102 protein-coding genes, 2 tRNA genes and 3 pseudogenes (2 of these 107 only partly in view) are annotated in these 111,977 nt (G+C 73.3%); 45 read left to right on the top strand and 62 right to left on the bottom strand.

Features of this window, described 5'->3' with window-relative positions; all coding sequences use genetic code 11:
• Positions 1-271: the 5' portion of a DUF2786 domain-containing protein gene (locus ACY0MR_RS20335; protein WP_473554561.1), read on the bottom strand. Its footprint begins 986 nt before the window's first position; the window shows 271 of its 1,257 coding nt (coding positions 1-271); it begins with the start codon at positions 269-271; its stop codon lies off the left edge, out of view.
• A complete protein-coding gene (locus ACY0MR_RS20330; RefSeq protein ID WP_148001339.1) occupies positions 250-639 on the bottom strand; it encodes a winged helix-turn-helix transcriptional regulator in 390 nt (129 codons plus the stop codon). The genes ACY0MR_RS20335 and ACY0MR_RS20330 overlap by 22 nt, the downstream gene beginning before the upstream one ends.
• A gap of 83 nt (positions 640-722) precedes the next feature.
• Between ACY0MR_RS20330 and ACY0MR_RS20325 the strand changes: the two genes are divergently transcribed.
• From ACY0MR_RS20325 to ACY0MR_RS20315, 3 genes and pseudogenes are all read left to right on the top strand, one after another.
• On the top strand, positions 723-1,544 hold the full coding sequence (locus ACY0MR_RS20325; protein ID WP_388801472.1) for an NAD(P)H-binding protein: 822 nt from the start codon (positions 723-725) through the stop codon (positions 1,542-1,544).
• A 143-nt stretch (positions 1,545-1,687) separates the two neighbouring features.
• Positions 1,688-2,479 (top strand): annotated as a pseudogene (locus ACY0MR_RS20320) (ABC transporter ATP-binding protein); the annotation flags it as partial.
• A 464-nt stretch (positions 2,480-2,943) separates the two neighbouring features.
• Positions 2,944-5,097: an ABC transporter permease gene (locus ACY0MR_RS20315; RefSeq protein WP_473554557.1), complete on the top strand. Its 2,154-nt coding sequence runs from the start codon at positions 2,944-2,946 to the stop codon at positions 5,095-5,097.
• Positions 5,098-5,220: 123 nt separating this feature from the next.
• On the opposite strand, the gene ACY0MR_RS20310 is transcribed toward ACY0MR_RS20315, so the two are convergent.
• Entirely contained in the window at positions 5,221-5,814 is a 594-nt protein-coding gene (locus ACY0MR_RS20310) for a GNAT family N-acetyltransferase (protein ID WP_392867820.1), read from the bottom strand.
• A gap of 285 nt (positions 5,815-6,099) precedes the next feature.
• Here ACY0MR_RS20310 and ACY0MR_RS20305 point away from each other — a divergent pair, with 285 nt between their 5' ends.
• Positions 6,100-7,791: a bifunctional 3'-5' exonuclease/DNA polymerase gene (locus tag ACY0MR_RS20305; protein WP_473554554.1), complete on the top strand. Its 1,692-nt coding sequence runs from the start codon at positions 6,100-6,102 to the stop codon at positions 7,789-7,791.
• A 114-nt stretch (positions 7,792-7,905) separates the two neighbouring features.
• Here the strand turns inward: ACY0MR_RS20305 and ACY0MR_RS20300 are convergent, their stop codons facing one another.
• Together ACY0MR_RS20300 and ACY0MR_RS20295 are read right to left on the bottom strand one after the other, a co-directional pair.
• A complete protein-coding gene (locus ACY0MR_RS20300) occupies positions 7,906-9,219 on the bottom strand; it encodes a hypothetical protein (protein ID WP_392867563.1) in 1,314 nt (437 codons plus the stop codon).
• Between the two features lie 149 nt (positions 9,220-9,368).
• Entirely contained in the window at positions 9,369-9,878 is a 510-nt protein-coding gene (locus ACY0MR_RS20295; protein WP_388801489.1) for a SigE family RNA polymerase sigma factor, read from the bottom strand.
• 164 nt (positions 9,879-10,042) lie between these two features.
• On the opposite strand from ACY0MR_RS20295, the gene ACY0MR_RS20290 reads away from it, so the two are divergent.
• Complete coding sequence (locus ACY0MR_RS20290) at positions 10,043-10,423, top strand: DUF6479 family protein (protein ID WP_361847712.1); 381 nt, start codon at positions 10,043-10,045, stop codon at positions 10,421-10,423.
• 42 nt (positions 10,424-10,465) lie between these two features.
• Positions 10,466-11,335, top strand: a complete 870-nt coding sequence (locus ACY0MR_RS20285) for a sigma factor-like helix-turn-helix DNA-binding protein (protein WP_473554550.1) — start codon at positions 10,466-10,468, stop codon at positions 11,333-11,335.
• A 22-nt stretch (positions 11,336-11,357) separates the two neighbouring features.
• On the opposite strand, the gene ACY0MR_RS20280 is transcribed toward ACY0MR_RS20285, so the two are convergent.
• The 3 genes from ACY0MR_RS20280 to ACY0MR_RS20270 all read right to left on the bottom strand — a co-directional run bounded on the left by ACY0MR_RS20280 (position 11,358) and on the right by ACY0MR_RS20270 (position 14,391).
• Positions 11,358-12,050: a pyridoxamine 5'-phosphate oxidase family protein gene (locus tag ACY0MR_RS20280; protein WP_361847718.1), complete on the bottom strand. Its 693-nt coding sequence runs from the start codon at positions 12,048-12,050 to the stop codon at positions 11,358-11,360.
• Between the two features lie 1,010 nt (positions 12,051-13,060).
• Positions 13,061-13,621 carry a GNAT family N-acetyltransferase gene (locus ACY0MR_RS20275; RefSeq protein WP_473554547.1) on the bottom strand — a complete coding sequence of 187 codons (561 nt, stop codon included), beginning with the start codon at positions 13,619-13,621 and terminating at the stop codon, positions 13,061-13,063.
• Positions 13,618-14,391, bottom strand: a complete 774-nt coding sequence (locus ACY0MR_RS20270) for a GntR family transcriptional regulator (RefSeq protein WP_473554545.1) — start codon at positions 14,389-14,391, stop codon at positions 13,618-13,620. The genes ACY0MR_RS20275 and ACY0MR_RS20270 overlap by 4 nt, the downstream gene beginning before the upstream one ends.
• Positions 14,392-14,989: 598 nt before the next feature.
• Here ACY0MR_RS20270 and ACY0MR_RS20265 point away from each other — a divergent pair.
• The 13 genes from ACY0MR_RS20265 (at position 14,990) to ACY0MR_RS20205 (ending at position 24,818) form a co-directional block, all read left to right on the top strand.
• Positions 14,990-15,256: a DUF6284 family protein gene (locus ACY0MR_RS20265; protein ID WP_473554542.1), complete on the top strand. Its 267-nt coding sequence runs from the start codon at positions 14,990-14,992 to the stop codon at positions 15,254-15,256.
• Positions 15,256-15,855 carry a hypothetical protein gene (locus ACY0MR_RS20260; protein ID WP_473554540.1) on the top strand — a complete coding sequence of 200 codons (600 nt, stop codon included), beginning with the start codon at positions 15,256-15,258 and terminating at the stop codon, positions 15,853-15,855. Before ACY0MR_RS20265 ends, ACY0MR_RS20260 begins: the two co-directional genes overlap by 1 nt.
• Positions 15,852-16,028 (top strand): hypothetical protein, encoded by a 177-nt coding sequence (locus ACY0MR_RS20255; RefSeq protein ID WP_473554537.1) that lies wholly within the window; start codon positions 15,852-15,854, stop codon positions 16,026-16,028. Before ACY0MR_RS20260 ends, ACY0MR_RS20255 begins: the two co-directional genes overlap by 4 nt.
• Positions 16,025-16,897, top strand: coding sequence for a DUF2637 domain-containing protein (locus ACY0MR_RS20250; protein ID WP_473554535.1), 873 nt, complete (start codon positions 16,025-16,027; stop codon positions 16,895-16,897). Before ACY0MR_RS20255 ends, ACY0MR_RS20250 begins: the two co-directional genes overlap by 4 nt.
• A complete protein-coding gene (locus ACY0MR_RS20245) occupies positions 16,894-17,229 on the top strand; it encodes an RRQRL motif-containing zinc-binding protein (RefSeq protein WP_473554532.1) in 336 nt (111 codons plus the stop codon). The genes ACY0MR_RS20250 and ACY0MR_RS20245 overlap by 4 nt, the downstream gene beginning before the upstream one ends.
• 26 nt (positions 17,230-17,255) lie before the next feature.
• Positions 17,256-17,642 (top strand): DUF6251 family protein, encoded by a 387-nt coding sequence (locus tag ACY0MR_RS20240; protein ID WP_473554531.1) that lies wholly within the window; start codon positions 17,256-17,258, stop codon positions 17,640-17,642.
• An 80-nt stretch (positions 17,643-17,722) separates the two neighbouring features.
• Positions 17,723-17,923, top strand: coding sequence for a DUF6257 family protein (locus tag ACY0MR_RS20235; RefSeq protein WP_473554528.1), 201 nt, complete (start codon positions 17,723-17,725; stop codon positions 17,921-17,923).
• Positions 17,924-18,015: 92 nt separating this feature from the next.
• Complete coding sequence (locus ACY0MR_RS20230; RefSeq protein WP_473554526.1) at positions 18,016-20,142, top strand: ATP-binding protein; 2,127 nt, start codon at positions 18,016-18,018, stop codon at positions 20,140-20,142.
• Positions 20,143-20,346: 204 nt separating this feature from the next.
• Positions 20,347-20,535 carry a hypothetical protein gene (locus ACY0MR_RS20225; protein ID WP_473554524.1) on the top strand — a complete coding sequence of 63 codons (189 nt, stop codon included), beginning with the start codon at positions 20,347-20,349 and terminating at the stop codon, positions 20,533-20,535.
• Between the two features lie 94 nt (positions 20,536-20,629).
• Positions 20,630-21,595, top strand: coding sequence for a bifunctional DNA primase/polymerase (locus ACY0MR_RS20220; RefSeq protein WP_473554522.1), 966 nt, complete (start codon positions 20,630-20,632; stop codon positions 21,593-21,595).
• A gap of 181 nt (positions 21,596-21,776) precedes the next feature.
• On the top strand, positions 21,777-22,940 hold the full coding sequence (locus ACY0MR_RS20215) for a DUF3631 domain-containing protein (RefSeq protein ID WP_473554519.1): 1,164 nt from the start codon (positions 21,777-21,779) through the stop codon (positions 22,938-22,940).
• A 201-nt stretch (positions 22,941-23,141) separates the two neighbouring features.
• The gene (locus ACY0MR_RS20210; RefSeq protein ID WP_383519542.1) at positions 23,142-23,345 is read left to right on the top strand and encodes a helix-turn-helix domain-containing protein; all 204 of its coding nucleotides are present in this window, start codon (positions 23,142-23,144) and stop codon (positions 23,343-23,345) included.
• Between the two features lie 63 nt (positions 23,346-23,408).
• Positions 23,409-24,818: a tyrosine-type recombinase/integrase gene (locus tag ACY0MR_RS20205; RefSeq protein WP_473554517.1), complete on the top strand. Its 1,410-nt coding sequence runs from the start codon at positions 23,409-23,411 to the stop codon at positions 24,816-24,818.
• A gap of 45 nt (positions 24,819-24,863) precedes the next feature.
• Here the strand turns inward: ACY0MR_RS20205 and ACY0MR_RS20200 are convergent.
• The 4 genes from ACY0MR_RS20200 to ACY0MR_RS20185 all read right to left on the bottom strand — a co-directional run bounded on the left by ACY0MR_RS20200 (position 24,864) and on the right by ACY0MR_RS20185 (position 28,125).
• Positions 24,864-24,937: transfer RNA gene (locus ACY0MR_RS20200), tRNA-Thr, on the bottom strand.
• Between the two features lie 85 nt (positions 24,938-25,022).
• Positions 25,023-26,573 (bottom strand): alpha/beta hydrolase, encoded by a 1,551-nt coding sequence (locus ACY0MR_RS20195; RefSeq protein ID WP_388801496.1) that lies wholly within the window; start codon positions 26,571-26,573, stop codon positions 25,023-25,025.
• A 93-nt stretch (positions 26,574-26,666) separates the two neighbouring features.
• Positions 26,667-27,869 carry a DNA polymerase III subunit delta' gene (locus ACY0MR_RS20190; protein WP_392206937.1) on the bottom strand — a complete coding sequence of 401 codons (1,203 nt, stop codon included), beginning with the start codon at positions 27,867-27,869 and terminating at the stop codon, positions 26,667-26,669.
• An 82-nt stretch (positions 27,870-27,951) separates the two neighbouring features.
• Positions 27,952-28,125: a hypothetical protein gene (locus ACY0MR_RS20185; RefSeq protein ID WP_388801502.1), complete on the bottom strand. Its 174-nt coding sequence runs from the start codon at positions 28,123-28,125 to the stop codon at positions 27,952-27,954.
• A 159-nt stretch (positions 28,126-28,284) separates the two neighbouring features.
• Between ACY0MR_RS20185 and ACY0MR_RS20180 the strand changes: the two genes are divergently transcribed.
• Entirely contained in the window at positions 28,285-29,502 is a 1,218-nt protein-coding gene (locus ACY0MR_RS20180) for a sensor histidine kinase (protein WP_404085929.1), read from the top strand.
• Positions 29,490-30,134, top strand: coding sequence for a response regulator transcription factor (locus tag ACY0MR_RS20175; RefSeq protein ID WP_361847817.1), 645 nt, complete (start codon positions 29,490-29,492; stop codon positions 30,132-30,134). The genes ACY0MR_RS20180 and ACY0MR_RS20175 overlap by 13 nt, the downstream gene beginning before the upstream one ends.
• A 314-nt stretch (positions 30,135-30,448) precedes the next feature.
• Here the strand turns inward: ACY0MR_RS20175 and ACY0MR_RS20170 are convergent, their stop codons facing one another.
• The 10 genes and pseudogenes from ACY0MR_RS20170 to ACY0MR_RS20125 all read right to left on the bottom strand — a co-directional run bounded on the left by ACY0MR_RS20170 (position 30,449) and on the right by ACY0MR_RS20125 (position 47,606).
• Positions 30,449-32,854, bottom strand: coding sequence for an FtsX-like permease family protein (locus tag ACY0MR_RS20170; RefSeq protein ID WP_473554513.1), 2,406 nt, complete (start codon positions 32,852-32,854; stop codon positions 30,449-30,451).
• A 200-nt stretch (positions 32,855-33,054) separates the two neighbouring features.
• Positions 33,055-33,792, bottom strand: a pseudogene (locus ACY0MR_RS20165) (ABC transporter ATP-binding protein); the annotation flags it as partial.
• 113 nt (positions 33,793-33,905) lie between these two features.
• Positions 33,906-37,271, bottom strand: a complete 3,366-nt coding sequence (gene tmk, locus ACY0MR_RS20160) for a dTMP kinase (RefSeq protein WP_473554510.1) — start codon at positions 37,269-37,271, stop codon at positions 33,906-33,908.
• A gap of 145 nt (positions 37,272-37,416) precedes the next feature.
• Positions 37,417-40,266: a type I DNA topoisomerase gene (topA, locus tag ACY0MR_RS20155; RefSeq protein WP_473554508.1), complete on the bottom strand. Its 2,850-nt coding sequence runs from the start codon at positions 40,264-40,266 to the stop codon at positions 37,417-37,419.
• A 237-nt stretch (positions 40,267-40,503) separates the two neighbouring features.
• Positions 40,504-40,701: a hypothetical protein gene (locus ACY0MR_RS20150; protein ID WP_361860285.1), complete on the bottom strand. Its 198-nt coding sequence runs from the start codon at positions 40,699-40,701 to the stop codon at positions 40,504-40,506.
• A gap of 619 nt (positions 40,702-41,320) precedes the next feature.
• Positions 41,321-42,895, bottom strand: a complete 1,575-nt coding sequence (locus ACY0MR_RS20145; RefSeq protein WP_404085943.1) for a DUF7059 domain-containing protein — start codon at positions 42,893-42,895, stop codon at positions 41,321-41,323.
• A 341-nt stretch (positions 42,896-43,236) separates the two neighbouring features.
• A complete protein-coding gene (locus ACY0MR_RS20140; RefSeq protein ID WP_388801520.1) occupies positions 43,237-43,941 on the bottom strand; it encodes a small secreted protein in 705 nt (234 codons plus the stop codon).
• A 200-nt stretch (positions 43,942-44,141) separates the two neighbouring features.
• Positions 44,142-46,451, bottom strand: a complete 2,310-nt coding sequence (locus tag ACY0MR_RS20135; RefSeq protein ID WP_473554504.1) for a sodium-translocating pyrophosphatase — start codon at positions 46,449-46,451, stop codon at positions 44,142-44,144.
• A 327-nt stretch (positions 46,452-46,778) separates the two neighbouring features.
• Positions 46,779-47,237 (bottom strand): ATP-binding protein, encoded by a 459-nt coding sequence (locus tag ACY0MR_RS20130; protein WP_361860570.1) that lies wholly within the window; start codon positions 47,235-47,237, stop codon positions 46,779-46,781.
• A gap of 15 nt (positions 47,238-47,252) precedes the next feature.
• A complete protein-coding gene (locus tag ACY0MR_RS20125; RefSeq protein ID WP_361860573.1) occupies positions 47,253-47,606 on the bottom strand; it encodes an STAS domain-containing protein in 354 nt (117 codons plus the stop codon).
• An 82-nt stretch (positions 47,607-47,688) separates the two neighbouring features.
• On the opposite strand from ACY0MR_RS20125, the gene ACY0MR_RS20120 reads away from it, so the two are divergent.
• Positions 47,689-50,298, top strand: coding sequence for a DEAD/DEAH box helicase (locus tag ACY0MR_RS20120; protein ID WP_473554502.1), 2,610 nt, complete (start codon positions 47,689-47,691; stop codon positions 50,296-50,298).
• A 34-nt stretch (positions 50,299-50,332) separates the two neighbouring features.
• On the opposite strand, the pseudogene ACY0MR_RS20115 reads toward ACY0MR_RS20120, so the two are convergent.
• The 7 genes and pseudogenes from ACY0MR_RS20115 to ssd form a co-directional block, all read right to left on the bottom strand.
• Positions 50,333-50,704 (bottom strand): annotated as a pseudogene (locus ACY0MR_RS20115) (Rv3654c family TadE-like protein); the annotation flags it as partial.
• Between the two features lie 8 nt (positions 50,705-50,712).
• A complete protein-coding gene (locus ACY0MR_RS20110; protein WP_404085951.1) occupies positions 50,713-51,099 on the bottom strand; it encodes a TadE family type IV pilus minor pilin in 387 nt (128 codons plus the stop codon).
• A complete protein-coding gene (locus ACY0MR_RS20105; protein WP_388801534.1) occupies positions 51,086-51,292 on the bottom strand; it encodes a DUF4244 domain-containing protein in 207 nt (68 codons plus the stop codon). Before ACY0MR_RS20105 ends, ACY0MR_RS20110 begins: the two co-directional genes overlap by 14 nt.
• 173 nt (positions 51,293-51,465) lie before the next feature.
• Entirely contained in the window at positions 51,466-52,224 is a 759-nt protein-coding gene (locus ACY0MR_RS20100; protein ID WP_404086009.1) for a type II secretion system F family protein, read from the bottom strand.
• A gap of 14 nt (positions 52,225-52,238) precedes the next feature.
• On the bottom strand, positions 52,239-53,129 hold the full coding sequence (locus ACY0MR_RS20095; protein ID WP_473554499.1) for a type II secretion system F family protein: 891 nt from the start codon (positions 53,127-53,129) through the stop codon (positions 52,239-52,241).
• Positions 53,126-54,292 (bottom strand): TadA family conjugal transfer-associated ATPase, encoded by a 1,167-nt coding sequence (locus tag ACY0MR_RS20090; protein WP_404085954.1) that lies wholly within the window; start codon positions 54,290-54,292, stop codon positions 53,126-53,128. The genes ACY0MR_RS20095 and ACY0MR_RS20090 overlap by 4 nt, the downstream gene beginning before the upstream one ends.
• Positions 54,289-55,434: a septum site-determining protein Ssd gene (ssd, locus tag ACY0MR_RS20085; protein ID WP_388801543.1), complete on the bottom strand. Its 1,146-nt coding sequence runs from the start codon at positions 55,432-55,434 to the stop codon at positions 54,289-54,291. The genes ACY0MR_RS20090 and ssd overlap by 4 nt, the downstream gene beginning before the upstream one ends.
• A 451-nt stretch (positions 55,435-55,885) precedes the next feature.
• On the opposite strand from ssd, the gene ACY0MR_RS20080 reads away from it, so the two are divergent.
• On the top strand, positions 55,886-56,752 hold the full coding sequence (locus ACY0MR_RS20080; protein WP_388801546.1) for an HAD-IB family hydrolase: 867 nt from the start codon (positions 55,886-55,888) through the stop codon (positions 56,750-56,752).
• Between the two features lie 360 nt (positions 56,753-57,112).
• Here the strand turns inward: ACY0MR_RS20080 and ACY0MR_RS20075 are convergent, their stop codons facing one another.
• Positions 57,113-57,931: a Fic family protein gene (locus ACY0MR_RS20075; RefSeq protein WP_361847559.1), complete on the bottom strand. Its 819-nt coding sequence runs from the start codon at positions 57,929-57,931 to the stop codon at positions 57,113-57,115.
• Between the two features lie 102 nt (positions 57,932-58,033).
• Here ACY0MR_RS20075 and ACY0MR_RS20070 point away from each other — a divergent pair, with 102 nt between their 5' ends.
• A complete protein-coding gene (locus tag ACY0MR_RS20070; protein WP_361847562.1) occupies positions 58,034-59,020 on the top strand; it encodes an ATP-binding protein in 987 nt (328 codons plus the stop codon).
• On the opposite strand, the gene ACY0MR_RS20065 is transcribed toward ACY0MR_RS20070, so the two are convergent.
• Positions 59,008-60,339, bottom strand: a complete 1,332-nt coding sequence (locus ACY0MR_RS20065) for a polysaccharide deacetylase family protein (protein WP_473554495.1) — start codon at positions 60,337-60,339, stop codon at positions 59,008-59,010. The two genes, ACY0MR_RS20070 and ACY0MR_RS20065, sit on opposite strands and share 13 nt — an antisense overlap.
• Positions 60,340-60,652: 313 nt before the next feature.
• Here ACY0MR_RS20065 and ACY0MR_RS20060 point away from each other — a divergent pair, with 313 nt between their 5' ends.
• The 6 genes from ACY0MR_RS20060 (at position 60,653) to ACY0MR_RS20035 (ending at position 68,698) form a co-directional block, all read left to right on the top strand.
• Positions 60,653-63,007, top strand: coding sequence for a SulP family inorganic anion transporter (locus ACY0MR_RS20060; protein ID WP_403318306.1), 2,355 nt, complete (start codon positions 60,653-60,655; stop codon positions 63,005-63,007).
• 217 nt (positions 63,008-63,224) lie between these two features.
• Positions 63,225-65,180 carry an acetate--CoA ligase gene (gene acs / locus ACY0MR_RS20055; RefSeq protein WP_361847571.1) on the top strand — a complete coding sequence of 652 codons (1,956 nt, stop codon included), beginning with the start codon at positions 63,225-63,227 and terminating at the stop codon, positions 65,178-65,180.
• A gap of 265 nt (positions 65,181-65,445) precedes the next feature.
• Positions 65,446-66,840, top strand: coding sequence for a Na+/H+ antiporter NhaA (gene nhaA, locus ACY0MR_RS20050; protein ID WP_388801558.1), 1,395 nt, complete (start codon positions 65,446-65,448; stop codon positions 66,838-66,840).
• A 57-nt stretch (positions 66,841-66,897) separates the two neighbouring features.
• Complete coding sequence (locus ACY0MR_RS20045; protein WP_073908084.1) at positions 66,898-67,395, top strand: phage holin family protein; 498 nt, start codon at positions 66,898-66,900, stop codon at positions 67,393-67,395.
• Positions 67,392-68,330: an alpha/beta fold hydrolase gene (locus tag ACY0MR_RS20040; RefSeq protein WP_361847578.1), complete on the top strand. Its 939-nt coding sequence runs from the start codon at positions 67,392-67,394 to the stop codon at positions 68,328-68,330. Before ACY0MR_RS20045 ends, ACY0MR_RS20040 begins: the two co-directional genes overlap by 4 nt.
• A 170-nt stretch (positions 68,331-68,500) precedes the next feature.
• Positions 68,501-68,698 (top strand): hypothetical protein, encoded by a 198-nt coding sequence (locus ACY0MR_RS20035; RefSeq protein ID WP_361847581.1) that lies wholly within the window; start codon positions 68,501-68,503, stop codon positions 68,696-68,698.
• A gap of 65 nt (positions 68,699-68,763) precedes the next feature.
• On the opposite strand, the gene ACY0MR_RS20030 is transcribed toward ACY0MR_RS20035, so the two are convergent.
• The 3 genes from ACY0MR_RS20030 to nth all read right to left on the bottom strand — a co-directional run bounded on the left by ACY0MR_RS20030 (position 68,764) and on the right by nth (position 71,806).
• The gene (locus ACY0MR_RS20030) at positions 68,764-69,963 is read right to left on the bottom strand and encodes a MarP family serine protease (protein ID WP_361847584.1); all 1,200 of its coding nucleotides are present in this window, start codon (positions 69,961-69,963) and stop codon (positions 68,764-68,766) included.
• An 87-nt stretch (positions 69,964-70,050) separates the two neighbouring features.
• Positions 70,051-70,752, bottom strand: a complete 702-nt coding sequence (locus ACY0MR_RS20025; protein WP_473554491.1) for an NUDIX hydrolase — start codon at positions 70,750-70,752, stop codon at positions 70,051-70,053.
• Positions 70,753-70,831: 79 nt separating this feature from the next.
• The gene (gene nth, locus ACY0MR_RS20020; RefSeq protein ID WP_473554488.1) at positions 70,832-71,806 is read right to left on the bottom strand and encodes an endonuclease III; all 975 of its coding nucleotides are present in this window, start codon (positions 71,804-71,806) and stop codon (positions 70,832-70,834) included.
• A 359-nt stretch (positions 71,807-72,165) separates the two neighbouring features.
• Between nth and ACY0MR_RS20015 the strand changes: the two genes are divergently transcribed.
• Positions 72,166-72,840: a Crp/Fnr family transcriptional regulator gene (locus ACY0MR_RS20015; RefSeq protein WP_015034542.1), complete on the top strand. Its 675-nt coding sequence runs from the start codon at positions 72,166-72,168 to the stop codon at positions 72,838-72,840.
• Positions 72,841-72,915: 75 nt separating this feature from the next.
• Here the strand turns inward: ACY0MR_RS20015 and ACY0MR_RS20010 are convergent, their stop codons facing one another.
• From ACY0MR_RS20010 to ACY0MR_RS19990, 5 genes are all read right to left on the bottom strand, one after another.
• Positions 72,916-73,800 (bottom strand): prohibitin family protein, encoded by an 885-nt coding sequence (locus ACY0MR_RS20010; protein WP_361847593.1) that lies wholly within the window; start codon positions 73,798-73,800, stop codon positions 72,916-72,918.
• Positions 73,801-73,914: 114 nt separating this feature from the next.
• Positions 73,915-74,745 (bottom strand): MBL fold metallo-hydrolase, encoded by an 831-nt coding sequence (locus tag ACY0MR_RS20005; RefSeq protein ID WP_473554485.1) that lies wholly within the window; start codon positions 74,743-74,745, stop codon positions 73,915-73,917.
• A complete protein-coding gene (locus tag ACY0MR_RS20000) occupies positions 74,742-75,608 on the bottom strand; it encodes an NUDIX hydrolase (protein ID WP_388801575.1) in 867 nt (288 codons plus the stop codon). Before ACY0MR_RS20000 ends, ACY0MR_RS20005 begins: the two co-directional genes overlap by 4 nt.
• Before the next feature lie 226 nt (positions 75,609-75,834).
• Positions 75,835-76,305, bottom strand: coding sequence for a RidA family protein (locus ACY0MR_RS19995; protein WP_361847602.1), 471 nt, complete (start codon positions 76,303-76,305; stop codon positions 75,835-75,837).
• On the bottom strand, positions 76,302-76,460 hold the full coding sequence (locus ACY0MR_RS19990; protein ID WP_015034547.1) for a DUF4177 domain-containing protein: 159 nt from the start codon (positions 76,458-76,460) through the stop codon (positions 76,302-76,304). The genes ACY0MR_RS19995 and ACY0MR_RS19990 overlap by 4 nt, the downstream gene beginning before the upstream one ends.
• Before the next feature lie 122 nt (positions 76,461-76,582).
• On the opposite strand from ACY0MR_RS19990, the gene bagA reads away from it, so the two are divergent.
• Both bagA and bagB read left to right on the top strand, forming a co-directional pair.
• Positions 76,583-77,545 carry an ATPase BagA gene (bagA, locus tag ACY0MR_RS19985; protein WP_388801578.1) on the top strand — a complete coding sequence of 321 codons (963 nt, stop codon included), beginning with the start codon at positions 76,583-76,585 and terminating at the stop codon, positions 77,543-77,545.
• A 164-nt stretch (positions 77,546-77,709) separates the two neighbouring features.
• Positions 77,710-79,017 carry an ATPase BagB gene (gene bagB, locus ACY0MR_RS19980; RefSeq protein WP_388802073.1) on the top strand — a complete coding sequence of 436 codons (1,308 nt, stop codon included), beginning with the start codon at positions 77,710-77,712 and terminating at the stop codon, positions 79,015-79,017.
• Between the two features lie 88 nt (positions 79,018-79,105).
• Here the strand turns inward: bagB and ACY0MR_RS19975 are convergent, their stop codons facing one another.
• Positions 79,106-79,450 carry a WhiB family transcriptional regulator gene (locus ACY0MR_RS19975; RefSeq protein ID WP_015034550.1) on the bottom strand — a complete coding sequence of 115 codons (345 nt, stop codon included), beginning with the start codon at positions 79,448-79,450 and terminating at the stop codon, positions 79,106-79,108.
• A gap of 416 nt (positions 79,451-79,866) precedes the next feature.
• Here ACY0MR_RS19975 and ACY0MR_RS19970 point away from each other — a divergent pair, with 416 nt between their 5' ends.
• Positions 79,867-82,113, top strand: a complete 2,247-nt coding sequence (locus tag ACY0MR_RS19970) for a transglycosylase domain-containing protein (RefSeq protein WP_473554481.1) — start codon at positions 79,867-79,869, stop codon at positions 82,111-82,113.
• An 80-nt stretch (positions 82,114-82,193) separates the two neighbouring features.
• Here ACY0MR_RS19970 and ACY0MR_RS19965 read toward each other — a convergent pair whose 3' ends face one another.
• Positions 82,194-82,658, bottom strand: a complete 465-nt coding sequence (locus tag ACY0MR_RS19965) for a GatB/YqeY domain-containing protein (RefSeq protein ID WP_361847611.1) — start codon at positions 82,656-82,658, stop codon at positions 82,194-82,196.
• Between the two features lie 74 nt (positions 82,659-82,732).
• Between ACY0MR_RS19965 and ACY0MR_RS19960 the strand changes: the two genes are divergently transcribed.
• Both ACY0MR_RS19960 and ACY0MR_RS19955 read left to right on the top strand, forming a co-directional pair.
• Positions 82,733-83,671 carry a metallophosphoesterase gene (locus tag ACY0MR_RS19960; RefSeq protein ID WP_388801586.1) on the top strand — a complete coding sequence of 313 codons (939 nt, stop codon included), beginning with the start codon at positions 82,733-82,735 and terminating at the stop codon, positions 83,669-83,671.
• A gap of 135 nt (positions 83,672-83,806) precedes the next feature.
• Positions 83,807-83,880, top strand: a tRNA-Pro gene (locus ACY0MR_RS19955).
• A 154-nt stretch (positions 83,881-84,034) separates the two neighbouring features.
• Here the strand turns inward: ACY0MR_RS19955 and ACY0MR_RS19950 are convergent.
• A complete protein-coding gene (locus tag ACY0MR_RS19950; RefSeq protein ID WP_392206909.1) occupies positions 84,035-84,913 on the bottom strand; it encodes a glycosyltransferase family 2 protein in 879 nt (292 codons plus the stop codon).
• Positions 84,914-85,191: 278 nt separating this feature from the next.
• Between ACY0MR_RS19950 and ACY0MR_RS19945 the strand changes: the two genes are divergently transcribed.
• Complete coding sequence (locus ACY0MR_RS19945; RefSeq protein WP_388801591.1) at positions 85,192-86,397, top strand: serine/threonine-protein kinase; 1,206 nt, start codon at positions 85,192-85,194, stop codon at positions 86,395-86,397.
• 58 nt (positions 86,398-86,455) lie between these two features.
• Here ACY0MR_RS19945 and ACY0MR_RS19940 read toward each other — a convergent pair whose 3' ends face one another.
• From ACY0MR_RS19940 to ACY0MR_RS19930, 3 genes are all read right to left on the bottom strand, one after another.
• Complete coding sequence (locus tag ACY0MR_RS19940) at positions 86,456-86,737, bottom strand: hypothetical protein (protein ID WP_473554477.1); 282 nt, start codon at positions 86,735-86,737, stop codon at positions 86,456-86,458.
• Between the two features lie 205 nt (positions 86,738-86,942).
• Positions 86,943-87,962: a YdcF family protein gene (locus ACY0MR_RS19935; protein ID WP_473554475.1), complete on the bottom strand. Its 1,020-nt coding sequence runs from the start codon at positions 87,960-87,962 to the stop codon at positions 86,943-86,945.
• Positions 87,963-87,982: 20 nt separating this feature from the next.
• Positions 87,983-89,560 carry a tetratricopeptide repeat protein gene (locus ACY0MR_RS19930; protein WP_473561856.1) on the bottom strand — a complete coding sequence of 526 codons (1,578 nt, stop codon included), beginning with the start codon at positions 89,558-89,560 and terminating at the stop codon, positions 87,983-87,985.
• Between the two features lie 153 nt (positions 89,561-89,713).
• Here ACY0MR_RS19930 and ACY0MR_RS19925 point away from each other — a divergent pair, with 153 nt between their 5' ends.
• Entirely contained in the window at positions 89,714-90,745 is a 1,032-nt protein-coding gene (locus ACY0MR_RS19925) for an Lrp/AsnC family transcriptional regulator (protein ID WP_473554472.1), read from the top strand.
• 72 nt (positions 90,746-90,817) lie between these two features.
• Here ACY0MR_RS19925 and ACY0MR_RS19920 read toward each other — a convergent pair whose 3' ends face one another.
• A complete protein-coding gene (locus ACY0MR_RS19920; RefSeq protein WP_388801600.1) occupies positions 90,818-91,651 on the bottom strand; it encodes a class I SAM-dependent methyltransferase in 834 nt (277 codons plus the stop codon).
• A gap of 71 nt (positions 91,652-91,722) precedes the next feature.
• Between ACY0MR_RS19920 and ACY0MR_RS19915 the strand changes: the two genes are divergently transcribed.
• Complete coding sequence (locus tag ACY0MR_RS19915) at positions 91,723-93,558, top strand: S9 family peptidase (RefSeq protein ID WP_388801603.1); 1,836 nt, start codon at positions 91,723-91,725, stop codon at positions 93,556-93,558.
• A gap of 56 nt (positions 93,559-93,614) precedes the next feature.
• Entirely contained in the window at positions 93,615-94,355 is a 741-nt protein-coding gene (locus ACY0MR_RS19910; protein ID WP_361847638.1) for an SURF1 family protein, read from the top strand.
• Positions 94,356-94,483: 128 nt separating this feature from the next.
• On the opposite strand, the gene ACY0MR_RS19905 is transcribed toward ACY0MR_RS19910, so the two are convergent.
• The 7 genes from ACY0MR_RS19905 to ACY0MR_RS19875 all read right to left on the bottom strand — a co-directional run bounded on the left by ACY0MR_RS19905 (position 94,484) and on the right by ACY0MR_RS19875 (position 101,276).
• Complete coding sequence (locus ACY0MR_RS19905; protein WP_473554469.1) at positions 94,484-95,857, bottom strand: hypothetical protein; 1,374 nt, start codon at positions 95,855-95,857, stop codon at positions 94,484-94,486.
• Positions 95,854-96,678: a SigE family RNA polymerase sigma factor gene (locus ACY0MR_RS19900; protein ID WP_388801610.1), complete on the bottom strand. Its 825-nt coding sequence runs from the start codon at positions 96,676-96,678 to the stop codon at positions 95,854-95,856. Before ACY0MR_RS19900 ends, ACY0MR_RS19905 begins: the two co-directional genes overlap by 4 nt.
• A gap of 261 nt (positions 96,679-96,939) precedes the next feature.
• Positions 96,940-97,998 (bottom strand): aspartate-semialdehyde dehydrogenase, encoded by a 1,059-nt coding sequence (locus ACY0MR_RS19895; RefSeq protein ID WP_361847644.1) that lies wholly within the window; start codon positions 97,996-97,998, stop codon positions 96,940-96,942.
• Positions 97,995-99,275 (bottom strand): aspartate kinase, encoded by a 1,281-nt coding sequence (locus tag ACY0MR_RS19890; RefSeq protein WP_015034573.1) that lies wholly within the window; start codon positions 99,273-99,275, stop codon positions 97,995-97,997. The genes ACY0MR_RS19895 and ACY0MR_RS19890 overlap by 4 nt, the downstream gene beginning before the upstream one ends.
• Before the next feature lie 263 nt (positions 99,276-99,538).
• The gene (locus tag ACY0MR_RS19885) at positions 99,539-100,201 is read right to left on the bottom strand and encodes a DUF5063 domain-containing protein (RefSeq protein ID WP_361847648.1); all 663 of its coding nucleotides are present in this window, start codon (positions 100,199-100,201) and stop codon (positions 99,539-99,541) included.
• 35 nt (positions 100,202-100,236) lie between these two features.
• Positions 100,237-100,836 (bottom strand): recombination mediator RecR, encoded by a 600-nt coding sequence (recR, locus tag ACY0MR_RS19880; RefSeq protein ID WP_041662562.1) that lies wholly within the window; start codon positions 100,834-100,836, stop codon positions 100,237-100,239.
• 104 nt (positions 100,837-100,940) lie between these two features.
• A complete protein-coding gene (locus ACY0MR_RS19875; protein ID WP_015034576.1) occupies positions 100,941-101,276 on the bottom strand; it encodes a YbaB/EbfC family nucleoid-associated protein in 336 nt (111 codons plus the stop codon).
• Positions 101,277-101,543: 267 nt separating this feature from the next.
• Between ACY0MR_RS19875 and ACY0MR_RS19870 the strand changes: the two genes are divergently transcribed.
• The gene (locus ACY0MR_RS19870; RefSeq protein WP_388802079.1) at positions 101,544-102,248 is read left to right on the top strand and encodes an SLATT domain-containing protein; all 705 of its coding nucleotides are present in this window, start codon (positions 101,544-101,546) and stop codon (positions 102,246-102,248) included.
• Between the two features lie 117 nt (positions 102,249-102,365).
• On the opposite strand, the gene ACY0MR_RS19865 is transcribed toward ACY0MR_RS19870, so the two are convergent.
• From ACY0MR_RS19865 to ACY0MR_RS19855, 3 genes are all read right to left on the bottom strand, one after another.
• On the bottom strand, positions 102,366-103,016 hold the full coding sequence (locus ACY0MR_RS19865) for a hypothetical protein (protein WP_361847652.1): 651 nt from the start codon (positions 103,014-103,016) through the stop codon (positions 102,366-102,368).
• A gap of 229 nt (positions 103,017-103,245) precedes the next feature.
• Complete coding sequence (locus ACY0MR_RS19860; RefSeq protein ID WP_388801616.1) at positions 103,246-103,953, bottom strand: GntR family transcriptional regulator; 708 nt, start codon at positions 103,951-103,953, stop codon at positions 103,246-103,248.
• A 90-nt stretch (positions 103,954-104,043) separates the two neighbouring features.
• Positions 104,044-105,408 carry an aspartate aminotransferase family protein gene (locus tag ACY0MR_RS19855; protein ID WP_388801619.1) on the bottom strand — a complete coding sequence of 455 codons (1,365 nt, stop codon included), beginning with the start codon at positions 105,406-105,408 and terminating at the stop codon, positions 104,044-104,046.
• 187 nt (positions 105,409-105,595) lie between these two features.
• On the opposite strand from ACY0MR_RS19855, the gene ACY0MR_RS19850 reads away from it, so the two are divergent.
• Both ACY0MR_RS19850 and ACY0MR_RS19845 read left to right on the top strand, forming a co-directional pair.
• Positions 105,596-106,219, top strand: coding sequence for a DJ-1/PfpI family protein (locus ACY0MR_RS19850; protein ID WP_361847661.1), 624 nt, complete (start codon positions 105,596-105,598; stop codon positions 106,217-106,219).
• Positions 106,216-106,671 carry a MarR family winged helix-turn-helix transcriptional regulator gene (locus tag ACY0MR_RS19845; protein ID WP_392867793.1) on the top strand — a complete coding sequence of 152 codons (456 nt, stop codon included), beginning with the start codon at positions 106,216-106,218 and terminating at the stop codon, positions 106,669-106,671. The genes ACY0MR_RS19850 and ACY0MR_RS19845 overlap by 4 nt, the downstream gene beginning before the upstream one ends.
• Here ACY0MR_RS19845 and ACY0MR_RS19840 read toward each other — a convergent pair.
• From ACY0MR_RS19840 to ACY0MR_RS19830, 3 genes are all read right to left on the bottom strand, one after another.
• Positions 106,662-106,913 (bottom strand): hypothetical protein, encoded by a 252-nt coding sequence (locus tag ACY0MR_RS19840; RefSeq protein ID WP_473554463.1) that lies wholly within the window; start codon positions 106,911-106,913, stop codon positions 106,662-106,664. The two genes, ACY0MR_RS19845 and ACY0MR_RS19840, sit on opposite strands and share 10 nt — an antisense overlap.
• Positions 106,910-107,266 (bottom strand): hypothetical protein, encoded by a 357-nt coding sequence (locus ACY0MR_RS19835; RefSeq protein ID WP_231073474.1) that lies wholly within the window; start codon positions 107,264-107,266, stop codon positions 106,910-106,912. Before ACY0MR_RS19835 ends, ACY0MR_RS19840 begins: the two co-directional genes overlap by 4 nt.
• Positions 107,267-107,427: 161 nt before the next feature.
• Positions 107,428-107,844, bottom strand: a complete 417-nt coding sequence (locus ACY0MR_RS19830) for a hypothetical protein (RefSeq protein ID WP_388801629.1) — start codon at positions 107,842-107,844, stop codon at positions 107,428-107,430.
• Between the two features lie 157 nt (positions 107,845-108,001).
• On the opposite strand from ACY0MR_RS19830, the gene ACY0MR_RS19825 reads away from it, so the two are divergent.
• Both ACY0MR_RS19825 and ACY0MR_RS19820 read left to right on the top strand, forming a co-directional pair.
• Positions 108,002-108,838: a helix-turn-helix domain-containing protein gene (locus ACY0MR_RS19825; RefSeq protein WP_473554461.1), complete on the top strand. Its 837-nt coding sequence runs from the start codon at positions 108,002-108,004 to the stop codon at positions 108,836-108,838.
• Positions 108,835-109,014, top strand: coding sequence for a DUF397 domain-containing protein (locus ACY0MR_RS19820; RefSeq protein WP_451059420.1), 180 nt, complete (start codon positions 108,835-108,837; stop codon positions 109,012-109,014). Before ACY0MR_RS19825 ends, ACY0MR_RS19820 begins: the two co-directional genes overlap by 4 nt.
• A 4-nt stretch (positions 109,015-109,018) precedes the next feature.
• On the opposite strand, the gene ACY0MR_RS19815 is transcribed toward ACY0MR_RS19820, so the two are convergent.
• The 3 genes from ACY0MR_RS19815 to ACY0MR_RS19805 all read right to left on the bottom strand — a co-directional run.
• Entirely contained in the window at positions 109,019-109,939 is a 921-nt protein-coding gene (locus ACY0MR_RS19815; RefSeq protein WP_392206892.1) for a glycoside hydrolase family 19 protein, read from the bottom strand.
• A 197-nt stretch (positions 109,940-110,136) separates the two neighbouring features.
• Positions 110,137-110,982: an FG-GAP repeat domain-containing protein gene (locus tag ACY0MR_RS19810; RefSeq protein ID WP_388801640.1), complete on the bottom strand. Its 846-nt coding sequence runs from the start codon at positions 110,980-110,982 to the stop codon at positions 110,137-110,139.
• Between the two features lie 236 nt (positions 110,983-111,218).
• On the bottom strand, positions 111,219-111,977 hold the 3' portion of the coding sequence (locus tag ACY0MR_RS19805; protein WP_388801643.1) for an NADP-dependent oxidoreductase. 183 nt of this gene lie beyond the right edge of the window; 759 of the gene's 942 nt are visible here — the last part of the coding sequence; its start codon lies beyond the right edge, outside the window — the gene reads right to left on this strand; it ends in the stop codon at positions 111,219-111,221.

Here is a 111,977-nt window from a genome sequence, read left to right as displayed (position 1 = left end):
TCCGCAGGAACTCCTCGCCGCGCCGAGCCAGTTCCGCGTCGGCGCCCCGGTCGGCGGCCAGCAGTGACGCCGCCGTGTCGAGGGACGCGTCGTCGTGCGCGTACAGCGCCTCGAAGGCCCTGCCGATCGTGCCTCCGGCGTCGCCGTTACGGCCGGCGTCGCTCCTGTCGTCGACGCGGCCGGTGCCGCGGGTACCGCCGGTGCCGCGGGTGTCGCCGGCGTCGCCGGTGCCGCGGGTGTCGCTGGTGTTCACGCCGTCCTCGCGTCCCATGCCTCGCGCGACCGGGCGATCACCGAGCGGTGATCGAGCGACCAGTCGACGAGCTGCTTGATCAGGTGGGTCATGCTGTGCCCGGTCTCCGTCAGGGCGTACTCGACCTGCGGAGGCGTGGTCGGGTACACCGTCCGCGAGACGAGGCCGTCGCGTTCGAGCCGGCGCAGGGTGAGGGTCAGCATCCGCTGCGAGATCCCGGTGACGAGCCGCTGGAGCTCCCTGAACCGCCGCGGCCCCGCGGCGAGTTCGACGACCACGTGCACGGTCCACTTGTCGCCGAGCCGGTCCTGGACGTCCCGCACCCCGCAGTCCTCCGCGCAGCTCACCAGGGGTTCCGTGGTTACCTCCGTGTGCCCCTCGGACATCGATGTGCCTCCTTACGCGATCCGCCCCGTCCCACCACGATGGTCTCAGCCACCACGTCCTCACCACGTTCCCAGGGGGAAGCATGCTGCTCGTCACCGGTGTCTCCGGAGCCCTCGGCTCACTCGTGGCCGACCGGCTCGCGGGCCGACCGGACGTCGTCCTCGGCACGCGCGCCGGGCTTCCCGGCACCCGCCTCCTCGACTTCGACGCGCCCGGGACGCTGCCGGAGGCCTTCTCCGGCGTGGAGACGCTGCTGCTCGTCTCCGCGGGCTACGGCGAGGACGACACGGTCGTGGCCCGCCACGAGGCGGCGCTGTCGGCCGCGGAGGCCGCGGGCGTCCGCCACGTCGTCTACACCAGCCTCTCCGGCGACGGCGACCACCTCACGTACGCGCTCGCCCACCGGTGGACCGAGCGGCGGCTGCGGAACTCCCCCGTCCTCGACTGGACGATCCTCCGCAACGGCCTCTACGCCGAGCTCCTGGCCTGGATCGCCTCGCCCGACGCGGAGAACCGGATCACCGGCCCGCTGGGTCGCGGCCGCCTCGCCGCCGTCGCCCGCGCGGACCTCGCCGACATCGCCGTCTCGGTCGCGACGGACCCGGCCGCCCACCGGAACCGGGTGTACGAGCTGGTCGGCGCGCGCGCCCTCGGCGGCGACGACCTCGCGGCGGCCCTGGGCGCGGTGTACGCCCCCGGCACCCTCGCCGACGCCCGCGCCGCGCTCGCCGCGTCCGGTGCGGCGCCGTTCCAGGTGCCGATGCTGGCGAGCACGTACTCGGCGATCGCCCACGGCTTCCTGGACGGCACGGGGGTGAAGAGCGACCTGCGCGCCCTCCTGGGCGGACGCGAACCGCTCGACGCGCTGGACGTGTTCGTGAAGGCGGTGCGGGCGGAGGGCTGATCCCGGCCCGTGGAGAGACGGGGTCGCCGGGGGTGACGTGGGCGTACAGCGCCCACTCGAAGGACGGGGGTAGGGCCAGGCATACCCCCGGGACACCCGGCAGTGGTCGTGATCGGCGGACGCGGAAACGGTTCGCTGGAGCCATGACCTCGACGCTCCCGAACGCTCCCACCACGCCCGTCACGCCGGCCCCCACCATCGCCGTACGACTCCGCCGACTCACCCGCCACCACCGGGACGTCCGGGCCCTGGACGGCGTCGACCTCGACTTCCGCGCCGGGACCTTCACCGCCGTCATGGGCCCCTCGGGCTCCGGCAAGTCCACCCTGCTCCAGTGCGCGGCCGGGCTCGACCGGCCGACGTCCGGGCGGGTGGAGGTCGGCGGGGTCGCGCTCGAAGGACTGAGCGAGCGGCGGCTGACCCTGCTGCGGCGCGACCGGATCGGCTTCGTCTTCCAGTCCTTCAACCTGCTGCCCGCCCTCACCGCCGCACAGAACGTCGCCCTGCCCCTCCGGCTCGCGGGCCGCAGCCCGGCCCGTGCGGAGGTGCGGGAGGCGCTGGCTCGCGTGGGGCTCGCGGGGCGGGAGCGCCGCAGGCCGGGCGAGTTGTCGGGCGGACAGCAGCAACGGGTGGCGATCGCGCGGGCGTTGATCACCCGGCCGGCGGTCCTCTTCGGCGACGAGCCGACCGGCGCGCTCGACTCCACGACGAGCCGCGAGGTGCTCGACATGCTGCGGGAACTGGTCGACCGGGACGGGCAGACGATCGTCATGGTCACCCACGACCCGGTGGCGGCGGCCCGCGCCGACCGTGTGGTCTTCCTGGTCGACGGGCGGGTGGCGGGCGAGCTGCCGGGGCCCACGGTCGAGACGGTCGCGGCGCGGATGACCGCGCTGGAGACGACCGCGCCGGGCGGCGGTCGGGAACCGCTCGTGGGTCCGGGACCGGGCGAGGGTCGGGAACCGGGCGAGGGTTGCGAACAGGGCGAGGGTCGGGGACCCGGCGAGGGTCGGGAACCGGGCGGGGGCCCGGCACCGTTCGTGGGTCCCGGACCGTTCGTGGGTCCCGGACCGTTCATGGGTCCGAGACCGGGCGGGCCGGCACCGGCCTGGGATCCGGCACCCTTCGGGGATCCGGCACCGGCCGGGCATCCCACACCCCTCGGGCATCCCACACCCCTCGGGCATCCGGCACTCCTCGGGCATCCGGCACCGGGCCGCGCCGACGGCGCCGGAAGCGCCACCCCCGCCGCCGCCACCCCAGCCGGAAGCACCCCCCCTGCCACTGCCACCACCGGAAGCACCCCCCCTGCCACCACCACCACCGGAAGCGCCACGACCGACGCCGCTGCCGCCACCCCCGCCGGAAGCACCGCCACCGCCACCGCCGGGGGTGTCGCGTGCTGACCGTCGTCCTCTCCGGCCTCCGCGCCCGCTGGGCCTCCTTCCTCGGCGGGTTCGTCGCCCTCGCCCTCGGCGTCGGTCTGCTCGCCACCATGGGCCTCGGGCTGTCCGCGACCTTCCACGCGCCCGAGCGCCCTCCGCAGCGGTTCGCCTCCTCGCCCGTCGTCGTCCAGGGTCAGGACCGGCTGACGCTCGACGTGCGCCGCGGGCCCGGCACGGCGTCCGTGGCACAGCGGCTCGACCGTCCACAGCCTGTGGACGGAGAACTGCTGCGCGAGCTGCGGGCCCGCTGGACCGTCACCACCGGCGACCGGAACCCCTCCGACCCCGCCCCCACCGACCGCACCGGTGCGCCCGACGCCGTAGGCGTCGACGCCCCGGCCGCCGAGGTCAGGGCCCTCGTCGGAGATCGTGCCCAGGTCCTCACCGGCGACGAACGGCGACGCGCCGACCACGACCCCGACCGGGACGCCGACGCGCTCGTCGGCGTCAACGCCCTCCTCGGCACCGCCGGAGGCGTCACCGCCTTCGTCTCCGTCTTCGTCGTCGCCTCCACGTTCGCCTTCGCCGTCGCCCTGCGCCGCCGCGAGTTCGGCCTGCTGAGGACCGCCGGAGCGACTCCGGGACAGATCCGCAGGCTCCTGCTCGCCGAGGCCGCGGCGCTCGGCGTCCTGGCCTCCGCCGCCGGGTGCGCGCTCGGCGCGGCGGGTGCGCCGCTGCTCGCCCGGCTCCTCGTCGACGGCGACCTCGCGCCCGCGTGGTTCACGGTCGGCGGCCCGGTCTGGCCGTTCCACGCCGCGTTCTGGACGGGCGTGACGGTCGCCCTGGCGGGGGCGCTCGCCGCGTCCCGGCGGGCCGGGAAGGTCGGCCCGACGGCCGCGCTCCGCGCCGCGGACGTCGACGCCGACACCCTGCCCGCGGGCCGGGCCGTGCTCGGTACGGGGCTGCTCCTTGCCGGTCTCGGCCTCCTCGTCTGGACGTACGTCACGGACCCGTCCTCGCTGCTCAAGCGGAAGACGTACACGACCCTCCCGATGCTCCTGATCACCGGCATCGCGCTGCTCTCGCCGCTCCTGGTCCGCCCGGTGGCCCGGCTGCTGCGGCTGCCGGGGGCGGTGGGGACCCTGGTGCGGGAGAACAGCGCCGCCTCGGTCCGCCGCACCGCCGCCGTCGCCGCCCCCGTCCTCGTCACCGTGGCGCTCGCCGGAACGCTCTTCGGCTCGGCGAGCGGCGTCACGCGCGCGAAGGGCGCCGAGGCGCGCGAGCAGACGACCGCGGAGTACGTGGCGGCCGGCCCCTCGCTGCGGCCGGTGACGGCGCCCCCCGGGGCCGTCGTCTCCCCCACCGGGCCGACCTCCGTCTTCGTACGGGACGGGGACGCGGCCGTAGTGAAGTACGGGGCGCGGGCCGTGGGCGACCCGGCGGCCTTCGCCGCGCTCGCCCGGCTGCCCGTGGTCGCCGGCGATCCGCGGGACCTCGACGACCGGTCGATCATCGTCAACGAGGAGTTCGAGAGGCACCGGGTCGGCGAGACCGTCGAGGTCTGGCGGGCCGACGGGTCCGGCCCGGTACGGCTCCGGGTCGCGGCCGTCCTCGCGCTCGGCACCGGCGACAACGGCCCGTACGTCACCCGGGCGAACGCCCCGGGCTCCGTCCCCGACCGGATCGACGCGCGCGGCGGCGGTACGGCCACGGTGCGCGCCCTGGAGGCGAGCGGCGGCAGCGTCGGGACGGCCGACGCGTGGGCCGAGGCCGCCCGCCCGTCGAACGGCAGCCCGCAGGCACGGCTCGGCATGGTCCTGGTCCTCGGCATCGCCCTCGTCTACACGGTGATCGGCCTCGCCAACACCCTGCTGATGGCGACCTCGGTACGCGGCGGGGAACTGGCCTCCCTCCGGCTCGCCGGGGCCACCCGGGCCCAGATCCTGCGGGTGGTGACGGGCGAGGCGACCCTCGCCGTGGCGATCGGCACCCTGCTGGGCCTCGCGGTGACCGCGCTGGTCCTCGGCACCCTGGGAGCGGGCCTCGCCGCCCTCGCCGCCCCGGTGGCCCTGGCCCTCCCGTGGGGCACGGTCGGCGCGGCGGCGGGCGTGTGCGCGATGGTCGCGGTCGCCACGTCGGCCCTCCCCGCGTGGCGCCTGACGCGCTGAGCGGCGATGGTGGGACGGACGGGGCGGTGACCGGGGTCGGAGCCGGGTCACCGCCCCGTCCACTGCGGGACGCCCGGATCCCCGGGGACCGGCCGTGCGGCGCGGGCCGCCCCGACCCCCGGCTCAGACCGTGCCGTCCCGGCCCGGGTCGTCCCCCGCGGACGCGGTCTTCGCCGCTCGCCACTCCGGGGCGAGGACCGACCAGACCTCCTCGTCGTGGCGGCGGCCCCGGTACGGGTGGCTGTCCCTCAGGACCGCGTCCCTGCTCATGCCGAGGCGGCGGGCCACCGCGATGCTCGGCGCGTTGTCGGAGGAGACCACCCACTCGACGCGGTGGATCCCCCGCACCTCGATCGCCCAGTCGATCAGCGTCCGGGCCGCCCGGGTCACCAGGCCCCTGCCGACCGCCGCCGGCTCCAGCCAGCAGCCCGCCTCGGCCGTGCCGCGCGCGGTGTCGAGCTGCCGCAGGATCACAGCGCCGACGAGGGTGCCGTCGCTCCAGATGCCGTGGATGCGGCCCGCGTCGGCGGCCGCCTTCTCCGCGTACAGCCGGAGGAACGCCCGGCTGGACTCCAGGTCGGTGACGACGTCCGGCAGGCCGTTGCGCGCGCCGATGAACGCGCGTCCGCGGTCCATGTGCGCCAGGAACTCCTCCGCCTGCCACGGTTCGAGCGGCCGCAGCTCCGCGCCGTCGTCGCCCAGGGATATCGCGTACATCGTCGTCGCCTTCCGGTTCGGGACCGCCACGCGCGGCGGAGGGATCCTCCCACCGTCGGCCCGCCTCCCACCGGGAATTACGCCCGCCCCCACCCGACCCACCCCACGCCCGGGCGCCTCCTCGACCCGACCGAGCCGCCTCCCCCGCCCCGCGCCCACCCACACGCACCCACCCACGCGCGCGCGTGCCGGGCCCCGAGCCTGAGGGTCGGGCGCGGCGCCGCCCGGCCCGCGCCGCGCGGTCGTTGCCAGGGACTGTCAGTGGGGGGTGCCAGACTCGCACCCATGACCGAGCGGTGGGCAATCGCGCCCGAGGCGGAGGGGGACGGAGCGCTGCTCGTGCCCCTCGGCCCGGACGGGCTGCCCGCCGGGGACGTGCGGCGCGAGCCGGACCTGGTCGCGGCCGTCCGGGCCAGGCCCGACGTGGCGCGCTGGGTGTGGCGGTCGACGGCCGAGGTGTACCCGCGGCTGCTGGCCGGCGGCGTCCGGGTCGAGCGGTGCTACGACGTGGAGGACGCCGAGCAGCTGCTCCTGGGCCACGAGGGGCGGCTCGGCGAACCCCGCTCCGCGGCGGCGGCCTGGGCACGCCTGCGGGACGCCCCGGTGCCTCCCGACCCTCCGATGCGGCTCGCCGAGCCCGGATCGCAGGACTCCCTCTTCGAGCCGCGGCCGGTCGTCTCCGTCCCGTTCGACGGCCTCCTCGCCGTCTACGCCGAGCAGCTGCGCCGGCACGACCGGGCGGAGCACCCCGGCAGGATGCGGCTGCTCACGGCCGCCGAGTCCGCGGGGATGCTGGTGGCCGCCGAGATGCACCGGGCGGGCCTGCCCTGGCGGGCGGACGTGCACCGGGACCTGCTGCACGAGCTGCTCGGCGAGCGGTACGCGGGCGGGGGCGAGCCGCGCCGCCTCGCGGAGCTCGCCGAGGAGGTCTCGGCGGCGTTCGGGCGCCGGGTCCGGCCGGACCTGCCCGCCGACGTGGTGAAGGCCTTCGCGCAGGCCGGGGTGCGGGTGAGGTCGACCCGCCGCTGGGAGCTCGAAGAGCTCGACCACCCGGCGGTGGCACCGCTGATCGCGTACAAGAAGCTGTACCGGATCTGGACGGCGCACGGCTGGTCGTGGCTCCAGGACTGGGTGCGCGACGGCCGGTTCCGGCCGGAGTACCTGCCCGGCGGCACGGTCAGCGGCCGCTGGACGACCAACGGCGGCGGAGCGCTGCAGATCCCGAAGGTGATCCGCCGGGCGGTGGTCGCGGACGGGGGCTGGCGGCTCGTCGTGGCCGACGCCGACCAGATGGAGCCGCGGGTGCTCGCCGCGATCTCCCGGGACCCGGGCCTGATGGAGGTCGCGGGGCATCCCGACGACCTGTACACCCGGCTGTCGGACCGGGCGTTCTCCGGCGACCGCGACCACGCCAAGATCGCGCTCCTGGGCGCGATCTACGGGCAGACCAGCGGCGACGGCCTCAAGAACCTGGCGGCCCTGCGGCGCCGCTTCCCGCGCGCCGTGGCCTACGTCGACGAGGCGGCGAAGGCGGGCGAGGAGGGCCGGCTCGTCCGGACCTGGCTGGGCCGGACGAGCCCGCGGGCGGTGGGCGCGGGGGACGACGAGGAGGCGGGTCTGCCGCAGGAGGGCGGCGAACCGGCGGTGGAGGAGGCCGAGTTCACCCCGGGGTACGCCTCCGGGAACGCCCGGGCCCGCGGCCGCTTCACCCGGAACTTCGTGGTGCAGGGCAGTGCGGCGGACTGGGCGCTGCTGATGCTTGCGGCGCTCCGGCGCGCGCTCTCCGGGATGCGGGCGGAGCTGGTCTTCTTCCAGCACGACGAGGTGATCGTGCACTGTCCGGCGGAGGAGGCGGAGGCGGTCACGGCGGCGATCCGGGCGGCCGGGGACGAGGCGGGCCGGATCGCGTTCGGCGACACCCCGGTGCGGTTCCCGTTCACGGTGGCGACGGTCGAGCGGTACGCGGACGCCAAGTAGGGGCCCGCGGGGGAACGCCGGAGGCGCCAGCGGGGGGACGCCGGAAGGGCCCGCGGGGGGCGCCGAAAGGGCCCCGCACGCGGGTGCGTGCGGGGCCCGGGCCGGGTGCGGCGGTCACTTCATGGGAAGGGTCTGCCACCTGAGGCTGAGCGCGATCGACTTCAGCTGGTCCATCGTCAGCGCGGGCTCGGCGCGGGTGGCCGCCTCGTGCTGCGTTCCGGCGTTGAAGGCGGACACGACGACGCGGAAGCCCTCCGGCGTCATGGTGTCGGCGGTCCACCAGACGACGCCCTCGCCGCCCTTCTCGCCCGGCTGCTGGGTGAGCTTGACCCGGCGGCCGTCGGGCAGGGTCGTGACGTCGCCGCTGCCGAAGAGGTCGTCGGCCACGTTCGCCATGTCCTGCTGGACGTTGATCTGGACGAGGCTCTTCCCCTTGCCGTCGTCGACGACCAGGTAGGCGTACTCCCCGCCGCCGCCCTCGGCCGTGACCCGCAGCCCCTGGGGCAGGAGGGAACGCAGGGTGCTCTGGACGGCGCCGGACTCCGGCTCCACGTGCCGCCGGGGTGCGTCCGTGCCGCCCTTGGCGGCGCCGCTGCCCGGGCCGCCTGCGCCGGACCTGTCCACGTACGCGGGGAGCTGCGCGGTCAGCGGGCCCCAGTCGTCGGCCGTGACGAGCGCCTTGAGCTGGGCGGGGGTGAAGGGCGGGTTCTCGCGGCTGACGGGAGCGCCCTTCTCGGCGGCGGCGTTGTACTCGCTGACGTCGAGGAGGAAGCCGTCCCGGGTGAGCAGGACCGCGCGCCAGGCCTTGGTGTCCACGCGCTTGTCGGGGTACTCGTACCCCTGGAGGATCATGAGCCGGGCGCCGCCCTGCAGGGTCTCCTCGATGCAGTCGTCGAACGGGACGGCGACCTCGTCCGGGCAGGCGATCTGGTCCTCGCCCGCCTCGCCCGGAGCGGCGCGGAAGAGGCCGACGGTGACGGCGGCCCGGCCCTTGCCCTCGTCGTAGACGGCCGTGAGGGACTGGCCGAAGCCGTCGAGCCCGTCGATCTCCCACTTCCCTTCCGGGAGGTTGGACTTGAGGACGGCGGCGATGTCCGCGACCGGGATCCGCGCCTCCGCGGGCTTCTGCTCCCCGGGGACGGGGTCGACGCTGGAGGTGGGCCGGGGGGGCGCGGCCACGGAGGAGGCGCCGCCGGTGGGCGACAGCAGCGAGCCGCCGTAGACACCGCCGACGGTGACGGCCGCGAGCGCGAGGACCCCCGCGCCCACCGCGAGCCGGCGGCGGACCAGCCGGCGCCTGCCGCGCCGCAGTCCGCCCTCGACGAGCTCGCGCCGGTCGTCGGCGGCGAAGCCGTCACCGGTGCGGTGCAGGATCGCGCCGAGCGCGTCCTCGAACCTTTCGTGCTGGGGGCTTTCGTTCTGGGGCATGTCGAACTCACCGTCTCCGGTCAGGGGATGGGGAAGCGTGGCGGGTGGGGGTGCCCGGCTCGGGATGGCAGAGAAGGGACGGGGGGCAGACGGCGAGGCGGGAGCGGAGGGCGGCCGGTGGTCGGTGGTCGCCGGCCGGCGCTCGCGCCTCAGCGGGTGGCGAACTCGGCGATGCTGCCGCCGAGTCGTTCCCGCAGCTTGGTGAGGGCGCGGACGGATCGGGTGCGGACCGCAGCGGAGCTGACGTGCAGGGCGTCGGCGGTCTCCTCGATGCTCCGGTCCTCCCAGTACCGCAGCACGACGACCGCCCGGTCCTTGGGGGCGAGTCCGGCCAGTGCGTCGAGCAGGGCGATCCGGAGCGCCGGGTCCCCGCCGTCGTCGGGGGCGCGGTCGGGGAGCTCGCCGAGCGGACGCTCGGTGGCCGAGCGGCGCCGCTGGTGGCTGAGGAACGTGCGGACGAGCACGGTCTGGGCGTACGCGGCCGGGTTGCCGATCCGGTGGACGCGGCCCCACAGGGCGTACATCCTGCCGAGGGTCTCCTGGGTGAGGTCCTCGGCGAGATGGGTGTCTCCGCTGGTCAGCAGGCATGCCGAGCGGTACAGCGGGCCCGTGCGTGCGGCGGCGAACTCCAGGAACCCGTCCGCGCGGGACTTTCTCATGCCCCTCCCTCCCCCTCGCGGCCGCGGGGTGCGGCCGTCGTACACCTCATTGACGCGACGGGGCGGAGGAAATGTTTCAGCGGATCTCGCGGGATTCCCCGGGGATCCCGGGGGCCTGCGCACCTCGGACGTCCAAAACGGCAGAAAAGGGGTAATGCTGGAGTATGAACACTCTCAGCGCAGCCCAGACCCTGGCCGCGGGAGTCTGGCAGTCGGGCCTCGGCCAGGTCATCGGCGGCCTGGTCCTCGTGGCCGTACTGATCGCGGCGTTCTGGCTGGGGACCCGGGTCCGCAACCGCGAGTCCAACCCGCCCAAGCCGGAGGACCAGCCCCACCGGCCGGAGGACGGCGGTCTGCCGGGTGAGGCGTCCGGGTACCGCAGGCCCACCGAGATGCCCCTGACCGACGGCGAGCACCGGCTCATGCCGTACCAGCTCAAGGACGGATCGGAGGCCTCGCCCGACCCGCCGAGCGAGGAGAAGCGCAAGTGGGGCGGGATCTCCAGCGGAGGCTTCGGCAGCGGGGGCACCGGCCACGGCGACTGACCCCCTGTCCGTCCGACCGCGGCCGCGCACGTGGAGGAGAACGTGAACGAGAGCGCCGCCCCGGCACCGCCCCGGGACGTCTTCGCCGCAGCTCCCTTCGAGGAGCACCGGGCCCGTCTGCGGGCCGTCGCGTACCGCCTCCTCGGCACCTCCCAGGAGGCGGACGCGGCGGTGGAGGACGTCCGCAGGACCTGGCCCGACGTCCACACCCCGGTCGCCCCCGGCCCGGTGCCGACCCCGTACGACCCCGTCGAGGTCCTGGCCCGCGGCTGCCTGGACCGGCTCCGGTCGCGCGAGTCCCACCGGGAGCGGCCCTGGGACCCGTGGGATCCCTGGGCGCCGGGCGGACCGCGCCACCCCCGTGCCCCGGGCGAACCCCCGCCGCCGACGGCGCTCGACGGACTGACACCGCCGGAGCGCCTCGCGTTCGTCCTGCACGACGAGTTCTCCGTGCCGTACGAGCGGATCGCCCCGCTCCTGGAACGCACCCCGGCCGCCGCCCGCAGGCTCGCGGGCCGGGCCCGCTACCGGCTGCGGGAGGCCGAGGAGATGCCGGAGCCGGACCCGCCGCGGCAGCGGACCGCCGTCGCGGCGTTCCTGACGGCCGCCCGCGCCGGGGACACCGCCGCGCTGCGCGCCCTCCTCGACCCCGACGCCGCCCTGCGGGCCGATGCCGAGGCCGAGCGGACCGGCACGGCGGCCGTCCACGGCGCCGGGGCCGTCGCCGAGGCCGTCGGCCCCCTCGCGGGCACGGCGCGGAAGGCGCTGGTGGACGGGGCGGCGGGACTGGCGTGGCCGGCGGAGGGCGAACCGCGGCTCGTGCTCGTCTTCACCGTCCTGGAGGACCGGATCACGGCGATCGACGCCTTGGCGGACGAGGACCACCTGGACCGCCTGGAGCTCCACGTCTGAACGCCCCGGGCGCCGCCCGCGCTCACTCCCCGAGGACGCGCCCCGCGCGGGAGGCCACATGAGCGGGCGGGACGACGTCGGCGGGCAGCACGGGATCGGTGACCGGCTCGCCGAAGGTGGTCACCACCGGCAGCACCCCGGCCCACAGGCCGAGCGCCGCGTCCTCGGAGTCGCCGTCGTCCGGCGGCCCGCCGCGGGTCTTGACGGAGGCCTCGGTCAGATCGAGCGCGAGCACGGACGTCGCGGCCAGCTCCTTGCGGCTGGGCTGCCGCGCGTACTCCCACTGCCCGGGCGAGCTCTGCTCGGTGAGCGCCCGCAGGCCGCGCAGCTTCTCGTCCGGGTCGGTCACGAGACGGGGGACGCCGTAGATCATCGCGCAGCGGTAGTTGACCCCGTGCTCGAAGACGGAACGGGCCAGTACCAGCCCGTCGACATGGGTGACGGTGACGCAGACGGTGGTGTCGGGCGCCTGGACGAGACTGCGGCTCGCGACGGACCCGTGCAGGTACAGCCGGTCGCCGTCGACGCCGTACGCGGTGGGCACCACCATCGTCGTCCCGTCCACGGGCACCCCGAGATGACAGAGGAACCCGGCCGCGAGCACCGCGTCCAGATCGGCCCGCCGGTGACTGCCCTTCTCCCGCATCCGCCGCAACCGGGTCCGCCCGGTGACCCCGAGCACCCCGTCCCCGCCGATGTCCTCGCCGCCGCCCATGCTTCCCCCAGGTTCCTCGACCGCCGCGGATGATCTCCCCGAGTTCTACGTCCCCGACCCGACGCCCCGCCACCCGCGCCCACCTGTCGGACCACCGGACGCCTCCGAGGCCTCCGAGGCCCCGAGGCCCCCGACAACCAGAAAGCCCAGGTCAGACAATGTCTGACCTGGGCTTGATCTGAGCCGCCTTCGGGATTCGAACCCGAGACCTACGCATTACGAGTTGTCCGATCTCGTTCCGCGGACGTCCACTACCGTCCGCCAAAAAGATCGCGCCACAGGTCAGAGGGTCGTGTAACCGAAGCTGGACAGTGGTGGACTTCCTTGGATGCCTCGCGAACTGAGACCACAACCGAGACCGGTGTCCCCGTGTCACCTAGTGTCCCGGGGCCGCCGGATTCCGTAGCACGTCTCCGGCAACGGCCACGAAAGACAGGTACGCCTCTGACAGCAAGAGCGCTTCGTACCTTGCCTCAGCCTGCTCAGCTTCCGGGCCACCCGCTTCAGCCGCCCTCTTGATCATCAGCAATGCTGAGAGCACTCGTGAGACCAGCTCATGACCTGCTTCTACCAGCTCAGGTGGTCCCCAGAGTTCCAGCTGACGGCTTGCACTCATGAGGTCCATCCCGGCGCGTTCCATTTCGAGATGGTGCTCCTCCGGCATCGGCACGCCGTCGCTGAGTGCCCCCAAGCACGGCACCGCAGATCGGGACGACTCGACGTAGTACTGCATTATCTGAGCGCACGCGAGCCTCCGCTGTTCGCGGGTCCAGTGTCTGTGCTCCGTCTCTGCTTGATCCTGAGTCTGGCGGTGCAAGGCAGCGGCCGTCTTCTCTGCGCCTACGCGAGCCCCTCGAACGGCGGCTAGGCCGCCGAGCATTGCACCACCAAGGGCGCCAACCGCGCCCGCGATTCCAGCGACGAGTGCCGCAAGGCCTTGATCCATCTGTCCATCCTGGTCGGGTTAAGCCTCGCGCGGGGCTAGTTCAGGGCATTGCGGCACATGCCCCCTAGGACCCGGAAAGAGGCAGAGTCCGATCCGTGAGCCCGTGGTGGGCGGATGGCCTCGCACGCCGCTGGCCAAGCCACCCAGAAACCCGTGGTCCACCGTTTACTGCTCCACCTTCTGTGACCGTGCGGACGTGGGCGAACCCGTGCCGCAGGTAGTAGTCCTGGAGCGGCTTGTTCGTGGTCCAGGCATCAAGCCGGAGCCACTGAGCGCCTGAGTGGTACGCCCGATCGCCTGCCCAATCGAGCAACCTCCCACCGAGGTCTTGCCCGGCATGAGTGCGTGCCACAGTCAGCTTGTTCACGAAACGGGATTCCTCCTGGAGTTCCTGGTCCGTCCAGAGCCCTCCTTCCGCTTCCGGCGTCAATGTGATTGTTGCGGCCGTCGCCGAACCGTCACGGACCATGAACACCACTCCGGCCTCGATCGTGGCGAGCAGCCTGTCGGCCGGGTACGGACGCTGCCACTGGTCCGATCCGAGGGCCGTGAGCCACGATGCGGCTTCCTGCCGGAACGCGAGTAGCACGCCCAAGTCGCCCGCCATCGCCCGCTCGATGATCACTTCGGTTCATCCTCCTGTCGAGCGGACAGCGTGCCGATCTCATAGTTCATCCGGTTCAGATCGCCTCGGAAGGTCGTGATGGTGCACCGGATGACCTTGTCCGCCGAGTAGCCGGTGCGCGTCCAGAGCAGCACCGGGACGCCAGCTCCGATGTCGAGCAGCCGCGCTTCATCCGGCGTGGGCATCCGGGACGCGATCTCGTCGAAGTAGCCGATCTGCTCGACGCCGATACCGGCCAGGTAGCGAGTCGTCCCCTCAGCGATGTCGCCAGGCTCCGCCAGCCGCGGTGCATCCTTCACGAGCCAGTCGGGGTAGTAGGTGGCCTGCGTCGACCAGGGCACGTCATCCACAAACCGGTGGCAGAACCGGAGAACGGTGGTCGACTCTCGCTCGACCTTGAGTCGCTCCGCCACGTACTCGGTCGCCGGGGTCACCTCGACGCGGAACGTCTGAGTCGGGTGACGGCCGGCGTTGGTGACGTCGGTGCTGTAGGCGTCGCCGTTCTGCGGGAAGGTCAGGTTCTCGAAGCGGGACGCGTTGAGCTCGAACACCTCATGCTTCCGGACCTCGTACCCGAGCCCTTGGCTCGACGAGATCAGACCCTCGCTGACCAGCATGTTCAGACCGGATCGGACCGTGTTGCGGGACGCGTCGAAACGTCCGGAGAGTTCAGCCTCGGAGGGCAGTCGAGAGCCCGGCGGGTAGACGCCACTGTCGATCTCACGACGGAGCGCGTCCGCGACCTGTCGGTACTTCGGCTGCTTGTTCATGGCCCCATCATGACGCACTCGCTCAACTTGTTGGTACATGTAGACCCCGATCCCTTGACGACTCACTGTCCGTGGGTGCAGCATCACTGCATCAGCTTGTACCAACAAGTTGAGCAAGCGGTGCAGTCCCATTAACGTGCCCGCTTGTGGCGGCATTCCCGCTGATGGGGGTGGCTCATAGAGCCACCCGGCGCCCGGAGGGTCCCGTGAAACGGACTCGAAGGAAGCGGCTGCACTTTGAGAACTGAACAGTGGACGAATCGATCCAGGCACCTGCGACAAGCCGTAGGCCCTGCCGCACGCTCCAACGCGAGCACTTTCGCCCCATGCCGCCCCTGCCGGGCGGATAAGCGGCCCGTACGTGCGGTGAGACAAGGGCAAAGATCGCGGGCCCCACTGGGGCCGCCCCGCAGCACCTCCCGCCTCCGCAGCTTTCAGCTGCGGCCGGTTGCCTCCTCCGCCTGTCCGGCCCCCGTACCCGGGGCTGCCGTACGGGCGGGGTTGAGGGGAGCCGGATGGTTCCAAACGGCGTGAGCCCCCGGTGCGGGAACACCGGGGGCTCTGTTCGGGCCGTTCCTGTGTGAGAGGAACACACCCAATGAAGTCCATCGCTGCACTTCAGGCCGTTGTTACGGCCACCCCGTTCGACGGTGAGCCGACGAACGGGGAGCTGGACGCGATCGAGCAGGAGATGCCGCTGATTCTGGCGGAGATCGACCTGCTCGACGTGGAGATCTGGATGCTCGACCGTCCGGCCACCGCGCTGGACGAGCGGCGTGTCCGCCGGGCCCGCAACCGGGTCCTGGACGAGCGCCGCGCTCTGACCAACCGCGCTGACTTGGCGCAGTCGGGCGGTGCCGCGTGATGGCCACCGCCCCTGACCCCGCTGTCCTGCTCGACCACCGGGGCAACCTGATGCCGCGCTTCGAGGCGTCGCTCGGCTACGAGGAATCCCGGCTCGGCATGGCCTTCCATGAGGCCGGCCACGCCGTACTCGCCATGTCCTACGGCTTCCACGTGCACTCCAGTGAGGTCGTCGCCTGGGAGCCCGGGCCCGGCTGCTGGGAACTCACGGGCCTGACGAGGGTCGTGACCGGGCAGGACATCCCGCCGTGGCGGTTCGCTGCACAGGCCGCCGCCGGCGCGGTGGCCGAGGTCCACTACCTGATGACCTCCGGCCTGTGGACGCCGGAGCGGGCAGCCGCCTGCGAAGCCGACCACGACCGCCAGCACGCCATCGACATCGCCGCCGAGACCGGTCACCGCATCGCCTGCGACCAGGTCCCGGCGGGCGGGAAGTCGTGGGGGCAGGTCCGGGGCATGGCACTGCGGAAGGTCGGCCACCTGTGGCGGGAGATCCGCACCGTGGCCCACGCCACGAACGAGCACACCAAGCTCACCGGCGAGCAGATCGCCGCCATGACCGGCCTGACCAACCCGACGCTGCCTAGGGGTGCCGCGTGAACCGCCTCACCTACTTTCTCTTGGTGGCCTTGTCCCTCGCTATCGAGGTCTGGGGCATCGCCATCGGTAACCGGGACGTCGCCGTAGTCGGGTTCTTCGCTGGAGTCAGCGTCGCGGTCGTCGCCCGTCTCCTGTACCGCGCCGATCAGTGCGAGGGTGGTGAGGAAGCGTGAACCGCGTCGGTAAAGCCCTGCTCGTCTTCGCTCTGGTGGCCGTGGTCGGCATGGCGTTCCGGGTGTCCTGGAACGCGCTGCGGGACGTGGCCACCGCCGTCGGCGCGGATGAGACGGGGGCGACGCTCTATCCGTTCGTGGTCGACGGCCTCATGGCCCTGGCCCTGGTCGCCACGCTGGTGCTGACCGATCGGGCCGACAAGAAGTTCGCGCTGCGCGTGCTCGCCGCGTACACGGTGGCCTCGCTCGTCCTGAACTTCGTGCACGGGCTGGTGCCCGAGCTGCACGGCGAGTCGGTCGACTGGACCCGGCTGGCTGAGTGGGACGCGGTCAACTGGCTGCTTGTCCTGCTCGCCACGTCGCTGCCGGTCGGGTCGATCTACTTCGGCTCCGATCTCGTCGCCAAGGTCCTCCACCACCGATCGATCGACCCCGCAAAAACTGAGGAATCGACACAGATCGAGACAGAACGGTCTACCCCTGACCTCGCCGTACCGGCTCCCGAGCCGGTACCGGTCCTGGTCGCCCCGGTGACCGTCGAGCGGGTTGATGAGGTCGATTCTCCCGCCGAGGAGGTCCCGATTGATCGGGTCACGGTTCGTGCGGTGGCCGCCGATCAGTCGGTCCCGCGCCGGGCGACCGGTCGGGTCCCCGATGCTGCCCGATCGACCCGCCCCCGCCGCACGACGGATGAACTCGTCTCTGAAGCAAGGGCGTTGACTGAGTCCTGGACGGTCGATCAGTTGACGGCCGAGGGCATCCGTAAGGCTCTGCGGACGTCGCCGGACAAGGCCCGGATGCTCCGGGACTCGCTCCGTGCCGAGCGGGCCGCTACGGCGACGCCTGAGCCGGTCGGAGCCGCGTCGTGAGCACCCTCCCCGTCTACCGCTGGCGCCTTGCCCCGGAGGGGCTGGCGACGTTCCGGCAGCTCCGGGCGATGGGGCTACGGCCCGGCGGTCAGCCGGTCGTGGCCCAGCTCGAACGCCCCCGCCGCCGACACGAACCGCTCATCGCCTTCCTGTACCGGGTCGACCTGGCCCGTCCGGTCCGGCCGATGACGCCGGCCCGGTGGGCGGCCCTGGAGCGTGCGAATGCGGCCCGGCGTGTCTGCCCGGAGTGCGGGCGGGACGCCGGATACCGCATCCCCAGCTCGCTCGGCATGTGCACGCCCTGCGCCTTCCCCGACACCGCCGCTGTCTGAGCGGCCACGAGAGGACGTGACCTGTCGTGAACCACCTCCCCGAACCCACCCGGGTCGTCCAGCTCCCGGACGGCACCTACACCTACGCCGACCAGCTCCCCACCCCGATCCAGCCCGCCGCCGCGGCCGTGCCGCAGGTGGTCCACCAGCACATCCACCAGGCGCCGCCCGACCACACCGTCCAGCGGGTCGCGCTCGGCTCCGGCATCGGCGCCGGCACCGTCGCCGCCGGGGTCTACTTCGGCCCCCTCCTCGTCGGCGCACTCACCGCGATCGCCGCCAACCTCGCCCTGCTCGCGTTCCTCGCCGCCGTCCTCGCCTGGGGCGTCGTGAACGTAGTGCGCTCGGTCGGCGGCGCGGACGGCAAGGCCGCCGCGAAGACCCTGGCCAAGACGCGTAAGCGCCGTCGCTGACGGCTGCCCGATCCGCCCGGCCTCCTCGCCGGGCGGTGAGGGGAGCCGGGACAGTCCCGGCCCCGGAGAGGGACCGCGTCATGGCCAGCAGCAGGAACGAGTACGACCCGAAGCACCCCCCGCTCACCAACGGTGAGAAGGCGAAGTTCGCCTGGTACATCGGCCGGATGGCCAAGCGGGGACTCGCGGGCGAGACCGTCTACCAGGGCGACCTGGAGAAGAAGGTCGACCGCCTCCTCGACGGCGCCCGCGCCCGCGCCGAGAAGAACGCCAAGAGGTAGTGGTGCCCCGGGGACGGCCGTCCCGGCCAAGGAAACCGTGCCGTCCCCGGGCCCATCCCTCCACCCTTTCGAGCGGCAGGAGTACCCCCAGCATGACCGAGAACGTGGTCCCCCTGTTCAAGGACCCGGTAACCGAAGAGCCCACCACCCCGGCCGTGCCGCTCACGGTGGCGCCGGAACCCTCCCCGCGTTCCCGCCCGGTGCGGGTGTTCGTCCGTACCCGCCGGGCCGTGGTCGGCGCGGTGAAGCACGAGAGGACCCGCACGGCGGCCCGCGTGAGCGTCCGGCACGGCGCCTACGTCATCGGCGGCACCCGGGTGACCGTCCGCCGCGCGTGGGACGGCCGGACCGGCGCCCGCTACGAGCGGCTGCTGCGTGCGGCGGAAGCCGCGGGGAACTACGAGGCGGCCGGCGAGTGGGAGGAACGCCTGCACCGCTTCCGCTCCGAGCGGCACAAGCGGCGCATGGACCTGCTCACCGCGCCGCAGCACGTCGCGAAGAGCGCCGCGATCGGCGCGGCCGGCGGCATAGGCGGACTGATCGCCATCGGTATCGCGCTCGCCATCGCCACCAAAGACGCGGCCGACGTCTTCACGCCGTTGATGGCCCTGATCGAGTTGATCAGGCTGCTGGTCGTCATCGTGCAACTGGTGTGGGGCCCGCTCATGGCCGTGGGGCCGTTCCTCGCGCTCGCCGGACTGTGGGCCGTCGGACGCCAGCGGGCCACCGCCCCGCAGTGGGCTCTTCCCGAGGGCAAGCGGGCCGACGACGCCGGAGCACCGATCACCCCGTCCATCGTGGTCACCGCCCTGCGGGACCTCGGTATCGCCCCGCTCAGGAACGCGATCAAGGAGATGGGGGACGCGGGTGCCGCGATGCTTGGACCGATCCGGATCGCCGGATGCGGCGTCGAGGTCGACGTCACCCTCCCCTCCGGTGTCACCACCGCCGAGGTCCAGAACCGGCGCAAGAAGCTCGCGGAGAACCTGGCCCGGCACGAGCACGAGGTGTTCATCACGATCCCCGAAGCGGCCCGCACGGTCCGCCTGTGGATCGCGGACTCCGGCGCGCTGGACGAGCCGATCGGTCCGTCCCCGCTGGTCACGGACACGACCATGACCGCCGACTACGCCAAGGGCCGCGCCCCCTGGGGCCAGGACCTGCGCGGCGACGGAGCCACGCTCAGCCCGTTCCAGCGGATGCTGCTGATCACCGGCCTGTCGAACCAGGGCAAGACCGCCGCGCTGCGCGCGCTCGCCCTGTGGGTCGCCCTCGATCGGCGGGTCGAGTTCCGGGTCGCGGACCTCAAAGGCGTGGGGGATTGGGGCATGTTCGATGGACTCGCCACCGTCCTGATCCAGGGCCCGACCGATGAGCACGTCATCGACGCGACCGAGATGGTCGAGGGTGGCGTGCGCGAGATGGAACGCCGCATCCAGGCCCCGCCCGGCACCGTCTTCCCGCCGCTGATCCTGATCGTGGACGAGGCGCAGGTCGCGTTCATGTGCCCCGCCGTCGGCGACGACAAGCGACCGTATGGCGGGTCGAAGGCCACGTCCCGGTACTTCATGGCCGCCCGCAAGATTCACAACCAGGGCCGCGCCGTCGACGTACTGCTGTGGCAGGGCACGCAGGACCCCACGGACCAGAACCTGCCCAAGCTGGTCCGCGAGGGCGCCCACACCCGCGTCTCCCTCGCCCTCGGCACCGAGTCCCAGTCCCGCATGGCCCTCGGGGACAAGGCCGTCGACGGCGGCGCCGCCCCACACCTGCTCCGCCAGGGACTCGACAAGGGCACCGTCGTCATCGCCTCCGACGGAATCAAGATCCCCGCCGGGCAGGCGTCCATCACTGTCCGCACCCACTACATCGACACCGATGCCGCCGCCGTCATCGCGCAGCGGGCCAAGGACCTGCGCGACGGGGTCACCACCCTGACCGCCGCCGCCCCGTCCGAGACCGCCGCCGACGCGCTCGCCGACATCGCCGCCGCCCTCGGCGCGGAGTCGAAGATGCTCACCCAGGAAGTCCTCCGCCGTCTCGCCGCGGCGAACCCGGGCGAGTACCGGGAGTGGACGTTCTCCGACCTCCGCCAGGTCCTCGAAGCGGCCGGCGCCCCGCCCCGCAAGTCCGACGGACGCATGGTCGTCGACGCCGGACGCGTCGCTCAGGCCCTCGCCGAACGCGCCGACGACACCCCGGAATCCGCCGCCCGATAGCAGGGAGGCGGCAGGGAGGCAGGGAGAACTCCCTGACCGCCTCCCTGACCCGCCTCCCTGGCTCTGATCAGCGCAAACACCCCTCCAGGGAGGCAGGGAGGCATCCCAGTTCAGGGCCCTGAAACCCCCTCCAGACGCCCCTTCCGGGCCGTCCCTGCCTCCCTCCCTGACCACCCCACACCCTCCGAACGGAGACCCCTGCCCGTGGCCATCACCGTCTCGCTCGTCGCCCTCTTCGGACTCGTCCTCTTCTTCCTCCTGCGCTCCCGCACCCTCGGCGCCGGCGCCGCGTTCATCGCCGCCGGATTCGGCTTCTTCCTCGCCTCCACCGGCGCCGCCAAGCCCATCAACACCCTGACCGCCTCGCTCATCGAGACCGTCCAGAACCTCTGACCCACCACAGCAACAAGGGCGGCCCCGTCGTCTCGCCAAAGAACCGGGGCCGCCCTCAATCCAGACCACTGACGATGAACTGGAGACACCCAGCATGACTCAACCGTCCCCCGTCCGGCGAGAGGGCAGTGACCCGCTGTCCATCGACCTGCCGGGCCTGAGCCTGCTCGCCCACGCGGTGAGCGCCGCCGAACGTGGCTGGCACGTCTTCCCCCTCCGCCCCAGCGACAAGCGGCCCGCCGGGCACGCCGAACGCTCCTGCCCCGGCACCGGCCGGTGTGCGGACGGGCACAAGACCCCCGAGCAGCGGGCCACCACCGACGTCGACCTCCTCGCCGCCGCGTGGACGCACGCCCCGTACAACATCGGCATCGCCACCGGCCCGTCCGGACTGCTCGTCGTCGACCTGGACACCCTCAAGCCGACAGACCAAGAGGGAACGCCTGACGGCGTAACCACCTTTGAGGCGCTCTGCGAGCGCGCCGGGCAGGCCGTCCCCCTCACGCACCGCGTGCGGACCGCGCGTGGCGGGCAGCACCTGTACTTCACCCAGCCCGACGGACACCGGCTCGGCAACACCGCTGGACGGCTCGGCAAGCACATCGACACCCGGGGGTGGGGCGGGTACGTCGTCGCCCCCGGCAGCCACACCGCCGACGGCTCGTATGGGGTCCTGGACAGCCGTCCTCCGGCGCCGTTGCCCGGGTGGATCCTGGAGGCGCTCACGGCCCGCCCCAAGCCCGTTCAGAGCGCCATGGCGCCTCCGGCGGCTCTGACGGTCCGTGCGTCCCGGTACGCGGCGGCAGCGCTGCGGGGCGAGGTCGACAACGTCGCTCGCGCCGCCGACGGCACCCGCAACGCCACGCTCCTGTCCGCCGCGCGGGCTCTGGGACGGCTGGTGGCGTCCGGCGACCTCACCCGAGAGGACGTCCAGGAGGCTCTTAGTAGGGCGGCGGCGGGCAACGCGACCCAGTCCCAGCGCTACTACGACGACGTCATCACCCGCGGTCTCGACTGGTCCATCGCCCACAACCCCGCCGGCGGCCGGAGCGCGGCATGACTCGCCCCCGCCCCGCCCCCTCTAAGAGCCACCTGACCACCCACCTGCCCGCGGCCGCCGCACGGCCGACAGCGGGATGCCTGGTGGGCGCCCGAGTGGTCGTCGCCGAAGGCGTCCCTTCTGGCTCTGACCCGCACTGCGCCGCCCGTCTCCGCCCGCTCCTGACCGAAGGGGAAGCCGCATGACCCAGCAGCCCATCGACGGCGCCGCCCTGCTCGCCGAAGTCGAGACCTTCCACCGCCGGTTCAACGTCTTCCCCCGCGAGGCGGGATACGTGGCCGTGGCTCTGTGGGACGCCCACGCCCACCTGATCGACGCGTTCGACTCCACGCCCCGGATCGCGTTCCTCTCCCCGGAGCCCGGCTCCGGCAAGTCCCGCGCGCTGGAGGTCATCGAGACCCTGGTGCCCAACAGCATGGCCGCCGTCGATGCCTCCCCCTCCGCCCTCTTCCGGGCGGTGTCCGGGGTCGACGGTGAGCGGCCCACGATCATCTTCGACGAGATCGACACCGTGTTCGGCCCCAAAGCCGGAGACAACGAGCAGCTCCGCGGCTTCCTCAACGCCGGACACCGCCGAGGACGGCTGATGTACCGATGTGTGGGGGACGGGTCCAATCAGACCGTGGTCGGCTTCCCCTCGTACTGTGCGGTCGCCGTCGCCGGACTCGGCTCGCTGCCGGACACGATCATGACCCGCTCCGTCATCATCCGGATGCGCCGACGGGCCAGGAACGAGAAGGTCGAGCCCTACCGGATCGGCGACCACGAGAAGCAGGGCCACGCCATCCGCGACCGCCTCGCCAAGTGGGCCGACCAGGTCCGCGACCGCGTCGGCGGCGCCCGCCCGGTCATGCCCGACGGAGTCACCGACCGGCCCGCCGACGTGTGGGAACCCCTCCTCGCCGTCGCAGACGCGGCCGGGGGCGACTGGCCCGAGCGCGCCCGCGCCGCGTGCGCCGAACTGGTCAAGGCCTCCCAGACCGACGACAAAGGCTCGCTCGGGATCCGGCTGCTCACCGACCTGCGCGACCACGTCCTCATCGGCGTGGACAAACTCCCCACCGTCGCCATCCTCGACCGGCTCAACGCCCTGGAAGATGCCCCCTGGGCCGACCTCCACGGCAAGCCGCTCGACAACCGGCGCCTGTCCAAGATGCTCGGCGAGTACATGACCAGCGACAACACCCGCATCGTCTCCCGCAACATCCGCACCGCCGGCGGCATCCTCAAAGGCTTCCACGCCGAGGACATGGTCGACGCCTGGACCCGCTACTGCCCGCCGCCCCAGGACACCGCTACAGCCGCTACGCCGCTACAGCCCAGCTCAGACCCCCTCTTCCCGTAGCGGCAACCACACGTGTAGCGGCTACACCGCCACACCCGCAGCGAACCACCCCGGGCCGCCGCGAACGGGCCGTAGCCGCTACACCCAACCTTCCCGCTACACAAAACCCGCCGCTGACCTGCGATGTAGCGGCGTAGCGGATGTAGCGGACTTCCCAGAAGGGGGCCAAGAGCCCCGGCACCCACGCAGGAGGCATGCGCAGTGACCACCGCCGTGAAGCCCACCACCGCCCGCGCTCTGTTCACCGTCGAAGCGGCCGCCGAGTACCTGTCCTTCGGACGCTCGACCGTCTACGAACTGATGGCCGCCGGGGATCTGCCGTACGTGAAGGTGGGCCGCTCCCGCCGCATTCGGCTCGTCGAACTGGACGCCTTCGTGGCCCAGTTGCAGCCCCAGACCAACTGACCTACGACACCCCCAGAGGCGCCCCCGGAGTCCACCGGGGGCGCCTCCCCGTGGAAGGAAGCAATGAGTCCCCGAAAGCTGAACATGGAGTCGTCCGTCTACTTCGGGGCGGATGGCTGGTGGCACGGACGGGTCACCATGGGCGTGAAGTCCGACGGCAGCCCCGACCGTCGTCACCGCCGGGCCAAGACCGAGGCGGAGGTCAAGCGCAAGGTCAAGGAACTGGAGAAGCTGCGCGACGAGCAACGGGCGCCCAAGGCGGGTCGCGCCCCCACCGTCGCCCAGTGGATGGACACCTACCTGACGACGATCGCGAGTCTGAAGCTCAAGCCCCGTTCCCTGGACGACTATTGGTCCAAGACGCGCAACGACATCGTTCCGGGCATCGGACAACACCGGCTGAACAAGCTGGAGCCGGAGCACCTGGAGACGATGTACGCCGTCATGCTCCGCGAGGGCCACGCACCCTCTCACGTGCTGAAAGTCCACCGCATCCTGTCGCGGGCGCTCAAGATTGCCCACCGCCGCCGGATGATCGTGGAGAACGTCGCCACCCTGGTGGACCCGCCGACCGTGGACGAGACCGAGGCGAACCCGTTCACTCAAGAGGAGGCTCGGATCTTCCTGGAGGCGGCGGCCAAGCGGCCGACGTTCGTGCGCTGGCTGGTCGGTGTCGGCATGGGGTTCCGTCAGGGCGAGACACTCGGGATGCGGTGGAAGTACGTGGACCTGGAGGCAGGACTTTTCCACCCCCGCTGGCAGCTCCAGCGGCTCACTTGGCGTCACGGCTGCACCGACGCGCACCACTGTGGTGAACGGCTGCACCGGTTCGAGCCCTGCCCGCCGGCCTGCACCACCCATAAGGGGTACAAGCGGGGATGCCCGAAGCCGTGCGAGAAGACGTGCACCAAGCACGCGAGCGTCTGCCCCATGCGGAAGGGCGGAGGTCTGGCCTTTACCCGCCCCAAGACGAAGAAGAGCAAAGAGCCCGTCCCGATCCCCCCGCCGTTCGTCCAGCCCCTGCGGGACCTGCGTGCCCTTCAAGAGCAGGAGCGGGCCGCGGCGGGTGAACTCTGGGAGGAGCACGACGTTCTTTTCGCCCGCCCCGACGGACGGCCGCTTGACCCCCGCCAGGACTGGGAGGAGTTCAAAGAGCTACTCGTCGAGTGCGGCATCGACGACCGGCGCCTGTACGACGGGAGCCGCCACACGGCCGGCACGATCCTGAACGAACTCGGCGTCCCACTCGTGACCATCATGGAGATCCTGCGGCACACACAGGTGACCCAGACCCGGCGGTACGTGAAGGGCCGGTCCGAGCAGTCCATGGACGCGATGCGGCGGATGGGAGAGGCGTTCCTCCCTCAGGTTCAGCCCCGGCCCGAGACGCCTGCTGAGGCCCCTACTGAGACCGGAAGTGAGACCAGCGCCACGCGGGCCGCGCGCTCTCGGCTCCGACGCCGCATCCGCTGAACCAGAAAGCCCAGGTCAGACATTGTCTGACCTGGGCTTGATCTGAGCCGCCTTCGGGATTCGAACCCGAGACCTACGCATTACGAGTGCGTTGCTCTGGCCAACTGAGCTAAGGCGGCACGCCGTCCGGACCCATGGTGGGTGCAGCAGCGACGCCAAGTCTACACAGTTTCCAAGAGTGCTCCGACCACCCCCCGAGAGGGCCTATGAGCAGCGCTTTCCCTCGGCCGGAGGCGTTCCTTCGAGGAGGTAGGTGTTGATCGCCGTGTCGATGCAGTCGCTGCCCCGGCCGTACGCGGTGTGGCCGTCGCCCTCGTAGGTGAGGAGGGTGCCGGAGGAGAGCTGGCCGGCCAGGGACCGGGCCCACTTGTACGGGGTCGCCGGGTCGCGGGTGGTGCCGACCACGAGGATGGGCGCCGCGCCCTCGGCGGTGATGCGGTGGGGGCCGCCGGTGGGCGGGGTGGGCCAGGAGGTGCAGTTCAGGGCCGCCCAGGCCAGGCCCCGGCCGAAGATCGGGGAGGCCTTCTCGAAGGAGGGGACGGCCTTCGCTACGTCGGCGGGGCCGCGGTAGGCCGCCGGCAGGTCGAGGCAGTTCACGGCCGCGTTGGCGAACATCAGGTTGGCGTACGTGCCGTCCGCCTCCCGCTCGTAGTAGCTGTCGGCCAGGGCGAGCAGCCCGGACCCCTCGCCGTCGATCGCCCGGGCGAGGGCCTCCCGCAGCTGCGGCCAGGCGCCCTCGTCGTACATCGCCGCGATCACGCCGGTGGTGGCGAGGGACTCGCCGAGCCGGCGGCTCTCGCCGGTGGGCACGGGCCGGGCGTCCACGTCCCGGAAGAACTTCCGCAGCGCCTCGCCGGCCGCCTCCACCGACCCGGTCCCCAGCGGGCAGTCCGGCTGGGCCACGCAGTCCGCGGCGAACGCCCGGAAGGCGGTCTCGAAGCCGGCCGTCTGGTCGCGGTTGAGGTCGATCGCCGGCAGCGACGGATCCATCGCCCCGTCGAGGACGAGGCGGCCGACCCGGTCCGGGAACAGCTCGGCGTACGTGGCCCCCAGGAAGGTGCCGTACGACGCCCCGACGTAGGTGAGCTTCTCGTCGCCGAGGACCGCCCGCAGGACGTCCATGTCGCGGGCCGTCTCGACGGTGGAGACGTGCGGCAGGATCGCCCGCGACTTCTTCGCGCAGCCCGCGGAGAAGTCCTTGAACGCGGCGCTCAGCGCGTTCACCTCGGCGGGGTCGTCGGGGGTCTGGTCGACCTGCGTGAACGTGTCCATCTGGGGCCCCGTCAGGCACTCCACGGGCTCGCTGCGCGCCACGCCGCGCGGGTCGACGGCCACCATGTCGTAGCGGGCGCGGACGGGGGCGGGATAGCCGACGCCCGCGTACCCCTGCAGGTAGCCGACGGCGGAGCCGCCGGGGCCGCCCGGGTTGACCAGGAGGGAGCCGAGCCGCTTGCCGGGGCCGGTCGCCCTGACCCGGGAGACCGCCAGGTCGATCTGCTCGCCGTCCGGCTTCGCGTAGTCGAGCGGGGCGCGCAGGGTCGCGCACTGGAAGCCCGTGACACCGCAGTCGCGCCATGTCGGCTTCTGCCCGTAGAACTTCTTCAGCGCCTCGGGCGAGGAGGAGGGCGAGGCCTGCCGGACCGCCGCCGTGGTGCGGGACGCCGCCGCGTCGCTTCCGCCCGAACAGCCGGAGAGGATCAGTCCGGCGGCCGCGAGGGCCGTGGCGGACGTACGGAGCAAGCGCCTGGAGTCCATTCCCGGAGCGTATCCGGAGCGGTACGCACCGTGTCCAATCGGCGGTCCCGACGGCTCCCCCGCACGTGTGCGCGGGGTCCGTGGAGGCAGGTGTCAGCCCCGCAGGGCCATCGTCATCGCCTCGACCGCGAGCAGCGGGGCCACGTTCCGGTCGAGGGCCTCGCGGCAGGACAGGACCGCCTCGATGCGGCGCAGGGTGCGCTCCGGGGTGGTGTCCCGGGCGATGCGCTCGATCGCGTCCTGGACGTCCGCGTTGGCCAGGGCGGTGCGGGAGCGCAGCTGGAGGGCGAGGACGTCGCGGTAGAAACCGGTCAGGTCGGTGAGCGCGAGGTCCAGGCTGTCGCGCTGCGTACGCGTCCTGCGCCGCTTCTGCCGCTCCTCCAGCTCCTTCATGGCCCCGGCGGTGCCGCGCGGCATCCGTCCGCCCTGCGCGGCGCCGAGCGCCGCTTTCAGCTCCTCGGTCTCCTTGACGTCGACCTCCTCGGCGACCTGCTTCGCGTCCTCGGCCGCCGCGTCCACCAGCTCCTGGGCCGCCTTGAGGCAGCCGCCGACGTCCTCGACGCGCAGCGGCAGCTTGAGGACGACGGACCGGCGCGCGCGGGCCCGCTCGTCGGTGGCGAGCCGCCGGGCCCGGTCGATGTGGCCCTGGGTGGCGCGGGCCGCGGCGTACGCCGTCTCCGGCTCGATGCCGTCCCGCCGGACGAGCATGTCGGCCACGGACTCCACGGGCGGGGTGCGCAGGGTCAGGTGCCGGCAGCGGGAGCGGATCGTGGGCAGCACGTCCTCCAGGGAGGGCGCGCAGAGCAGCCAGACCGTCCGGGGCGCGGGCTCCTCGACGGCCTTCAGGAGGACGTTTCCCGCGCCCTCGGTGAGCCGGTCGGCGTCCTCCAGGACGATGACCTGCCAGCGGCCGCCCGCCGGGGAGAGCTGGGCGCGCCGGACCAGGTCGCGGGTCTCCTTCACACCGATGGAGAGGAGGTCCGTACGGACGATCTCGACGTCCGCGTGCGTGCCGACAAGGGTCGTGTGGCAGCCGTCGCAGAAGCCGCAGCCCGGCGCGCCGCCCAGGGCGCGGTCGGGGCTCACGCACTGGAGCGCGGCGGCGAACGCCCGCGCCGCCGTCGCCCGGCCCGATCCGGGCGGACCGGTGAAGAGCCAGGCGTGCGTCATCTTCGAGGCCTCGGGGGCGGGCTCTCCGGCGGCATGGGCGGTCACGAACGCGTCGGCGTCCCGCGCGGCCGCGGCGAGCTGCTCCTCGACCTTCGCCTGTCCGACCAGGTCGTCCCATACGGCCATGTCTGCCCCTCCTCAGGTACGCCCTCCATTGTGGGGCAGTCCTCTGACAACCCTCGCCGGGCGGAGCGGGCCCGGGCCGGCGTCAGGCCTCCGTGCCGCGGCGGGTGAGCCACAGGCCGGCGGCGGAGCCGAGCAGGACCGTGCCCGTGGCGACGCTCGCCGCGACGTGGGCGCCGCCGGTCAGGTCGGCGACGGTGTTGACGTAGAGGTTGGCGAGGACGCTCGCCGTGAGCAGCAGCCAGAAGAGGACGCGCATCGGAGTCTCCGGGGGTCGAGGGGGCGGGGCGGGCCGGGTGGCCCCTCCTGTCTCCGATCCTGGTCGCCCCCGCGTCCCCGCACAGCGGTGCCCGCTCCCGGAGCGGGGGTGGAGCCTGCTCCACCGCGTCCCCCGGGCCCTCCGCATAACCTGGCGGGCATGCGCGACGTGATCAGGGAATCCGGCCGGGCGTCGCTCCACCTGCTGGGCGGGGCCGCGCTCGCGATCCTCTGCTACCTGATGGTGGGCGTCGCCCTGTTCACGGCCTTCCTCACCCTCACGGTCATCGGCGCCGGCGTGCTCCCCGAGAGCGTGCTGCTGCTGCGGCGCCTGGCGGGTCAGGAGCGGCGGCGGACCGCCGCCCGGTCCGGGACACCGGTCCCGGAGGCGTACCTGCCGCTCGACGGCGCCCTTCCCGCGCGCGTGCGGACGGCCGTCGGCGACCCCGGCACGCGGCAGGACCTGGTCTGGGCGGCCGCGCAGCTGGTCTACGGCCTGGTCCTCTGGTTCGCCTCGCTGGTGCTGTGGGCGCCCGCGCTGCTCGTCGACGGGGTGGTCACCGGGCTCGCGGGGCGGCGGCCGGTGCTCCTGCCGCTGATCGGGCGGCTCGCCGACCTGGACGCCGCGTGGTCGCGCGCGCTGCTCACCCCGACGCCCGCGGCCGCGCGGGCCGCCGGGCTCGCCGCCCGCGTCGAGGAGCTCACGGCCACCCGGGCGGGCGCGATCGCCGCGCACGGCGCGGAGCTGCGCCGGATCGAGCGCGATCTGCACGACGGCACGCAGGCCCGTCTCGTGGCGCTCTCCATGCGGATCGGGCTGGCGAAGCGGGTGTACGACACCGATCCCGCGGCCGGGCGGAAGCTCCTCGACGACGCGCAGGCGCAGGCCGAGGAGGCGCTGGCCGAGCTGCGGCACGTGGTGCGGGGCATCCATCCGCCGATCCTCACCGACCGGGGCCTGACCGGGGCGGTGCGCGCCCTCGCCGCGAGCAGCGGCCTGGACGTGGAGGTGTCCGTGACGGGCCTGGCCGACCACGCCCCCGGCGACCGCGCGGGCCGCCCCGAGGACGCGCCCCCCGGTGCCCGCGCCCCCGCCGCGGTCGAGGCCGCCGCCTACTTCGTGGTGGCCGAGGCCCTCACCAACGCCGCGCGGCACAGCGGCGCCACGCGCGCCTCCGTCGCGCTCTCCCGCGAACCGGCCGCTCTCCGCGCGCGCGTGGCGGACGAGGGCCGCGGCGGCGCCGAGGCGGGCGAGGGCGGTGGATCCGGACTCCTCGGCATGCGGCGCCGGGTCGCCGCGCTGGACGGCACCGTACGACTGACCAGCCCCGCAGGGGGCCCGACCGTGATCGAAGTGGAGCTTCCGTGCGTGTGGTGATCGCCGAGGACAACGCCCTCCTGCGGGAGGGCCTCGTGCTGCTGCTGACCTCGTCCGGCCACGAGGTGGCCGGGGTCGCGGCCACGGGTCCGGAGGTCCTGCCGCTGCTCCTTGAGCACCGGCCGGACGTGGCCGTCCTCGACGTCCGCATGCCGCCCGGCTTCCGCGACGAGGGGCTGCGGGCGGCGCTCGCGGCCCGCGAGCGGCTGCCCGGCCTGCCGGTGCTCGTCCTCTCCCAGTACGTGGAGGAGACGTACGCCGCCGAGCTCCTGGGCGGCGGCGCGCGCGGGGTCGGCTACCTCCTGAAGGACCGGGTGGGCCGGGTGGACGAGTTCCTGGACGCCCTGGAACGGGTCGCGGCCGGCGGTACGGCCCTGGACCCCGAGGTCGTCACCGAGCTGCTCGCCCGCCGCCGAGACGATCCGCTGGACTCCCTGACGCCCCGGGAGCGCGAGGTGCTGGAACTGATGGCGCAGGGGCACGACAACGGCACGATCGCCCGCTCGATGGTGGTCACCGAACGGGCCGTGCACAAGCACATCGGCAACGTCTTCCTGAAGCTCGGCCTGCCGCCGACCGACAGCGGCGGCCACCGCCGGGTCCTCGCCGTCCTCGCCTACCTGAACGCCTGAGCCGGGCGGCGGTCGTACGGTCCGACTCCCGGCACACGGAGCCGATGCCGGGCGTACGGAGCCGATCCCGGGCGTACGGAGCGGGCGGCGGTCGTGTCGTACGGAGCCGGTGGCGGTCGTGTCGTACGGAGCGGACCCCGGGCGTACGGGACAAGCCGGCCCCGGGCCGCCCCGGTCACCCGGGCCCGAGCATCCGGGCCTGAACATCCGGGTCGGGACATCCGGGGTCGGGACATCCCGGCCGGAGCATCCGGGCCGGGACCTCCGGGCCGCCCCGCGCCCGGACACTCAGGCCCCGGCCCCCCGCCCCGCTCTCACGCGCCGAGCCGCCTGGCCGACGCCGGCAGGAACACCCCCGCGAGGACCGTGACCACGACCGTGCCGGCGATCAGGGCCGCCTGCCCCGGCGGCAGGTAGGGCGGTCCGCCCGTGAGCGCCCAGGCGAAGGCGGTCAGCGGCAGGGCGGCCACCGCGAGGCCGACGAGCAGGCCGGTGGCGGTCAGGAGGCCCGCCTCCAGCCCGAGCATCCGGCGCAGTTGGCCGGCCGACGCGCCGACCTGGCCGAGGAGGTGGAGTTCGCCGCGCCGCCCGGCGCCGATCAGGGTGAGGGTGCTGAGGACGGAGAGCAGGGTCAGGCCGCCGATCGCGGAGACGATCACGGCCGAGACGATGCCGTTGAGTTCGGCGCCCGGCGGGCTGATCCGCTCGGGCGCCACCGAGGCGTCCGCGGCCCGCTTCCCCGTGGACGCCAGGACGCGCGCGGGGTACGGATCGCCGACGTGCGGGGCGAGTTCGGCCTTCGGGAGCAGGAACTCGCCCAGGGCGAGCGAGCGTTCGTACACCGCCACCACCCGCAGCCGCTTCGGCGTGCCGTCGCCGAGCCGCAGGTCGACCGTCGAACCGGGGCGTACGTCCAGCGAGTCGGCCATGTCGGCGCCGACCGCGACCGTGCCGGTGCGGGCGAGTCCCGCCAGGTCGCCCGCGACGACCCCGGGGTCGAGCGTGCCGGCGAGGCCGGCCGCGTCCACGCCGAGCACCGGCAGCCGGTCGAGGCGCGGGTCTCCGGCCTGGGTGCGGGCCAGGACGACCGTGGAGCGCAGGACGTCCGTGGCCGATACGATCCCCGGCCGCAGCCGCACCCGCTCGGCCGTCGTGCCGGAGAACGCCAGGTCGGCGGTGGTGGCGGACCGGGCCTGCTCCTCGGCGGCGCGCCCCGTCGTCGTACCCGCCGAGAGCTGCACGAGCGCGAAGGCGGTGACGAGGACGACCGGCACGAGCGCCGCTCCGAGACGGCGCGAGTGGGCGCGCGCACCGGCGGCGGTGAGCCGCCCGGCCGCGCCGCCGAGCCGCCGGAACGGCAGGTCCAGGACCTTCGCCGCCGCTTCCGCGATCCACGGCCCGAGCACCGCGCACCCGGCGACCAGGGTGACCGTGGCCGCTCCGGCCGCGGCCCCCGCCGCGTCCCCGCCCTGGGTGGTGGCGGTGGCCGCCGATCCCGCGCCCAGGACGAGCAGCGCGATGCCGACGGCCTTGCGCACACCGCCACGGCCCGGCTTCCCGGGCTGCCGGGCGGCGAGGAGGACCACGAGCCGGGCGATGCCCGCGACCATGCCGGCGGTCACGAGCACACCGGCGAACAGCCAGGGCGGGGAGGGGAGTTCGAGCCCTTCGGGGACGACGCCGGTGCGCTCTCGCAGCGCCGACCACAGGACGGTGAAGGCGGGGACGGCCAGGGCGGCGCCGCACAGGGCCGCGAGGCCCGCCACCCGGGTCACCTCGCGGCCGGCCGCGGCCCGCACCTGACGGGCCGTGGCACCGACGGTGATCAGCAACTCCCTTTCTCCGGTGCGCTGCTGGAGCGCCTGGGCGATCAGCGAGGCCAGGACGAGGACGGCGACCAGCACGACGGTCCCGGAGACGGCCGCGAGCAGCTGGAGGAGCTCCGTGCGCGCGGGCGCCGCGGCGAGGTGCTCGGCCCCGCCCCGGCCGTCGCCGGTGAGCGCCCGGAGCGGCTGCCCCGAGGCGGTGTCCCGGAACCCCGCCCCGTCCAGGGCCGCCCGCACGCGCGCGTGGAGCACGTCGGCGGGGACACCGGGGTCGGCGAGCACGCCGACGGCGTCGACGGAGCCCGGCCGGCCGGTGAGCCGCCGCGCCTCGGCGGCCGTGACGTACAGCGCGGCGGGACCGTCGGCGAGGCCGACGACCTTCCGTCCGGCGACGGTGTCCCCGACGCGCGCGCCCGTGCCGGAGCCCAGGACGGCCTCCCCGGCGGCGCGCGGCTCCCGGCCGTCGGTCAGCCGGTACGGGGCGAGCCGGGCGGCTTCCCAGGACCGGCCGGTGTGGAGCGGTCCCGCGTCGCGTACGGCGAAGGTGCGGTCGGGCACGACGGCCCGGACGCCGGGGACCGCGCGCAGCACGTCGGCGGTCGCGGCGGGGATCCGGACCCGCTCGGTCAGGCCCGCCGTGGTCGTCGTCGTCTCGCTCCCCCACGGCTTCGTCGTCCACCGGACCTCCTGGTCGCCGGCGACGACGACGGCCGCGGCGGCGTACCGCTCCACGCGCGCGTGGCCGAGTGCCGCCGAGCCGGCGGCGAGGGCCAGGGCGCCGAGCAGCGCGGAGGTGACGGCGACGGCGGCGAACACGGCCGCCCATGCCTTCCGGTGCGTCCGCAGGGAACGGGCGGCGAGCAGCCGGACGGCGGGATCCCCGGACGTCCTCATCGGCCCGCCCCCGCCGGGCGGCGGACCGGGAGGCCCTCGGGCGAGCCGGAGGGACGCATCCCCGCCGCCCCACCCGCACGGTCTGCACCCACCGCCCGGCCCGGGGCGAACGCGCCCGTCGGCCGGCCCGGGTCGTGCACACCCACCGCCCGGCCCGCGTCGTACGCGCCGGCCCGCAGCCCGCCCGGGGCGCCCGCGCCCAGCATCTCCCGCACGCCCGCCTCGTCCGGCCGGTCCAGGCGACCGGTGAGCCGGCCGCGGTCGAGGAAGACGGCCTCGTCCGTCCACGCGGCCGCCACCGGGTCATGGGTGACGAGGACGACCGTGGTCCCCCGTTCGTCGACGGCGCGCCGCAGCAGGGCGAGGACACCGGCCGCGGTGACCGGGTCGAGGGCGGCGGTCGGTTCGTCGGCGAAGACGACCTCGGGGTCGTTGACCAGGGCGCGGGCGACGGCCACCCGCTGGCGCTGGCCTCCGGACAGGTGCTCGGGCCGGTCGCCGGCCCGGTCCGCGAGTCCGACGGCCGCGAGTCCCGCGAGGGCGCGGGCGTCGAGGTCCCGTCCCGGGCGGGCTCCGGCGAGGAGCAGCGGCAGGGTGACGTTCTCCCGCACGTCGAGGGCGGAGACGAGGTTCAGCGACTGGAAGACGAAGCCGACGCGGTCCCGGCGGAACCGGGTGAGGCCGGCGGCCTTGAGCGTGGCGAGGTCGGTGCCCCCGATCCGTACCGTTCCGGCCGTCGGCCGTTCGAGTCCCGCGGCGCACTTCAGGAGGGTGGACTTGCCGGAGCCCGAGGGGCCCATCACCGCCGTGAACCGGCCGCGCGGCACGGACAGGCTCACCCCGTCGAGTGCGGGCGCCCCGCGCCCGTAGGTCCGGCCCACCCCGTCGAGGGAGAGGGCCGCGTCCGGGGTGCGCGGGGTGGCACCGCTCTCCGCCATCGCAGTCGTCGTCATGCCGACAACGCTAGGAAAGCGCAGGTCGGAGCGGTATGGAGCGGGCTTCCGGCCGGAGGGTGGAGCTGGCTACACCCTCCGGCCGGACGGCGGCGCGGTCAGCGGCGGCGCCGCGGGCCCTCGTCCTCGTCCTCGTGCGGGCCGAACAGCTCGTCCGCGAGCGTCGGCAGATCGTCGAGCGGGGTGTCCTCGGCCCAGTCGGAGCGGCGGCGGGGCCGGCCGTTCTCGTCGAGCTGCGGCAGCTCGCGGGTCCGGTCGTTCGCCCCCTGCGGCTGCTGCCCGGCGGGCTTGGTGTCCCGGAAGATGCCCTGCGGGACCCGGTCGACCGGGTCGGACGGGGTGTCGCGCACGGAGGGCAGTACGGCGGTCTCGTCGGCCTCCCGCACGGCACGCAGGACGGTGGTCTCCTCGGAGGAGCGGTCCGCCGAGGAGCGCTCCTCGCCGATCCGGGGCAGGACGCTCGTCTCCGCCTCCGGCTCCGGCTCCGGCTTCGTCATCTTGACGATCGGCGTGGCGACGGTGACCTCCTCGGGGGAGACGGTCGGGGCGTCCGGCTTCACGATCGGCGTCGGCCGGGTGATCTCGTTGGCCGAGAGCTCGACCGCCTCGGCCCGCTGCCGGGCCGCCTCGGCCTCGGCCTCCGCCTTGGCGCGCGCCGCCTTGGCCTCCGCGGCGGCCTTCGCCTCCGCGGCCGCCTTCCTGTCGGCGGCGGCCCGTTCGGCGGCGGCCTTCGCCGCTTCGGCGCGGAGGGCCGCGGCGGCCTCCGCCTCGGCTCGCTCGGCGGCCGCCCGCTCGGCCGCGGCCTTGGCCGCCGCCTCGGCGGCGCTCTTCTCCGCGGCAGCCCTCGCCGCGGCCTCCTCCGCCGCCTTCGCGGCGGCGGCGGCCTCGGCCATCCGGCGGGCCTCCTCGGCGCGGAGCAGGGCCTCCTCGGCCTTGCGCTGCTTCTCCAGGCGGCGCTCCTCGGCCTCGGCCCGCAGCCGGGCCTCCTCCTCGGCCTCCTTGCGGAGCCGCTCCTGCTCCTCCAGCCGGGCCTTCTCCTCGGCCGCGAGGCGCCTGCGCTCCTCCTCGGCGGCGACGCGGGCCTCCTCGGCCTTGCGCCGGGCCTCCTCCGCCTGGCGTTCGGCCTCCAGGCGGCGGGCCTCCTCCTCCTCGCGCCGCTTGCGCTCCTCCTCCTCGGCACGGAGCTTGGCGAGCTGCTCCTGGCGCTCGCGCTCCAGCCGCTCCTCCTCGGCCTTGCGGGCGGCCTCCTCCTCGGCGCGGCGGCGGGCCTCCTCCTCGGCCTTGCGGCGGGCCTCCTCGACGGCCTTCACCTCGGCCTCGGAGAGCGGCAGCATGCGGTCGAGCCGGTGGCGCACGACGGTGGTGACGGCCTCGGGCTCCTGGCCCGCGTCGACGACGAGATAGCGGCCGGGGTCGGCCGCCGCGAGGGCGAGGAACCCGGCGCGCACGCGCGCGTGGAACTCCGGCGGCTCGGACTCCAGGCGGTCGGGCGCCTCGGTGAACCGTTCCCTCGCGGTCTCCGGGGAGACGTCGAGGACGACGGTCAGGTGCGGGACGAGTCCGTCGGTCGCCCAGCGGGAGATGCGGGCGATCTCGGTCGGGGAGAGGTCCCGGCCGGCGCCCTGGTAGGCGACGGACGAGTCGATGTAGCGGTCGGAGAGGACGATCGCGCCCCGCTCCAGGGCCGGCCGGACGAGGGAGTCGACGTGCTCGGCGCGGTCGGCGGCGTACAGCAGGGCCTCGGCGCGGTTCGAGAGCCCCGCCGACGACACGTCGAGGAGGATCGAGCGGAGGCGCTTGCCGATGGGGGTGGCGCCGGGCTCGCGGGTGACGACGACCTCGTGGCCCTTGGCGCGGATCCATTCGGCGAGCGCCTGGACCTGGGTGGACTTGCCGGCGCCGTCGCCGCCCTCCAGGGCGATGAAGAAGCCGGTCGGGGAGGGCGCCTGCACCGGGTCGGAGCCGCGGAGCGCGTCGCGGAGGTCGCGGCGGAGCGGGACGCCCGACCGGTCGTCGGTCTTCGCGAGGACGAGGGCGGCGACCGGCAGCAGCAGGGCGCCGACCAGGGCCAGCGTGAAGGCGGCGCCGCCGTGGTCGAAGACGAAGTCGCCGGAGTCGGAGGCGAGCCGGTGGGGGCCGATCGCGGCGGCGAGCAGCGGCGCGGCGAGCGCGCCGACCGCCATGCCGACGCGGGCGGTGGCCTGGAGGTGCTCGGTGGTGCGGGCCCGGCGGGGCTCCTCGGTCTCCTGGTCGACGAGGGTGTGCCCGGTGTTCGCGGCGACGCCGGCCGCGTAGCCGGCGAGGACGGCGAGGAGCAGCACGGTCGCCGTGTCCGGCACGAGGCCCATCGCGATCAGGGCGACGCCGGTCACGGCGGTCACGAGGGCGAGCAGCCGGCGCCGGGACAGGACGGGCAGGACGGAGCCCGCGGTCCGGATGCCGACGGCGGTGCCGGCGCTGAGCGCGAGGACGAGCAGCGCGTAGGTGACGGGTCCGCCGCCGAGGTCGGCGGCGTGGAGGACGGCGACGGACGCGGCCGCGGCGATGGCTCCGGCGACGGTGGCGCAGGTCAGGACGAGCAGCGAGAGGGCTCCGGTGCGGCCCTTCTCGACGCCTCCCTCGGCGCCCTTGTCGGTCGGCCGGCGCAGCCCCTCCAGGGGGGAGCGGGGCCGGGGCGTCTCGCCGCCGGGCAGCGCCATGGCGTAGAGGACGGTGACGGAGGCGGCGAACAGGCCGGCGGCGACGTACGAGCCGAGGGCGGCCTGGTGCAGCGAGAACCAGTCGATCCCGGTGCCGAGCAGGTTGCCGATCAGGGTGGCGAGGAGCAGGACGGCGGCGGCGGCCGGTACGGCGAGGAAGGTGGTGCGCTGGGAGAGCCGGCGCAGCGCGCCGAGGTGGTCGGGCAGCGGCCGGACGGCTCCGCCCTCGATCGGCGGGGCGGGCAGCAGCGCGGGCGCGGCGCCCTCGCGGCTGATCGTCCAGAGCCGCTCGGCGGCGCCGGTGACGAAGACGGTGCCGAGCAGGTACCAGAGGGCGCTGCCGGGGGTCCAGTCGATCCAGAGCGGCGCGATGACGAGGAGCGCGATCCGGACGCCGTCGGCGCCGATCATGGTCCAGCGCCGGTCGAGGGCGCCGCCGGGGCCGGTGAGCGCGGTCAGCGGGCCGAGGAGGACGGCCCCGAAGAGGACGGAGGCGAGCAGCCGGGCGCCGACGACGGCGGCCACGGCGAACGCGGCCCCGCGGTAGTCCCCGCCGAACGCGTCCTCGGCGACGGCCGCCTGCAGGCCGAGGAGGACGAGCACGAGGAGGGCGAGCGCGTCGCCGGTGCTGCCGACGAGCTGGGCGCTCCACAACCTGCGCAGTGGCTGATGGCGCAACAGGGCGCGTACGGCACGCTCCCTGGAATCCGCGACGAGTGCGGCGTCGGAATCGACGAGGCGGTCTGGCTGCTCTGCGCGCGTCATCCGTCCACCCTATCCGGACGCCCTCGGTCCCCGTGGCCTCCGTCCGAACATCCGGACGAGCCTGTGACAGGACGAACACATGGACGAAAAGCGGGGGTGGAGGCAGTCGCCTCCACCCCCGCCGGAACGTTCGTCCGCGGAGCCGCTACTCCGGCTTCGCCGCCGCCGTCTTCTTCGCGGCGGTCGTCTTCTTGGCCGTCGTCGTCTTCTTCGCGGCGGTCGTGGTCTTCTTCGCGGCGGTCGTGGTCTTCTTCGCCGCGGCCTTGGTGGCCGTCTTCTTCGCGGTGGTCGCCTTCTTGGCCGGGGCCTTCTTGGCGGCCTTCTTCGCCGGCCCCTTGGCCCGCTTCTCCGCGAGGAGCTCGTAACCGCGCTCCGGAGTGATCTCCTCGACGCTGTCACCGGTCCGCAGGGTGGCGTTGGTCTCGCCGTCCGTCACGTACGGGCCGAAGCGGCCGTCCTTGACGACCACGGGCTTCTCGCTGACCGGGTCGGTGCCCAGCTCCTTCAGCGGGGGCTTGGCCGCGGCCCGGCCCCGCTGCTTGGGCTGGGCGTAGATCGCGAGCGCCTCTTCGAGGGTGATCGTGAAGAGCTGCGCCTCCTCGGTGAGCGACCGCGAGTCCGTGCCCTTCTTCAGGTACGGGCCGTAGCGGCCGTTCTGCGCGGTGATCTCGACGCCCTCGGCGTCCGTGCCGACGACCCGGGGCAGGGACATCAGCCGGAGCGCGTCCTCCAGGGTGACGGTGTCGAGGGACATCGACTTGAAGAGGGAGGCGGTGCGCGGCTTGACCGCGTTCTTGCCGGTCTTCGGGGTGCCCTCGGGCAGGATCTCCGTGACGTACGGGCCGTAGCGGCCGTCCTTCGCGACGATCTGGTTCCCGCTGACCGGGTCGGCGCCCAGCTCGAAGTCGCCGCTCGGCTTGGCGAGCAGCTCCTCGGCGAGCTCGACGGTCAGCTCGTCGGGGGCCAGGTCGTCCGGGACGTCGGCCCGCTGGTGGCCCTCCGCGTCCTTCTCGCCGCGCTCGACGTACGGGCCGTAGCGGCCGACGCGGAGCACCACGCCGTTGCCGACGGGGAACGAGGAGATCTCGCGGGCGTCGATCGCGCCGAGGTCGGTGACGAGCTCCTTGAGGCCGCCGAGGTGGTCCCCGTCGCCGTTGCCCGCGTCCGCGGCGCCGCCGGGCGCGGCCGTCCCGGCCTCGCCCTCGCCGAAGTAGAAACGCTTCAGCCACGGCACCGACTGGGCCTCGCCCCGCGCGATGCGGTCGAGGTCGTCCTCCATGCGGGCGGTGAAGTCGTAGTCGACGAGCCGGCCGAAGTGCTTCTCCAGCAGGTTGACGACGGCGAAGCTCAGGAAGGACGGCACGAGGGCCGTGCCCTTCTTGAAGACGTAGCCGCGGTCGAGGATGGTGCCGATGATCGACGCGTACGTCGACGGGCGGCCGATCTCGCGCTCTTCGAGCTCCTTGACCAGCGAGGCCTCGGTGTAGCGGGCCGGGGGCTTGGTCGCGTGCCCGTCGGCGGTGATCTCGTCGGCGGTCAGCGCGTCGCCCTCGGCGACCTGCGGCAGGCGCCGCTCGCGGTCGTCGAGCTCGGCGTTCGGGTCGTCGGCGCCCTCGACGTACGCCTTCATGAAGCCGTGGAAGGTGATCGTCTTGCCGGAGGCGCTGAACTCGGCGTCGCGGCCGTCGGCGGCCCGGCCGCCGATCTTGACGGTGACCGAGTTGCCGGTGGCGTCCTTCATCTGGGAGGCGACGGTCCGCTTCCAGATGAGCTCGTACAGCCGGAACTGGTCGCCGGTCAGACCGGTCTCCGCCGGAGTGCGGAAACGATCACCCGAAGGACGGATCGCCTCGTGCGCCTCCTGGGCGTTCTTGACCTTGCCCGCGTAGACGCGGGGCTTCTCGGGCAGGTAGTCGGCCCCGTAGAGCTGCGTGACCTGTGCCCGCGCCGCCGCGACGGCGGTGTCGGAGAGGATCGTGGAGTCCGTACGCATGTAGGTGATGAAGCCGTTCTCGTACAGCTTCTGCGCCACCTGCATGGTCGCCTTCGCACCGAAGCCCAGCTTGCGGCTCGCCTCCTGCTGGAGGGTGGTGGTCCGGAAGGGGGCGTACGGGGAGCGGCGGTACGGCTTCGACTCGACCGAGCGGACCGCGAACGCGGTGTCGGCGAGCGCGGCGGCCAGCGCGCGGGCGTTCGCCTCGTCCAGGTGGAGGACGGCGTCGCTCTTCAGCCGGCCGTCGGCGCCGAAGTCACGGCCCTGCGCGACGCGCTTGCCGTCGACCGTCGCGAGGCGGGCGACCAGCTGCGAGGGGTCGGAGGCGTCACCGGCGCGGCCGGTGCCGAAGGTGCCGGTGAGGTCCCAGTACTCGGCGGAGCGGAACGCGATGCGCTCGCGCTCCCGCTCGACGACCAGGCGGGTGGCGACGGACTGGACACGGCCGGCGGAGAGCCGGGGCATGACCTTCTTCCACAGGACCGGCGAGACCTCGTAGCCGTACAGGCGGTCGAGGATGCGGCGGGTCTCCTGGGCGTCGACCATGCGCTGGTTCAGCTCGCGCGGGTTGGCGACGGCCTCGCGGATCGCGTCCTTGGTGATCTCGTGGAAGACCATCCGGTGGACCGGGACCTTGGGCTTGAGCACTTCCTGGAGGTGCCACGCGATGGCCTCGCCCTCGCGGTCCTCATCGGTGGCGAGGAAGAGCTCGTCGGAGTCGGCGAGAAGCTCCTTGAGCTTCCTCACCTGCGCCTTCTTGTCGGCGTTGACGACATAGATGGGCTGGAAGTCGTGCTCGACGTCGACGCCGAGGCGGCGCACCTCGCCGGTGTACTTCTCGGGTACCTCGGCGGCGCCGCTCGGGAGGTCTCGGATGTGCCCGACGCTCGCCTCGACGACGTAGCCGGGGCCGAGGTAGCCCTTGATCGTCTTCGCCTTGGCAGGCGACTCGACGATGACGAGTCGGCGGCCGCCGTGTGCGGCTTCGCTGGTCGGGGACAACTTCGCTCTTCTCTCCGGATCGACACTCTCGGGCACGTACGGCGCTGGCACGCACGGCAGCGGCACGGACGGTGACGCTCCCGTCGCTGCGGAGTGTGACGGTACAACCCGCCCCCGTGTCAAACGGCGAAAGCCCGCAACGGCCACTCGAACGGTAACCCGAGTCCTGGCATTCCTGCCGCCCGGACTCCCGCTCGGGCGGGGCGCGGCAAGATCAGGACGAGAGGGAGCGGGGGGTCAGAGGCGGCCGAAGCACCAGACGCCGAGGAGCAGCGAGGCGGCTCCGAAGAGGCTCGTCAGGGCGACGGCGGCGCGCGGGGCGACCCCGTGCGCGACGGGCTCGCGGTGCAGGGTCCGGACGGTGGTCCACAGCAGCAGCGCGCCTCCGAACAGCGTGAACGCCGCCCCCGCGAAGATCGCCGGCCCGCTCTCCATGCCCGTACCCCGTTCCGTTCGCGTGCGGTGAGTTCTCCCGCTGCCGAGGCTGACACCTCACGGCGTCATGCGCGCGAATTCGGGGTGAACGACGCGGAGCATCCCGTACGGTTTCACGAAGATGGCCGGTAGTGAGCCACTCCTCACTTCTCGCCCGTCCCGCACGTCCCGGGGTTCTCACACGTCCCGGGGTTCTCAGGCCGCGCGGCCGTCTCAGTGCGCACGGGCGTCTCGGTGCGCCCGGCGTGCCCGGCCGTCTCGGTGTGCTCGCCCGGCTCCTCCCTGCGGGTGCCGGGGCGGGAGCAGGAGCGGCGCGCGTGTGCGACGCCCGGCGTGCCGCCGTCCGCGCCGAGGCGGAAGCCGCGCGGACGGCGTCGCCCACGCGGTGTCGGCGGTCCTCGGCGGTCCTCGGCGGCCCCCGCCTCACGGCCCGGGCGGACGGGGAGGAACACCCGGAAGAGCGGTCCGACCAGCGGCGTCACGACGGACGCCGGCAGGTCGTCCCCTTCCACGGGGCCCGGCGGGAGAGCGCCCCGCCGACGGCGTCGGGCCGCGCGGTGCCGAGGAAACGGAACACACCCGCCGAACGCCCGAACGGGGCCCGCCGGCTCGGCGCGTATCAGGCCCCGTCCCCCTCGGCGGCCGGCGTGCCGTCCCCGTCCCCGACGGGGAGCAGGAAACCCTCCTCCACGAGCAGCCGGATCGCCTGCGGCGTGCGGTCCCGCAGTATCACCGGGTCCTCGCCCATCAGCTGACCGATCGCGTCCAGGATGCGGCCCGCGCTGAGGGTTCCGTCGCAGACCCCGGCGAAGCCGGCGCCGACGTGGTCGACCCGGGTGGCGCGCCGCATGCCCCGGTTCTGCCGGAGCACGACGTGCTCCGGGTCCTCGGCTCCGGGCAGACCGACCTGCTCCTGCACGACCTCGGGAGCGAGCGTGAACCGGTCGGCGAGCAGGGCGGCGTCGTCGTGGGCGCGGAGGTAGTCCTGGCGCTCGAAGTGGGCGCGGACGGTGGGGCCGAGGGGCTGCTCGACCGGGTGCGGCCACTCCTCGACGACGATCGACGGCTCGACGGCGCCGGACGCCACGGCCGCGTTCCGCCGGATGGTGATCCAGCCGAAGCCCACCGCGCGCGTCTTGCTGGCCTCGAACTCGTCGAGCCAGCGCCCGTACGCGGCGGCGTACGCGTCCGGGTCCCCGTGGTGGTCGCCGCTGTCCCGCAGCCACAGCTCCGCGTACTGGGTGACGTCCTGGACCTCGCGCTGCACGATCCAGGCGTCGCAGCCCGCGGGCACCCAGGAGCGCAGCCTGTCCTGCCACTCCTCGCCGTCGACGTGCTGCCAGTTGGCGAGGAACTGGGCGTACCCGCCGTCGTTCAGCCGGTCGCCGGCCTGCTGCACGAGCGTGCGGCACAGGTCGTCGCCGCCCATCCCGCCGTCCCGGTAGGTGAGTCGGGCGCCCGGGGAGATCACGAACGGGGGGTTGGAGACGATGAGGTCGTACGTGTCCCCGTCGACCGGCTCGAAGAGCGAGCCGGTCAGCAGCTCGGCCTCCCGGGCCCCGGAGAGCGCGAGGGTGAGCCGGGTGAAGTCCAGGGCGCGCGGGTTGAGGTCGGTGGCGGTCACCAGGGTCGTGTGCTGCGCGGCGTGCAGCGCCTGGATGCCGGAGCCGGTGCCGAGGTCGAGCGCGGAGGCGACGGGCGTGCGGACCGTGATGCCGGCGAGCGTGGTGGAGGCGCCGCCGACGCCGAGGACGACGGCCTCCTCCGCCTGGCGGCCGTTCCTGCCGCTGCCGCCCGCGCCGCCGACGGCGCAGCCGAGGTCGGAGACGATGAACCAGTCCTCGCCGTCCGGGCCGCCGTAGGGACGGATGTCGACCGTGGCGGAGACGGAGTCGTCCTCGCGGACCACCCAGCCGTCGGCGAGGGCCTCGTCGAGCGGGAGCACGGCGGCTGCCCGCTCGTGCCCGACGGGCCGCTGGAGCAGGAAGAGCCGGACGAGGGTCTCCAGCGGGGAGTCGCCGCGGGTGGCGCGCAGCGCGGGCACGGTCTCGCTGCGCGCGAGCGCGGCGTAGGCCGGGGCGCCGAGCAGGTCGAGGAGTCCGTCGGCGGTGAAGTCGGCGGCGAGCAGCGTCTCGCGCAGACGGGCGGCGTGCGCGGGCACCGGGAGGCGGGGAGGCAGGCTGGTCGTACTCACCGCTCCATTGTGACCGCCGACCGGGCCCGGCGAGCGGCCGACCCGGCGGGTGCCGGGCGGTCGGGGCGGGCGGATGGCGGTCCGGCCGGTCCGGGAACGCCGTCGGCCCGGCGGCGCGCGGCGGTTCACCGCGGCCACCGGGCCGATCGAAGCGGACGGGAGACCGGGCGGACACCTCCCGGGACCGCCTCTCCCGCGTGCGGGCGGACACCTCCCGGGACTTGCCCAAGTGCAGCCCCTCCCGCGCGCCGGCGGGGCCGGTCTCGCCCGAGGGTCCGGCGGGACCGAAGGGGCCGGGGACCGAAGAGTCCCGGGACCGGTCGGCTTTCCGCTCCGGACCGCTACTCCTCGGTCTTGGCCGGTGCGGTCGTCTTGGCGGCCGCCTTCGTCGTGGTCTTCTCCTTGGGCTCGGCGGACTCCGAGCCCTTGTCGGAGGAACCCGAGGCGGTGGAGCCCGGGTTCGGGGACGCGGAGCCGGTGCCAGAGCCGTTCGGCGGGGTCGAGGCCGTGGGCTTCTGGCAGCCGGGCTGCTTGGCCATCGCCTGGCCCAGCTCGCCCTCCTCCAGCTTCGACAGCGCGTTCTGGTCCATCTTCTCGATCTTGGTCAGACCGTCGGCGACACCCTGGAGGCCGTCCGCGAACTTCTGCTGGTTCGTCGGGTCCAACGCGTCGACCTGCTTCTTCAGGCCCTCGTAGGCCACCGCGGTCGCGTTGAGCTCCTTGATCGCGTCCTGCTGGACCTTCTCGCCGTTCTCGACGGGCGGGGCGCCGGCGCTCTCGACGGCCTTCGCCAGCGCCCGGTCGGCGTTGGCGATGTCCTGGAACGCCTTCGAGTCCGCGGCCTGGATCTCGGCGGGCTTGCTGTCCGCGGCCGTCGAAATGATGATCTGGTGGGCGTCGGCCCGCTTCTGGATCTGGGGCTTGGCCTGGTCGCAGAACGTCTTCGCCCAGTCGTCCACCTTGTTGCCCTCGTCGTCGCTGCAACCGGACAGCGCGAGCACGAGTACCGCGCCGCCGGACAGTGCGGCCGCAAGCTTCTTGTTCACCGGATCGGTCCCTTCCAAGGCTCTCGGCCCCGGAACATACACGCCGAACGGGCTACTTCCACCTTTCGTGCGACGGATTCGTACCGTATTGCAGTCTTTTGACCCAAGGGAGAGACGTCTCACGCATCCCGGACACGCCCGGGAATGAGACGGACACCACGGACGAGCGGGTCGCTCGGACGCCGGTTCCGGACGTCACGTCAGGACACCGTCACCGAACGCCTCTTGGACATCCGCACGGCGGCGACCACGACCAGCAGCGCGAGCACCGCGACCGCCGCGCGGAGACCGGCGCTGGCGTCGTCCCCGTAGCCGAACTGCACGACCGCCGGCGCGATGAGCAGCGCGACCAGGTTCATCACCTTCAGAAGCGGGTTGATCGCCGGCCCCGCCGTGTCCTTGAACGGGTCGCCGACCGTGTCCCCGATGACCGTGGCCTCGTGCGCCTCGCTGCCCTTGCCGCCGTGGTTCCCGTCCTCCACCAGCTTCTTCGCGTTGTCCCAGGCGCCACCGGAGTTGGCGAGGAAGACGGCCATCAGGGCACCCGTGCCGATCGCGCCGGCGAGGTACGCGCCGAGCGGGCCGACGCCCAGTGAGAAGCCGACCGCGATCGGGGCCATCACCGCGAGCAGCCCGGGCGTGGCGAGTTCCCGCAGCGCGTCCTTGGTGCAGATGTCGACGACCCGCCCGTACTCGGGCTTCTCGGTGAAGTCCATGATTCCGGGATGCTCGCGGAACTGCCTCCGCACCTCGTGGACCACCGATCCCGCCGACCGCGAGACGGCGTTGATCGCGAGCCCGGAGAAGAGGAACACGACGGCCGAGCCGAGGATCAGGCCGAACAGGTTGTTGGGCCGGGAGATGTCCATCGAGAGGGTCATCCCGTCCGCCCGCGCGCCGACCTCGGCCACCGAGGTGGCGATCGCGTCCCGGTACGAGCCGAACAGCGCCGCGGCCGCGAGGACGGCGGTGGCGATGGCGATCCCCTTGGTGATGGCCTTCGTCGTGTTGCCGACGGCGTCCAGGTCGGTGAGGACCCGCGCCCCCGCGCCCTGCACGTCCCCGGACATCTCCGCGATGCCCTGGGCGTTGTCGGCGACCGGCCCGAAGGTGTCCATCGCGACGATCACGCCGACGGTGGTGAGCAGGCCCGTCCCGGCGAGGGCGACGGCGAACAGCGCGAGCATGATCGAGGTGCCGCCGAGCAGGAACGCCCCGTAGACGGTCAGGCCGATCAGGAGCGCCGTGTAGACGGCGGACTCCATGCCGAGGGCGACGCCCGCGAGGACGACGGTCGCGGGGCCGGTGAGCGAGGACCTGCCGATGTCCCTGACGGGGCGTCGGCTCGTCTCCGTGAAGTAGCCGGTGAGCTGCTGGATGAGCGCGGCCAGGACGATGCCGAGGGCGACGGCGACCAGGGCGAGGACCCGCGGATCGCCGGCGTGCTCGCGGATGCCCGGCTCGGTGACGCCCTGGAGCTCGGCGTAGGAGGAGGGCAGGTACGTGAAGGCGGCGACGGCGACTCCGGCGAGCGAGATCACGGCGGAGACGAGGAAGCCCCGGTTGATCGCGCTCATCCCGCTGCGGTCGGCGCGCCGCGGGGAGACGGCGAAGATGCCGATGACCGCGGTGATCACGCCGATCGCGGGCACGATCAGCGGAAACGCCAGGCCGTGGTCGCCGAAGGCCGCCTTGCCCAGGATGAGGGCGGCGACCAGGGTGACGGCGTACGACTCGAAGAGGTCGGCCGCCATGCCCGCGCAGTCGCCGACGTTGTCGCCCACGTTGTCGGCGATGGTGGCCGCGTTGCGCGGGTCGTCCTCCGGGATGCCCTGCTCGACCTTGCCGACGAGGTCGGCGCCGACGTCGGCCGCCTTGGTGAAGATGCCGCCGCCGACGCGCATGAACATGGCGATGAGCGCGGCGCCGAGGCCGAATCCCTCCAGGACCTTGGGCGCGTCGGCGGCGTAGACGAGCACGACGCAGGTCGCTCCGAGCAGTCCCAGCCCGACGGTGCACATGCCGACGACCCCGCCGGTGCGGAAGGCGATCCGGGTGGCCCGGTGGGCCACCTCCGTGAGGCTCTTCCCCGGTTCGCCCTCGGCCGGGGTGGCCTCCCGGGCGGCCGCGGCGACCCGCACGTTGGCCCGTACGGCGAGCCGCATGCCGATGTACCCGGTGACCGCCGAGAACAACGCCCCGACCAGGAAGAAGAGGGAGCGTCCGGCGCGCTGCGACCAGGTGTCCGCGGGCAGCAGCATCAGCAGCAGGAACACGGCGACCGCGAAGACGGCGAGGGTCCGCAGCTGCCGCGCGAGGTAGGCGTTGGCCCCCTCCTGCACGGCGGCGGCGATCTCCCTCATCCGCTCGGTGCCCTCACCGGCCCTGAGCACCTGGCGGACCAGCAGCCGTGCGACGACCAGCGCGGCGAGGGCGACGGCGCCGACGACGTACACGATCGTCCGGTTCCCGCTCGTGAGCACCGCCGCGGCGAGAGAAGTGGGATACATGGGGAGGGATCATAGGGAGACAAACCAGTGCGTACGGGGATGCCGGAGCGGCCCCGCGCGGATGCACCAACCGAACCCCGGAATCCGCCCCGCACGGCGCGTCGGCACCCGGGACGGTCCCGCCCGCCCCGGCCACGGACGGGCGGGGGCGGCGAGGGCCGACGGGAGGGCACGGCTCGGCCCCGTGGCCCGCGCCCCGGCCCCGGCCCCGGCCCCGGCCCCGGCCGCATCCGCGAAGCGAGAACGAGAACGAGAACGAGAACGAGAACGAGAAGAGGCCCTGCGGGGCAGGGCCTCTTCTCGTTGCGCTTCGCGTCGCTGCGCGGGTCAGGACAACAGGTCCGCCGCACTCACCGGCCAGCTCATCCGGATGGTGCCGCCGTCCTCGCCGGCGCTCACCTCGACGTCGTCGACGAGCCCGCGGATCACCGCGAGGCCCATCTCGTCCTCACCGTCGGCGTCGTCGAACTCCTCGGCCGGGGCCGCGGCCCGCGCGCCGGGGACGCCGACGGCATCGGCCGCCGCGACCCCCGCACCCGGGACCTCGTCGCCGACCTCGATGGAGAACGTCTTCTCCTCCTCGGTCAGCACGACCCTGATGGGCGTCGACACGTCGTTGCTGCGGTGCAGCCCGACGGCGCGCGAGCACGCCTCGCCGACGGCGAGCCGCACCTCGTCGAGGACCGCCTCGTCCACCCCGGCCCGGCGCGCGACCGCGGCCGCCACCAGGCGGGCCGTGCGGACGTGCTCGGGCTGGGCGCTGAAGCGGAGTTCAACGGTGGCCATACGAACCCCCTGGGCTCAGTCGACGGCGTTGACGGCCTCGTCGACCGAGTTGTGGATCGGGAACACCTTGGTGAGACCCGTGATCCGGAAAATCTTCAGAATGCGCTCCTGGTTGCAGACCAGACGCAGCGAGCCCTCGTGGGCACGCACGCGCTTCAGGCCGCCGACGAGCACGCCCAGGCCGGTGGAGTCGAGGAAGTCCACGCCCTCCATGTCGACGACCAGGTGGTAGCTGCCGTCGTTCACCAACTCGACCAACTGCTCGCGCAGCTTGGGCGCGGTATACACATCAATCTCGCCACCGACCTCGACGACCGTACGGTCGCCACCAGCGCCGGACACATTGCGAGTCGACAGGGACAGGTCCACGGATCCTCCAGCACCTTGCTATCGAACGATCGTTCTCCACTGGGTCTCCCGGGCGGAGTCAGGGAACTGATCGCCAGCCGCGATGGCATTCAATCACTTACCAGCAGCCATGCACGACGCCTTAGAGGCATTGTCCGTCATGGCAGTGACACACTCGGTGCCGATGGCAACCAATCAGCGCCCCCGCCGACCGGCCGGGGAGACGGGCAGCCGCCCCTCCCCCGGCATGGTCCTCGACCGGCTCTCCTCGGGCGAGAGCCGGGCCGCGCGCATCACTCATACGGAGCACATGCCCGCCCGGGAGGGTCGCCATGCCGTCTGGCCGCACCGCATCCGTCCGGAAGTGATCGCGGCGATCGAGTCGGCCGGAATCGACCATCCGTGGGCGCACCAGGCCGAGGCCGCCGAGCACGCCCTGGACGGCGAGCACGTGGTCATCGCCACCGGCACCGCCTCCGGCAAGTCGCTCGCCTACCTCGCCCCGGTCCTGAGCACCCTCCTGGACGGCTCGGAGGCACCGAACGGCCGCGGGACCACCGCCCTGTACCTCTCGCCCACCAAGGCCCTCGCCGCCGACCAGCGGCGCGCCGTGCGGGAACTGGCCGCCCCGCTCGGCAACCGGATCCGCCCCGCCGTCTACGACGGCGACACCCCCGTCGAGGAACGCGAGTGGGTCCGCCAGTACGCGAACCACGTGCTGACCAACCCCGACATGCTGCACCGGGGCATACTCCCCTCCCACCCCAGGTGGGCCTCCTTCCTGCGCGCCCTGCGCTACGTCGTGATCGACGAGTGCCACACCTACCGGGGCGTCTTCGGCTCCCACGTCGCCCAGGTGCTGCGACGACTGCGCCGGATCTGCGCCCGGTACGGCTCCGAGCCGGTCTTCCTCCTCGCCTCGGCGACCTCCGCCGACCCCGCCGTCGCCGCCGGCCGCCTCACGGGCCTGCCGGTCACCGAGGTGTCCGACGACGCCTCCCCGCGCGGGGAACTGGTCTTCGCCCTGTGGGAGCCGCCGCTGACCGAGCTGCACGGCGAGCGCGGCGCGCCCGTGCGCCGCACCGCCACCGCGGAGACCGCGGACCTGCTGACCGACCTGACCCGCCAGGGCGTCCGCTCGGTCGCCTTCGTACGCTCCCGGCGCGGCGCCGAGCTGATCTCGGTCATCGCCCAGGAGCGGCTCGCCGAGACCGACCGCTCACTGGCCCGCCGGGTCGCCGCCTACCGAGGCGGCTACCTCCCCGAGGAGCGCCGGGCCCTGGAGCACGCCCTGCACTCCGGCGAACTCCTCGGCCTCGCCGCCACCACCGCCCTGGAACTGGGCGTGGACGTCTCCGGCCTCGACGCGGTCCTGATCGCCGGCTACCCGGGCACCCGGGCCTCCCTGTGGCAGCAGGCGGGCCGCGCCGGCCGCTCGGGCGAGGGCGCCCTCGCGGTCATGATCGCCCGCGACGACCCGCTCGACACCTACCTGGTGCACCACCCCGAGGCGATCTTCGACCAGCCGGTCGAGTCCACCGTCCTGGACCCCGACAACCCGTACGTCCTCGCCCCGCACCTGTGCGCCGCGGCCTCGGAGCTGCCCCTGACCGAGTCCGACCTGGACCTCTTCGGCCCGGCCGTCCCCGACCTGCTGCCCCAGCTGGAGGGCGCCGGGCTGCTGCGCCGCCGCTCCACCGGCTGGTACTGGACCCGCCGCGAGCGGGCCGCCGACCTCGCCGACATCCGGGGCGGCGGCGGCAGCCCCGTACGGATCGTCGAGGCGGGCACCGGCCGGCTGCTCGGCACCGTCGACGAGGCCGCCTCCCACGCGGCCGTCCACGAGGGCGCCGTCCACCTCCACCAGGGCCGCACCTACCTGGTGCGGGAACTCGACCTCAAGGACTCCGTGGCGCTCGTGGAGGAGGCCGTCCCGCCGTACTCCACCACCGCCCGCGACACCACCTCCATCGCCGTCCTGGACACCGAGACCGAGATCCCCTGGGGGGCCGGTCGCCTCTGCTACGGCTCCGTCGAGGTCACCAACCAGGTCGTCTCCTTCCTGCGCCGCCGTCTCATCACGGGCGAGGTGCTCGGCGAGACCAAGCTCGACCTGCCGCCCCGCACCCTGCGCACCCGGGCCGTGTGGTGGACGGTCACGGAGGACCAGCTCGACGCCGCCCGGATCACCCCCGAGATCCTCGGCGGCGCCCTGCACGCCGCCGAACACGCCTCCATCGGCATGCTGCCGCTCTTCGCCACCTGCGACCGCTGGGACATCGGCGGCGTCTCCGTACCGCTGCATCCCGACACCCTGCTGCCCACCGTCTTCGTGTACGACGGCCATCCGGGCGGCGCGGGCTTCGCCGAGCGGGCCTTCCACACGGCCGAGGCCTGGCTGAAGGCCACCCGCGAGGCCATCGCCTCCTGCGAGTGCGAGGCGGGCTGCCCGTCCTGCATCCAGTCCCCGAAGTGCGGCAACGGCAACGACCCGCTCCACAAGCGCGGCGCGGTCCGCCTCCTCACGGAGATCCTCCGGGAGGCCCCGGAACCGCCGCCCGCGGACCCGACCCCGGAACCGACCCCGCAGGCCCCGAACCCGACCCCGGAGGCTCAGGAGGCTCCCGGGGCCATGGAGGGTCCCGGTGCTCAGGAGGCTCCCGGGGCCACGGAGACGCCTGAGGGGCCCCAGGGGGCCCGGAACCCGTCGTAGGCGCCCCGGAACCCGCCCGCTGCGGCCCCGCCCGGGACCTGACCTCCGGCCGGTACGGGCCGCCCACGACCCGGGCGGCCACCTCCGCGAGCTCGCCCCGCACCACACAGCCCACCAGCTCCGCCCCCTGCGCCGCGGCCACCCGCGAGGCCGCCGCGCAGGCCTCCGCCTCGCCCCACAGCGCCCGGTCGGCGGCGGCGAGCGCCGCCAGGTCGGCCGCCCCGCCGGCCCGGTGCCGGGCCGCCACCGCCTGCCCCAGCGCGAGCACCGCCCCGAACACCACACACAGCGCACAGGCCGCGAAGGCCACCCAGACGGTCGCAGCGCCCCGCTCCCGCGCCCGAGCCCGGCCCCGGAACCGCCCCCCGGCCCGCGCCGGGTCACGGGCGCGACCGCCGGGCGCCACACCGGGCGTCACGGCGAGACGCCGTCCGCCGGGACGGGCGGCGCCGGAGCGCCGACCGCCGTGTCCTCCGCGAGCGCCGCCGCCTCCGCCCGCAGGGTCACTCCCATGCCCCCGGGGCCCGGTGCCACGGCCTCCACCGTGACCCGCCAGAGGTCCCCCGACCGCGTCACCGCGACCCGCGCTCCCTCGGGCGCGGCGGACCGCGCGGCCGACTCGGCCGCGGCCGGGGGCTCGGCGCGGGCCGCGACCCGCGCACCCGCCCGCGCCGCGTCCACGCAGCGGATCTGAGCGGCGGCGGCCGCGAGCCCCCAGAGCAGGGTGACCGTGAAGAGGGCGAGGACGGGCAGCGCCAGCGCCGCCTCCACGGTCACGAACCCCCGGTCAGAACGGCGCATCGAGAGCCTTGCCGATCATCGACTCCAGCGCCCCCGAGACCGCCCCACTGGTCACGATCTTGTACAGGACCGCGGCGAACCCGGCCGCCGCGATCGTCCCCACCGCGTACTCGGACGTGGTCATCCCCGCGTCCCGGCGCGCCGCCTCCCGCCGCACCCGCCGCCGACGCCCCATCGCCGCACTGACTCCCATGCCGACCTCCTCAACTCGCCGTTCTCGTCGTTCTCGTTGGCGTCGTTCGCTTGATTCGCTTGATTCGCTTGATTCGCTTCGTCGGCTTCGATCGCTCGGATCGCTCCGTCCGCGCCCTTCGTCCCGTCCTCGGCCCACCCGCACCTCTCGTCCTGCCGTGCCGGGCGTCCGGCTCATCCGGCCGGTCCGTCCAGGAGCCCCGTCGCCAGGCCGATCACCACCGGGGCCACTCCCACGGCCAGGAAGGCCGGCAGGAAGCAGAGCCCCACGGGCCCGCTGATCAGCACCTGCGCCCGGCGCGCACGGGTCGCCGCCGCCCGCGCCCGGGCCGAGCGGAGCGCCGCCGCGTGCCGGGCGACCGCCTCCGCCGCGGGCGCGCCCGAGGAACCCGCCCGCTCCAGGCACCGCGCGAGGCCCGCGGCGCCCGGCAGAGCGCCGAACCTCCGCCACACCTCGGCCGGTTCGCCACCGAGCCGAAGCTCGGCCGCCGTGCGGGTCAGCCGCTCGCCGAGCGGCCCGCCCAGGGACCGTCCGACGGCCTCCGCCGCCTCACCCGGGCCGGCTCCCGCCGAGGCGCAGGCCGCCAACAGATCGGCGGCCAGCGGAAGATGACGCGCCACGTCGTCCTCGGTCCCACCCGGCGCCGCGGACCGGCCGGCGGTGCGCCGACGTACCGCCACGGCCACCGGACCGGCGGCGGCCAGTGCGCCCGGCACCCCGAACAGCACCCAGCCGAGCCCCGCCGCCCCGACGGGAGCGAGCCAGTGCCCCACCCACCGCGGCGGGCCGGCGCGGGCCCTCTGCCTCGGGGGTTCCGGGGCGGGCAGCAGGTCCCTCCAGCGCCGCCGCACCCCGCGCGCCCTGCGGCGGCGCGCCAGCTCCCGCACCGCCGGCTCGCAGCCGACGAGGACCACCGCGGTCAGCGCCAGCATCCGCACGGCCCCGGTCACGTCCGCTCACCTCCTCGCACGATCCGCGCGGCCCACCACAGTCCGGCCGCCTCCAGGGCCCCGCCCACGGCGAGGCAGCCCAGACCGGCCGGCGTGTGCAGCAGCACCCGCAGCGGATCCGCACCCAGAGCGGCGCCCAGGCCGACACCCGCCGGCGGCAGCACCGCGAGGACGACCACCGTCGCCCAGGCCCCGGCCAGTTCGGCACGCAACCGCTCGCGCTGCTCACGGTGCTCCCGCAGGGCCGCTTCGAGCCGGTCGAGCCCGGCGGCCAGGCCCGCGCCGCCGTCCACGGCCACCTGCCAGCAGGCCGCCATCCCCGCGAGCCCGTCGGCGCCGTCCTGGGCGGCCGCCCTCCGCAGGGCCGCCGGCACGTCCCCGCCGAAGCGGGCCGCCGCGAGCACCGCCGCCTCCTCCGCCCCCAGGGCGCCCGTCTCACGGGCCGCGAAGGCCAGCGCCTGCGCCGGCTGCCAACCGGCCCTCAGCTCCCCCGCGACGGCCCCGCACAGGGCCACCACGCGCTCGGCGCGGGCCTCGCGCTCCCGCCGCCGCCCGGCCTCCCTCAGCCGCCGCCCGACGAGCGGCACGGCGACCGCACCCGCCACCAGCGGAAGCGGCGACTCGCCGAGCACCGCGACGACTCCTCCCGCGGGCAGGCACAGCCAGGCGCGCCGCCCCCGGAGCGCCGCCCACCAGCGGGCGCCCACGACCGCCGGTCCCGCACGGCCGCCGACCGCCCCGGGGTACACGGCGGTCCCCCCGGCGAGCACCGCCCGCGCCCGGCCCGTGACCCGCCGCCGCTCGGCCACCTCCCACAGCGCCACCAGCGCGCAGAGCGCCACCACCGCCCCGGCCGCCTCCCCGGCGGACACCACCGTCGTCGTCACGCCCCTCCTCCGATCAGTGCGCTCAACCGCTGCCAGCCCCGCTCCCGGACGAATCCGGCCGGGCCCCACCGCAGCGCGGGAACCGTGCGCACCAGGCCGTCCCGGTCCCGCTCCAGGACGTGCACCTCGGCGATCCGCCGCCGCCCGTCCCGGTCCCGCGCCAGATGGAGGACCACCGAGAGGCCCGCGCCCAACTGGCTGTGCAGGGCGGCCCGGTCGAGTCCGGCCGCCGTGCCCAGGGCTTCGAGTCGCGCCGGCACGTCCGCCGCCGTGTTGGCGTGGAGCGTGCCCGAACCGCCCTCGTGACCGGTGTTGAGGGCGGCGAGCAGGTCGACCGCCTCGCCGCCGCGGACCTCGCCGACCACCAGCCGGTCGGGCCGCATCCGCAGCGCCTGCCGGACCAGGTCCCGCAGGGTCACGAGCCCCGCGCCCTCCTGGTTCGCCGGCCGCGCCTCAAGGCGCACCACGTGCGGGTGGTCGGGCCGCAGTTCCGCCGAGTCCTCCGCGAGGACGATCCGCTCCCGCTCCCCCACCAGGCCGAGCAGCGAGGCGAGCAGTGTGGTCTTCCCCGTGCCCGTGCCGCCGCTGACCAGGTACGACACGCGGGCGTCGATGAGGGCGCGCAGGACGGGGGCGCCGCCGGGCGGCACCGTGCCCGCGGACACGAGTTCGTCCAGGGTGAAGGCCCGCGGGCGGACCACCCGGAGCGACAGGCAGGTGGAGCCGACGGCCACCGGCGGCAGCACCGCGTGCATCCGGGTGCCGTCGGGCAGGCGCGCGTCGACCCAGGGCCGGGCGTCGTCGAGTCGGCGTCCGGCCACCGCCGCGAGCCGCTGGGCGAGCCTGCGCACGGCGGCGGCGTCGGCGAAGGACACCGGGGCCCGCTCCAGGCCGGCGCCGCGGTCCACCCACACCCGGTCGGGCGCGGAGACCAGGACGTCGGTGACGGCCGGGTCGGCGAGAAGCGGTTCGAGGGGGCCGGTGCCGATCAGCTCGCACCGCAACTCCTCTGCCGCGCCCAGCACTTCCGTGTCGCCGAGGAGGCGTCCCTGTGCCCGCAGCGCCGCCGCGACCCGCGCCGGGGTGGGATCGGACCCGCTGGCCGCGAGCCGCTGCCGCACGGCGTCGAGCAGCCCGGCGCCACCGGCCTGGCCCCCGGTCACGCCGCACCGCCGGGTGCGAGGGCGCGCGCCCAGAAGGCGTCGCAGAACCGGCCGAGCGGTCCGCGCGGCTCGGCGCCCGGCGGCACGCCCGCGTCCTGATCGGCCACGATCCCCGGGTCGTAGGGGAGTTCACCGACGAGCGGCAGCCGGAGCGCGTCGGCGACCCAGCGCTCGTCGAGCCCGGCCGCGTACGGCCCGCGGACCACGGCCCGCAGGTCACGCACCCCCGTCGCGAGGGTGGCAGCCACGCGGTGGGCGGCCGCGACGGCCCTCAACTCACCCGGCACGACCAGCAGTCCGACGTCCAGCTGGGCCTGCGCCTCGACGGCGGCCGGGTCGGCGCCGCGCGGCAGGTCGACCACGACGACCCCGCCCCGGCGGCGGGCCGCGGCGAGCACGGACCGCACCGCCTCGGGCGGCACCGGCGCCGCGGGCTCCCGGCCCCAGCTGAGCACCCGGACGCCCCGCACGGAGGGCAGGGACTCCTCCAGGGCCCCGCCGGCGAGCCTCCCCTTGGAGGCGGCGAAGTCGGGCCATCGTCTGCCCTCCTCGCGCTCGCCGCCGAGCAACACGTCCAGCCCTCCGCCCAGGGGGTCGCCGTCGACGAGCAGGGCGGGCCGCCCGGCGCGCGCGGCGGCCAGCGCGAGGCCGCAGGCCAGGGTGGAGGCGCCCGCGCCACCACGGCCGCCGACGACCCCGACGGTCGGCGCCGGCCGGCCCGCCCCCTCGGCCGCGTCGGCGATGCGGTCGACGAGGACGCCCTCGGCGTCCGGCAGCCGCAGCACGCACTCGGCCCCGATCTCGACGGCGAGCCGCCACACCCCGGGGTCGTCCCGGTCCCGTCCGACGAGGACGGTCCCCGGGCGGCGCGCGGCCCCCCGGCACCGCGCCGCGGCGTCGTCGCCGACCAGGACGAGCGGCGGGTCGGTCCAGCCCGCGCGGCCCTCCGGCACCCGGTGGTGCACCTCGGGCTCGACCCCGGCCGCGGCGCACAGCCGCAGCAGGTCGTCGAGCAGTCCGAGGTCCTCGGTGACGATCAGCGGGCCCGTGCGGCGCCGCTCGCGCGCCCCGGTCCCGTCCGCCCCGCCCGGTGCCGGACCCCGCCTCGCGCCCCCGGCCCGGGAAGTCCTCGTTGCCTCCACGGCGCACACCCCTCTCGTGATTCCTGCCGTTCGCGAACTTCGCGACAGGAATCACCGTGGGGCCGAACCGGAAATCCTGGTGATCTTGTTGAAAAACCGGGGATATCCGAAGCCCTGTGAATAACTTCGTCACCCCTGCGGGGACTGCCCGGAACGCAGCCCGCCGGTTACTGTGGGTGAGGAATCGAGGCATCCGGCACGGCGCCGGACGAGGGCCGGACGACGGCCGGAAGGAAGGGGGCGGACGATGTCCCAGCGCACCGAAACGGCTCCGGACATGCGACGACCCCCGCCGGGGGGGAGAGCGGGGGTCGTCTCTCCGGCCGACTCGGGGGGGGAGGAGCCGGACCGGGTTAGCACGGTCGCGAACGATCCGTGACTTCCATGGTGTACCCGAGAGCCTTCTCAGGCAAACCCACGCGCCCCAGCGTACGCCGAATGGCGGGCACCTATGCTCAGGCTTGTGGAAAACCACTCCTTGCCGCGCACAGCCGCCTTCTTTGACCTGGACAAGACGGTCATTGCGAAGTCCTCGACGCTGACCTTCAGCAAGTCCTTCTACCGGGGCGGACTGATCAGCCGCCGTGCCGCCCTGCGGACGGCCTACATCCAGTTCGTCTTCCTGGCAGGTGGGGCCGATCACGACCAGATGGAGCGGATGCGCGAATACCTTTCCGCGCTCTGCAAAGGCTGGAACGTGGCCCAGGTGAAGGAGCTCGTCGCCGAGACCCTTCACGACCTGATCGACCCGATCATCTACGACGAGGCCGCCTCCCTCATCGAGGAGCACCACGCCGCCGGGCGCGACGTCGTGATCGTCTCGACCTCCGGCGCCGAGGTCGTCGAGCCGATCGGCGAGATGCTCGGCGCCGACCGGGTCGTCGCCACCCGGATGGTGGTCGGCGAGGACGGCTGCTTCACCGGTGAGGTGGAGTACTACGCCTACGGGCCGACCAAGGCCGAAGCCGTCCGCGACCTCGCGAAGTCCGAGGGCTACGACCTCGCGCGCTGCTACGCGTACAGCGACTCGGCGACCGACATCCCCATGCTGGAGGCCGTCGGCAACCCGTACGCGGTGAACCCGGACCGGGCGCTGCGCCGGGAGGCGGCGGCTCGGGAGTGGCCCGTCCTCGCCTTCGAGAAGCCCGTGCGGCTCAAGCAGCGGCTGCCCGAGTTCCGCATGCCGCCCCGCCCCGCGCTCGTCGCCGCGGCGGCGGTGGGTGCGGCGGCCGTGGGCGCCGGACTCGTCTGGTACGCGGCCCGTCGCCGGCAGGCCGCGGGAACCCATCGGCTCGCCGATGGCTTTGCCCGAATTTGAGCAATACGCAGAGAAGTGGATCCAGCACTTTCGCTTCCACCCCGACAGGAGTAGAAAGGAATCAGGCCCGCGAGACCGAGGACATCCGAGAGGATCACCTGTTGAGCATGAAGGCCCCACGGACCTAGCACAGAAACCGAGCACCCACGCGACGTCGACCCGTCGATTACGGGCCAGCCGCACCAGGCCACGGGCAAAGTTCCCGGCCTGATGGGCACATATTCGAGGACGCATGGTAACTGGGTGGACGTGCCAGCGGCGGCACCTGAACTGGTGCCGCCGCAACCCGTTCCGGGCCCCGCGAGGGGCCCGGACCCGTCTGTGAGGCCCGGTCCGGCAGCCCTCCGACGGGGCGGCGGCTCAGGCCGCGCCGCGCTGGAGCGCCTCGCAGACCGCGGTCGACTCGCGGACACCGAGCTCGACCGAACGTCCGCAGTGCGCGATCCAGCCGCCGACGCCCTCCGGGGTGCCCGACAGGTACCCCTCGAACGCGGCGAGGTACGCGGCCCGCCCCTGCTCCGCGTGGCCGACCTCCGCCGGGCAGATCGCCTTCGGGTCGAGCCCGCTGCCGACCAGCGCGATCCGTTCGGCGGCGCGCGCGACCAGTCCGTTGTACGAGGTGAAGGGGCGCAGCGCCAGCAGCTCGCCGTGGACGACGGCGGCCGTCACGAGCGCGGGGGCCTCGCCGCCCGCGACGATCAGCTCCGCCAGGCCGTCGAGTCGTCCGCCGACCTCGGCGGGCGTCGGAAGCGGGGTGGTGACCAGCGGTTCGTCCACGGTCTCGCCGTCCAGCCGGGGCCGGCCCACCGAGTCGCCCGGGTCGCCCGCGGCGACGAGGTGGAGGCGGGCGAGGACCCGCAGCGGCGACTGGCGCCAGATGGAGAGCAGCTGCCCGGCCTCGGCGCCGAGGCGCAGGGCGGCGCCGACGGTGCGGGCCTCGGCGTCGGCGCCGAAGTCGGTGCGGCGGCGGACCTCTTCCAGGGCCCAGTCGGCGCCGGAGAGGGCGGCGGAGCCACGGGCCCCGCGCAGGGCCGCCTCGGAGGAGATCTCGTTGCTGCGGCGGCGCATCACACGGTGGCCGTAGACCCGGTCGACGGCCTTGCGTACGGAGTCCACCGCGTCGGCGACGCCCGGCAGGGAGCCGAGGGCGGCCAAGGGGTCAGAGGCGTGCGTACTCATAAGTAGGGAGGCTACGCGTCCCGGCGGCCCGCCCCACGATGGAGTGGTCTTCTTCACGCATCGCGACCACGCGCCGCGTTCATACCACTACGCTAGGTGAACATGAAGATCGCTTTCGTGGGGAAGGGCGGCAGCGGCAAGACCACGCTGTCCTCGCTCTTCATCCGTCACCTCGCCGCCAACGAAGCCCCCGTCGTCGCCGTGGACGCCGACATCAACCAGCACCTGGGCGCCGCGCTCGGCCTGCCCGAGGCGGAGGCCGCCGCGCTGCCCGCGATGGGGGCGCACCTGCCGCTGATCAAGGAGTACCTGCGGGGCAGCAACCCGCGGATCGCCGACGCCGACACGATGATCAAGACGACGCCGCCCGGGGAGGGCTCGCGGCTGCTGCGGGTGAGCGAGGAGAACCCGGTCTACGAGGCCTGCGCGCGGCCGGTGACGCTGGACGACGGCGAGATCCGGCTGATGGCGACGGGTCCGTTCACGGAGTCGGATCTCGGGGTGTCCTGCTACCACTCGAAGGTCGGGGCGGTGGAGCTCTGCCTGAACCACCTGGTCGACGGCGCGGACGAGTACGTGGTCGTCGACATGACCGCCGGCTCGGACTCCTTCGCCTCCGGGCTCTTCACCCGTTTCGACATGACCTTCCTGGTGGCGGAGCCGACCCGGAAGGGGGTCTCGGTGTACCGCCAGTACAAGGAGTACGCGCGGGACTTCGGGGTGGCGCTCAAGGTCGTGGGGAACAAGGTGCAGGGCCGGGACGACCTGGACTTCCTGCGTGCGGAGGTCGGCGACGACCTGCTCGTCACGGTGGGCCACTCGGACTGGGTCCGGGCGATGGAGAAGGGTCGCCCGGCTCGCTTCGAGCTCCTGGAGGCCGAGAACCGCATGTCGCTCCAGGCCCTCCAGGACGCGGCGGACGACTCGTACGCCGACCGCGACTGGGACCGCTACACGCGCCAGATGGTCCACTTCCACCTGCGGAACGCGGAGAGCTGGGGGAACGCGAAGACGGGGGCCGACCTGGCTGCCCAGGTCGACCCCGACTTCGTTCTCGCCGAGGGCCTCGGCGCCGTTCAGCCCGTCTGACGCCCGTCAGCGGAGCGGGCGGGGGCCGGGGCGCCGGCGGCCGTGGCGGGGGCGGCCGGGACCTTCGCCGGCTGGGGGGCGAGGAAGGCCTTCCAGCCGGCCGCCGGGGCCTCGCCGACCTTCAGGGTGCGCATCTTGGCGATGACGTCGGGGTCCTGGGCGTCGAGCCAGTCGGCGAGCTGCCGGAACGACACGCACTCGACGTCCTTCTGGACGCAGACCGTGGCGATGGTCTCCTCGATGGCGCGCATGTACACGCCGCCGTTCCACGACTCGAAGTGGTTGCCGATGATCAGCGGCGCGCGGTTGCCCCGGTAGGAGCGCTCGAAGGCCTGCACCAGGCCGTCCCGCATCTGGTCGCCCCAGTGCTCGCGCTGGGCCGGGTCGCCCTGGGTCGTGCCCGGGGACTGGTTGACCATGAAGTTGTAGTCCATGGACAGGGTCTGGAACGCACGGCCCGGGACCGGCACGAGCTGGAGCGAGAGGTCCCACAGGCCCAGGTCCTTCTTGGGCCAGATGTGGTCGTTGACGCCGCTCGTGTCGTAGCGGAAGCCCAGCTGCGCGGCGGCCTGGACGAAGTTCGTCCGGCCTTCGAGGCAGGGGGTGCGGGCGCCGACGAGTTCCTTGTCGTAGTCGAAGGGCAGCGGCTGCTCGGCGCGCAGCCCCGCGTTGGTCTTCCAGTTCTTGACGAAGGACTTCGCCTGCTTGATCTCGCTCTTCCACTCCTCGACGGACCAGGTGCCGACGCCGCCGTCGGCGCCGCAGAAGTGCCCGTTGAAGTGGGTGCCGATCTCGTTGCCGTCCTGCCACGCGCCGCGCAGCTCGCGGACGGTGGCGCGGATGCCCTCGGTGTCGTTGAAGCCGATGTCGGAGCGGCCGGCGCTGTGCTGGGGCGGGTCGTAGAGGTCCCGCTTCTCCTCGGGCAGCAGGTACACGCCGCTGAGGAAGTACGTCATCGTCGCGTCGTACTTCTTGCCGACCTTGCGGAAGTGGGAGAACAGCTTCTGGCTGTCCTCGCCGGCGCCGTCCCAGGAGAAGACGACGAACTGCGGCGGGGTCTCGCCCGGCTTGAGGCGCTGCCAGACGGGCTGGTGGGGCTGGGCGCCGGTGAAGGCGGTGGAGCCGTCGCCGATCAGGCGGACCGCGTTCTGCGGGGCGGCGGCGGGCTTCTTCTCGGCGCCCGCACCGCCCGGCGCGCTCTTCGCGGCCGTGCCGTCGGAGCCCGAGCAGCCGGCGAGGCCGCCGATCAGGGCGACGGCGAGGACACCGGCGGCGAGCGCCTTCCTCTGGGCAGTGGTCCTTCTCCCGGCGGCTGTCATGCGCGCACCTCTCCTCGGTTCCGTACGAGCGGCGTCAACGTCGCACCGCGACGGCCGGAGAGATGAAACGACAAGCGGTATTTCGTTCGCCCTTCACCGGAACCGGTGAATCATTGCCCTGTTTGCCCCGAAAATAATGCCGGAGACTTTACTCTCCATTACGATTCGATTACCGAGCGTTGATCCTCGCCTGGTGGGGATCCCGCCTTGCCGCCGCAACGCATCCCGCCGCTGCACGCCGTGACCCACGGCCGCGAGCCCCCCACGTTCGTCCCGCACGAACCGCGACCGCGCCGCCCCGGAGGAGACGGGAATGACCCTCTGCACCCCTGCCCGCACGCCCAACCGACCCCGCGTCCAGCGACCGCACAGCCCGCCGGAGGGGCCGCGCCGCTTCCGTGTCGCCGGCGTCGACCTGTCGGCGTCCATCGCCGTCTTCCTGATCGCGCTGCCGCTCTCGCTCGGCATCGCGCTCGCCACCGGAGCCCCGCTCCAGTCCGGCCTGGTCGCCGCCGCCGTCGGCGGTCTGGTCGCCGGACGCTTCGGCGGCTCCCCGCTCCAGGTCAGCGGCCCGGCCGCCGGCCTCACCGTGGTCACCGCCGAGCTGATCCAGTTGTACGGCTGGCGCACCACCTGCGCCATCACGGTGCTCGCGGGCCTCGCCCAGCTGGGGCTCTCGGTCCTCCGGGTGGCCCGCTCGGCCCTCGCCGTCTCGCCCGCGATCGTGCACGGCATGCTCGGCGGCATCGGCGTCACCATCGCCCTCGCCCAGCTGCACATCGTGCTCGGCAGCACCCCGCAGAGCTCCGCCGTCGACAACTTCCTCGGGCTGCCCGCCCAGTTGGCGCACATCCACCCGGCGGCCCTCGGCATCAGCGCCCTCACCGTGGTCGTGCTGCTGTGCTGGCCCCGGCTGCCCGGCCGGGCGGGGAAGCTCCTTCGCAAGGTCCCGGCCGCGCTCGTCGCGGTGGCGGGGGCGACCGCGGTGGCGACCCTCGCCGGACTCGCCGTCCCGCGCGTCGACCTGCCCTCCTGGAGCAGCCACGCGCTGCCCGGTCTGCCCGAGGGCCCGGTGCTCGGCATCGCGGCCGGCGTGCTGACGATCACCCTGGTCACCAGCGTGCAGTCGCTGCTGTCCGCCGTCGCGGTCGACAAGCTGGTCGCCGCCCGCCCGGACGGCGGCCTCGGCATCCCGCGCACCGCCCTCGACCGCGAACTCGCCGGCCAGGGCGCCGCCAACGTGGTCTCCGGGGCGCTCGGCGGGCTCCCGGTGGCCGGCGTCGCCGTCCGCAGCGTCGCGAACGTCTCGGCGGGCGCGGTGAGCCGCGCCTCCACCATGCTGCACGGCCTGTGGATCGTGCTCGCGGCCCTGTTCCTGGTGCCCGTGCTCGACCTGATCCCGCTGCCCGCGCTCGCCGCCCTGGTCATGGTGGTCGGCATCCAGATGGTGAGCATCACCCACATCCGCACCGTCACCCGGCACCGCGAGGTCGTGGTCTACGCGGTGACGCTGTCCGGCGTCGTCCTCGTCGGCATCCTGGAGGGCGTCGCCCTCGGCATCGCCGTGGCCATCGCGGTCGCCATGCAGCGGCTCGCCCGCACGCGGATCACCCGGGAGGAGCGGGACGGACGCCAGTTCCTGCACGTCCGGGGCCAGCTGACCTTCCTCGCGGTGCCCCGGCTGAGCCGGGCCCTGCACCAACTGCCCAGGGGATCGGACGTGGTGGTGGAGCTCGACGGCTCCTTCATGGACCACGCCGCCTACGAGACCCTCGGCGACTGGACCGCGGGACACCTGGCGCACGGCGGGACCGTCGAGACCACCGGCCCTTCGGGGGCGAGGATCGCCGAGTCCACCCCCTCGGACGTCGCGGCGCACGCCTGCTGCCGGCCCTGGACGCCGTGGCACAACCACCAGTGCGGCGAGCAGCCGGCCGAGCGGCCCGACGAGGCCGTGGAGCCCCCGCGCACCACGGGTCTCCAGCTGGCCCGCGGCATCGGCACGTTCCAGCGGAACACGGCGCCGCTGGTCCGGGACGAGCTCGCGCGGCTCGCCCGCGAGGGCCAGACCCCCTCGCAGCTCTTCCTGACCTGCGCGGACTCCCGTCTCGTCACCAGCATGATCACGTCGAGCGGCCCGGGTGACCTGTTCACCGTGCGGAACGTCGGGAACCTCGTCCCGCTGCCCGGCGAGGAGAGCGGGGACGACTCGGTGGCGGCGGCGATCGAGTACGCGGTCGAGGTGCTGCGGGTGGACTCGATCACCGTCTGCGGCCATTCCGGCTGCGGCGCGATGCAGGCCCTGCTCAACGCCGGCCCGGACGACCCGCCGACCCCGCTCCGCCGCTGGCTGCGCCACGGCCGGCCGAGCCTGGAGCGGATGGCGAGCAGCAGACACGCCTGGGCCCGGATCTCCGGCCGCCTCCCGGCGGACGCGGTCGAGCAGCTCTGCCTCACCAACGTGGTGCAGCAGCTGGAGCACCTCCGGGCGTACGAGCCGGTGGCGCGGCGGCTGGCCGAGGGCACGCTCTCGCTGCACGGCGTGTACTTCCACGTGGGCGAGGCGCAGGCGTACCTCCTCTCCGGGACGGACGAGGCGCACTCGTACGACGACGTGTTCACCCAGGTCATGCCGACGGAGTCGCGGGAGGCGGCCCGGGCGTCCTGATCGGGACGGGGGCAGCGCGTCCTGAACCTTCCGCTCCCCCGGTCCGTGAGACTGTGTGGCCCCTTCTCCCACCGCTCGGGAGGAGGGGCCCCCGCACGCCGGACGGCTCACAGGTCTAAACCAATTGCCCGGAGGCCCTTGTCACCCGGGCCTTCGACTGATGAGCTATGACGCGGGACACATACGCACAGAGGACGCCCTGGGAAAGGGAGATGTCGTGAGCAACGAAAGCCTGGCCAATCTGCTTCGGGAAGAGCGACGGTTCGCGCCGCCCGCCGAGCTGGCCGCGGACGCCAACGTGACGGCGGAGGCGTACGAGCAGGCCAAGGCGGACAGGCTGGGCTTCTGGGCCGAGCAGGCCAAGCGCCTGACCTGGGCCACCGAGCCGACCGAGACCCTCGACTGGTCGAACCCGCCGTTCGCCAAGTGGTTCGCCGACGGCGAGCTGAACGTGGCGTACAACTGCGTCGACCGGCACGTCGAGGCCGGCCACGGCGACCGGGTCGCCATCCACTTCGAGGGCGAGCCGGGCGACAGCCGCTCGATCACCTACGCCGAGCTCAAGGACGAGGTCTCCAAGGCGGCCAACGCCCTGACCGAGCTGGGCGTCCGGAAGGGCGACCGCGTCGCCGTCTACCTCCCGATGATCCCCGAGGCGGCCGTCACGATGCTGGCCTGCGCCCGCGTCGGCGCCGCCCACTCGGTGGTCTTCGGCGGCTTCTCGGCCGACGCCGTGGCCTCCCGCATCCAGGACGCCGACGCCAAGCTGGTCGTCACCGCCGACGGCGGCTACCGCCGCGGCAAGCCGAGCGCCCTCAAGCCGGCCATCGACGAGGCCGTCGCCAAGTGCCCGCAGGTCGAGCACGTCCTCGTGGTCCGCCGCACGGGCCAGGACACCGCCTTCACCGAGGGCCGCGACGTCTGGTGGGACGACATCGTCGCCCGCCAGTCCGCCGAGCACACCCCGGAGGCCTTCGAGGCGGAGCACCCGCTCTTCATCCTCTACACCTCCGGCACCACCGGGAAGCCCAAGGGCATCCTCCACACCTCCGGCGGCTACCTCACCCAGGCCGCGTACACCCACCACGCCGTCTTCGACCTCAAGCCGGAGAGCGACGTCTACTGGTGCACCGCCGACATCGGCTGGGTCACCGGACACTCGTACATCGTCTACGGCCCGCTGGCCAACGGCGCGACGCAGGTCATGTACGAGGGCACCCCGGACACCCCGCACCAGGGGCGGTTCTGGGAGATCGTGCAGAAGTACGGCGTCACGATCCTCTACACGGCGCCCACCGCGATCCGCACGTTCATGAAGTGGGGCGACGACATCCCCGCCAAGTTCGACCTGTCCAGCCTCCGGGTCCTGGGCTCGGTCGGCGAGCCGATCAACCCCGAGGCCTGGGTCTGGTACCGCGAGCACATCGGCGCCGGCAAGACCCCGATCGTGGACACCTGGTGGCAGACCGAGACGGGCGCGATGATGATCTCGCCGCTGCCGGGCGTCACCGAGACCAAGCCGGGCTCCGCCCAGCGCCCGCTGCCGGGCATCTCCGCGACCGTCGTCGACGACGAGGCCAACGAGGTGCCGAACGGCGGGGGCGGCTACCTGGTCCTCACCGAGCCGTGGCCGTCGATGCTCCGCACCATCTGGGGCGACGACCAGCGCTACATCGACACGTACTGGTCCCGCTTCGAGGGCAAGTACTTCGCCGGCGACGGGGCCAAGAAGGACGAGGACGGCGACATCTGGCTGCTCGGCCGGGTCGACGACGTCATGCTCGTCTCCGGTCACAACATCTCGACCACCGAGGTCGAGTCGGCGCTCGTCTCGCACCCCGCCGTCGCCGAGGCGGCCGTCGTGGGCGCGGCCGACGAGACGACCGGTCAGGCGATCGTGGCCTTCGTCATCCTGCGCGGCACGGCCAGCCAAGACGAGAGCCTGGTCGCCGAGCTCCGCAACCACGTCGGCGCGACCCTCGGCCCGATCGCCAAGCCGAAGCGGGTCCTGCCGGTGGCGGAGCTGCCGAAGACCCGCTCGGGCAAGATCATGCGCCGACTCCTGCGCGACGTCGCGGAGAACCGCGAGCTGGGCGACGTGACGACCCTGACCGACTCGTCGGTGATGTCGCTCATCCAGACCCAGCTGCCGAGCGCCTCCAGCGAGGACTGAGCCCGGCCCGTACGCCGCGGACTCCCCGCGGGTACACCGCGCACGCCCGCCCCGAGCGACCGGGGCGGGCGTTCGCCGTTCCCGGACGCTCCATCCCGGGGGACGAAAGCCGCATAGTTCCCTAAAGTAATTCTCGCCGGACACACCCCACGCGCGTTGGGTACGGTAAGGGGCGCGTCAACGACGCGACAAGAAGACCTAGGTGCGCCGGGAAGTCTGGTCGGCATGTGCTCAGTCCTGCCCACCCGACCGGAGGTTCTCCCCCGTGCCCGCGCCCGCACCCACCGACCGCAAGTTCCTCGGCCGGCTCCCCCTGCCCGAGCGCCGGTACCTCACCGACGCCCTCCGGACCGAGACCGTCGGCGGTGTCCTGCTCCTCGTCGCCGCCGTCGCCGCCCTCGTCTGGGCCAACACCCTGAGCGGCAGCTACGAGGCCGTCAGCGACTTCCACCTGGGCCCCGCCGCCCTCGGCCTCGACCTCTCGATCCAGCACTGGGCGGCCGACGGCCTCCTCGCGATCTTCTTCTTCGTCGCCGGCATCGAGCTCAAGCGCGAACTCGTCGCCGGTGAACTCCGCGACCCCAGGGCCGCCGCGCTCCCCGTCATCGCCGCCCTCTGCGGCATGGCCGCGCCCGCCCTCGTCTACGCCCTGGTCAACACCCTCGGCAACGGCTCGATGGACGGCTGGGCCGTCCCCACCGCGACGGACATCGCCTTCGCGCTCGCCGTCCTCGCCGTCATCGGCACCTCGCTGCCCTCCGCGCTGCGCGCCTTCCTGCTCACCCTCGCCGTCGTCGACGACCTCTTCGCCATCCTGATCATCGCGATCTTCTTCACCAGCGACCTGAACTTCGCCGCGCTCGGCGGCGCCTTCGCCGGACTCCTCCTCTTCTGGCTGCTGCTCCGCAAGGAGGTCCGCGGCTGGTACGTGTACGTCCCGCTGGCCCTGGTCATCTGGGGCCTGATGTACAACAGCGGCGTCCACGCCACCATCGCCGGCGTCGCCATGGGGCTGATGCTCCGCTGCACCACCCGCGAGGGCGAGCAGCACTCCCCCGGCGAGCACATCGAGCACCTGGTCCGCCCGCTCTCGGCCGGCCTCGCCGTCCCGCTGTTCGCGCTCTTCTCGGCCGGCGTGAGCATCTCGGGGGGCGCGATCCACGACGTCTTCACCCAGCCCGTCACCCTCGGCGTCGTCCTCGGGCTCGTCGTCGGCAAGACCATCGGCATCTTCGGCGGCACCTGGCTCACCGCCCGCTTCACCCGTGCGGAGCTCAACCCCGACCTGTCCTGGCCGGACGTCTTCGCCGTCGCCACCCTGGCCGGCATCGGCTTCACCGTCTCGCTGCTCATCGGCGAGCTCGCCTTCGCCGGGGACGAGACCCTCACCGACGAGGTGAAGGCCGCGGTCCTCGTCGGCTCGCTCGTCGCGGCCGTCCTCGCCTCCGTCCTGCTGAAACTGCGGGTGCGGAAGTACCAGGCGCTCGTCTCCGCCGAGGAGCGCGACGACGACGAGGACGGCATCCCCGACATCTACGAGGAGGACAACCCGGAGTACCACCTCCGGATGGCCGCGATCTACGAGAAGAAGGCCGCGGAACACCGCGAGCGCGCCCGACTGGCGGGGGCACCGCGCGACGGGGCCGACCGTCCGGCATGATCTGAGTCGGACCGTGCAGAAGAGAACGCGGACCGCAGAAGAGAAGAGGGAGCAGCGATGAGCGACCCGTACGACGGAACCGAGCGCAGTCTCGGTCAGCTGGTCGCCTCGGCGACCGCCGAGATGTCCGCACTCGTGCACGACGAGCTCGCCCTGGCCAAGGCCGAGATCAGGCAGGACGTCAAGCGCGGTGTGATCGGGAGCGCCGCCGGCATCACGGCCGCGGTCGTCCTGCTGTTCTCACTGCCGATGCTCAGCTTCGCGCTCGCGTACGCCATCAACACCTGGACCGGCGGGCACAACGGCAACGGGGGCTGGAACCTCGTCTGGTGCTTCCTGCTCTCCTTCGCGGCGAACGTGCTGCTCGCGGTGCTGCTCGGCGTGATCGCGTACGCCAAGTTCAAGAAGGTCAAGCCGCCGGAGAAGTCCATCGCGTCCGCCAAGCAGACGGCCGCGGTGATCTCCACCGTCAAGCCGCACCCGCGCCCCGAGCCCGCCAAGGCCCTGGACAAGGCGCTGGACAAGGCTCCGGCTGTGGCACGCTCGTCGGTATGACCCTCCCCGAGAGCAGCAACGGCGGGCCCGTCCGGCTCGACGGGCCGTGGACCCATCGCGACGTGGCCGCCAACGGCGCCCGCTTCCACATCGCCGAGATGGGCGACGGCCCCCTGGTGCTGCTCCTGCACGGCTTCCCGCAGTTCTGGTGGACCTGGCGCCACCAGCTGCCGCTGCTCGCCGAGGCCGGTTTCCGGGCCGTCGCGATGGACCTGCGCGGGGTCGGCGGCAGCGACCGCACCCCCCGGGGCTACGACCCCGCCAACCTGGCGCTCGACGTCACCGGGGTGATCCGGTCGCTGGGCGAGCCGGACGCGGCGCTCGTCGGTCACGACCTGGGCGGCTACCTCGCCTGGACGGCGGCCGTCATGCGGCCCAAGCTGGTGCGCCGGCTCGTGGTGTCCTCGATGCCGCACCCGCGCCGCTGGCGCTCGGCGATGCTCTCCGACTTCGCGCAGTCGCGGGCCGGGTCGCACATCTGGGGCTTCCAGCGGCCGTGGCTGCCGGAGCGTCAGCTCGTCGCGGACGACGCGGCGCTGGTGGGCGAGCTGATCCGGGACTGGTCGGGGCCGAAGCCCGTACGCGCCTCCGAGGAGCAGGCGATCGAGGTGTACCGGCGGGCGATGCTGGTGCCGTCGACGGCGCACTGCTCGATCGAGCCGTACCGCTGGATGGTGCGGTCGCTGGCCCGCCCGGACGGCATCCAGTTCAACCGGCGCATGAAGCGTCCGGTGCGGGTGCCGACACTGCATCTGCACGGCTCGCTGGACCCGGTGATGCGGACCCGCAGCGCCGCGGGGTCCGGCGAGTACGTGGAGGCGCCGTACCGCTGGCGTCTCTTCGACGGGCTCGGGCACTTCCCGCACGAGGAGGACCCGGTGGGCTTCTCGACGGAGCTCGTCAACTGGCTGAAGGACCCCGAGCCGGACCGCTGACGGGCGTCGGGGCCCCCGGGCTCCGGACGGGCCTCCGCCGGCCGCTGACGGTCCCTCTGGCCGCCCTGATGCGTACAGACTTCCTTCGAACGGCCATGTGCCTCGCGCATACTCCAATTGGCGGGCCCGGGGGAGGTTACCGACCTTGGGCCACGGGCAGACGTCGAGGTATGGGCTGGACGCACGACTACAGTGACACGGCAGCACGCAACCGCCGCTCGGCCGTCGGGCAGGGCTCCCGCGAGGGGGCCGGACCGCCGGATCCGGCCGGTCGGCACGCCACGCAGGGAGTGGGGATCTCGCGCATCCTCCGCCGCCGGGCCCGCTGGGTGTCCGCCCGGCTCCGGCACCCCCGCGACACCCCGTAACAGCACCGCAGACGTGTGGGGCCCCGACCGTCGGTCGGGGCCCCACACGTCTGGCATGCGGCGGGTTACAGCGCGCAGGCCTCCGTGTCGACCTGCTGGTTCGCGGTCCTGCCGCGCTCGATGTCCTCGCGGATCTCGTCGACGGTCAGGGCGTAGCCGGTGTTCGCGTCGTCGAGGGAGCGGGCGAAGATCACGCCGTACACCTCGCCGTCCACGGTGAGGAGCGGGCCGCCGGAGTTTCCCTGGCGGACGGTCGTGTACAGCGAGTACACGTCCCTGCGCACCTCGCCCCGGCGGTAGATGTCGGGTCCGTCGGCGTTGATGCGGCCGCGGACGCGCGCCGAGCGCACGTCGTACGAGCCGTTCTCCGGGAATCCGGCGACGATCGCGCTGTCGCCGCTGCGGGCGTCCTCGTCGGTGAAGGCCAGCGGGGTGGCTTCGAGGTCGGGGACGTCCAGGACGGCGATGTCGCGCTGCCAGTCGTAGAGGACGACCTTGGCGTCGTAGAGCCTGCCCTCGCCGCCTATCTGGACGGTCGGCTCGTCGACCCCGCCGACGACGTGGGCGTTGGTCATGATCCGGCGGTCGGCGAAGACGAACCCGGTGCCTTCGAGGACCTTGCCGCAGCTCTGCGCGGTGCCGACGACCTTCACGATGGAGCGCTGGGCGCGCTCGGCGACGGGGCTCCGGGCGAGCTCCGGGTCCGGGGGCACGACGGGGGTGATCGGTTCGTCGGCGAAGGGGCTGAAGACCGGCGGGAAGCCGCTGCGGGCCAGCGTGGAGCTGAAGTCGTCGAACCAGCGCGACGCCTGAGCCGGCATCACCTGTTCGACCCCGAGCAGGACCTTGGAGGTCCGCACCTCCTTGCCCAGGGTGGGCATGGTGGTGCGGGCGAGTCCGGAGCCGATCAGCCAGGCCACGAGCAGCATCGCGACGACGTTGACCAGGGCGCCGCCGGTGGCGTCGAGGGCGCGGGCCGGCGACCAGGTGATGTGTCGGCGCACCTTGTTGCCCAGGTGGGTGGTGAAGGCCTGGCCGACGGAGGCGCAGACGATGACCACCATCACGAAGACGACCGTGGCCGTGGTCGAGACCTCGCTGTTGTCGGTGAGCTGGTCCCAGAGGACGGGCAGCAGCAGGACGGCGACGAGGCCGCCGCCGAGGAAGCCGATCACCGACAGGATGCCGACCACGAACCCCTGGCGGTAGCCGATGATCGCGAACCACACGGCGGCGAGCAGCAACAGGATGTCCAGCACGTTCACCGTCAAATGCCTCGCAGATTCGTTTCCGGAGTCCGGCGTTCTCGCCGGTCCGCCGGGGTTCAGCCGTCGTCGCCGGGGTTCAGCCTGTCATGAGCGCCAGTCGAGCGGGACCTGCCTGGAGCGGTCCCAGGGGCGCTCCCAGCCGGAGAAGTGCAGGAGTCTGTCGATCACTCCGGCGGTAAAACCCCAGACCAGGGCGGACGCGACCAGGAAGGCGGGACCCTGGTGGCCGCTCGGGTGGACCGCGGTCGCGCGGTTCGCCGGATCCGTGAGATCGGCCACGGGCACGGTGAAGACCCGGGCGGTCTCGCCGGGGTCGACGACCCCGACGGGGCTGGGGGCGCGCCACCAGCCGAGGACGGGGGTGACGACGAAGCCGCTGACCGGGATGTAGAGCTGGGGGAGGACGGCGAAGAGCTGGACGCCGGCCGGGTCGAGGCCGGTCTCCTCCCGGGCCTCCCGCAGGGCGGCGCGCAGCAGCCCGCCGTCCGCCGGGGCGCCGTCCTCGGGGTCGAGGGCGCCGCCGGGGAAGGAGGGCTGTCCGGCGTGCGAGCGGAGGCTGCCGGCCCGCTCCATGAGGAGCAGCTCGGGGCCGTGCTCGCCCTCGCCGAAGAGGACGAGCACGGCGGACTGCCGCCCCGCGCCGCTCGCGGGCGGCAGGAAGCGGCTCAGCTGCTCGGGCCGGACCGTGCGGGCGGCCCGGTCGACGGGCCCGAGCCAGTCGGGCAGCCCGTCCCGGCTGAGCAGCCCGGTGCCGGGCCCGTGGATCTCTTCGTCAGTGCGCGTCATTGGCACCCCCGGCTTTCACAACGCCATCGATGTACGGGTTCGTTCCCTCTGGAGCTCTCGCGGTGGGCCGGGAGCGGGTTCAGTCGCCGTTCGCGCCCAGCGGGGGCGCCGGGCGGCCCGGGTAGCCGGGCGGCGGGTCGAGCCGCTGGCCGGGGAGGCCGCCCATCTCGTACTTGAGCAGCTTCCTCGCCTTCTCCGGGTCGGTCTCCCCCTCGCCGTACGACGGGCAGAGGTGGGTGATCGGGCAGGCGCCGCAGGCCGGCTTGCGGGCGTGGCAGATGCGGCGGCCGTGGAAGATCACCCGGTGGGAGAGCATCGTCCACTCGCTCTTCGGGAAGATCGTGGCGACCTCGGCCTCGATCTTCACGGGGTCCTCGGACTCGGTCCAGCGCCAGCGCCTGACGAGCCGCATGAAGTGGGTGTCGACGGTGATGCCGGGGACCCCGAAGGCGTTCCCGAGGACGACGAACGCGGTCTTGCGGCCGACGCCGGGGAGCTTGACGAGGTCCTCCAGGCGGCCGGGGACCTCTCCGCCGAAGTCGTCCCGGAGGGCCGCCGCCAGCCCCATGATCGACTTGGTCTTGGCGCGGAAGAAGCCGGTGGGGCGGATGAGCTCCTCGACCTCCTCGGGCACGGCGGCGGCGAGGTCCTCGGGGGTGGGGTACTTCGCGAAGAGGGCCGGGGTGGTCTGGTTGACCCGCAGGTCGGTGGTCTGGGCCGAGAGGACCGTGGCGACCAGCAGCTCGAAGGGACTGCGGAAGTCGAGCTCCGGATGGGCGTACGGGAAGACCTCGGCGAGCTCGCGGTTGATCCGGCGGGCCCGGCGGACCATCGCGAGCCGGGACTCGGGCTTGGCGGGCTTGGCGGGCTTGGCGGGCTTCGCCGGGGCGGCGGCCGTGGAGGCCTTCCTGGAGGCGGTGGGGGCCTTGGAGGCGGCGGCGGACTTGGTAGACGTGGCGGACCCGGCGGACTTGGAGGCGGCGGACTCGGCTGCCTTCGCGGACCCCGTGGCCTTCGCCTCCTTGGCCGGCCCGGTCTTCTTCGCCGACTTCACTCCCCCGGCGGGGTCCCCGGACCCCGCAGGTCCCCCCGGCTCCGTGGACCCGGAAGGCTTCCGATTAGCGTCTTTCGTCCGTTTCGACACGCCGCGTTCGCCCACAGCGGAATTACCTTCGGCCGACACTCTTTCAGCCCCCTTGGCCTGCGCTCTCACCGGCGAGTTGGACACCCGGCCAGCCTAGGGGCCCCCACCGACATCCGCCCCGGGCGTGGCCGATCAGACCCCAATCGGGCCCCTGACGTACGGTCGGGCGGCTCGGTACGTCAAACTTGTTGTGATTGATCGCACTGTTTTGTACGTCCGGCATCATGGGACGCAGGTCCCTGAGCAGGTCGACAGTATGGAGAGAACTCGTGGACGACGTTCTGCGGCGCGCCCCGCTCTTCGCGGCGCTCGATGACGAGCAGGCTGCCGAGCTGCGCGCCTCGATGAGTGAGGCGACGCTCGCCCGTGGCGACGCGCTCTTCCACGAGGGCGACCCCGGCGACCGCCTGTACGTGGTCACCGAGGGCAAGGTGAAGCTGCACCGCACCTCCCCCGACGGCCGGGAGAACATGCTGGCCGTCCTCGGCCCCGGCGAGCTGATCGGCGAGCTCTCGCTCTTCGACCCGGGCCCGCGCACCGCCACCGCCACCGCGCTGACCGAGGTCAAGCTGCTGGGCCTGGGCCACGGCGACCTCCAGCCCTGGCTGAACGCCCGCCCCGAGGTGGCCACCGCGCTGCTGCGCGCCGTCGCCCGCCGGCTGCGCAAGACCAACGACCAGATGTCCGACCTGGTCTTCTCCGACGTGCCGGGCCGTGTCGCCCGCGCCCTCCTCGACCTGTCGCGCCGCTTCGGCGTGCAGTCCGAGGAAGGCATCCACGTCGTCCACGACCTCACCCAGGAGGAGCTGGCCCAGCTGGTCGGCGCCTCCCGCGAGACGGTCAACAAGGCGCTCGCCGACTTCGCCCAGCGCGGCTGGCTGCGCCTGGAGGCCCGCGCCGTCATCCTGCTGGACGTCGAGCGCCTCGCGAAGCGCTCGCGCTAGTCGTCACGGACGAAGGGCCGCCCCGGCCGACCGGCCGGGGCGGCCCTTCGCGTGCGCCCGCCGGACGGGCGGCCGTCAGCGCTTCGAGCCGTCCACGATCACCGGCGCCGAGGAGCCGTTCGCGCAGGGCACGGTGTAGACCGGGTTCTTCGCGGCGGCCTCCTTGTACGCGTCGATGCACTGGTTCATCAGGACCTTGTCCGTCAGCGAGTCGTTGAGGATCTTGTTGGCGCGGGCGATGCCCTCCGCCTCGATCCGACGCCGGTCCGCCTCGGCCTTGGCCGTGCGGGCGGCCTCGGTGGCGCGCTCGGTGGCCTGCTGCTGCTGGATCTTGCGGTCGATCTGGGCCTGGAGCGAGTCCGAGGGCTTCACGTTGCGCAGGTTGACCGTGGTCACGGCGATGCCGCGCGGGGCCAGCCGCTCCTTGATCAGCGAGCCGATCTCGGCGTTGATCTTCTCGCGGTCGGAGGCGTAGCCCTGCTCGCTGGTGTAGCGGGCGAAGACGTTGCGGACGATCTCCCGGCTGTCCGGGTAGACCAGCCGCTGCTGGATGGCGTCCTCGCTGCCCGCGAGCTTGTACAGCTCGACCGACTTGGTCGGGACGACGGCCCACTTCACGGTGACCTCGGCGTACATGACGCCGCCCTGCGAGGAGCGGACCTCGACCACGTCCTTGTCGGACAGGTTGAGGTCGACCGGTCGGGTCGAGAAGGTCGTCACGTCGGTGAAGGGCGACTTCACGTGCATGCCGGAGGTCATGGGCGTGCCCACCTTGCCGAAGGCGACCGGCACGCCGACCTCGTAGGCGCTGATCACGTACGTCATGCTCACGATCAGCGAGAACACGCCGGCCAGGACGGCGCCGAGGGCGCCGAACCGCAGTCCCTTGGAGTCGTTGGCGCGGCCGACGAAGAAGAGCACCACTGCGGCTATGAGCAGCAGGATGGCGATGACGAACACGGGCGTTCCCCCCGGAGCTAGGTCAGAAGTAAGCGGAGCGTAAAGCACAGGTCAAGACGACCGACGCGCCGGGGGGCCGCTCGGTTCCGGATCGTGACCGCTCCGGCCCTTCGCTCAGACCAGACCGCGCTCCCGCAGGTACTCCAGCTGCGCCCGCACGGACAGCTCGGCCGCGGGCCAGAGCGAGCGGTCCACGTCCGCGTACACGTGGGCGACGACCTCCGACGACGTCCGCAGGCCGTTCTCGACCGCCGTCTCCACCTGGGCGAGCCTGCTCGCGCGGTGGGCGAGATAGAACTCCACGGCCCCCTGCGCGTCCTCCAGGACCGGCCCGTGGCCCGGCAGGACCGTGTGCACCCCGTCGTCGACGGTGAGCGAGCGCAGCCGCCGCAGCGAGTCCAGGTAGTCGCCGAGGCGGCCGTCCGGATGGGCCACCATCGTCGTCCCGCGGCCCAGGATCGTGTCGCCCGTGAGGACCGCCCCGTCGGCCGGCAGGTGGAAGGAGAGCGAGTCGGAGGTGTGGCCGGGGGTCGGGACCACCCGCAGCTCCAGGCCGCCGACGGCCACCACGTCGCCCGCGCCGAGTCCCTCGTCGCCGAGCCGCAGCGCCGGGTCGAGGGCTCGCACGGGCGTCCCGGTCAGTTCGGCGAAGAGCGCGGCGCCCTCGGCGTGGTCCGGGTGGCCGTGGGTCAGCAGCGTGAGCGCGACCCGCTTGCCGAGCTGCCCGGCGGTGGCGATCACCCGGCGCAGGTGGCCCTCGTCGCGCGGTCCGGGGTCGACGACGACGGCGAGGTCGGAGCCGGGCTCGGAGAGCAGCCAGGTGTTGGTGCCGTCGAGGGTCATCGCCGACGGGTTCGGCGCGAGGACGTTCACGGCGCGCTCGGTCGCGGGCCCGGAGGTCACGAGTCCGCGCGGCTGGCCGGGCAGGGCGGCGGCGTCGCTCATCGGGCGCCTCCCGTCGGGATGATCTTGGTGAACTCCTCGTGCCCGGGCCAGCTCAGGACCAGCGCGTCGCCCTCCAGGCGCGCCTGGGCGAGGACGGGGGTCATGTCCTGCTCCCGCGCCCCCGCGAGGGCCTCGGCGGCCGTGCCGTACGGCTCCAGGGTGCGCAGGGTCGAGATGGTCGGCGGCATCATGGTCAGCTCGCCCCGGTCGTAGCCGGCCGCCGCCTCCGCCGGGCGGATCCAGACGGTCCGGTCGGCCTCCGTGGAGGCGTTCCTGGTGCGCTGCCCGGCCGGCAGGGCGGCCACGAAGAACCAGGTGTCGTACCGGCGCTGCTCGAACTCCGGCGTGATCCAGCGGGCCCACGCGCCGAGCAGGTCGGAGCGGACGACGAGCCCGCGCCGGTCGAGGAACTCGGCGAAGGAGAGCTCCCGGGCGACGAGCGCCTCCCGGTCCCGCTCCCAGTCCTCGCCGGTGGTGTCGCCGACGACCGCGTCCCCGGTCTCCCCGGCGAGCAGGACGCCCGCCTCCTCGTACGTCTCGCGCACGGCGGCGCAGACCACGGCCTGGGCCTGGGCCGGGTCGTCGAGGCCGAGCCGGGCCGCCCAGGTCTCCAGGGAGGGGCCCGCCCAGCGCACCGGGTGCTCGTCGCGCGGGTCGACCCCGCCGCCCGGGTAGGCGTACGCGCCGCCCGCGAAGGCCATGGAGGCACGGCGGCGCAGCATGTGGACGTCGGGACCGGCGGCCCCGTCCCGCAGCAGCAGGACGGTGGCGGCGCGCCGCGGGGCCACCGGGGTGAGCTCACCGGCGGCGAGGGCGCGGATGCGGTCGGGCCACTCGGGCGGGTACCACTGACCATTCGACATGGCCGGATGGTATGCGCACGTACGTGAATGCACGAGAGCCGGTCCTCGCCGGGCGGGCCCACGCGGGCCCGTACGGGAGAACCGGCTCCGCGGTGTCGTACGGAGGACGGCCGGGGTCGTACGAGGGGCCGGACGGCCGGGGTCGTACGAGGGGCCGGACGGCCGGGGTCGTACGGCGCGGCCGCGGGGCGGCGCCGTACGGGGCCGGGCGGCCGGGTCGTGCGGGTCAGGCGTCGACGAGCTCGACCTGGACCTCGACCTCGACCGGGGCGTCGAGCGGCAGCACGGTCACGCCGACGGCGCTGCGCGCGTGCACGCCCTTGTCGCCGAGGACCGCGCCCAGCAGCTCGCTGGCGCCGTTGACGACGCCCGGCTGCCCGGTGAAGTCGGCGGCGGAGGCGACGAAGCCGACGACCTTCACGACCCGCTTGATCCGGTCGAGGTCACCGGCGACCGACTTCACGGCCGCGAGGGCGTTCAGCGCGCAGGTGGCGGCGAGCTTCTTGGCCTCCTCGGCGGTGACCTCGGCGCCGACCTTGCCGGTCAGCGGGAGCTCGCCGCCCACCATCGGGAGCTGGCCCGAGGTGTAGACGTAGACGCCCGACTGCACGGCCGGCTGGTAGGCGGCGAGCGGCGGCACCACGGCCGGCAGCGTCAGGCCGAGTTCGGCGAGCTTCGCCTCGACGGCCCCGCTCACGACTTGGCCCGCTTCAGGTAGGCCACGAGCTGCTCGGGGTTGTTCGGCCCGGGCACGACCTGGACGAGCTCCCAGCCGTCCTCGCCCCAGGTGTCCAGAATCTGCTTGGTCGCGTGCACCAGAAGCGGCACCGTGACGTACTCCCACTTGGTCATGGGCCCGACTGTATCCGCTGGCGCGGGGCGGCTCTCCGAGGCCGCCCTGGAGCCGCCCCCCGCGGGCTTCTCGGAGGCGGCCTCCTGATTGGGCGGCGCCGCCAGTGGTTAGGCTCGACAGCGTGAGCAGGCTCCAGGTCGTCAGCGGCAAGGGCGGTACCGGTAAGACGACGGTCGCCGCCGCCCTCGCGCTCGCCCTCGCGACGGAGGGCAAGCGCACCCTCCTCGTCGAGGTCGAAGGCAGACAGGGCATCGCACAGCTCTTCGAGACGGAGGCCCTTCCGTACGAGGAACGCAAGATCGCCGTCGCCCCGGGCGGCGGCGAGGTGTTCGCGCTGGCCATCGACGCCGAGCGCGCGCTCCTCGACTACCTCCAGATGTTCTACAAACTGGGCAGCGCCGGACGCGCCCTCAAGAAGCTCGGCGCGATCGACTTCGCGACGACGATAGCGCCGGGGGTGCGGGACGTCCTGCTGACCGGCAAGGCGTGCGAGGCGGTCCGGCGGCGGGAGAAGGACGGCCGCCCGACCTACGACCACGTGGTGATGGACGCGCCCCCCACGGGGCGCATCACCCGCTTCCTCAACGTGAACGACGAGGTGGCGGGCCTGGCCAGGATCGGCCCGATACACAACCAGGCGCAGGCCGTCATGCGGGTCCTGAAGTCGCCCGAGACGGCGGTGCACCTGGTGACCCTGCTGGAGGAGATGCCGGTCCAGGAGACCGCGGACGGCATCGCCGAGCTCCGGGCCGCCGAACTGCCGGTGGGGCGGGTCGTGGTGAACATGGTCCGGCCGCACATCCTCGACGAGGCCGCCGTACGGGCCGCCGCCGGCGACCACCGGGACGCGATCGCCAGGACGCTGGCCGCGGCGGGCGTCGCGGGCGGCACGACGCTCGTCGAGCCCCTCCTGGAGCAGGCGACCGAGCACGCCCGGCGGGTGGAGCTGGAGCGGGCGCAGCGCGCGGTCCTGGAGGGCGTCGGCGTACCGACGTACGAGCTGCCCTTCCTCGGCGACGGGGCGGACATCGCGGGGCTCTACCGGCTGGCGAAGGAACTGCGGAAGCAAGGGGTGGGCACGTGACGGAGAAGTCCCCGGGCCGCGGCACGTCCCCGGCCCCGACCCGCGGCGGCCGGGACGCGGTCCCGGCCGCCGGAGCCCCCTCGGCGGCCGCGGCGCCCGGCGGCGGCGCGCCCCCGGACGAGCGCGACACGGCACCCGGGGCGCACGGGCTCGACGCCGTTCCCGTGCTGGAGCTCGACCCGCTGATCGACGACCTCGGCACCCGCATCGTCGTGTGCTGCGGCGCCGGCGGGGTCGGCAAGACGACCACGGCGGCGGCGCTCGGGGTGCGCGCGGCGGAACGCGGCCGGAGGGTCGTCGTCCTCACCATCGACCCGGCCCGCCGGCTCGCCCAGTCGATGGGCATCGACTCCCTCGACAACACCCCGCGCAAGGTCGACGGGATCAAGGGCTCCGACGGCGGCGAACTGCACGCGATGATGCTGGACATGAAGCGGACCTTCGACGAGATCGTCGAGGCGCACGCGGAGCCCGACCGGGCGCGGGCGATCCTGGAGAACCCCTTCTACCAGTCCCTCTCGGCCGGGTTCGCCGGTACGCAGGAGTACATGGCGATGGAGAAGCTGGGCCAGCTGCGGGCCCGCGACGAGTGGGACCTGATCGTCGTGGACACCCCGCCGTCCCGCTCCGCGCTGGACTTCCTGGACGCGCCGAAGCGGCTCGGGTCCTTCCTCGACGGGAAGTTCATCAAGCTGCTCATGGCCCCGGCGAAGGTGGGCGGCCGGGCCGGGATGAAGTTCCTGAACGTCGGCATGTCGATGATGACGGGGACCCTGGGCAAGCTGCTGGGGGGTCAGTTCCTCAAGGACGTGCAGACGTTCGTGGCGGCGATGGACACGATGTTCGGCGGGTTCCGGACCCGCGCCGACGCCACGTACAAGCTGCTCCAGGCGCCGGGCACGGCCTTCCTCGTGGTGGCCACGCCGGAGCGGGACGCGCTGCGGGAGGCCGCGTACTTCGTGGAGCGGCTGGCCGCCGAGGAGATGCCGCTGGCGGGTCTCGTCCTCAACCGCGTGCACGGCAGCGCCGCGGCCCGGCTCTCGGCCGAGCGGGCGCGGGCCGCGGCGGAAAATCTTGACGAGGGCCGCATTGTGGATCAGGGCGCCGGGAAGACTGACCGAGGTGGCTCCCCGGCCACCGAGCCCGAGCCGTCCCACCTCGCCACCGCCGCCACCCCCGCACCTCCCGTACCCCAGGCTGCCCCCACAGCCGACCCGGCACAGGAACCAGCAGGAGACGACGCACCGCACGAAGAGCACGAGGACGACACCGACGTACGGCACCTCACCGCGGGACTTCTGCGCCTGCATGCCGAGCGCATGCGGGTGCTCTCGCGCGAGCAGCGCACGCGCGACCGCTTCACCGCGCTCCACCCGGAGGTGGCGGTGACCGAGGTGGCGGCCCTGCCCGGCGACGTGCACGACCTCGCCGGGCTGCGGGCGATCGGCGACCGGCTGGCCGCCGGGCGGTGATCCCCGCCGTCCGCACCTCCGCCGGGGCCCGCTCCCGCGGCGGCCGGTCCCTTGGGGTCCGATCCGCCGGGCCGCGGCCCGCCGGGGTCTAGCCGACCGCGGCGTACGCCTCGTACGTCGCGTCGTCCTCGATGGCCACGGGCAGCAGGCCCGCTCCCCGCTCGTACTCCGTGCGCGCGGTCTCCAGGAGCCGGCGCCACGACGTGACCGTCGGCCTGCGGCGCAGCAGGGCACGGCGCTCGCGCTCCGTCATCCCGCCCCACACACCGAACTCCACGCGGTTGTCGAGGGCGTCGGCCAGGCACTCGGTCCGCACCGGGCATCCGGTGCACACCGCCTTCGCCCTGTTCTGTGCCGCACCCTGCACGAAAAGTTCATCCGGATCGGTAGTGCGGCAGGCCGCCTGCGCACTCCAGTCAGCTACCCAGCCCATACCGGCGCCGTCCTCTCCCGAATCGAGGCTCCCCCACGGCGGAAGCGGCATATTCACCGCTGCCAGTTGGGACGTTACGGAAGGTGGGCACAGCGCAACACCCCCTTCGGGCCCAATCTTGGATGGCCCGAACGGACTATGCGTGCGCGTCAGATCACCCAGGGGAGTGATCGAAGGACATGCGCGAGCTATCGGACATATCACCTGGATACGCCCGTCTACGGCGGGGCCACTTCGGGCACCGTGTGACGCATGAGCCGGAATCGGACACGAGGTTCCCGTGTTTCGGGGTCACGGGAGTTCATGCCGAAGTCACACCCGGGTCTTGATGCCAGACCACACTGCTGTGACAGTTGGGAGCAGCTTAGGCCAAGGCATATACGTGTGTCCGGCGAATGAGAACGTAGGCTGCCCCCATGGCAAAGAAGCGCTCCGGCGGTGGTCTGACCGGGACCCAGCAGGCCGCCAAGTTCCTCGGTGTCAGTGTGCTCGCGGGAGCCGTGCTGGCGGGCATCGCCCTGCCCGCGGCCGGCGCACTGGGACTGGCCGCGAAGGGGACGGTCGAGGGGTTCGACGAGATCCCCTCCAACCTGAAGACCCCGCCGCTGAGTCAGCGCACCCGGATCCTCGACTCCGAGGGCGGCCTGATCGCCACGGTGTACTCGCGGGACCGGACGGTCGTCCCGCTCGACAAGATCTCGCCGTACATGCAGAAGGCGATCGTCGCGATCGAGGACGGCCGGTTCTACGAGCACGGGGCGATCGACCTCAAGGGCGTGCTGCGCGCGATCAACCGCAACGCCCAGTCGGGCGGCGTCGCGCAGGGCGCGTCGACCCTCACCCAGCAGTACGTGAAGAACGTCTTCGTCGAGGAGGCGGGTGACGACCCGGAGAAGGTCGCCCAGGCCACCCAGCAGACCATCGGCCGCAAGGTCCGCGAGCTGAAGTTCGCGATCCAGGTCGAGGAGGAGCTGGGCAAGAAGAAGATCCTGGAGAACTACCTCAACATCACGTTCTTCGGGCAGCAGGCCTACGGCATCGAGGCCGCCTCCCAGCGGTACTTCTCCAAGCACGCCGCCGACCTGAGCCTCGGCGAGGCCGCGATGATGGCCGGCCTCGTGCAGTCGCCCAGCCGCTACGACCCGATCAACGACATCCAGGAAGCCACCAAGCGCCGCAACGTGGTCCTCCAGCGGATGGCCGACGTGAAGGACATCAGCCAGGCCGAGGCGGACGAGGCGAAGGCCAGTCCGCTCAAGCTGAAGGTCAAGACGCCGAAGAACGGCTGCATCACCGCCGTCGACGGCGCCGGCTTCTTCTGCGACTACGTCCGCAAGACGATCCTCAACGACCCGGTGTTCGGCAAGACGGCCGAGGAGCGCACCAAGCTGTGGAACCTGGGCGGTCTCACCGTCAAGACCACGCTCGACCCGCGGGCCCAGGCCGCGGCCAACGAGGCCGCCGTCGCGAAGATCAACAAGGACGACCCGGTCGCCGCCTCGGTCGTGCAGGTCCAGCCCGGCACCGGCAAGATCCTCTCGATGGGCCAGTCCCGCCCGTACGGCCTGGACCAGAAGCAGCACCAGACGACGCTGAACCTGGCCGTCGGCAGCAAGATGGGCGGCACGACGTACGGCTTCCAGGTCGGCTCGACCTTCAAGCCGATCACGGCCGCGGCGGCCCTGGAGAAGGGCCTGAGCCCGGCGCAGACCTTCGACACCCCCTGGAAGATCAACATCCCGGAGGGCGACTTCACCCGCTGCGACGGCAAGCCGGCCGGCTACGCGAACTGGGAGATCGGCAACGAGCTCAAGTCGGAGGAGGGCTCCTTCGACATGACCGGCGCCCTGGGCAAGTCCATCAACACGTACTTCGCCAAGCTGGAGCAGATGGCCGGCCTGTGCGAGACGATCACGATGGCCAAGAACGTCGGGTACGAGCGCGAGCTCGGCAAGAAGGTCAAGGAACTCCCCTCGATCACCCTCGGCGCCCAGGAGAGCACCCCGCTCGACATGGCGGTCGTCTACGCGACCTTCGCCAACCGCGGTCTGCACTGCACCCCGGTGGCCATCGAGTCCGTGAAGGCCGCCAACGGCGACAAGCTCAACGTGCCGGACACCAAGTGCACCCGCGCGATGAGCGAGCGCACGGCCGACATGATCAACCAGATGCTCAAGGGCGTCGTCGAGGACGGCACCGGCACCAAGGCCGGCCTCAGCGACCGCGACAACGCGGGCAAGACGGGTACCACGAACGACCGCAAGGACGCCTGGTTCGTCGGCTACACGCCGAACCTGTCCACCGCCGTCTGGGTCGGCGACGACGTCGGCGAGAAGAAGTCGATGTACGACATCACCATCGGCGGCGTCACCTACGACAAGGTCTGCGGCGGTTGCCTCCCCGGCCCCATCTGGAAGATCGCGATGACCGGCGCGCTCGACGCCTCCGAGACGCCCGGCTTCGCCCCCATCTCCGTCCCGCGGGCCGAGAAGCCCAAGGACAAGGAGGGGGACGAGGGCCCCAACAAGCCCAACAAGCCCCGTAAGCGCGGCGACGGCAAGCCCGGCGACACGAAGCCCCCGACCGACCCGTTCCCGGGGATCACGCTCCCGGGGGACCTGCTGGGCGGCGGCAACGGCAACGGCGGCCGCGGAAACCGCTGACGGCCCGCGGACACGAGGAAGGGCGCCCCACTCCGGTGGGGCGCCCTTCCTCGTACCGCCGGTGTCCGCGGCTCCCGGCGTCAGCCCGCGAGGAGCCTCTTCACGGAGGCGGCGACGCGCCCGCCGTCCGCCTGGCCGGCCACCTTCGGGTTCACGATCTTCATGACGGCGCCCATGGCACGCGGGCCCTCGGCACCGGCCGCCTTCGCCTCGGCGACGGCCGCCGCGACGATCGCGTCGAGCTCCTCGTCGCCGAGCTGCTTCGGCAGGTACGCGTCGAGGAGGATCCCCTCCGCCTTCTCCCGCTCGGCCGACTCGGGGCGGCCGCCCTGGGCGAAGGCCTCCGCCGCCTCGCGGCGCTTCTTCGCCTCCTTGGCGATCACCTTCTGCACCTCGTCGTCGGAGAGTTCGCGCTTGGTCTTGCCCGCGACCTCCTCCTTGGTGATCGCGGTGATGGTCAGCCGCAGGGTCGAGGAGCGCAGTTCGTCGCGCTCCCGGATCGCGGCGTTGAGGTCGTCCTGGAGCTTCGCCTTGAGCGTGGTCATGCGCTCAAGTGTGGCAGGTGCGCCGCCCCGCCCGCCCGCGCATTTACGCCCCGCGGGTCTGCGACGATGGGGGGATGCGCGCACGGTACGGGATCCCCCTGAAGATCACGGCAGGCCTCACGGCGACGGCAGCGGCCGGAATCGTCTACGCGGCGGGCTTCGAGGCCCGCTCGTTCCGGCTCCGCCGCGTGACCGTCCCGGTGCTCCCGCCCGGCATGGCCGACCTGCGGGTCCTCCAGGTCTCCGACATCCACATGGTGAGCGGCCAGCACAAGAAGCGCGCCTGGCTCCAGTCCCTCGCCGGGCTCCGCCCGGACTTCGTCGTCAACACCGGCGACAACCTCTCCGACCCGGAGGCGGTGCCGGAGGTCCTCGACGCCCTGGGCCCGCTGATGGAGTTCCCCGGCGTGTACGTCTTCGGCTCCAACGACTACTACGGCCCCCGGCTCCGCAACCCCGGCCTCTACCTCCTGGAGCGGATGCAGGGCCGGCACGGACTCAACGGCAACAAGCCGGTCGTCGGCGCCGTCCACAACCCGTGGGAGGGGCTGCGGGACGCGTTCGACGCGGCGGGCTGGGTCAACCTCGGCAACACCCGGGGCCGGCTCAAGCTCCCTCAGGCGGACCTCGCGTTCACCGGCCTGGACGACCCCCACATCAAGCGCGACCGGTACGAGCGGGTGGCCGGCGGCCCCGACGCCTCGGCCGACTTCTCGGTCGGCGTGGTCCACGCCCCCTACCTGCGCGCGCTCGACGCCTTCACCGCCGACGGGTACGAGCTGATGCTCGCCGGGCACACCCACGGCGGCCAGCTGTGCATCCCCTTCTACGGGGCGCTCGTCACCAACTGCGATCTGGACACCGACCGGGTGAAGGGCCTGTCCACCCACACGGTCGGCGACCGCACGTCCTACCTCCACGTCTCCGCGGGCTGCGGCACCAGCCGCTACACCCCGGTCCGCTTCGCCTGCCCGCCCGAGGTCACCCTCCTCACCCTGACGGCCCGCCGCTGAGCGACCCCCGGCCGCCCGCGCCACGGACCGCATCCGACCTGCGCGGCGACCCCCCGGAAACCGGATTTCGCCTCAGCGCGCGCGTGGGCTAAAGTAATCGATGTCGCCGCGACGTGAAGAACAGAGCAGCGACATCGGGGTGTAGCGCAGCTTGGCAGCGCGCTTCGTTCGGGACGAAGAGGTCGTGGGTTCAAATCCCGCCACCCCGACAGCCGTAAGACCAGGTCAGGGGCCTGATCCGAGACATCGGATCAGGCCCCTGAGTGGTTTCCGGGGTCAGGCACGCGTGAGCCTCGCCGTCGGCGAGGCGAAGGGTCTTCCCGCGGGGCGGCCGCCGCCCCGGGAGGGGGCGGCGGGTTCCGGTCAGATGACGGGCGGGCGGCCCAGGCTCGTCATGCGGCGGACCGTCGACCAGCGCATGGGGCGCCGGGGGCCGCCGGAGCGGCGGACGCCCTCCGCGAAGCCGGCGAACCAGGACGCGAGGCCCGGCAGGGAGCGGGTGCGGGCCAGGGTGAGGAGCGTCCACACGCCCAGGTAGACGGGGACGAGCAGGACCGGCAGGTTGCGCTTGGCGAGCCAGACGCGGTTGCGGGCCGTCATCCGGTAGTAGACGGCGTGCCGGGCCGGGCTGGTCTTCGGGTGCTGGAGGAGCAGTTTCGGCTCGTAGACGACCTTCCAGCCCGCGTCCAGGGCACGCCAGGCCAGGTCGGTCTCCTCGTGGGTGAAGAAGAAGTCCTCCGGCCAGCCGCCGATCTCGTCGAGCATCGCCATCGACAGGCCGTGGCCGCCGCCCAGGAAGGTGGTGACCTCGCCGCCGCGCATCGGGTCCTTCGCCCCCAGGCGCGGGACGTGGCGGCGCTGCGTCTCGCCCGTCTCGTCGGCGATGCGGAACGACACGACGCCCAGGGCGTCGTCGCCCTCGTACAGGTCGGCCAGGCGCCGGAAGACGTCCGTGTCGACGAGCAGGCCGTCGTCGTCGAGGTCCACCACCACGTCGACGTCGCCGAACGCGCGCAGGGTCTCGATCGCGACGTTCCGGCCCCCGGACACCCCCCGGTTCTCGGGCAGTTCGACGCCGGTGACGCCCTCGGGGAGCTCCGGCAGGGTCCCCGTGCCGTTGCCGACGACCACGATCCGGGCGGCGGGCTCGTCCTGCGCCGCCACGGCGCCGAGCAGCGCCCCCAGCTCGTCCGGGCGCGTGCCCATCGTCAGTACCGCCACACCCACACGAGGTCGCGCCACGACTCTCTCCGTTCCACGGTCCCCGGCGTCCGCCGGCCCTCACTTCCGGACTCACTCCGGCCCGCGATGCTAACCGGACGACGCCACCCCCCGTTCACCCGAGGCTCGGCCGCCGTCCATCACCCCGCCCGGATTCCCGGGGCGCGGGCGCCCGACGTGGGCTTCCTCACGGGGGCCGGCGGACGCCCCGGGGGGAGCGCGGCGAAGTGCGTCGCCGGGCGGCTCTACGCTGGTTCCCTTCCGTCAAGTTGATCGATCGTCGAAGGGGTGGTCTCCAGGTGCTGGTCGCGGACCGATATCGGCTTCATGTGTGTATCGGCCGGGGCGGCATGGGCGAGGTGTGGCAGGCCACCGACGAGGTGCTCGGCCGGGACGTCGCCGTGAAGCTGATGCTGGCGCACGGGACCGACCCCTCCGCCGCCGACCGGTTCCGGCTGGAGGCGCAGACCGCCGCCCGGCTGAGCCACCCGCACGTGGTGGGCGTCTTCGACTTCGGAACCTGGGACGGAAAGCTGTTCCTGGTCATGGAGTTGGTGGAGGGCGACAGCCTCGCCGGGAACCCCTCCGACCCGCTGGTACTGCCCGCCGAGCGGGTCGCCGTGGTCGCCGCGCACGCCGCCGCCGGGCTCGCCGCCGCGCACCGGCAGGGCGTCGTGCACCGGGACATCAAGCCGGGGAACCTGCTGGTCGACGCGGACGGCACCGTCAAACTCGCCGACTTCGGCATCGCCCGGTTCGTCGACGACCCCTCCGGCGCTCTCACGACGACCGGTCAGATCGTGGGCACGGGACTCTACCTGGCCCCCGAGCGGGCCCTCGGGCAGTCCGCCTCCCCCGCCTCCGACGTCTACTCGCTCGGCTGCGTGCTCTACCAACTCCTCACCGGTCGCACGCCCTTCCGCGCGGACACCGCCACCGCCCTGCTCTACCAGCACATCGACAGCGCCCCGACGCCGCCGACCCGGCTCGGGGTGGCGCTGCCGCCCGAGTTCGAGGCGTACCTGCTGAGCCTGCTCGCCAAGCAGCCCGAGCAGCGGCCCCCGGCGCAGGCCATCGCCGACTGGTTCTCCTCCGGCGCCTGGCGCGCCTACGCCCGGCCCGCCCCCGCCCAGCACGCACCGCATCACACCGTCGGCCTGCCGGCCGGCACGGCGACCCGTCCGGCTCCCCCGGCGGGCGGCCGGACCCCGGGAGCGGGCCCGATGCCCGGCACCGGCCCGATACCGGGGAGCGGCGGGCTTCCCGCCGCCTCGCCCCTGCCCGGGGCGTCCCCGATGCCCGCGCAGGGCCGCAGACCCGCGCCCGCCCCGTCCCGCAGATCCCCGTCCGCCGGTGCGCCCGGCTCCCGGCGGCGCGAGCGGCCCGGCAGCGGCACCGGCGGGCTCGCCGAGCTCTCCCGGCGCCGCCCCCGCAAGACGGCCGCCGTCGCCGGCGCCATCGCCTTCGTCGTCTTCCTGGTCATCGGGATGGCCTGGCTGTCCTGACCGCCCGGCCCGCGCACGGTCCCGGCCCGCGCACGGTCCCGGGCCGGCGGAACCGCCCTCAGTACGGCCTCGGCTCCATCGCCCGCGGCTCCCCGTCCGCCGCCACGATCAGCATGCAGCCCGGCTCGCCGGGCCCCGCGACGGCCCGTACGGTCACCGGCGTGGGCGGGTCGGTCGGCAGCTCCACGGCGACCGTCACCGGCCCGTCGTCCTTGGTCGTGGCATGGCCGGTCTCCTTGCCGTCGACGAGGACCTCGACGACGAGCCTGTGCCCCGTCTGGACGGTCGCGGAGACCGAGTGCCCCAGGTGGTCGGTGTGGAAGTGGTGCCGTCGGCTCATGGGTCACCTCCGTACCTCCAGAGTAGGTACGGACCGCCGGTCCCGCCCGCCGCTGCCCCGGCGGCGGCGGACACGCCGCCCGGGCCGGCCGGGCGGCGCCGGGGCCGCGACGGCGTGCGGCCCCGCGGGCCCGGTGGTCAGATGGAGCGGTACGCCGACCAGCGCCCCCGCGGAACGGAGCAGCCCCGATGACCGAGCACCGGCCTCAGCGGCTCGTCCACACGAGTGCCCCGAGCAGGATCAGGGCCCCCAGGGTCCCGAGGTTGACCACCTTGTACTGGAGGAAGACCGCGGCGAACTCCCTCATGGTCGCCGACGGCAGGAAGTAGCCGGCCGTCGGCGCACCCACCACCTGGCCGTCCACGCCCGTCCGACGGGCCAGGATCGCGGCCCGGAAGGCGTGGTAGTTGTTGGTGACGATCACGCACGAGGAGCCGGGCCGGTCCCGCTCCATCAGCTCCCTGCTGAACAGCATGTTCTCCTCGGTGGTCCGCGAGCGGTCCTCGCGCACCAGCGCGTCCGCCGGGAAGCCGCGCTCCAGGAGGTAGTCGGCCATCGCGTGGGACTCGGGCACCTCCTCGTCGGGTCCCTGCCCCCCGGACACGATGAGCACCGGGGCCGCACCGTCGCGCCGCCCGTGCGCCGCCAGCCTCTCGTGCACCTCGCGCCCCCGGTCCAGACGGCTCGCGAGGAGCGGGGGCACCCTGCTGCCGCCCGTCAGGCCGGACCCGAGGACCACGACGTAGTCGGCGTCGCGGCGGAGCCTCAGACGGCCGTACAGGAACGCGTAGCCCACGAAGCAGACGAAGAGGAACGAGACGTAGCCGAGGATCAGGAGGAGGGTGACGACGGCTATCCGCAGCGCCCACGAGTCCGTCGCGGCCGCCGTCACCGCCAGGACCATCACCGCGAACATGCCGAGCCCGGCGAGGAGCGACAGCAGGTTGGCCGGGCTCCTGCCCTCCTTGCGGACCATCTTCACGCCGTTCGCCGTGAGCAGCCCCGCCAGGACCACCGGGCCGACGCCGAGCACGAGCAGCCCGCAGATCATCACGGTCTCGGCGACCCCCGGCGGCGCGTCCTCGACGCCGGCGAGCAGCCCGATCCCGAGGAACGTCACGGAGAGGCCGAGGAGCACGGCGTTGCCGAAGCGGCGCCGGTCCCGCCCCACACCGATCGCGAACAACAGCAGGAAGACCGCGGCGACGGCGAAGGCGTACGACATGACCGCATCGTAGGCGGAGCTCAGGCCTCCCCCGCCAGCGCGAACAGCCCGCGCCGCGCCCCCTCCTCGTAGGCGTACCGCAGCTCAGGGCCGTCGAGCAGCGACCGGAGGGCCCGCTCGCTGCGGTCGCGGGTCGCCACGCAGAACTCCGCCGGCCGGTACGAGGAGTCGAAGACGGAGTTCCGCAACAGGTCGACCGCGCCCAGCAGATGCGCCGCCTCGTCCCGCCGCCCCGCCGACAACCGGATCTGGGCGAGGAGTTCCGCCGCACCGGCCGCCCCCGCGGCCGAGCCCAGGCGCAGGTGCTCCCGGAGCGCCCACCGGGCGTGCTCCGCGGCCCGCTCCGCGTCCCCGTCCCACGCCGCGAGCTCGGCCCGGGCGATGGCGGACCAGGCCTCGGCGTTCATGTCCCGGGCCGCCCGGCCCCACCGGCTCTCGCGGTCCAGGTCGGCCCGGTCGAGGGCCTCCTGCGCCGCCTCCGGGTCCGTACGGCACAGGGCGAGCGCGAGACCCGCCCAGCAGGCGTGCCGCGTCGGGCCGAACTCCGGGTACTCCTCGGTCAGCGCGAGGGCCTCCCGGTACTCGTCCGCCGCCGCACGCGTACGCCCCTGGTAGAGGGCGGTCGAACCCCGCAGGTGGGCCAGCAGCCCGAGGGCCCCGCCGTCCCCGTCCCGGACGGCCGCCGCCCAGGCCCGTACGAGCAGCGGGTCGGCCTCCTCCGGGCGGCCCGACTCCAGCTCCAGGAACGCGGCGAGCCACAGCGCCCGCGCCGACGGCTCCCCGCCGAGCAGCGCCAGGGCGTGCCGCAGCCGGGTCCGGCCCTCGGCGGCCCGCCCGCAGACCACCCACAGGAACCACAGCGAGACGGCGATCTCGACGGCGGCGTCCGCCTCGTCGCCCCGCGGCGGCGACGCGGTCGTCGGGTCCATGGCGGCGGCCAGGTCCGGCAGTTCCCGCAGGGCGAGGTCGCGGGCGTCGAGCTGGCGGCCGCTCTGCCAGCGGTCGGCGGCCGTCCGGGCGAGCTTCACGCACCACCGCCGGTGCCGCAGGACCAGATCGGGCCGGTCGCCGCGTTCGGTCAGCCGGCGGGCGCCCACGGCCCGCATCGCGTGCGGCATCCAGTAGCGGGGGACGTCGTCCTCACCGGCGAACAGGTCGTCGACGCGGAGCAGGGCGACCGGCACGAGCCGGTCGAGGACGCCGAGGACCGCCGTCGGGGGCAGCGCCCAGGACGCGCACACCTCGCGGACGGCGTCCGGGCCGAAGGTCCCCTCGAAGACGGACAGCCGCTCCCACAGGAGCCGCTCGGCGGGCCCGCAGCGGTCGTATCCGCGCTCCGCTGCGGCGAGTTGGTCCGTGCCGACCGGCTCGCCCCACAGGAGCCGCTCGTCGGCCGCCGGACCGGCCCACGGAGCCCGGTCCGCGGCCCCCGCGCCCTCCCGGAGCCAGCGGTCGGCCGCGCTGTCGTCGCGGAACCACCGGTCGGCCGTCAGGTCGTCCCGGAGCCGGTCGGCCGTCGCGTCGTCCCGGCGCCGGTCCGCCGCGGGGTCGTCCCGGAGCCGGCGCTCCGCCGTCGCGGGTGGGTCCTCGCTCCCCATGTGCACCGCCCCCGTCCTCTCCGTGTGTGAGGTGTTCCCGACTCCATGGCGAACCGACGCCGTTGCGGCTTGAATGCATACGCCTCGGTTCACCATCCTGGGGCGCCCCGCAAGCCGCACCCCTGGTTTGCCGGGGATCGACCAGGGAGGGAAATGACGACCGGGGAATCCGTCCTGGGAGAGGCGGATCTTTCGCTGATCCACGCACTGCAGATGGCCCCGCGCGCCAGCTGGACCCAGCTGTCGGCCGTACTGGGCACCAGTCCCGACACCCTCGCACGCCGCTGGGAGCACCTCACGGCCGGGGGGTACGCCTGGAGTTCGCTGCTCGCCGCCCGTCACGGCACGGACGAGATGCTCTACGCCTGGGTCGAGCTGGAATGCGCCGCGGGCACCTCCGAGGCCACGGCCGCCGACGTGGCGGGCGACCCGTACACCCTCGGCGTCCACCAGGTGACCGGCGACGCCGACCTCGTCCTGCTCGTGATCTCCCCCGACCTGCACGCCCTCGACGGCTACCTCGCCGGACGCGTACGGCGGCTGCCCGGAGTGCTGCGCTGCCGCACCCAGGTCGTCACGCGGATGCACAACCGCCCCTACCGGTCCCGGATCGAGCAGCTCACCCCGGGCCAGGTCCAGCTCCTCACGGAGCTCACCGGCGGGGACCGGCGGCCACGCACGCACGCGCGTGCCCTCCCCCACCTCAGCGCGCTCGACCGCCGGCTGATCGCGGAACTGGCCGGGGACGCCCGCCGGAGCGCCGCCGAACTGGCCCGCCAGTGCGGTACGAGCGAGTCGACCGTCCGGCGGCGGCTCGACGCCCTGTCGGCCGGCGGCACCCTCCACCACCACTGCCTGCCGGCCCCCAGGTTCTCCGGCCGTCCGATGTGGGCGATGGTCACCACCGACGTACCGCCCCTGGAGGTGCCGGGGACGGTGGCCGCGCTCGCCCGGCTCCCGCAGACCCGGCTGGTCACCTCCGTCACCGGCCCGCACAACCTGGCCGTCGCCATGTGGCTCCGCACGGTCGACGAACTGCACGAGGTCACGTCGGCGTTCGTACGGGCCGCCCCGGCCCTGCGGATCGCGGGCACGGCGCTCGCGCTGCGCACCCACAAGATCGGGGCGCAGGTCCTCGGCCCCGACGGGCGGCGGACCCACCACATCCGCCCCGACGCCCCCTGATCCGGTCTCCGCGGGGCCCGCGCCCTCCGTGGCGGCGCGCCCCCCGGGGCTGCGGGCTCCCGTGGCGGCGGGTCAGACGGCCGGGCGGGTCGCCTTGATCGAGTACATCATCGGGATGCGGGGCCGGTCCGACGGGAAGCGGTAGTAGCCGTCCTCGTGCCGCTGCAGCGCCCCGTACCGCGGGAACAGCGAGGCGTCGTGCTCGTGCAGGAACTCGATCCGCAGGCCGGCCCCGGCGAGCGCGGTGACGACCTCGCCGACCGGATGCACCCACTCCACGCTGCGGTTGTGGACGGTCGCGGCGTCCAGCTCGGCGTACGTGCCGGGAGTGGTGTCCACCCAGGGCTCGCGCACGAAGTAGTCGTTCACGATCCGGCTGCCGGTCTCGTCGTCCAGCGAGTCGGTCAGCGGATGGAACTCCGCCACGTACAGGAAGCCGCCGGGAGCGACGAGCGAGGCCGCGGTCTCCGCCCAGCGCACGATGTCGGGCAGCCAGTTCAGCGCGCCGCAGCCGGTGTAGACGATGTCGTACGAGCTGTCCGGGACGGCCTCCGCTGCGTCGTACACGTCGGCCGCGACGAACGCCGCCCGGTCCTGGGTGAAGCCCAGGTCCGCGGCGAGCGAGCGGGCGGTCTCGACGGCCGGCTCGGAGAAGTCCAGGCCGACGACCTGCGAGGCGCCGTGACGGGCCCAGGACAGGGTGTCGAGGCCGATGTGGCACTGGAGGTGCAGCAGGGACCGGCCGGTGACGTCCCCGACCTCCGCGAGCTCGAAGTCGCGCAGGGCGTCCTTCCCGGCGCGGAAGGCGTCCAGGGCGTAGAAGTCGCTCGCGGCGTGGATCGGGACGCGCTCGTCCCAGCGAGCGCGGTTGACCTCGTGCCAGTCGTCGGGCGTCGGCGAGTACATGCCCGCGAGGTTATCCACAGGTCGAGGGGGACGCGACCCGATTGTCCGCCGCGCGGAGCATCATGGGTGCCATGACTGAGAGCAAGCGCCCCGAGCCCGGAACCGAGCCCACCGACCAGGCCCCCGCCTGGCAGCGACGCTTCCGCGCGCCGCGGGTCTCCCTGCCCGAGTGGGCGGAGGAGGCCCCCGACCGCTCGCTCTTCGTGTCGAACGCGACGGGCACGTACGAGCTGTACGCCTGGGACCGGACGACCGGGGAGCAGCGCCAGGTCACGGACCGGCCGAACGGCACGACCGACGGCACGCTGTCGCCGGACGGCGCCTGGATCTGGTGGTTCGCGGACACCGACGGGGACGAGTTCGGGGTGTGGATGCGCCAGCCGTTCGCCGGCGGCCCGGACGAGCCGGCCGTGCCGGGTCTCGACGCCTCCTACCCCGCGGGCCTCGCCATCGGCCGGGACGGCACCCTCCTGGTGGGCCGCTCCACGGACGAGGACGGCTCGACGGTCCACCTCGTGCGCCCCGGAGCCGACGCCCCGGTCGAGATCTACCGGCACCGTGAGTCCGCCGGGGTCGGCGACCTGTCGTACGACGGCGCCCTGATCGCCGTCGAGCACACCGAGCACGGGGACGCGATGCACTCGGCGCTGCGGGTGCTGCGCTCCGCGGACGCGAGCGTCCTCGCCGAGCTCGACGACACCAAGGGCGGCACGGAGGAGCTGGGGCTCGCGGTCCTGGGCTTCGCCCCCGTGGACGGCGACAGCCGGCTGCTCGTGGGACACCAGCGGCGCGGCCGCTGGGAGCCGATGATCTGGGACGTGGCGGAGGGCACGGAGCAGGACCTCCGGCTCGACCTGCCGGGCGACGTGTCGGCCGAGTGGTACCCGGACGGTTCGGGCCTGCTGATCGTGCACAGCTTCGAGGCCCGCAGCGAGCTGTGGCGGTACGAGATCGCGACCGGCGCCCTGGTCCGGGTGGACACCCCGGCCGGGTCGGTGTCGAGCGCCACGGCCCGGCCGGACGGCAGCGTGGAGTACCTGTGGTCCTCGGCCGCCGAGCCGCCGGTGGTGCGGTCCACGGACGGCGGCGTGGTCCTCGACCCGCCCGGCCCCAAGGCCCCGGCGTCGGTGCCGGTGGAGGACGTGTGGGTGGAGGGCCCGGGCGGCCGCGTCCACGCGCTGGTGCAGCGGCCGGACGGCGAGGGCCCCTTCCCGACGGTCTTCGAGGTCCACGGCGGCCCCACCTGGCACGACAGCGACGCCTTCGCGTCGGGCCCGGCGGCCTGGGTGGACCACGGGTACGCGGTGGTCCGGGTCAACTACCGGGGCTCGACGGGGTACGGCCGGGAGTGGACGGACGCCCTCAAGCACCGGGTCGGCCTGATCGAGCTGGAGGACATCGACGCGGTCCGCGCCTGGGCGGTGGCGAGCGGTCTCGCCGACCCGGCCCGGCTCGTGCTGTCCGGCGGCTCCTGGGGCGGCTACCTGACGCTCCTCGGCCTCGGTACGCAGCCGGAGGCCTGGGCGGTCGGGCTGGCCGCGGTCCCCGTCGCGGACTACGTCGCGGCCTACGAGGACGAGATGGAGGCGCTGAAGGCCCTGGACCGGACGCTGCTCGGCGGCTCGCCCGAGGAGGTGCCCGAGCGGTACGCGGCCTCGTCGCCGCTCACCTACGTCGACGCGGTGAAGGCGCCGGTCCACATCTCGGCCGGGGTCAACGACCCGCGCTGCCCGATCCGCCAGATCGACAACTACGTGGAGCGGCTCGCGGCCCGGGGCGCGGTCCACGAGGTGTACCGGTACGACGCGGGCCACGGCTCGCTCGTGGTGGAGGAGCGGATCAAGCAGGTCGGCCTGGACCTGGCGTTCGCCGCGAAGCACCTGGGAGGTGGGCCGGTGCGGGCCTGAGGCGGGCGGGGACCCGGCCGACGGGCCGCCGGGGCGGCCCCCGTACCGTGGGGGGCGTGTACCGGTTCCTGAGAACGCCCCGCTGGTGGGGGATCAACGTCTTCGTCCTGCTGGCGATCCCGTTCTGCGTGTTCATGGGGACCTGGCAGCTGGGCAAGTTCGAGGATCGCGTCGACTCCCACGAGGAGGCCGAGAAGCGGCCCGCCGTGAGCACGATGAAGACGGCGCCGCTGGACTCGCTGCTCCCGGTGGACCAGGAGACCTCGGGCCGCTCGGCGGAGGCGCGCGGCCGGTTCGGGGCGCAGTTCCTCGTTCCGGACCGTGACCTGGGCGGCCGGACCGGCAGCTACGTGCTGACGCTGCTGCGGACGGACGGGGGCCGTTCGCTCCCGGTGGTCCGCGGCTGGCTCCCCACGGGTGCGAAGGTCCCGGCCCCGCCGTCCGGCGAGGTCACGGTCGTGGGCGCGCTCCAGGCCTCCGAGAACGGCGGCACCAAGGGGGTCAACGCGGCGGGCGGGCTGCCCGAGGGTCAGCTGGGGATGATCAGTGCGGCGTCCCTGGTGAACGTGGTGACGGACGACGTCTACGACGCCTGGATCACCCTCGCCGACTCCCCCGCCGGCCTGACCCCGGTCCCGGCGGCGGCCGCGGCGGGCACGAGCCTGGACGCGAAGGCCTTCCAGAACCTGGGCTACACCGCGGAGTGGTTCGTCTTCGCCGGCTTCGTGCTCTTCATGTGGTTCCGCCTCGTGCGCCGCGAGGCGGAGGCGTCCCGCGACGAGGCGCTGGGGCTGTAGGAGACGGGGAGGGGCGGGGAGGGAGGGGGCGGGGAAGCCCCCCTGATGACCGCCCCCTGATGCCCGCCCCCTGATGTACCCGCTCCCGGGGTACCCGCTCCCGGGCGCCCGCTCCCGCCCCGGGCCTCTCAGGACCCCGCCAGGACCCCGGTCCGGTAGATCGTGCCGGCGCAGGCGCCGGGGATGGTGGCGGACGCCGCGGGGCCGCCGGGCTCGGCGACGTGGCTGACCAGGACGCTGCCGTCGGCCGGGCCGCCGTCCTCGCGGAGCAGCTGGGGTGCCGCGCCGGAGCCGGTGTCGGGGCCGGTGCCCGGATCCGTGCCGCTTCCTCCGGAGCCCGTGCCCTCGCTGGGGTCGGGGCTGCTCGTTCCGCCGGTCGGGGTGGGCGTGGGCGGCGGGGTGGTCGGCGGTTCGGTCGGCGGCACCACGGTCGGGGGCGGCGTGGTGGGGGTGGTCGGGCAGGTCTCGCTCGGCACCCAGACGAACTTCACCTCGTAGGAGCCGCTGGGCTTCAGGGCCATCGCGGAGAACTCCTGGGAGGGGTCGGGCAGTCCGCTGCCGCCGTCTCCCGAGGTGTGCCGGATCACGGAGATCCGCGCCGGGTCGGCGGCGCCGCGGGCCTCGAAGCCGACGACTCCGGCGCCTTCCACGACGCACGCCCGGTCGGAGATGTTGGAGATGCGGAAGGTGCCGTGCACCTTGCCCTCGCCGTCGGGTCCGCCGGCGCCCGCCGAGCTGACGCCGAGCTGCGCGGCCGTGCAGGCGGGGAAGGCTCCGGGGAGGGCTTCCGCCCCGCGTCCGCTGCCGGACGAGGTGCCGGGGCCGGGTTGCTGCGGCTTGCCCCCGGAGCCTTCGGAGGCGCCCTGGCTGGGCGATCCGGTGCTCGTGGGGGGCTGGGCGCTCTGGCCTCCCTCGATGCCGGTCTCGGCGCCGGTGCCGCCCTGGGCCTCCTCGCCGTGGCCGGCGTTCACGGGGTTCCCGGCGGCGGAGACGCCGCCGGAGGAGGCGACGTGCACGAAGGCGGGTACGGCGGTCCCGATGAGGACCGCGGCGGCGGCGGCGCCGACGACGGCCTGCCGCTTGCGGGCGCGGCGTGCGGGCACGGCGCGGCGCAGGTGCTCCAGCGAGCCCTGGGAGGGCTCCAGTCCGGAGACGGCGCTCTGGAACAGTCTCCGCAGCGCGAGTTCGTCGTCCCCGTCGCCCTCGCCCGGGCCGGGCTCGATCTTCACCATGCGCTGTCCACTCGGTTCGTCACGTTCTTCGGGGGCGTCGCTCCGGACGTCGGCGCCCTCGGCGGCGCCCTGGTCGGCGGCGCCGGGCCGCGCCGGCCCGGTCGTGCCGCCGGTCTCGGCCTCGGCGGTGTTCTCGGCGGCGCCGCCGCTCTCGGTCCCGGCGGTGCCGTCGGCGTCGACGCCGCGCTCGGCCCTGCCGCCGCTCTCGGCTCCGGCGGTGTCGTCGCCCGCGGGTTCGCCGGCGGGGTCCTTGCGTGGTGCCTCGCTCACGACGTCGCTCCCATCGCGACGCGCAGCGACGCGATGCCCCGCGAGCCGTACGCCTTCACCGAGCCCAGGGATATCCCGAGGGCCTCGGCGACCTGAGCCTCCGTCATGTCGGAGAAGTACCGCAGGGCCAGGACCTCGCGCTGGCGGCGCTGGAGTCCGCGCATCGCCTTGATGAGGTCCTCGCGCTCCAGCTGGTCGTAGGCGCCCTCCTCCGCGCTGGCCATGTCCGGCATCGGCTTGGACAGCAGTTTGAGTCCGAGGATGCGGCGGCGCAGGGCCGAGCGGGAGAGGTTGACGACGGTCTGGCGGAGGTAGGCGAGCGTCTTCTCGGGCTCGCGCACCCGCTTGCGGGCCGAGTGGACGCGGATGAACGCCTCCTGGACGACGTCCTCGCAGGAGGCCGTGTCGTCGAGGAGGAGGGCGGCGAGACCGAGGAGCGACCGGTAGTGGGCGCGGTAGGTCTCGGTCAGGTGGTCGACGGTGGTCCCGGCCGCCGCGCCGCCTTCGGCGCTCGTGCGGGGCGAGGGGATGCCGTCGACGGCGCTCGTGCGGGATCCGGTGGGCACGGGGGCGATCACCGGCATGCCGCCGAGCGGGCGCGGCCGGCGGTAGGGGACGGCCGTCGCGCCGCGGGCGGGAACGATCGCGGTGCCGCGGGCCGGTACGGCCTTGGTGCCGCGGGCCGGGGCGACCGCGGGGCCGCGGGCGGGGACGGCTGCCGTGCCGCGCGCGGGGACGACGGCGACGCTCCGCGCGGGGAGCACTGCTGTGCCAGCGCCGCGCAGCGGAGCGATGGTCGCGATGTCGAGTACGTCTGCCACGCAGGTTGGACACGCTTCCCCCCGGCAGGGTTGTACGCGTACGCCACCGTTTTTGACGGTGAGTCGTTTGTCCTCATGCGTAACCGTTCTCCCCCGATGCCCCGCTTTCACAGCGCGCCACGCCACACATGGTGAGTGCACGCAGAGACGCCGTCCACCCGACCGCTGGTTGCAGGAGGGGGGAAGAGCATCGTCGACCACGGAATCATCGCAGTTCAAGAGGTATCTGACGCCTAATTGCTCACAGGTCGTTCACAGATCCTACAAATACGTGACAACCGATTCCGCGATCTGGAGGGCGTTGAGGGCGGCGCCCTTGCGGAGGTTGTCGGCGCAGACGAAGAAGTCGAGGGCCCGCTCGTCGTCCATGGAGCGCCGCACCCGTCCGACCCAGGCGGGGTCGGTGCCGACGACGTCGGCGGGGGTGGGGAAGTCGCCGGCGGCGGGATCGTCGTACAGCACGACCCCGGGCGTGGTCGCGAGGATCTCGTGTGCGCGGTCGAGCGGCACGGGGTGCTCGAAGCGGGCGTGCACGGAGACGGAGTGGCCGGTGACGACGGGGACGCGGACGCAGGTGGCGGCGACCCGGAGGGCGGGGAGGCCGAGGATCCGCCGGGTCTCGTCGCGTACGTGCTCCTCCTCCGTGGAGGCTCCGTCGGCGCCGGCCGTGCCGGACCAGGGCAGGACGTTGAGCGCGAGGGGGCCGGGGAAGGGACCGGTGTCCTCGCCGACGGCCCGTCGTACGTCTCCGGGGTGGGTGCCGAGGTCCTGGCGGCCCGCCAGGAGGCCGAGCTGGGTGCGGAGCGCCTCGACGCCGGCCTGTCCGGCGCCGGCGCCGCTCGCGGCCTGCTGGGCGGTGACGACGAGTTCGGTGAGTCCGAACTCGGCGTGCAGGGCGCCGACGGCGACGACCAGGGCGAGGGTGGTGCTGCCGGGGCTCGCGACGATGCCGCGGGGGCGGAGGCGGGCGGAGTGGGCGTTGGTCTCGGGGACCACGAGGGGGACGTCGGGGTCCGCGCGGAAGGCGGCGGAGGTGTCGACGACGACGGCGCCCTTGGTGGCGGCGATGGGCGCCCAGCGGGCGGCCACCGTCTCGGGCACCAGGAAGAGCGCCAGGTCGACGCCTTCCAGTGCGTCCTCGTCGAGTGCGAGGATCTCGCACTCCTCCCCGCGCACGGCGGCCTTGCGGCCGGCCGAGCGCGGGGAGGCGAGGAGGCGTATGTCGCCCCAGACGTCCGCGTGGTGCGTGAGCATCTGGAGCATCACCGAGCCGACGGCTCCGGTCGCACCGACGACCGCGAGTGTCGGCTTCGGGGTCATCGTCCGGTGCCTCCGTAGACGACGGCCTCGTCCGAGTCGCTGTCCAGGCCGAAGGCGCTGTGGACGGCGCGGACGGCCTCGTTGACGTCGTCGGCGCGGGTGACGACCGAGATGCGGATCTCGGAGGTCGAGATGAGCTCGATGTTCACGCCGGCGTCGGAGAGGGCGCGGAAGAAGTCCGCGGTGACGCCCGGGTTGGTCTTCATCCCGGCGCCGACCAGGGAGATCTTGCCGATCTGGTCGTCGTAGCGCAGCGAGTCGAAGCCGATCGCGGTCTTCGCCTTCTCCAGGGCGTCGATGGCCTTGCGGCCCTCGGCCTTGGGGAGGGTGAAGGAGATGTCCGTGAGGCCCGTCGAGGCGGCGGACACGTTCTGCACGATCATGTCGATGTTGATCTCGGCGTCGGCGACGGCCCGGAAGATGGCCGCGGCCTCGCCCGGCTTGTCCGGCACGCCGACGACGGTGATCTTCGCCTCCGAGGTGTCGTGGGCGACACCCGAGATGATGGCCTGCTCCACCTTCTGGTCCTTTGCGTCGGAGAGCGGTTCGTTGCTGACCCAGGTGCCCTGCAGCCCCGAGAAGGACGAGCGCACGTGGATCGGGATGTTGTAGCGGCGCGCGTACTCGACGCAGCGGTGCAGCAGCACCTTGGAGCCGGAGGCGGCGAGCTCCAGCATGTCCTCGAAGGAGATCCAGTCGATCTTCTTCGCCTTCTTCACCACGCGCGGGTCGGCGGTGAACACGCCGTCGACGTCGGTGTAGATCTCGCAGACCTCGGCGTCCAGCGCGGCGGCGAGCGCCACAGCGGTGGTGTCGGACCCGCCGCGGCCGAGCGTGGTGATGTCCTTCTTGTCCTGGGACACGCCCTGGAAGCCGGCGACGATGGCGATGTTGCCCTCGTCGAGGGCGGTGCGGATACGGCCCGGCGTGACATCGATGATGCGCGCTTTGTTGTGGACCGAGTCGGTGATGACACCGGCCTGGCTGCCCGTGAACGACTGGGCCTCGTGGCCCAGGTTTTTGATCGCCATGGCCAGCAGGGCCATGGAGATCCGCTCTCCGGCGGTCAGCAGCATGTCGAATTCACGCCCGGCAGGAATGGGGGATACCTGCTCGGCGAGATCGATCAACTCGTCCGTCGTGTCGCCCATCGCGGAAACCACGACGACCACCTGGTGGCCGTTCTTCTTGGCGTCCACGATCCGCTTGGCGACCCGCTTGATGCCTTCGGCATCGGCAACGGAGGAGCCTCCGTACTTCTGCACGACAAGGCCCACGTGCGCTCCTCGATCAGTCTCTGCCGCAGTCATTACTGCGGTCGGCTCAGTTTAACGAGCGGCCCGGAATCGCCGACCGTATATCGCATCCTGAGATGTCCCGCTCAGTCAGTGATCACGGCCTGGACGGTCCGGACCGCCCGGTGGGTCTGCCTGCCCGGGTGAGCCGGGGGTACGCGGCGGGAGCCCGAGATGTGCGCGGGCTCACACGCCGTCGGGGAGCCGGCCGCTGCCTCCTCAGCGTGCGCAGGCCGAGCCGGGCGCTACTTCCTCAGCGTGCGCAGGCCGAGCGGGGCGCCGATCTCCTCGGCCATCACGCGGCCCGCCTCCTCGGCGAGGTCGTCCTCGGTCAGGTCCTCGTCGGTGTCGAGGCCGTCGAGCGCCGCGAGCGGCTGGTCGAGGCGGACGTGGGCGACGAGCGACTGGAGGGCGCGGAGGGTGGCGGAGGCGGTGGGTCCCCAGTTGGAGAAGTAGGAGAACTGCCACCACCAGAGGGCCTCGCTGGTGCGGCCCGCGCGGTAGTGGGCCTGGCCGTGGCGGAGGTCGGCGACGATGTCGGCGAGGTTGTCGGAGATGCGGGCCGGGACCGGGGCCTTGCGGGGCTCGTACGGGTCGAAGACCTCGGAGAACACGTCGACCGGTTCGAGGAGCACGGCGAAGCGCTCGCGCAGGTCGTCCATGTCGGGCTCGGGGCCCGTGTCCGTCTCGTAGCGCTCGTCCGGGACGATGTCCTCGTGCGCGCCGAGCCGGCCGCCCGCGAGGAGCAGCTGCGAGATCTCCAGGAGCAGGAAGGGCACGGCGCTGTCCGGCTCGTCGCCCTTGGCGACCTCGGTGGTCGCGACGATGAAGCTCTCGATGGAGTCGGCGATCTGGACCGCGAAGTCGTCGGGGTTCTGCGTGATCGCGTGCAGCGTGGGGTCAGACATCGAGGAGCCTCCCTGAGAGCGCACCGGCCCGGTCGTCATACATCTAGCAGCCTCCGTCCCTCGAAGGCACGGCCGAGGGTGACCTCGTCGGCGTACTCGAGGTCGCCGCCGACCGGGAGTCCGCTGGCGAGCCGCGTCACCTTGAGCCCCATCGGCTTGATCATCCGCGCCAGGTACGTCGCGGTGGCCTCGCCCTCCAGGTTCGGGTCGGTCGCGAGGATCAGCTCGGTGACCGTGCCGTCGGCGAGCCGGGCGAGCAGCTCGCGGATGCGGAGGTCGTCCGGGCCGACGCCCTCGATCGGGCTGATCGCGCCGCCGAGGACGTGGTAGCGCCCCCGGAACTCGCGGGTCCGCTCGATCGCGACGACGTCCTTGGGTTCCTCGACCACGCAGATGACGGTCAGGTCGCGGCGGGGGTCGCGGCAGATGTTGCACTGCTCCTGCTGTGCCACGTTGCCGCAGACCGCGCAGAACCTGACCTTCTCCTTGACCTCCAGGAGCGCGTGCGCGAGACGTCGTACGTCGGTCGGCTCGGCCTGGAGGATGTGGAAGGCGATCCGCTGCGCGCTCTTGGGACCGACGCCGGGCAGCCTGCCCAGTTCGTCGATGAGGTCCTGCACCACGCCTTCGTACACGGAACGCCCTTCCAAGGGAGTGCTTGATTCTTACGGTAGTGGCTTAAAGCGGGGCTAAGAAGTCCACGGGCGGCGGGGGCTCGAAAGCCCCCGGTCCGGTGGCGTCAGAAGCCGAGTCCGGGCATGCCGCCCATGCCCTGGGCCAGCGGGCCGAGCTTGGCCTGCTGGAGCTGCTGCGCGTTGTCGTTGGCGGCCTGGACGGCGGCCACGATCAGGTCGGCGAGCGTCTCGGTGTCCTCCGGGTCGACCGCCTTGGGGTCGATGACCAGGCCGCGGAGCTCGCCGGAGCCGGTCACGGTCGCCTTGACCAGGCCGCCGCCCGCCTGTCCGTCGACCTCGGTCGCCGCCAGCTCCTGCTGGGCGCGGGCGAGGTCCTGCTGCATCTTCTGGGCCTGCTGGAGAAGCTGCTGCATGTTGGGCTGACCACCACCGGGAATCACGGTCACTCCTGAGGTTCGGTACGTCCGTATGTCGGTACGCCGAGCCTACGTGGTCGCCGCCCGCCCTGCTCCACCACTCTTTCGAGTGAGAAACCCCGGGCTCCTCTACCTGATCAAGACCCCCTTGCGGGCGGAAATCCTGGGATTCCGGGCCCGCCGCCCACCATTCGGCGGTAGGAAGGGCAGGCACCACGTGCACCGCACGTCACAGAAGGACACGAGCACTGAGCTGAACAGAGGAGTCCCCCGGTGAGCCAGCAGCCGGAGATGCAGCCACCGGGACCCCCCGGGGGAGACGTTCACCGCGATCTGACCGGGACGCCGTTCCCCCTGGGCGACTGGGGCGAGCCCGCCGAGCGGCTCGACGAGCTGTACCGCTGGGTGGAGTCCCACGCCCTGCGCATCGCCGAGTGGTACCTCTCCGACCGGGTCTGGAAGCGCCGCAACGCCCGGATGCTGCGGATCGGCACGGCCGTCGGGGTGATCGCGGGTGCCGCGCTGCCGCTGCTCGACCTGACCGGTGTGGCGGAGGGGGCCGCCGGCTGGGGCTACCTCTCGCTGCTGCTCGGGGCCGCCTGTCTGGCCTGCGACCGGTACTTCGGTCTGACCGCGGGCTGGATGAGGGACGTGGCGACGGCACAGGCCGTGCAGCGCCGTCTCCAGGCCCTGCAGTTCGACTGGGCCTCGGAGAGCGTCCGGGAGGTCCTGGGGCCCACGGAGGGCACCGCCAGCGAGGCGGCCGAGCGCTGCCTGGGCGTGCTGCGGCGCTTCTCGGAGGACGTGACGGAGCTCGTACGGGCGGAGACCGCGGACTGGATGGTCGAGTTCCGCTCGGGTCCGGCGCCGCTGGCCCTCCAGTCGGTGGGCGTGGTGCCCGCGCGGGCGGAGAGCCACCATCCGTCGGGCCGTTTCCCGCTGCCGCCGGGCACCCGGCCGAACATGCCGCGGCAGCGGCCCCCGGAGGCCCGCTGACGGGGGCCTCCGGGACCCCGCGGCTGCCGCCGGCCCCGGGCCGCCCGGGTCTGCGGACGGCCGGGCCGGGTGTGCGGACCCCGGCCGGGCCGGTGCGGGCGGGGTCGGTGGTGGACCTCAGCTCAGGATGATCATCGAGCCCTGGGCCAGGCTCCGGGTCGCGGCCGCGTGCAGTCCCAGCCACACGTGGCGCTCCCGGGCGAAGGGGCCGCCGTCCGGCGCGACCGCGGCGGCCGGCTCCTCCAGGGTGGTGGGCCGCTCCGGCGGGAGCGGGGGCGCCGGGGGGTTGGCGGGGTCGATGCCGATGGAGGGCGCCACGAACTCCAGCTCGCGCAGCAGCCCGTACGAGGAGCCGAGCGGCCCGCCGCCCTCCAGCAGCTCGTCGTTGGCGAGCGGGACCGGGAAGTCGACCGGGACGTAGGCGCCGGCGTGGTCGTAGTGCCAGACGAGGTGGGACTGCTGGGCGGTCGCCTCGAACATCTCCAGGAGCTGCTCGTAGTCGCCGCCGAGCTCGCCGACGGGTTCGACGGGGAGTCCGCACATCTGGAGGAGGTAGGCGCGCCGCAGGAAGTGCAGGGCCTCGTAGTCGAAGCCGGCGATCGGGGCGACGTCGCCGGAGAGCCCGGGCATGTAGGCGTAGACCGGCACGGTCGGCAGACCGGAGGCGGTGAGCACGGCGTCGTACGCGGCGATCTCTTCGGCGAAGGGGTTGTCGGGGCTGTGGCACAGCACGTCGACGAGGGGGACCAGCCACAGGTCACAGGCCAAGGGAGGCTCGCTCTCCGTCAGTTGCGGGGGACGCTCGCAGGGCGTTCGCCAGGCTTTTGCAGGGACGGCCAGGTTAGTCGGCGCCCCACGGACACCGTCCACCCGCTGAGGAACTGCCCGGGGAGCCGGGCGCTCAACCCGGGGAGGGCGTCCCAACCCGGCGGCGGTCCTCCGGTCCGGTGGCGGTCGGCGGCCCGTTCCGGCCCGGCCGGTCGTGCCGGGGGCCCGGTCAGCGGGCCCGGCGCTCCAGCCGGTCGGCCCATTCCATCGCGTGGGCGTTGTACTCCCGGACGACCGCGACGGCCGCCTGCGCGTCACCGCGGGTGATGGCGTCGACGAGGTCGACGTGTCCGCTCCACAGCCAGCCGAGGACGTCCCGCTCGGAGCGCAGGTAGGGGACGGAGAACACCCAGGCCTGGACGCGGAGCCGGTGGAGGAAGTCGGCGATGTAGTCGTTGGCGGCGACGAGCCGGCCGAGTTCGCGCCAGTACCGGATGTCGTAGCCGATGAGGATGTCGAGGTCGCCGGCGCGGGCGGCGCGGGCCGCGGCCTCGCCCCTGCGGCGGACGGAGACGAGGGCGACGCCGATCCCGAGGTCGGGTTCGGTGGCGGCGGAGCGGGGCGGCACCATGGCGGCGTCGCGCCGGAAGATGCCGTCGACGACGAGCATCCGGGCCTCGACCATGCCCCGGTAGTCGTCGACCGAGTACTGGTGGACGCGGAAGCCGCGGTGCTGGTCGGAGTCGAGGAGGCCCTGGGCGCAGAGATCGACGAGGGCTTCGCGCACGGGGGTGGTGGAGACGCCGTACTGGTCGGCGATCTGCTTGACGGTGAATTCCTCACCGGGTTGGAGACGGCCCGCGAGCACCTCGTCACGCAGCGCGTCCGCGATCTGCTGTCGCAGGGTGTTGCGGGTGACAGCTCCGCTCGCGGGCATGGGTGCGCCCCCTCCGTCCGGCTCCGGACACCCTAGTCCAGACGGAAGGGGCGCCCCCGTTTCCGATGTCACACGGTGATCACGCGGGGGTCACACGGTGTGCTCGTCGGCGACCGCGAGGGCGGCGTCGAGGGCGGCGAGGCCCTCCTTCGCCTCGGCCTCGGTGACGTTGCAGGCGGGGACGGCGTGGGTGCGGTTCATGTTGACGAAGGGCCACAGGCCGTTCTTCTTCGCCGCCGCGCCGAAGGCGGCCATCGGCGCGTTCGCCTCGCCGGCCGCGTTGTACGGGACGAGCGGCTCGCGGGTCTCGCGGTTCTTGACCAGGTCGAGGGCCCAGAAGACGCCGAGGCCGCGGACCTCGCCGACGGACGGGTGGCGCTCGGCGAGCTCGCGCAGGCCGGGGCCGAGGACGTGCTCGCCGATGTGGGCGGCGTTCTCGACGACCTTCTCGTCCTCCATCACCTGGATGGTGGCGACGGCGGCGGCGCAGGCCAGCGGGTGACCGGAGTAGGTCAGTCCGCCCGGGTAGGGCCGCTTGTCGAAGGTGGCGGCGATCTTCTCGCTGATGGCGACGCCGCCGAGGGGCACGTAGCCGGAGTTGACGCCCTTGGCGAAGGTCATCAGGTCGGGCACGACGTCGAAGTGCTCGGCGGCGAACCACTTTCCGGTGCGGCCGAAGCCGGCCATGACCTCGTCGAGGACGAAGACGATGCCGTACTTGTCGCAGATCTCGCGGACGCCGGCGAGGTAGCCGGGCGGCGGGGTCATGATGCCGGCGGTGCCGGGCACGGTCTCCAGGATGATCGCGGCGATCGTCGCCGGACCCTCGAAGGCGATCGTGTCCTCCAGGTGCTGGAGGGCTCGGGCGCTCTCCTCCGCCTCGGTGGTGGCGTAGAAGGGCGAGCGGTAGAGGAACGGCGCCCAGAAGCGCACGACGCCGGCGGAGCCGTTGTCGGAGGCCCAGCGGCGCGGGTCACCGGTCAGGTTGATCGCGGTGGAGGTGGCGCCGTGGTACGAGCGGTAGGCGGAGAGCACCTTCGTGCGGCCGGTGTGCAGCCGGGCCATGCGGACGGCGTTCTCGACGGCCTCGGCGCCGCCGTTGGTGAAGAAGATCTTGTCCAGGTCGCCCGGGGTGCGCTCGGCGATGAGGCGTGCGGCCTCGGAGCGGACGTCGATGGCGAAGGCGGGCGCGAAGGTGGTGAGCTTCGCGGCCTGCTCCTGGATGGCGGCGACCACGCGGGGGTGCTGGTAGCCGATGTTCGTGTAGACGAGGCCGCTGGTGAAGTCCAGGTAGCGGTTTCCGTCGTAGTCCCAGAAGTACGAACCCTCGGCGCCGGCGACGGCGAGCGGGTCGATCAGGCCCTGAGCGGACCAGGAGTGGAACACGTGCGCGCGGTCGGCGGCCTTGACGGCGGCCCCGGCCTGGGGATCGGGTTCGACGACATGAGGGGTCATGGCGTCGAGGGTAAGGAACCGCAGGTAGGGCGGGCCATGGCCATCTTGTCCACCGAGACCGGGGCGGACGCGACACCTTGTTCCGTCATGCGGAATCCGCCCGCCCATTGACAGCATACTGTCGTCATGACAGTCTTCTGTCATCAGGGGAACCAAGGGATCGACCACACCGAGCAAGGGGTCAGCCATGGGAACGCACGCCGGAACGAAGACCGTCCACCTCGCCGTCTACGACACGCTCGCCGACTGGGAGACGGGCCACACCACCGCCTGGCTCGCCCGCGCCGGGTACACGGTCAGGACGGTCGGCCCGGTCGCCGGGGAGCCCGTCACGACCATCGGCGGCCTGCGGATCGTGCCCGACCTCGCGCTCGCCGACCTGCGGCCCGAGGACAGCGCGCTGCTGATCCTCCCCGGGGCCGAGAAGTACGACGAGGGCGACGAGCTGGCCCCCTTCACGGCCCGAGCCGCCGCCTTCCTCGACGCCGGGGTCCCGGTCGCCGCGATCTGCGGCGCCACCGCAGGCCTGGCGAAGGCGGGACTCCTCGACCGGCGGCCCCACACGAGCGCGGTCTCCTTCTACCTGGACGCCACCGGCTACAAGGGCGGCGAGCACTACGTCGACGCGGACGCGGTGACGTCGGAGGGCGAGGCCGGCACGGGCGCCCTGGTCACGGCGGGCCCGACCGAGCCGGTCGCCTTCGCCCGCGAGGTCTTCGCGGTCCTCGGCGCCTACGAGGGGAAGCGGGACGCCTGGTACCGCCTCTTCCACGACTCGGACCCGGCGGCCTTCGCCGAGCTGAACGCATGAGCCGCGCGGAGCAGGACGCGCTCTCCCGGACCGCCCTGGGCGTCTTCCGCCTCAACGGCCAGTTCCTCGCCGTCTCGGAGAAGCTGGCCGAGCCGGCGGGCCTGACCGCGGCCTGGTGGCAGGTCCTGGGAGCCGTCCTCCCCGAGCCCCTGCCGGTCGCCGGGATCGCCCGGACCATGGGCATCACCCGGCAGAGCGTCCAGCGGATCGCGGACCTGCTCGTCCGGGAGGGCCTCGCGTCGTACGAGCCGAACCCGGCCCACCGCCGGGCCAAGCTCCTCGCCCCCAGCGAGGCCGGCCGGGCGGCCATCGCCCGCATCGACCCGGGCCACGCGGAGCTGGCGGCCGCGCTCGTCCGGGAGCTGGGCGGCCAAGACGCCTTCGACGAGACGGTACGGGCCCTGGAGCGGCTGTCGGCGGCGCTGGAGGCGGTCGAGGCCTGTCACCAGTAAGTGACCTGCCGGAGGTAGACGCACTCGTGCCGAGGCAGGACGAGGTAGCTGAACATGCCGCCGGGAACGAAGGCGTCGTTCCCCTTGGGGCCCTCGCCCTGATACGCGGAGCCGTCCAGATAGAAGGCCTCGGCGGTCCTCACCAGTTCGTCGGCCTTCTTCTCCACCTCGGCGACGAAGGCGGGGGGCGCGCCCCCCACGACGTGCTCCTCGTCGGGGTCGTACTCCCAGTGCCAACTCACTCGGAGACCGCCCGCGCGGCTTCGTCCTCGACAGCACGAAGCTCGTCCATCGCCGCGCGGAAGGCCGGATCCTCCTTGCCCCTCGTACGGTGGAGCACGTCCAGCGCGGCAAGGCGACGCGTGGAGAGGTCGTACCGCCGCTCGATCTCCACCTCGCGGGCCCACACACTCAGCCACCCGTGCAGAGGCCCGAGTGTGTCGTGTTCGGCGGCCAGGGAGAACGCCTCGTTCTTCTGCTGCTCCATCTCCGCCAGCCGGTGGGGCGCGATGCGGGCAAGCGCGACGCGCAGGGCATCCGGCGTCCGCTGAGGCCGCGGAATCAGCTCTCCGCCGTGCTCGGGCTCTGTGCTCACAGTGTCCTCCCAAGGGTCCGCAGCCAGCCTAGGGCTTTCCTGCGGCCCACGGCTCGGAGAGAGGCGGGTCGTGGGCGCCACGAGCGGACGGACCGCCCAAGGCTGCGCCATGACCACGTCAGGCCGAGGCGCCGCCACCGTGGCCGCCGTGGTCCGGGTGGTCAGGACACACCGTTGAACTGCTCGGTCACGGCGCTCCTCAGCAGCAGCGGATGGACGAAGCGGTCCGGCGACGACGGCGGGAACCGCCAGGACAGCGGCCAGGTCCGCCCGGTGAGCGCGGGCACGGGCACGTAGCTGACGTGGGCGGGCCCGGCGTTGAACCGGGTCACCCCGCGCGGCCACGGCTTCCGCGCCGTCGACCCCGGCGGCACGAGGAAGTAGACCCCGCGCCGCCCGTTCGCCTCGATCACCACCGGGCCCGGGTCGCCCCCGGTGAGCGCCTCCATCCGGTCGGCGAGCAGCCGCCCCTCGTCACCGTCGACACGGACGGCGTCGAATTGCACCCCCGCCTTGCGGAGTTGGAATCCGGAAAGAGGAATCCAGTCAGCGTTTACTTCCCGATTCTCTTCATTCACGAGGACATGTTCCCGCGCCGACGCTAGCGTTTTCCACGACTGCGGCGGGCGCGTCGGCAACCCTTTGACCTGCATCAACGCGCCTTGTGGGCAGTCGAATTCGGCGGGGAGCAGTTGAGACCGGTTGAGATCGGTTGAGTCCGGATGGGGAGCGGGAATGGCGCGAGCGGAGAACAGGGAATCGGTCGGCCCTGCGGCCAGGATGGCGGCGGCGGTGGCCAGGAAAACGCGACTGAAGAAGGGACTGACACAGGAACAGCTGGGCTCGCAGATGGGCTTCACGGGTGCGGCGATCAGTGCGATGGAACGGCTCATCCACCCGGTGAGCGACGAGATGCTCGTCCAGCTCGAACGCGCCCTGGGCGGGGGCACCGGCATCTTCGAGGAGATGCGGGAGCTCGTACGGCTGGAGAAGCTGCCGGAGCAGTTCCGCGGGTACGCGCCGATCGAGCAGAAGGCGGTGGCGCTGTGGCTGTACGCGAACCACGTCGTCCACGGGCTGTTCCAGACGGAGGCGTACGCGCGGGCGCTGATCGCGGGTGGCTACCCGGAGCCGACGCCGGAGAGGGTCGAGGAGCTGGTGGTCGGCCGGATGGCACGGAAGGGGCTGTTCGACCGGAAGCAGGTGTGCGAGATCGAGCTGGTCCTCGACGAGTCGGTGCTGCGGAGGTCGATCGGCGACGAGGAGGTCATACGGGAGCAGTTGGCGCACTTGGCGGAGTGCTCACGGAGGAGGAACGTGAACCTTCAGGTGCTGCCGCTGGATGCGGGACTGGAGGGTGAGTACGCAGGCGACCGGGGCGACCTGAACGTTGTGGAGACCCCGGTCCACGACCGCGTGACCTACCTGGAGATCCAGGGCGAGAGCCTGCTGATCACCGACCGGACGAAGGTCAGTACGCACATGCAGCGGTATGCGAAGATCCGGGCACAGGCCCTCGATCCGCGCAGGTCGCTGGGTCTCATCGAGGAGTTGGCGGGAGTGCAGAGATGAGCGACACCACCCTGAACTGGTTCAAGTCCAGCTACAGCGACAGCGGTGGCGGCAACTGCGTCGAGGTCGCCGCCTCCCCCCACGCCGTCCACCTCCGCGACTCCAAGCAGCACGACGGCGGGCCCACGTTCACCGTGGAGCCCGCCGCGTGGAGCGTGTTCGTCGCCTGGCAGTAGCCGGTCAGCAGGAGAGGTTCGACCCCGCGGGGACGCCGAGGATCTGGGTGAACTGCTGGTACTTGGTGACGCGGCTCTGGACCTGGGCCGGGTTGCGGCCGTTGCACTCCAGGCTGCCGTTGATCGCCCAGATCGTCTGGCCGAAGCCGGCGCCGTTGACCATGGCGTTGTGCGCGGTCATCGTGCCGGGGCCGCTCTGGGTGTTCCAGTACCAGAGGCCGGTCATCATGGCGACGGCCGGGTCCTGCTCGACGCGCCAGGGGTTGTTCAGCAGGTCGATGCCGAGGGCGTCACCGGCGGCCTTGTAGTTGAAGTTCCAGGAGAGCTGGATGGGGCCGCGGCCGTAGTAGGCGGCCTGGCCGGCCGGGCAGCCGTAGGGCTGGCCGGCGTCGCAGTAGTGCGGGTAGTTCGCGGTGTTCTGCTCGACGATGTGGACGAGGCCGCCCGTCTCGTGCGAGACGTTCGCGAGGAAGGCCGCGGCCTCCTGCTTCTTCACCGTGTCGCTGCCGGTGTTGGCGAAGCCGGGGTACGACTTGAGGGCGGCGGTGAGGCCCGCGTACGTGTAGAAGGGGTTCCGGTTCGGGAACATCTGGTTGAACTGGGCCTCGGAGACCACGAATCCGGAGGTCGGCGGCGTGGTCGGCGGGGTGGTGGGCGGGGTGGTGGGTCCGCCGCCGCAGACACCCTGGTCGGCCCAGACGCCCCACTCGCCGGTGGTGCCGGGGGTCTCGTTCTGGGTCCACCACTTGGCCTGCCAGTTGCGGCCGTTGTGCGAGGCCGTCATGCCGCCCGTGTAGACGCTGGAGGAGTTCCAGGCGGCCGCGCAGGCGGCGGCCGCACCCGCCGAGGCGGCGGGGACGAGGAGGACGGCGAGTCCGACGGCCGTACAGAGCGCGGCCAGCGAGGTGACCAACTTACGCAGCATGCGTGCTTCCTTCCGGGTGGGGCCGGGTCGGGGAAAGCACAGCGAATCGCTATTGGTCTGGACCTGTCAAGGTCTAGACCAGAAGTTGTGACAAGGGGAATTCCCCATGCCCCGGACACACAAGAGGCGGCCCCGGGCCCGGAGTTCGGGCCCGGGACCGCCGTCATGCGGTCCCCACGCAGGTGGGACGGGTGCGACTAGAAGAGGTTGTACTTCTGGAAGCCGCTGCCGGCCTTGACCGGCGCCTTGAACGGAGCCGCGGCGTTGCCCGTGCCCAGGTACTTGAGCAGGTCGCCGTTCGGCTTGCGGGCGAGCAGGTCCGCCTTGCCGTCGAGGTTGATGTCACCGGTCGACAGGATCCGGTCGTACGCGTTCCAGCCGGAGCCGACCTTCGTACGGCCGGTGAAGGGGGCCTTGTAGTTGCCCGTGCCCTTGTAGAGCCACAGGACGCCCGTCTTGTCGCGCGCGACGACGTCCGGCTTGCCGTCACCGGTCAGGTCGCCCTGGCCGGCGATCTGGGTGTACGCGTTCCAGCCGCCACCGACCCGCACGCGGGGGGTGAGGGTGCCGTTCGGGTAGGAGAGGTAGCTCCACAGCACGCCGGTCTTGTCGACGCCGAGCAGGTCGGCCTGCTTGGCACCGCCGACGTTGCCCGGCGAGAGGACGGTCGTGTAGATGTTCCAGCCGCGGCCGACGGTGTTCCCGTCGATGTCGCCGCTGTCCGGCGAGTAGAAGTCCAGACGGCCGTTCTTGTAGACGGTCCAGTCGGCTTCGCCGTGACCGTCGTCGTCGTTGTCGGCGACGATGATGTCGGCGACGTCGGCGACCTTGTCCAGCGGACCGATCGTGTCGATCTCGTTGCCGACCGGGAACCAGACCTGAAGTTCCTGGGTCGTCTTGTTGGCCCCGTACATCTCGAACGTGGGCTGCACCGGCAGCTCGGTGCCGGCGGCGGAGGCCGTGCCGGCCACGGTCGCGGTCGCGACCGCGACGGCGGTGGCGACGAGCGCGCCCCTGAGCGCACGGCGACGCATGATGGTCATCAGGTTCCCCCCTGGGACTCTTCGGCGGCGCGCTCCACGCGCCGCTGATCTTGAAATATTGCCACAGACATTCGAAATTTGGCGAAATTTTGAAGAGCCCGTGGGCGTGACGTGAAGACGCCCAAGCGGCCTGCGCCCACAGGAGGTTGCACCGGCACCCCCGAGCACGCGACGAGGCCCGGACCAGGGGTCCGGGCCTCTCCTCGGGGGATTCCCGCGCGGGCGGGAGCACCGTCTCAGATCAGGAGCACGATCCGGCCCGGCCGGTGGCCGGCCTCCGCACGGCGGTGCGCCTCCGCGACCTCCTCCAGCGGGAGGACGTCGGCCACCCGCGTGATCACCTCGCGGGCCGCCACTTTCTCCAGCGTCTCCTTGAGCCGGTCCGCGTCCGGCGCGGCCCGGACCGCCTCGACGCGGATGTCCCGCTCGGAGACCGGGATCCGGTCGGGCGCGATCGCCACGAACACCCCGCCGTCCTTCACCGCCGGGAGCAGCGCCTCGCCGACGAGCGCCCCGTCGAAGACGCCGTCGACCCCGTCGGGCGCGACCTCGGCCACCCGGGCGAGCACCAGACCCGGCATGCCGCGGGTGACGGCGTGGTCCGCGCCGAGGATCCTCAGCTCGCTCTCGTCGCCCTCGTGGGCGACGGCGACGACCCGCAGCCCGGCCGCGTGGGCGTACTGGACCGCGAGCCGGCCCACGACGGCGCTCGCTCCGGTGACCAGGAGCGTCGCCCCCGGCGGCAGGGCGAGCCGGTCGAGGCCCTGCTGGGCCGTCGCGGAGGCCAGCGGGACGGACGAGGCGACGGTGAACTCCACGTCGTCCGGGATCGGGGCCAGCCACGCGGGGTCGACCCGGACGATCTCCGCGTAGGTGCCCTCGCCGGTCAGCTCCTCGTACCAGGGCACGTAACCGGCCACCCGGGTGCCCTCGGGCATCCCGGGCACCGGGTCGAGCAGCTTCCCCGCGAAGTCCGTGCCCAGCACGAAGGGGGG

Source organism: Streptomyces sp. JN8, assembly GCF_055808075.1.
The sequence above is the reverse complement of the archived record's forward strand: the minus strand, read 5'-3'. Positions and strand labels throughout refer to the sequence as shown.

Excerpts from the sequence above, each read along its gene's own strand:
- ACY0MR_RS20070 (WP_361847562.1), top strand. The coding sequence starts at position 58,034 with ATGAAGATCGCTTTCGTGGGGAAGGGCGGCAGCGGCAAGACCACGCTG.
- ACY0MR_RS20135 (WP_473554504.1), bottom strand. The coding sequence starts at position 46,451 with ATGTATCCCACTTCTCTCGCCGCGGCGGTGCTCACGAGCGGGAACCGG.
- ACY0MR_RS20220 (WP_473554522.1), top strand. The coding sequence starts at position 20,630 with ATGACTCAACCGTCCCCCGTCCGGCGAGAGGGCAGTGACCCGCTGTCC.
- ACY0MR_RS20130 (WP_361860570.1), bottom strand. The coding sequence starts at position 47,237 with ATGGCCACCGTTGAACTCCGCTTCAGCGCCCAGCCCGAGCACGTCCGC.
- ACY0MR_RS20215 (WP_473554519.1), top strand. The coding sequence starts at position 21,777 with ATGACCCAGCAGCCCATCGACGGCGCCGCCCTGCTCGCCGAAGTCGAG.
- ACY0MR_RS20310 (WP_392867820.1), bottom strand. The coding sequence starts at position 5,814 with ATGTACGCGATATCCCTGGGCGACGACGGCGCGGAGCTGCGGCCGCTC.
- ACY0MR_RS19845 (WP_392867793.1), top strand. The coding sequence starts at position 106,216 with ATGAGCCGCGCGGAGCAGGACGCGCTCTCCCGGACCGCCCTGGGCGTC.
- ACY0MR_RS20180 (WP_404085929.1), top strand. The coding sequence starts at position 28,285 with ATGCGCGACGTGATCAGGGAATCCGGCCGGGCGTCGCTCCACCTGCTG.
- ACY0MR_RS20000 (WP_388801575.1), bottom strand. The coding sequence starts at position 75,608 with ATGTCGAATGGTCAGTGGTACCCGCCCGAGTGGCCCGACCGCATCCGC.
- ACY0MR_RS19810 (WP_388801640.1), bottom strand. The coding sequence starts at position 110,982 with ATGACCATCATGCGTCGCCGTGCGCTCAGGGGCGCGCTCGTCGCCACC.
- ACY0MR_RS20150 (WP_361860285.1), bottom strand. The coding sequence starts at position 40,701 with ATGGAGAGCGGGCCGGCGATCTTCGCGGGGGCGGCGTTCACGCTGTTC.
- ACY0MR_RS19960 (WP_388801586.1), top strand. The coding sequence starts at position 82,733 with ATGCGCGCACGGTACGGGATCCCCCTGAAGATCACGGCAGGCCTCACG.
- ACY0MR_RS20040 (WP_361847578.1), top strand. The coding sequence starts at position 67,392 with ATGACCCTCCCCGAGAGCAGCAACGGCGGGCCCGTCCGGCTCGACGGG.
- ACY0MR_RS20190 (WP_392206937.1), bottom strand. The coding sequence starts at position 27,869 with ATGGCCGTATGGGACGACCTGGTCGGACAGGCGAAGGTCGAGGAGCAG.
- ACY0MR_RS19895 (WP_361847644.1), bottom strand. The coding sequence starts at position 97,998 with ATGACCCCGAAGCCGACACTCGCGGTCGTCGGTGCGACCGGAGCCGTC.
- ACY0MR_RS19870 (WP_388802079.1), top strand. The coding sequence starts at position 101,544 with ATGCAGCCACCGGGACCCCCCGGGGGAGACGTTCACCGCGATCTGACC.
- ACY0MR_RS20075 (WP_361847559.1), bottom strand. The coding sequence starts at position 57,931 with ATGAGTACGCACGCCTCTGACCCCTTGGCCGCCCTCGGCTCCCTGCCG.
- ACY0MR_RS20105 (WP_388801534.1), bottom strand. The coding sequence starts at position 51,292 with ATGGGAGTCAGTGCGGCGATGGGGCGTCGGCGGCGGGTGCGGCGGGAG.
- ACY0MR_RS20230 (WP_473554526.1), top strand. The coding sequence starts at position 18,016 with ATGACCGAGAACGTGGTCCCCCTGTTCAAGGACCCGGTAACCGAAGAG.
- ACY0MR_RS20290 (WP_361847712.1), top strand. The coding sequence starts at position 10,043 with ATGAACACTCTCAGCGCAGCCCAGACCCTGGCCGCGGGAGTCTGGCAG.
- ACY0MR_RS19825 (WP_473554461.1), top strand. The coding sequence starts at position 108,002 with ATGGCGCGAGCGGAGAACAGGGAATCGGTCGGCCCTGCGGCCAGGATG.
- ACY0MR_RS20170 (WP_473554513.1), bottom strand. The coding sequence starts at position 32,854 with ATGAGGACGTCCGGGGATCCCGCCGTCCGGCTGCTCGCCGCCCGTTCC.
- ACY0MR_RS20120 (WP_473554502.1), top strand. The coding sequence starts at position 47,689 with ATGGCATTCAATCACTTACCAGCAGCCATGCACGACGCCTTAGAGGCA.
- ACY0MR_RS20025 (WP_473554491.1), bottom strand. The coding sequence starts at position 70,752 with ATGACGCGCACTGACGAAGAGATCCACGGGCCCGGCACCGGGCTGCTC.
- ACY0MR_RS20270 (WP_473554545.1), bottom strand. The coding sequence starts at position 14,391 with ATGAACAAGCAGCCGAAGTACCGACAGGTCGCGGACGCGCTCCGTCGT.
- tmk (WP_473554510.1), bottom strand. The coding sequence starts at position 37,271 with ATGACGCGCGCAGAGCAGCCAGACCGCCTCGTCGATTCCGACGCCGCA.
- ACY0MR_RS19850 (WP_361847661.1), top strand. The coding sequence starts at position 105,596 with ATGGGAACGCACGCCGGAACGAAGACCGTCCACCTCGCCGTCTACGAC.
- ACY0MR_RS19860 (WP_388801616.1), bottom strand. The coding sequence starts at position 103,953 with ATGCCCGCGAGCGGAGCTGTCACCCGCAACACCCTGCGACAGCAGATC.
- ACY0MR_RS20295 (WP_388801489.1), bottom strand. The coding sequence starts at position 9,878 with ATGAGAAAGTCCCGCGCGGACGGGTTCCTGGAGTTCGCCGCCGCACGC.
- ACY0MR_RS19925 (WP_473554472.1), top strand. The coding sequence starts at position 89,714 with ATGACGACCGGGGAATCCGTCCTGGGAGAGGCGGATCTTTCGCTGATC.
- ACY0MR_RS20195 (WP_388801496.1), bottom strand. The coding sequence starts at position 26,573 with ATGGACTCCAGGCGCTTGCTCCGTACGTCCGCCACGGCCCTCGCGGCC.
- ACY0MR_RS19990 (WP_015034547.1), bottom strand. The coding sequence starts at position 76,460 with ATGACCAAGTGGGAGTACGTCACGGTGCCGCTTCTGGTGCACGCGACC.
- ACY0MR_RS20205 (WP_473554517.1), top strand. The coding sequence starts at position 23,409 with ATGAGTCCCCGAAAGCTGAACATGGAGTCGTCCGTCTACTTCGGGGCG.
- ACY0MR_RS20235 (WP_473554528.1), top strand. The coding sequence starts at position 17,723 with ATGGCCAGCAGCAGGAACGAGTACGACCCGAAGCACCCCCCGCTCACC.
- ACY0MR_RS19915 (WP_388801603.1), top strand. The coding sequence starts at position 91,723 with ATGACTGAGAGCAAGCGCCCCGAGCCCGGAACCGAGCCCACCGACCAG.
- ACY0MR_RS20300 (WP_392867563.1), bottom strand. The coding sequence starts at position 9,219 with ATGCCCCAGAACGAAAGCCCCCAGCACGAAAGGTTCGAGGACGCGCTC.
- ACY0MR_RS20065 (WP_473554495.1), bottom strand. The coding sequence starts at position 60,339 with ATGACAGCCGCCGGGAGAAGGACCACTGCCCAGAGGAAGGCGCTCGCC.
- ACY0MR_RS20005 (WP_473554485.1), bottom strand. The coding sequence starts at position 74,745 with ATGAGCGACGCCGCCGCCCTGCCCGGCCAGCCGCGCGGACTCGTGACC.
- ACY0MR_RS19970 (WP_473554481.1), top strand. The coding sequence starts at position 79,867 with ATGGCAAAGAAGCGCTCCGGCGGTGGTCTGACCGGGACCCAGCAGGCC.
- ACY0MR_RS19935 (WP_473554475.1), bottom strand. The coding sequence starts at position 87,962 with ATGTCGTACGCCTTCGCCGTCGCCGCGGTCTTCCTGCTGTTGTTCGCG.
- ACY0MR_RS20035 (WP_361847581.1), top strand. The coding sequence starts at position 68,501 with ATGGGCTGGACGCACGACTACAGTGACACGGCAGCACGCAACCGCCGC.
- ACY0MR_RS19920 (WP_388801600.1), bottom strand. The coding sequence starts at position 91,651 with ATGTACTCGCCGACGCCCGACGACTGGCACGAGGTCAACCGCGCTCGC.
- ACY0MR_RS20185 (WP_388801502.1), bottom strand. The coding sequence starts at position 28,125 with ATGCGCGTCCTCTTCTGGCTGCTGCTCACGGCGAGCGTCCTCGCCAAC.
- ACY0MR_RS20330 (WP_148001339.1), bottom strand. The coding sequence starts at position 639 with ATGTCCGAGGGGCACACGGAGGTAACCACGGAACCCCTGGTGAGCTGC.
- ACY0MR_RS20260 (WP_473554540.1), top strand. The coding sequence starts at position 15,256 with ATGGCCACCGCCCCTGACCCCGCTGTCCTGCTCGACCACCGGGGCAAC.
- ACY0MR_RS19855 (WP_388801619.1), bottom strand. The coding sequence starts at position 105,408 with ATGACCCCTCATGTCGTCGAACCCGATCCCCAGGCCGGGGCCGCCGTC.
- ACY0MR_RS20060 (WP_403318306.1), top strand. The coding sequence starts at position 60,653 with ATGACCCTCTGCACCCCTGCCCGCACGCCCAACCGACCCCGCGTCCAG.
- ACY0MR_RS19940 (WP_473554477.1), bottom strand. The coding sequence starts at position 86,737 with ATGAGCCGACGGCACCACTTCCACACCGACCACCTGGGGCACTCGGTC.
- ACY0MR_RS19815 (WP_392206892.1), bottom strand. The coding sequence starts at position 109,939 with ATGCTGCGTAAGTTGGTCACCTCGCTGGCCGCGCTCTGTACGGCCGTC.
- ACY0MR_RS19820 (WP_451059420.1), top strand. The coding sequence starts at position 108,835 with ATGAGCGACACCACCCTGAACTGGTTCAAGTCCAGCTACAGCGACAGC.
- ACY0MR_RS20305 (WP_473554554.1), top strand. The coding sequence starts at position 6,100 with ATGACCGAGCGGTGGGCAATCGCGCCCGAGGCGGAGGGGGACGGAGCG.
- ACY0MR_RS19930 (WP_473561856.1), bottom strand. The coding sequence starts at position 89,560 with ATGGGGAGCGAGGACCCACCCGCGACGGCGGAGCGCCGGCTCCGGGAC.
- ACY0MR_RS19975 (WP_015034550.1), bottom strand. The coding sequence starts at position 79,450 with ATGGGCTGGGTAGCTGACTGGAGTGCGCAGGCGGCCTGCCGCACTACC.
- ACY0MR_RS19965 (WP_361847611.1), bottom strand. The coding sequence starts at position 82,658 with ATGACCACGCTCAAGGCGAAGCTCCAGGACGACCTCAACGCCGCGATC.
- ACY0MR_RS20110 (WP_404085951.1), bottom strand. The coding sequence starts at position 51,099 with ATGCGCCGTTCTGACCGGGGGTTCGTGACCGTGGAGGCGGCGCTGGCG.
- ACY0MR_RS20080 (WP_388801546.1), top strand. The coding sequence starts at position 55,886 with ATGCTCAGGCTTGTGGAAAACCACTCCTTGCCGCGCACAGCCGCCTTC.
- ACY0MR_RS20100 (WP_404086009.1), bottom strand. The coding sequence starts at position 52,224 with ATGCTGGCGCTGACCGCGGTGGTCCTCGTCGGCTGCGAGCCGGCGGTG.
- ACY0MR_RS20045 (WP_073908084.1), top strand. The coding sequence starts at position 66,898 with ATGAGCGACCCGTACGACGGAACCGAGCGCAGTCTCGGTCAGCTGGTC.
- ACY0MR_RS20325 (WP_388801472.1), top strand. The coding sequence starts at position 723 with ATGCTGCTCGTCACCGGTGTCTCCGGAGCCCTCGGCTCACTCGTGGCC.
- ACY0MR_RS19885 (WP_361847648.1), bottom strand. The coding sequence starts at position 100,201 with ATGTCTGACCCCACGCTGCACGCGATCACGCAGAACCCCGACGACTTC.
- ACY0MR_RS20265 (WP_473554542.1), top strand. The coding sequence starts at position 14,990 with ATGAAGTCCATCGCTGCACTTCAGGCCGTTGTTACGGCCACCCCGTTC.
- ACY0MR_RS20280 (WP_361847718.1), bottom strand. The coding sequence starts at position 12,050 with ATGGGCGGCGGCGAGGACATCGGCGGGGACGGGGTGCTCGGGGTCACC.